Source organism: Nitratireductor thuwali (genome assembly GCF_036621415.1).
Classification (GTDB): Bacteria; Pseudomonadota; Alphaproteobacteria; order Rhizobiales; family Rhizobiaceae; genus Chelativorans; species Chelativorans thuwali.
Map to the genome: position 1 here is coordinate 1719971 of NZ_CP030941.1, position 111600 is coordinate 1831570.

Sequence of the window (111600 nt, forward strand, 5' to 3'; positions counted from 1 at the left end):
GTGGGCGCCCTCCTGGAGGATGGCAGCTCCCTTGTCGATGGTGAGTTCGCCGCGTTTGAACCTCCTCATGAACGCCAGCTCGTCCTCGCTGAAGTCCCGGAATTCCTGCCGTTTGCGCAATGGACAGGCATCGCAGGAAACCTGCTGGCGAGGCCGGTGGTTAGTCGCGTCCAAGAGCGCTCTCCCCCATTATAGCGGACTCTCGCGAGCAAGTACGCGCTATGTCATTTTTAAATGACACTACTCCGGATTGGTGGAACATGTACACGCGCAACGTTGATATCATCTTCATTTCGGGGATCTCGTTTGAAGCAGAAATTGTTGGACGGCCTGCAGATCATGCTGGTCGAGGAAGAAGCCCTTATTGCCATGGATATGGAGCAGCTTTGCTACGACAATGGTGCCGCCCGCGTCGTGACATTCGGCACTCTCTCTAGTGCCGCCGCACATGCGGCCACGGCATCTGTCGACGCCGCCATTCTCGACATCAGGCTGCAGGGACAATGGGCCACCGAGCTCGGCCATACACTCGCCGCCCGCCAAGTCCCCTTCATCTTCGCGACGAGCTATACGGACGCCGAACCGATCTTCACCGAGTTCCCGGGGGCGATTATCGTCCCCAAGCCGTATTCAGACACGGAGCTCATGCAGGCTCTTGTGCAAGCGACGAGAACGGTCCGCTCACGCGAGAGCAGCTGAGTTGGTGACTTGTGTGCTGATGGCATCCGGTCCGAAGTCAGCCTCGCCCTCGATGGACAGTATTTCCTGAAGGCGGCTCCTGGCGCGGCTGACGCGGCTCTTGATGGTTCCTACGGCACAGCCGCAGATCTCGGCAGCTTCCTCATAGGAAAAGCCGGAGGCTCCGATAAGGATGATCGCCTCGCGCTGATCTTCCGGGAGAAGAGCGAGCGCCTTGCGGAAATCGGCAAGATCCGCCGAACCCTCCTGACCCGGATGGACCGACAGGCGGGCAGTGATGCTGCCGTCGGAATCTTCGACTTCGCGCTTGCGCTTGCGCATCTGCGAGTAGAATTCGTTGCGAAGTATTGTGAAAAGCCACGCCTTCAGATTCGTTCCCGGCTGGAAACTGGCCTGCTTGTCCCAGGCCTTTACAAGCGTCTCCTGGACGAGGTCGTCGGCCCGGTCCGCGTTCTTCGACAGCGAAACGGCGAATGCCCGCAACGTGGGGACGGCTTCCAGCAGCCCCTCTCGAAAACCTTTTGCCGCCGCCATTAACTAGTCCTTCTCAGTCGGCGAGGACGACTCTTCGCGTTCTTCGAGTTGACTGAGCAGACTGGTGAAGCGGTCCGGAACCTCTTCCGAGACGATATCGTCATAATACTGCTTCAGCTTGCGCGCGATCTCGCTGTTCGTGCCGAGCGGATCCCGCCCGTCACCCCGCCTCCGCGCACTCCGGATGGTTTCGAACTTCTTGTGTTCCATGTTCTTATCTTTGCCCGCGTTAGACCCCAATTGCATCACCAATTTCTTGCCCTTTACCTGCTGCTGGCAGGTGCCAATTCAGTGTGCAACGGCTGTCGTATAAAAAAGGTTCCAACAGCCGGGAACCTTTTTTGCCAAGGGACGTTGCCCGAGCATTGTATTGGATCCAACTTCAATTGACTGACGGAGACTGAAAAAGCATGAGCTTGTCAGCGAGGATTGCCCCCCACCTTCCATATCTGCGCCGCTTCTCCCGCGCAGTTTCAGGTACCCAGTCCAGCGGTGATGCGCTGGTGGCGGCAACGTTGGAAGCGTTGATAGCGGATACATCGATCTTTCCCAAAGCATCAAATGACCGCATCGCCCTTTTCAAACTGTTCACAAAGCTGTTCGGGACGTTCGACATCCGCGTGCCGGAGACCTCGCCCACGACCGCGTGGGAGAAGCGCGCCATCACCAATCTTTCCACGCTCGCCCCGCTTCCCCGCCAGGCGTTCCTCCTCGTCGCCGTCGAGGGCTTTGATCCCTCGGAGGCGGCCGAGATACTGGACATGGAGGAAGACAAGGTGAACGCCCTGCTGCAGGACGCGAGCGCCGAAATTTCCCGCCAGGTCGCAACGGACATCATGATCATTGAGGACGAGCCCCTGATCGCCATGGACATTGAGGAGATGGTCGAGAGCCTCGGGCACAGGGTCGTGGGCACCGCGCGCACCCATCAGGAGGCAACGGCGATGTTCCACAAGACCAACCCGCGAATGGTGCTGGCCGACATACAGCTTGCCGACGGCAGCTCCGGCATCGACGCCGTCAACGAGATACTGGCGTCCACACCTGTGCCGGTGATCTTCATCACGGCCTTCCCCGAACGTCTGCTGACGGGCGAACGGCCCGAGCCGGCCTTTCTCGTCACCAAGCCGTTCAACCCGGACATGGTCAAGGCGCTCATCAGCCAGGCGCTCTTCTTCGACAGTCAGGCGCGCGTTTCAGCGGCCTGACGACACTCTTGGCCCACCGTCCTTGAAAGCCGCCTGCCAAGGCGGCTTTTTTGCGGGGAACCATATGATGGCGACCGGCGTTTTCCGAGGAGTTCAAACCCAAGGCAATTCCAGCAAAGCGGGAACCTCCGGCAGAATTGCATGAAACAAACCAGTAGGTCCCTCCGCCTTTCGGTGAAGTGGGAGTGATCCAGGGAGACGCATTATGCTTTATTGGGCACTTGTATTCTTGGTGGTCGCACTGATCGCCGGCGCGCTCGGCTTTGGTGGTATTGCCGGTGCATCGGCAGGCATCGCGCAGATCCTTTTCTATATATTCCTCGTTCTGCTCGTCATCTCGCTGGTCCTCGGCCTCTTCAGACGGGCGCGATAGGATCGGCACATCGAACCGTACGGGCGTGCGACACGCAAGGGAGCAGAGATGAACGAAATGTTGAGGAATGCCGAAGACGCAGCGCGTCTTGCGATGGTCAATGTCGAAGAGAGGGATCCATTGCCACCCGGCCCCAACTACGGCCCGTTCGGCTATTTCCGGTTGGCACTTTTGATCTTGGCGGCCGTCGTGGCGGTGCTCCTGATCATCAATATCGTTTAGAACCCATCTGGCAGCATCCCGAAAAGGAACTTGGCAAAGGGCCGGCTCATTGGTGCCGGCCCTTTGCTTTCCGTTCAAGCCGCTGCGGCCGTCTGAAGGGCGCCAGGTCCGGGCACTGCTCCGGGCGGGCATTTGCCCAGGATGATCATCCCCAGCACCTCGTCTTCGGTCACATCCTTGGTGCTGGCGGTACCGACCACTTGGCCGTTTTTCATGACCACGACCCTGTCGGCGAGATCGAAGACGTCGTGGATGTCGTGGCTGATCAGGAAGATGCCTATGCCGTCCTGCTTGAGTTGGCGCACCAGGTCGGAGACCTGGGCAGTTTCCTGGGGACCGAGCGCGGCGGTCGGCTCGTCCATGATGAGAATGCGAGCATCGAAATAGATGGCGCGGGCGATGGCCACGGACTGACGCTGCCCGCCTGATAGCCGGCTTACCGGCTCCTTGAACCGCTGAAAGCGCGGGTTGAGCCGCCCCATGACCTTGCGCGTTTCCGATTCCATGGCAACGTCATCAAGCGTACCCCACCGCGTCATCAGTTCGCGGCCAAGGAAAAGATTTGCCGCCGCATCCACATTGTCGGCCAGCGCAAGCGTCTGATAGATCGTCTCGATGCCGTATTTCTTGGCATCGCGCGGGTTGGTGATCTGTGCTTCCTCGCCTTTGATGAAGATAGTTCCCGCATCGCGCTTGTAGGCGCCCGACAGAATCTTGATCAGCGTGGACTTGCCCGCGCCATTGTGCCCCACGAGCGCCACAACCTCGCCTTCGCGCAGATCCACCGTGGCGTCCTCGACGGCATGGATGCCGCCAAAGGCGATCGAGATGTTCTTCATCTCGACGAGCGGTGCCTTGTTTTCCATTGTCTCCTCCTAGAGCGTTTCGCCGGGACGCACGATCTGGCGCCGCTACTGCATGCGCTTGCGGTAGATCGTGTCCAGCCAGACGGCCAAAACCAGGACCAGCCCCACGACGATATTCTGCAGCGGCGTGTCGACGCCCAGCAGGATCATTCCGGTAGCCAGGGACTGCATCAGCACGGCGCCTATCATCGCGCCCGCGATCGTGCCGACACCGCCGCCCAAGGACGTGCCGCCGATGACCGCCGCGGCGATCACCAGAAGCTCGTCCAGCGTGCCCAGCGCATTCGTCGCCGCGTTAAGCCGGGCGGTCGAAATGGCCGAGGCGATGGCCACCAGGACGCCCATCAGAATGAATATCTTCATCACTACCCAGCGGGTATTGATGCCGGCCAGCTCCGCCGCCTCAGGGTTTCCACCGATGGCGAAGACATAACGTCCGAAGCGGGTGCGCAGGGCGATGAAGGACATGACGACGCCGACGCCGATGGCGATCAGCACCGGAATGGCGATACCGTGGGCGATGAAAAGCCCGCCCTCGGGAATGGTGATGTTGTGCGCCTCCGCATATCGGCGAACGATGCCGCTCGGCCACGGATAGGAATTGACGACCCAGACGAAGCCAAGGATGAAGGTACAGCCGACCGCGCCGAGAAAGGCTTCGGCCCAGAGCGGCCGCAGCGGGAAGTTGAACTTGCGCCGCTGACGGCGTCCGGCGAAGAGCATCGAGATCACGGCCGCGCAGGCGATCAGGCCGACGATCCAGCTCCAGGTGGAGCCGATCGCGCCCTGCGGACCGCCGCCGATGAGGCGGAAGGTGGAATCCATCGGCGCCACCGTCCGCCCGCTCGTCACCCACCAGGCAGCACCACGCCACACGAGCAGCCCGCCCAGCGTGACGATGAAGGCAGGCACGCCCATGAAGGCGATGATATAGCCCTGCAGGGCGCCGATCACCGCGCCGACGAGAATGCCCATGCCGAGCGCCAAAACCCAGGTGGCGGGATGCCCGAAGCCAAGGAGGTCAGGCAGGAACTCGGTTTGCGTGACACCCATCACCATGCCGACAAATCCCAGCAGCGAGCCCACCGAAAGATCGATATTGCGCGTCACGATCACCAGCACCATCCCGGTCGACATGACGGCGATCGATGCCGACTGAACGGACAGGTTCCAAAGATTGCGGGGCGTCAGAAACAGGCCGTCCGACAGGAAATGGAACCCGAGCCAGATGATGCCGAGCGCTCCCAGCATCCCCAGCATGCGCGTGTCGAGTTCGGTGGCCTTCAGGAAGCGCTGCGCAGCACCGCTGGACGATGCGGACGCACCCTGTCCTTGTACCCCAGACGTAGCCTCCGCCATCTCATCCTCCCCTTCCGCCGCCAGGCGCCTGCCATGCGGCTGTTCTTGCTTTCAAAAAAACGCCGCGGTCCATCCGGCCGCGGCGTCTCAACCTGTTGCTCGGCTGATTAGCCGCAGACGTCTACCTTACCAGCTTCGACGCCCTGACACACAACGTCCTTGGTTACCCAGCCCGCGTCGATGACGACGTCGAGATTGTCGCGAGTGATCGGCACAGGCTTCAGGAAGATGGCGTTCATCTCCACGCCCTGCGGGCCGTCGGACCACTTAACCGCGCCCTCGACATCCGCCATCGCGGTGCCCTCGGCCAGCGCATTGGCGATCTCCGCCGCCGCCTTGCCTAGTTCGCGCGCATCCTTCCACACCGACACGGTCTGCGTGCCCAGCGCGATGCGGTTGAGCGCAGCATGGTCGCCGTCCTGGCCGGAGACCGGGACGGAACCGGCCAGACCCTGCGCTTCAAGTGCGGCCACGACGCCGCCGGCCGTGCCATCGTTGGAGGCGACGACCGCGTCCACCTCATTGTTGTTGGCGGTCAGGATCTGCTCCATGTTCTTCTGGGCGTTGGCCGGCAGCCAGCCATCCGTATAAGCCTCGCCGACATTGGTGATATCGCCGGACTCGATGTGGGGCTTGAGCACCTCCATCTGGCCCTCGAACAGGAAATCGGCATTCGGATCGGCCGAGGAGCCCTTGATGAAGGCGTAGTTGCCCGTCGGCTGCACCTCGTAGACGGCTCGCGCCTGCATACGTCCGACTTCCTTGTTGTCGAAGGTGAGATAGAAGGCGTCGGGATTCTCGATCAGACGATCGTAACCGACGACCGGAATGCCTTCATTGACAGCCTTTTCAACCGCCGGGCCGATGGCGGAGGAGTCCTGCGCCAGGATGATGAGCGCGTCGGCACCCTGCGCAATCAGCGCTTCGACATCAGTGAGCTGCTTGGAAGCCGAAGACTGGGCGTCGGCGGATACATAGGTATTGCCGTCAGCCTCGATCTGAGCCTTGATGGCAGCCTCATCAGTCTTCCAGCGCTCTTCCTGAAAATTCGACCAGGAAACGCCGATGGTCTTGCCTTCTGCAAGGGCTGCCGTCGAAAGCGACAGTGACAGCGTGAGACCCGCCAGCACGGCGGTGACAGTCTTCTTCATGATTTTCCTCCCGGCGCCGAACGGCGCGACAATATTGGCTTTCACCAGGAAGCTCATTTTTTCGAGCCTCGAAAAAAAGAATGACTCACGTTTCTTGTCGTGTCAATATGGCTTTGGTGGCGGGATTGGACATCGCTTGCTGCGCAAGTTGTACCGAGCCCGCCGGGAGGAGAAGACTTGATGACGGTCGGAATCCGTCACGACGAGATGCGCAAGCGCAATCGGGCGATGGTCATTGCCGCAGTCCGCCAGGCGGACAGGCCCTCGCGCACGCACATCGCGCGTGTGACAGGCCTCAGCCATTCCACCATCTCCGCCATTGCCTCCGATCTCATCGAAGAGGGCATCATGCGCGAGGTGCCGCCCGGCGAAGCCGCCGCGCCGCGGCGCGGACGGCCGCAAATTGCCATCGCACCCGATCCCGAGGCCGCCCGCGTCGTCTGCCTCATCCTGTCCTTCAACAGCCTGTCGGCCGTGCTGGTGGACTATTGCGGCGCACCCGTCGCCCGGTACGGCTACCGCCTGCCGACACTGGCTCTGAGCCGCCAGGAGCTGATGGATGCGACCGTGGATGCAGTGAGGAAGGTCACCGCCGGCCATGGGCAGATCATGCGCATAGGCATCGCCGTGCAGGGCATTGCCGATTCGGCTGGCAGGGAAATGCTGTGGTCACCCATCAGCCCCCACGCGAATGTCGCCTTCGGCCCGTTGCTGGAGGATGTTTTTTCGGTTCCGGTGACGGTCCACAACGACTGCAATCTCATCGCCGCCGCCCTGCGCTGGCTCCGGCCCGAGCGCTATCGGGACAATTTTGTTGCGATCCTCCTGTCCCACGGCATCGGCATGGGCCTGATGCTGAACGGCCATATGTTCACGGGCGAGCATTCGTCCGGCTGCGAGTTCGGCCATATGAACCACCGGCCGGACGGGCCCCTCTGCCGCTGCGGCAAGCGCGGCTGTATTGAGGCCTTTGCCGGCAACTACGCGATCTGGCGGCGCGCCCATGGCAAGAGCCCGTTAGAAAAGCCCATCGCCGACATCGACGCTTCGGAGATGGAAGCACTCGCCAATGCCGCCCGGGCCGGCGGCGAGCGGGCTGGCGAGGCCTTCCGCGAGGCCGCCGAGGCGCTCGGCTACGGGCTGGGCAATCTGTTCGCGCTGATCGATCCCGCGCCCATTGCCGTGGTCGGACAGGGCACGGCGGCGTTCGACCTCCTGGAACCGGGAATACGCCGGTATCTGGCACAGACGGCTGGCGGTCAGCATGCCGACGCCATCAGCTTTGAGACGGAGAGCAACGAGGTTCCCCTGATCGAGCATGGATGCGCAATGACCGCTCTGACCAGCCTGGATAGAGACTATTTTGCGCCGGCCCTCCATCTGGCCCTGCCGGTCGGCGCCCCGGGAAGGGAGGACGTCGCATGAACCTCCGCACATGGAAAAGGTTGGCGCTCCTGGGCGCCGCCCTTTGCACGATGCCTGCTCCCATGGCCGGCGCGGAGCCCTGGAACGAGGCGGTGATGCCGGGTGCGGTCGAACAGGACACGCTTGCGGACAAGCTGGACCGCGCCGCGCTGGACGCCTTGCGCGAGCGCGGCGAGCATCTCTTCATCGGCCATTTCACGCCAGCGGACGGCGTGGGCCGGCCTTTCGCGACCCAGGCGATTGTGCCGACCAAGCGCAAGCGCCCGCCCGAGAACGGCTTTTTCCGTTCGGCCGGGATGGACGCAAATTCCTGCGCAGGCTGCCACAATATGCCCATCGTCGGCGGCGCCGGAGATTTCGTGACCAATGTCTTCGTATCCGAAGGTTTCGAGAGCGCCGATTTCGATAGCCTTGACCCCCAGTTTTCCAATGAACGCGGTTCCAACCATCTCTTCGGCGCCGGGCTGATCGAACTGCTCGCCCGTGAGATGACGGCCGACCTGCGCGAGACGCGGCGGCGGACCCTGGAGGCGGCGCGTGGGACCGGCAAGCCCACCACGGCCACCCTCGCCAGCAAGGGCGTCTCCTTCGGAACGATCACCGCAGAGCCCGACGGCATGCTGGATCTTGCGGGTGTCGAGGGCGTCGACGACGATCTCGTCGTGCGCCCGTTCAGCCAGAAGGGCGTGATGACGTCGATCCGCCAGTTCACCGTCAACGCGCTCAATCATCATCACGGCATGCAGGCCACCGAGCGTTTCGGTCCGCGCTGGACCGGCGAGCGCGACCACGACGGTGACGGGGTCGAGGATGAGATCCGCGACGGCGACATTTCGGCGCTGGTGGCATGGCAGGCAGGGCTGAAGGCGCCCGTCGTCTTCGAACCCGAGCAGCCTGAATGGGAGGCGCCGGCCGCGCGCGGCAGCGCCCTGTTCGATGCGATGGGCTGCGTTGCATGCCACAAGCGCGCCTTGCCGCTGAACTCCTTGGAGTTCGCAGATCCCGGCCCGCTGGATATGGCCGGAACGCTGCGCGACGGCGAACTGGCCGAGCCCGTGACCTACGATCTGGCCCTGCTCGAATGGGCGAGCACCCTTCCCCGGGATGCCGAAGGCAATGTGCTGGTGCCGCTGTTTGGCGACCTCAAGCGCCACGTTATCGCCGATCAGGAAGTGGCGACGCTCGGCAACGAGCTCCTTGCCCAGCGCTTCGTCGAGCGTAATGTCTTCATGACCGCCGAACTCTGGGGTGCAGGCTCGACGGGCCCCTATGGCCACCGCAACGACCTGCCGACGCTGGATGAGGTGATCCGCGCCCATGGCGGCGAGGGGCGGGCCGCGCGCGACCGCTATGTTGCCGCCTCCGACGAAGACCGAACCGCGCTCGTCGCGTTCCTGAAGACGCTGGTGATCGAGGAGTAGGCAATGCGGACCGCGATTGCGATAACAGCGCTACTGGCTTGCATCCCGGCAAGCATCGCCGGCCCCGTCAGCGATGTTCCTGCGATGCAGGAGGAGGCGGTCGAAGCCGGCATCGACCACGCCTATCGGGGCCCCTGGGAATATTTCGTAGGCGGCGGCGCAGCCTCCTTCGACTGCAACGGCGACCGCATGCCGGACCTCCTCATTGCGGGTGGCAAGCTGCCGGCGAAGCTCTACATCAATCGGAGCAACACCGGTGGCCGCCTTCGTTTCGAGGCGGTCGAGACCGGGTTGAAGCCTCGCGATCTCGAAAAGGTGCTCGGTGCATACCCGCTCGATATCGACAATGACGGTTACCAGGACCTCGTGCTGCTGCGCCTCGGCGAGAACATCCTCTTGAAAGGCGGGCCGGAATGCCGCTTCGAGCCGGCCAACGAAGCCTTCGCCTTCGAGGGCGGGCGCGAATGGACCACCGCCTTTTCCGCCACATGGGAGGAAGGCAACGCCTACCCGACTTTGGCCATCGGCAACTATGTGGATCGCACCGCCCCCGGCGCACCCTGGGGCACCTGCCACGACAATGCTCTATACCGCCCCGCGCAAGGGGAAGAAGGGCCGCTGTATGACGACCGCCGCCCGCTGGCGCCCGGCTATTGCACCCTGTCCATGCTGTTCACCGATTGGAACCGCTCGGGTACGCAGGACTTGCGGATCACCAATGACCGGCACTATTATCGCGGCGGCGAGGAACAGCTCTGGCACGTGGAGCCGGGCCGCGCGCCCCGGCTCTTCAGCCGGTCGGAGGGCTGGCGGCATCTGACGATCTGGGGGATGGGCATCGCCGAGGGCGACATCGACGGCAACGGCTACCCCGAATACGCTCTCACCTCGATGGGCGACACCAAGCTGCAGCGCCTCGACGAGGAGGCGGCGGAAGACCGTCCGATCTACACCGACATCGCCTTCGAGCGCGGCGCGACAGCGCACCGGCCCTACAAGGGCAGGGATCTGAAGCCCTCCACCGGCTGGCATGCGGAGTTCGCCGACTTCAACAATGACAGCCTGCTCGACCTCTTCATCGCCAAGGGCAATGTCGAGCAGATGCCCGATTTCGCCGCCATCGATCCCGACAATCTCCTGCTCGGCCAGTGGGACGGTTCTTTCGCGGAAGCGGGCGGCACGGCGGGCATCGGTCTGCCCACAAAGGGCCGCGGCGCGGTGGTCGAGGATTTCAATGCCGACGGCCTCCTGGATCTGTTGGTCGTCAACCGCGAGCAGCCCGCGTCCCTGTTCCGCAATCTCGGTGCGAAAAGCGAGGCGGGCCCGAGGCCGGGCGGCAACTTCGTCGCCATAGAACTCGCCCAGAAAGGCCCCAACCGGAACGCGGTGGGCGCGCTCGTTTCGGTGAAGATCGGTACCCGCACGGTCAACCGCACCGTCCAGGTCGGCGGCGGGCATGCCTCGGGACGAACCGGCTTCGTCCACGCCGGCGTCGGCACCTCCGAGCGCGCCGAAATCCGCGTCAAATGGCCTGACAGCGAATGGAGCCCGCCCTACCGCGTCTTCGCCAACAATTTCGTGCGGATAGAGCGTGGCGCGGTGGAAGCGCGGTACTGGTACCCGCGGGAGTAATCGCTCTCTACGCTTCCCGTATCGCGTAGCCGGCGCCGCGAATGGTACGGATGACGTCGGGCATGCGGCCCTGGTTCACGGCCTTGCGCAGCCGGCCGACATGCACGTCCACGGTGCGCTCGTCGATATAGATCGTCTCGCCCCACACATTGTCGAGAAGCTGGCTCCGCGAGAAGACGCGGCCTGGGTGCTGCATCATGAACTCCAGCAGGCGGAACTCCGTCGGCCCGAGCCTGATTTCGCTTTTGCGGCGGTAGACCCGGTGCGATTCCCGGTCGAGAATGATGTCGCCCACCTTCAGCACCGTCGAAAGCACCTCCGGCTTGGCGCGGCGCAGGAGCGCGCGCACCCGGGCGATGAACTCGGGCGTCGAGAACGGCTTCACGAGATAGTCGTCGGCACCGGTGGCAAGGCCGCGCACGCGGTCGCTTTCCTCGCCCCGCGCGGTCAGCATGATGATGGGCAGGCGCTCGGTGTCCGCCCGCATGCGCAGCCGGCGGCACAGTTCGATGCCGGAGATCGCCGGCACCATCCAGTCGAGCACCAGCAAATCGGGAACGTTCTCCTGGAGGCGGACCTCTGCTTCATCTCCGCGTGTGATCATCTCGACCTGATAGCCTTCGGCCTCGAGATTATAGCGCAGCAGGACGCATAGCGGTTCGTCGTCCTCGACCACCATGACTTTGGGTGCGATCATCCAGTACTCTCCGCTATTGCGCGCTCATCGTCATTTGCGTCTCGTCCAGCTTCGGACGCTGGACTGGAAGCTGTTCGCCCGTGAGCACATAATAGGCGTTCTCGGCGATGTTGGTGACGTGGTCGCCTATGCGCTCCAGATTCTTCGCGCAGAAAAGCAAATGGGTGCAGGCGGTGATGTTGCGCGGGTCTTCCATCATATAGGTGAGGAGTTCGCGGAAGACGGACGTGTAATGGATGTCGATCTTCTCATCCTCGTCGCGCAGCTTGGTCAACGCGTCGGGCTGGCGCTCGACATAGCGTTCGACCACCGAATTGACCTGGACGATGACCATCTGGGCCATTGCGTCGATCGAGTGGGTGAGGCTGCGCGGCGTGGCGCTGTCGCCGACCGCGCCCACCCGCTTGGCGATATTCTTGGCCAGGTCGCCGATCCGCTCGAGGTCGGATGCCATGCGGATGCCTCCGACCACGGCACGCAAGTCCTGCGCCATCGGCTGCCGCTTGCCGATCAGGGTGATGGCCTTCTCGTCCAGGTCCCGCTGCTTGGCGTCCATGATCGTATCGTCGGAGATGACCCGCTGCGCCAGGGCATTGTCGGATTTGAGGAGAGCCCGCGTGGCGTCGTGGGTCATCGCGCCGGCGAGGTCGCCCATATCCCGGATCAGCCGGTCGATCTGCTCCAGATCCTCGTCGAACGACGTAACTGTATGCTCGCCCATGAAAACGGTTCCTTGTGAAAAAAACGTCCTGCCAGCCGGTCAGCCGAAGCGGCCTGTAATGTAGTCCTGGGTGCGCTTGTCTTCGGGATTGGTGAACATTTTGTCCGTCGGCCCCTCCTCGACAAGGTTGCCGAGGTGGAACATGGCTGTGCGCTGTGAAACGCGCGCCGCCTGCTGCATGGAATGCGTGACGATGACGATGGTGTAATTCTCGCGCAACTCGTCGATCAGCTCTTCCACACGGGCCGTGGCGATCGGGTCGAGCGCCGAGCACGGCTCGTCCATCAGGATGACCTCGGGCGAAACGGCGATGGCGCGGGCGATGCACAGGCGCTGTTGCTGCCCGCCCGAAAGGCCCGTGCCAGGCTCGTGCAGCCGGTCCTTCACTTCGCTCCATAGACCGGCCTTCTGCAGGCTCCGCTCAACGACCGCGTCCATGTCGCTCTTGGCGTTGGCCAGCCCGTGAATGCGCGGTCCATAGGCGACGTTTTCATAGATCGATTTGGGGAACGGGTTGGGCTTCTGGAAGACCATGCCGACCCTGGCGCGCAGCTCGACCACGTCGATACGCGGATCGTAGATGTCCTCGCCGTCGAGCGTGATGTCGCCGGTCACCCGGCAGATGTCGATCGTATCGTTCATCCGGTTGAGACAACGCAGGAAGGTCGACTTGCCGCAGCCCGAAGGACCGATAAGCGCGGTCACCTGGTTCTCCCGGATGTCGAGATCCACATCGAACAGGGCCTGCTTCTCGCCATAGAAGACGCGAACCTTTGAACCCTGCATCTTCACCGCTTCGTGCGCGGGCGTCTTGTCCATGGCGTTTTCTATGGCGGCATCTGTCAGCATGTTCATATCCCTCACTCCGTCACCAGCGACGTTCAAAGCGTTGCCGCAGATAGATCGCGAACGCGTTCATGAAAATCAGGAAGCCCAGCAGCACGAGGATCGCGGCCGACGTACGCGAGACGAAACCACGCTCGGGGCTGTCCGCCCATATGAATATCTGCGTCGGCAAGGCTGTCGCCGGATCCATGATACCACCGGGCGGCGAAGTCAAAAAGGCGTTCATGCCGATCAGAAGCAATGGCGCGGTCTCGCCCAGCGCCTGCGCCAGGCCGATGATCGTGCCCGTCAGGATGCCGGGCACGGCTAGTGGCAGCACATGATGCAGAATGACCTCGTGCTTGGAAGCGCCAACGCCCAGCGCGGCTTCACGGATGGACGGCGGTATCGATTTGAGTGCCGCCCGGGTGACAATGATCATCGTCGGCAGCGTCATCAGCGCAAGGACAAGGCCGCCCACAAGCGGCGCCGAACGCGGCAGGCCGAAGATCTGGATGAAGACCGCCAGGCCCAGAAGCCCGAATACGATCGACGGCACCGCCGCCAGATTGTTGATGTTGACTTCTACAAGGTCGGTCCAGCGGTTCCTGGGCGCGAACTCTTCAAGATAAATCGCGGCGGCAATACCGAGAGGAAACGAAATGACAAAGCAGACGAGAAGGGCATAGAACGAGCCGGTGATGGCGCCGGCCAGGCCCGCGAGCTCCGGGAAGCGGCTGTCGGCGTTCAAGAACAGGCCCCAATTAAAGGGCGTAGTGACAAGCCCTCGCTCCTCCAACGTCTCGAACAGCGCGATTTCCGTGTCCGAAACGCGGCGGCGGTCTTCCGGCAGATCGCGGTCGATCACGCCCTTGTTGAGCTGATCGAAGGGATCGGACGCCGGCACCTTGAGCGTAATGGTCTGTCCAATGATCTCCGGGTTAGCGACCACGTAGTCGCGCAGGATGTTGGGCGTCCCGTTCGACAGGATGCGCGAGGCCACGCGCTGTTCGGCTGCGTCATCGACATCGGGAAACAGCTTCTGCGCCGCATCGGCGACGACGGCGCGGAAGTTGCCGCTTGCCGGGTCATCCGCCGGCACGTTCTCCGGATCGACGGTGAACTCGACCGCGATATGGGTCTGCACAAAGGCCGTATGCCCCGTGATGATCAGCGACGCTATCAGGATGCCAAGCAGCCCGATGGCCGTGATGATGGAGGCCAGACCGTAGAGCCGAAGGCGGCGGTCGGCGGCATACCGGCGCTTGCGGATTGCCGCGGCTTCCGGTGAGGACCAGTCGAATGGTTTGGGCGTCGTCAATGTGTTTTCGGACATGGGTCTACTCATATTTCTCGCGGTAGCGGCGCACAATGCGCAGAGCGAGGACGTTCAGGCACAGCGTCGAGACGAACAGCACGAGCCCGAGAGCGAAAGCCGACAGCGTCTTCGGATTGTCGAAGGAGGTGTCGCCGATCAGCAGCGTGACGATCTGCACGGTAACCGTGGTCACGCCGTCCAGCGGATTGGCCGTCAGCGTGGCGGTGAGGCCGGCGGCCATGACGACGATCATAGTCTCCCCGATGGCGCGGCTGGCGGCCAGCAGAACACCGCCCACGATGCCCGGAAGCGCCGCGGGTAGAAGCACGCGCGTGATCGTTTCCGCCCGCGTCGCGCCCAGCGCGAAGGAGCCGTCACGCATCGATTGCGGCACGGCACGCAGCGCATCGTCCGACAGCGAGGAAATGAAGGGCAGGATCATGATGCCCATGACGCCGCCCGCCGCCAGGGCACTGTTCGGCGAGATGGAGAGACCGATGAGGCTGCCGGCTTCGCGGATCGCGGGAGCGACGGTAAGAATGGCGAAGAAGCCGTAGACTACCGTCGGCACACCGGCGAGGATTTCGAGGATCGGCTTGACGATCCCACGGAAACGCTCGCTCGCGAATTCGACCAGGTAAAGGGCTGACAAGAGTCCGATCGGCACGGCGACGATGAGAGCGATGGCCGCGATAAGCAATGTTCCCGTGAACACCGGCACGGCGCCGAAAGCGCCCGTTCCGGCCACCTGATCCTCGCGGATGGCGATCTGCGGCTCCCAATTGAGCCCGAAGAAGAACTCCTGCGGCGGCACCAGCATGAAGAACTGGAGCGCTTCGTAGGTCAGCGATACGATGATGCCGATCGTCACCAGGATCGCCACGACGGCCGACGTGATCATGATGATATCGAGCGCCCGTTCGAAATTCTGCCGCGCGCGGAACTTCGGCGCCATGCGCACGCGTGCCAGATAGAGCGCAATGGTGGAAACGGACAGCGCCACGACGACCATTGCCCAGCCGGCGATGGCATGCCATCTCTGATACCGTTCGGCGGCGGCGCGTATTTCGGGAGAGGGTTCGCTAAAGATGCGCCCGGAGGCCACGTTCTTGATTTCACTGAGATAAAGCGAAAGCTGCGACGTCGAGGCTCCTTCGGTCAGGCTCGACGGCAGCGACGCGAGGATGAGACGATCGATGACGCCGTCCTGGGAAAGCAGCCACAGGACGACAAGTATCAGGGCGGGCAACCCCACCCAGACCGCAGCGAAGGCGCCATGATAGAGCGGTCGGGAATGAACCTCCGCTCCATGGGCCGCAACGAACCTGTTGGCTGTCGACCGCCCGACATAAAAGGCGACGAGCGACAGCGCGAGGATGGCGAGAAACAAATATCCGGTCACGGCCGTCTGCATCCTTGGCTGCGTTCAAGTTGGAGCGCGCCGCGCGGAGTGCTCCCCGCGGCGCGCTATCGGCATGGCGATTACTGAGTGTAACGCGTAAGGTTCTTGCCAGCGATGGCAGCTTCGCGAACCTCGGCGCGACGCTCGTCGGAAAGCGGGATCAGGCCGCGCTCCGAAAGATACCCGCCGGGGCCCATGGCCTCCTCCGACACATACTCTTCCACGAACTCCTGGAGTCCGGGAATGACGCCGCGATGCGCGTTCTTCACGTAGAAGAACAGCGGCCGCGAAACCGCATAGCTCTCGTCGGCAATGGTCTCCGGCGTCGGCTTGACGCCGTCAACAGCCACCGCCTTCAGCGTGTCCTGGTTCTCGTAGAGGAAGGAGTAGCCGAAGATGCCGAGGGCGTTCGTATCGGCCTGCAGGCGCTGGACGATCAGATTGTCGTTCTCGCCGGCTTCGACGAACGGGCCGTCCGTGCGCATGCGCTGGCAGACTTCATCCTTGCGGTCGCCTTCCAGTGCCTCGATAGCCGGAAACTCCTCGCAGCCCTCTTCCATCACCAGCTCGACGAAAGCGTCGCGCGTGCCGGAGGTGGGCGGCGGACCGAAAACGGTGATTTCGGTGTCGGGCAGCGACGGATCGATCTCGTTCCAGCGGGTGTAGGGATTGGCGACGACTTCGCCGTCCACTTCCACCTCTGCGGCGAGCGCCTGGAAGATCTGCGCCTTGGAAAGGTCGAGATCGGCGGCATCGACGGAATGGGCGATGGACAGGCCGTCAGAGCCGATCTGCACCTCGGTGATGCTCTCAACGCCGTTTTCGAGGCAGAGCTTGTATTCGCCCTCCTTCATGGCGCGCGAAGCGCCGGTGATGTCGGGATGGTCGACGCCGACGCCGCCGCAGAAGATCTGCATGCCGCCGCCTGTGCCGGTCGATTCGGTCACTGGCGCTGCGAAACCGCCGGTGTTGCCGAATTCTTCGGCCACCGCCTGCGTGTATGGGAACACGGTCGACGAGCCGACGATGCGGATCTGGTCGCGCGCCTGAGCGGCGCCGGCGGACATCGCAGCGGCAAGGGCCGCAACGGACGCCGTGAGAAGGATTTTCTGCATTGGGCAACTCCCTGTTCGGAATTCGATATGACGCCGATATGGGGCGACGAGGAGTGCCTTAAAGGGCCTGTGTAACAGTTCGATGACACTTATGTGTCGCAGCGATTAAGATGCGAACGATCATGGTTTCCGCAGTTCGATCTGCCATTCGGCCGAGCTCATCGATTCATCGAACAATAAAATGAAGCCGTCTATCGTGCTGCCGCGCCAGCGAGGCGTCTGTCTTCCGACCAGCGGTCGATCTTCTCCAGAAGCGCCTTCGGGCTGATCGGCTTGGAAAGGTAATCGTCCATGCCTGCCTCAAGGCAGCGCTCCCGATCCCCCTTCAAGGCATGGGCGGTAACGCCGATGATCGGAATGCGGCTGCCGCCGGCCTCGGTGCCGCGGATGGCGGCTGTCGCTTCTAGCCCGTTCATTTCTGGCATCGAAACATCCATCAGGATGATCCGGGGATTGAGCCGGGCAAAGTTCTCGACGGCCTCGCGGCCATTGTTGACGATTTCGAAGGTAAGCCGCGTTTCCCCGAGTATCTGACTGAACACGAGCTGGTTCACCTCATTGTCCTCGGCAACCAGAATATCGATCCCGTGCCCGTTGTCGTCGCAACGGCCTGCGCTCGACCGCACCTCCTCGGCCGGCTCCAAAGGCGCTCTCGCCTGCGCCGCAGGTACCTGGACGTCGGTGTCCGAGGCAGGCGCGAAGACGGAAGATGCCAGGCCTTCAAGGGCCCGTCTTCGCTGTATCGCTTCGACCACCGAATGGAGCAGCAACTGAGAGCGCGCCGGCTTGATCAGTTGCGCTTCGAACGCAAGATCCCGCGAGCCCAGAACCGAGGTCGAGTAATCGACCGACGTCAACAGGACAAGCGGCGTCTCGGCCAGCGCCGGGTCCGCCCGCACGGCGCGGGCAACGTCCACCCCACTCATGCCCGGCATCTGGTAATCGAGCACCACGCAGTCGACTTCTATGCCCAGGCCCTGCGCCGCTCGCAGCACTTTGAGCCCCTCTTGGCCGTTGGCCGCCGCGCAGGAGTCAAATCCCCAGTGCGCCATCTGCTCCGCCAGGATAAGACGGTTGATCGCATTATCGTCGATGATCAGTACCCGGGCGCCGGTGACGTCGGCCGGCAGCACTGCCTGCTTCACATCATCCTCGGCCCTCGGCAGCGTAATCGAGAACCAGAAGGTCGAGCCCTCTCCTTCCCTGCTTTCGACGCCTATCTCGCCGCCCATCAGGTCGACGAGCCGCGACGTTATGGCAAGCCCAAGGCCCGTCCCCTCGTGGCGCCGGGTCGAGGAGGCGTCAACCTGGCTGAACTTGTCGAAGACGAGGTCCATCTTGTCTGCCGGGATGCCGATGCCGGTATCCTGCACCCTTACATGGAGATCGACATCGCCGTGCGCCTCGGAGCCGGTGACGTCGACGAGCACATGGCCGCTTTCCGTGAATTTGACGGCATTGCCGACCAGATTGGTCACGATCTGGCGCAACCTGCCCACATCCCCCACCAGCCGCGGCGGCAATGCCGGCGCCACATGCACGATGAGTTCCAGATCCTTTTCCTTGGCGCGCGATGACATCAACGTTGCCACGTCCTCGATGGCCTCGGCTAGCCTGAACGGACTCGCGTCGAGCACCATCTGGCCGGCGTCGATCTTTGAGAAATCGAGGATGTCGTTGATGATCGTCAGCAGCGCGCTGCCGGACTTCAGGATGATCTCGGAGAATGTCTTCTGCTTGGCTGTCAGTTCCGTCTTGGCAAGCAGTTCCGCCATGCCCAGCACGCCGTTCATTGGCGTTCTGATCTCGTGGCTCATATTGGCAAGAAACTCGGATTTGGCGCGGTCGGCCAGCACCGCCTTCTCCTGGGCGATGCGCAGTTCGTGCTCGCGCCGCTTCAATTCCGTCACATCCGTCGTCGAGCCGATCAGATAGAGTGAGCCGTCCGACGCCACGAGCGCATCCTTGCGAGCGATCTGGTAGCGGGTGTTTCCCGCCGCGTCCTGCCGCGTTTCCTCTATTTCCAGCGAGCTTCCGCTGCGCATGACCGCAAGGTCGCTCTCCTGGAAAGCCTGGCCCTGGGCGCCGAATATTTCCACGTCCGTCCTGCCGAGCGCGTCCTCGGGCTTGATTCCCACCAGGTCCGACCAGCCCTTGTTCACGTAGGACAGCTTCAAATCCGGCTTCTTGGCATAGATGGCGACGGGAACGTTGTCGATCAGGTTTCGGAAAACCTCGTTTTCCCGCATGCTTTCGCTGAGTTGGTGCTCACGTTCCTTCAGTTCGGTGATGTCGACCCGAACGCCGATGAAGGTGCCGTCTTCCCGCCGCGTGTCGAAGACCTTGAACCACCGGCCGTCAGGATTGCGTCTTTCGAAGACGTTGGATTTTGCCCTGTAACGCCCCAGATAGCCTTCCATCCAGGCTTCCGGATGCGTATCGTAGAGGCTGTCGAGCGCTTGATCGCCGCTCTCCCGGAAATAGCCGGCCTCGTGCCCGAGCGTCAGCGCCTCGCGGAGCGGCGCGCCCGGCTTCATGGCCGGAACCAGCTTGGGCAGGGCGTCGTGGATCTTGCGGTTCGCCAGCACGAACCGGTCGTCCCGGTCATAGATGACGACGCCCGCCGGCAGCGTATCCAGCACATTGGCCAGCTGCCGCCGCGCCTCCTCCGCGTCCCTTTCGCGGCGTTTGAGATCGGAGACGTCGAATATGGTGCAGGCCAGGTAATGGTTTCCCGACGCCGTGCTGACGCGGTTCTTGCGGACCATTCGGGTTCCGGCGGCACCCGACAGCTCGAAGTCCTCCGCCACCTCATAGTCCTGGCCAGTTTCCAGGACCTCGCGCTCATTGGCTTCGAACGATGCGGCCTCTTCGGCCGACGTGAAATCGATGGCCTTCTTGCCGATCATTTCGCCTGGCTCGGCTCCGAGAATTTCGGCGAAGGCCTGGTTGGCGAGCACGAACCTGAGATCGGCATCCTTCACGAAGATCGGACTTGCCAGGCTGTCGATGACGGCCTGTGCGAGCTTGGAACGCTCCAGCGCATTCGCCAGCTCTTCCTCGCGCGATTTCATCTCCGTGACGTCGTAGTAGGTCAGCATACGCCGACCGCGCGACAGCGGCGTTGACGTGAAGATAAGCGTGCGGCCGTTCACGAGGGAGATTTCGCGAGGTTCGCAGGCGCCGGCGCGGATTTCCTCCAGGCGCTGGCTTAGATAGACTTGCCATTCGGCGTCGGAGAAATCATACATCCCGTTGGCGCGATCGGCTTCAAAAAGATCGATGATCGAGCGGCCTTCTACCGGCTCATCCACCGGGTAGTCCCACAGATCGATACAGGCCTTGTTGACGATGGACGCCGTCATGTCGGCCTCGACCACCACCACGCCTATGCGCATGCTGTCGACGGTGCGCCTGAGATCGGAGAGCGCCAGTTCCGCCTCCTCCTTGGCCTTGGCAAGGTCGGCCTCACGCCGCACACGTTCGGATATGTCGGCGCGGATTCCCACCCGGTCTCCGGCTGCCGTCAACTGGTCGCGGCGACGAATCCAGCGGCCATCATGGGTTTCGAAGACGAAACTCTCGCCCACTTCCGCGTCTCGCGCGGCGCAGCGTTCCTCGACCCATTCGGCCTCGCGCCCCTTCGCGTCCTCGACCAACCCGGAATGGGCAAACTCGCTCAACAGCTCCCTGTGTGACCGTCCGGGGGTAAAGTCGCAAATATCGGCGAACTGGCCGCGAAAGGCACCGTTGCAGGCGACGAGCCGGCCGTCGGCATCCCAAAGCACGAAGCCGTCATCCAGCGCCTCGATCGCGGATTGCAGCCGCATGCGGGCGGTTTCGGCTTCCTGGCGCGCGGCTTCCAGCGCCTTCTCGTGCCGCTTGATGGCCGTGACGTCGGTACAGATGCTGACGGTGCCCCCGTCCTCGGCCCTCTGCTCCCGATGAAGGACGAAGCGGCCGTCACGAAAGGCGATCACGCTTTCTGTCCCGCCCCTCGCTGCCCGGATCTTCAGGATCTGCTCGGCCCATTCCCGCTTCTCGATATCCCCCGTATCCCAGAGATCCCGCTCAAGGCCGCTATGTATCAGCGCCGCGAACGACACGCCGGGGCGGATGACGTCTTCCAGCCCGGCATACATTTCCACCAGCGCCTTGTTGTAGACGACGAGCCGGTCATCGCTGTCATAACAGGCGAAGGCTTCATTGGTGGCCTCCAGCGCGGACCAGAGCCGCTCGAAATGCTGGTTGTCGGACAGGCCTTCCTTCAGGGTACTTTCGCGGATCTCGCGCAGGCTGAGATCACGCCGCGCAGCCTTGAGTTCGTCGGCAAATGAAAGAAGCCGCGTCAGAGCGCGCCCAAATCCCCTGTAGCCGCGGAAGTTTCCCTTCTCGTCATGCTTGGGAACGCCGCTGACGGAGACCCACAGCCGCTGGCCCCCGCCACCCTGCATCTCGAACAGCCGGTCGCAAAAGGCCTCGCGCGCCGCGACCGCACCATGATGCGCTGCCGTGTCGAATCCAGATTCCGTGACCACCTTCACGACGTCGAAGCGCGACCGGCCGATTATCCGTTCGGCATCAATGCCGGTATGTTCCGCGAATCCCGGCGACAGCCATGTCAGCTTCAGCTCGGCATCGCATTCCCAATACCAGTGCGCCACCATCCCCGAGAGCTCGACATGAACCGAGTCGGGAAAATGGTTTGGCTCCATGGCCGAACGCGGCATGCCATCCCTGCGTTCGCCCCTGGCCGCTGCCTCTCCATGCCGTTTGGAGATCGGCTCCCCGCTTTCCACCACCATGCCCCCACTGCACATATGGGCCGACAATGGCGGGTAAGGCTTAACGTTTGGCTAAGGTTAACGCTGGAAATCAGCCGTCGGCCGGGAGCCGAAGACAGGCCGCGGCTCGTCGGTCGCCCGGTAGTGCCCGCTCACATCATCTGCAGCGGGCCCTGTATATGCGTCCATGCCGGTCGCGATACTCGCAGTAGCCATTGCGCAGATTGCGAACCAGCAGGCCTCCGAGTGCTCCGGCTCCGGCGCCAATCAGGGCTCCCCGTCCGCCGTCCGCGATACCACCGATAACGGCGCCGGCAGCAGCGCCTACGCCGACATCCTTTTCGGTGGTCGTACAACCACCCAATGCAACGACAGCAGCCGCGACGATAACCATCTTCCGCATCATCAAGAGCCTTCTCCATTGGCTGAACCAGCCTCCCGCAGCCACAGTTTTGCCCAGCCGCGCAAGAAGGGCAAGGAGGCACAAGCGGCTCAACGCGACGCGGAAAGCAGCGGCATCCAAAGAAAGCCTATTTGACCGGTATCTGATGCTTTTGGAGAGGCGACGCTGAGGCCCGGAAGAAAATGGTACTCCCAAGGGGAATCGAACCCCTGTTTCCGCCGTGAGAGGGCGGCGTCCTGACCGCTAGACGATGGGAGCGTCTTGAAGGCCGCGATATAATCGCGATCGCAGACAAATGCAACAGCCTTCCGCGAATGACGGCTCAATCTGTGGGCACGGCCGGTTCGATCAGGTCCCAGCGGTTCCCGTAGAGGTCGCGAAAGACAGCGACTTTGCCATAGGTTTCAGCCCTTGGCGGCTCCTCGAAATGCACTCCCTTGGCAACGAACGCGGCGTGGTCGCGGGCAAAATCGTCCGTGGCGAGAAACAGAAAAACGCGCCCGCCGCTTTGATTGCCGACAGCGGCGAATTGATCCGCACCTTGCGCACGTGCCAGAAGCAGGCTGGTCGCCGCCTCGCTGCCGCCAGTCGAAAGGACGACCCAGCGCTTTCCTTCGCCGAGCGTCGTATCCTCCTTGAGAACGAAGCCGAGCTTGCCGCAATACCAGGCGATTGCCTCGTCATAATCGCGCACGACAAGGGCGACGAGGCCAATATGCCGCTTTGGGGTCACTGCCCTTCCTCGGATATGGCGATCCGGGCCGCCGGCTCGCCTGAAGCCATATCGTAGACGACGATCTGGCTGCCGCCGTCGCCAAGCCGCAAAAGCAGCGACAGGCGGTTGCCAGACAACGTGTGGGAAACGATGCGGGCACCGGCAGGGATGGCGACCTCGCCTGACAGGATATCGCCCGGCACGAGCGGCGAAACCGTTTGCGGCTCAGCGGGCTTGGGGGTGAGCGAACGGTAGACAAGTGCGAGCACCACCGCCATAACCGCTGCGAACAGAATGGCCAGATTGATGCCCATGAAGCGCACGAGCTTCCGCCGAACACGCTCTGCCGCCGGGTCCAGCGGCGCTTCGTCCTGGTTTTCGTTGAGCGTCGGCTTGGCCATGCGTGCCCTGTCTTCGAGAGAGGAAAAATGAGCGATCCTGATAGCGAAGCGGGCGCTGAATTGAAAGAGCTCGTCGCCGCCGGCGAGGATGAGGGCAAGCGGCTTGACCAATGGCTGGCCGCCAGCCTTGCGCCCGCCCTGTCTCGCAGCCGCGTGCAGGCCCTCATCCGGGCCGGCGCCGTCACGGCGGACGGCGCGATCCTGATGGAGCCCAAGGCGAAGGTCGTTCCAGGCCGGCGCTACCTGCTCACGCTGCCGGAGCCCGAGCCTCCCGAACCCGAAGGTGAAGCCATTGCACTCGATATTCTCCACGAGGATAGCGAGCTGATCGTCATCAACAAGCCCGCCGGGCTTGTGGTCCACCCCGGCGCGGGCAACTGGACCGGAACGCTGGTCAACGCCCTCATCCATCATTGCGGCGACACCCTCTCGGGCATCGGCGGCGTGAAGCGTCCCGGCATCGTCCACCGGCTCGACCGGGAGACAAGCGGCGTTATGGTGGTTGCCAAGACCGACCGCGCGCACCGCGCCCTTGCCGAGGCATTCGCCGATCACGGGCGCAACGGCGATCTTGAGCGCGCCTATGTCGCTCTGGTCTGGGGCGCGCCGAAAAGGCTTTCGGGAAAGATCGACGCGCCGCTCGGCCGCGACCCGAAAGATCGGACCCAGCGCGCAGTGGTGCCGGCCGGCCGCGTGGATGCAAGGCAGGCCATCACGCACTACGCGGTATTGTCGCGCTATGGTCCACGCAAAGACGACCCGGTGGCGTCTCTGGTGGAATGCCGCCTGGAGACGGGCAGAACCCACCAGATCAGGGTTCACATGGCCCATGTCGGCCATCCGCTGATCGGCGACCCGGCCTATGGCCGCGCATACCGCACAAAAGCCAACCGCCTGCCTCAGCCCCTTGGCGACATGGTTGCAGCCTTTCCGCGCCAGGCGCTGCACGCCCGGCTGCTCGCTTTCCGCCATCCCGCCACCGGCAAAATCATGCGGTTTGAAGCGCCGATGCCGCCGGATTTGGCGGAACTCGTGGCTAAGTTCGCTGTTTTGTGATAGTAAGAGGCGTCGGTATCGCTCAACACACAGTAACGCTTTTGTTGACGACATGACGAAACTTTAACTTTCGGAATTTGTTCCTACATAGGATAGTGCGCGGTGCGTGCCTTTGCGGCCGCGCGTCCCGCCTGCCTTCGCGATAGGGGGCGATGATTAGACAAGGAGGGTGCTCAATGGCCCAGACATTACCGAGCATTGTTTCGGGGGAAGGCGGCCTTACCCGTTATCTTGAAGAAGTCCGCCGGTTTCCGATGTTGCAGCCGGAAGAGGAGTACATGCTCGCAAAACGCTATCGCGAGCATGACGACACCGATGCCGCGCACCGGCTCGTCACAAGTCATTTGCGGCTGGTTGCCAAGATCGCGATGGGCTATCGCGGCTATGGCCTGCCCATCGGCGAGGTTATCTCCGAAGGGAATGTCGGCCTCATGCAGGCCGTGAAGAAGTTCGAGCCGGAACGGGGTTTCCGACTGGCCACCTATGCGATGTGGTGGATCAAAGCCTCGATCCAGGAATACATATTGCGCTCGTGGAGCCTCGTCAAAATGGGCACCACGGCCAACCAGAAGCGCCTGTTCTTCAACCTGCGCAAGGTGAAGGGCAAGATCCAGGCGCTTGAGGAAGGCGACTTGAAGCCCGAGCAGATCACCGAGATCGCCACGCGGCTGAATGTCAGCGAGGAAGAGGTCATCTCCATGAACCGCCGCTTGTCCGGCGACGCCTCTTTGAACGCGCCGATCCGCGCGACCGAGGGCGAATCGGGCGAATGGCAGGATTGGCTGGTGGATGAGCATGAGAGCCAGGAGGATATGCTTGTCGAACAGGACGAGCTGGAATCCCGGCGGTCCATGCTGGACGAGGCCATGGGCGTGCTCAACGATCGCGAACGCCGCATCTTCGAGGCTCGCCGGCTTTCAGAGGACCCGTTGACGCTGGAAGAACTTTCCGGTGAGTTCGAGATCAGCCGTGAGCGCGTTCGTCAGATCGAGGTTCGTGCCTTCGAGAAGGTTCAGGAGGCCGTCCAGGCTACCGCACGCCAGCGCGCCGCATCGACGCGTTCGGCCCAGATGGAACACGCCGCCGGCTGAGCGCAACGCCGAAAAAGGCTTGCCCAGGTCACAAGCTGTCATCACGAAGGATCCGAAACGCCCGCATTTTGCGGGCGTTTTCGCTTGCAGCACCGTCCCACCATTGCGCTATTCGGTGGAAGCGCTTGAGGCCCTCGCCCATGCGTCCAGCGCCTGGTTGAAGATGCGGTCGCCCGGAACGCCTTTTTCCAGCGTCATCAATGCGCGTCGACCCGACGTGTAGGTGATCGGTATATCGATCCAGCTCTGCCGCCGCATCAAAAGCGCGTTGGTCTCCCTGTCCGCCCTTGCATCGCTGAGCGCCACCAGGAAGAAGCCGTCGGCGATCTTGGCCGAACTGCCGATCAATGCGCTGCCCGTATCCTGCTCCGTGCGCTTCATGGAAAAGCGCAGCACTTCCTTGACACCGCCTCCGGCGAAATTCTGTGGCGTCAGGAAGATCAGCTCGATGATATGGCTCGCCGGAAGCGACTGGTCCGCGTTCCGCCGGATGGTCATCTTGAGCTGGATGTTCTTCTCGGGGATGGTCGCCTCGGCATGTATGGCCGGTTCCGGCGGCAGATTGTCGCCGGGCGATTCCTCGACCAGCGACCACACTACGGCTCCGGTCCCCGCCGTTCCCTGCTCCGCGCTGGTACGCTCTTCGTAGAAGATCGCCTTTTGCCCGATGGGAAGCGCCTGGTCGTTCTGGACGCCGGCGGCAGGTTCGTCCGCCGTTTCACCCGCCGCCTCCCCATCGCCATTGGAAAGTGCGGCGCTGCCCGGCTGCGTGGCTTCGGCCACCGACGTGCCCTCGCCCAATCCGGCGTCGCCGCCTGCCGGCCCTTCGTCGATTTCCTCACCGTCGGGCGTGAGACGCTGCGTGAACTTCGTCGGCTGCTGGGCGTCCGGCACGGCTTCCCCGGACGCGGCGGTCTCTTCCGGCTCCGCCGGAGGCGCCTCTTCCTCGGGATCGATCGTTTCTGGCCCGGAGGCCGCCTCGCCGCTGTCGCTGGCCATCATCGCGTCGAAATTGGCGTAGCCGGCCAGTTGCGCCGCATTGTCCCGATATTGCCACGCGGCAAAGGCCGTGCCGGCCAGAATCACGACAAGGAGGGCGAGGACGAGGAACCCGCGGCTGTTGCCCCTGCGCGCCGCCGGCGGCGCTGCCGCAACAGGTTCCTCCTCCCGCTCCGGCATGGTCGGATCGCCGTCGTGATGGAGGACGTCGTCCTGAGCTGCAGGCTCCTCCATGTCGCCGGCATATTGTTCGGCCGGATCGGAAAGCGGCGCATGCGGTTCGGTCTGCTCCGGTCCGTCGTATTCGGACATTTCTTCGGGCATTCCCGGCGGCGTCTGGCTCTCGTCGGAAACGGCGGGTGCGTGCGAGGCCTCGCTCTCGGGCTCGGCTTCGGCTTCAGGCTCTACCGGCGGTGCACCGTGCGTCGCGGCAGCGGGCTCGATCCTGGCCCTTCCGCCCTTCAGCTCCGCGAAAATGCTTTCCAGATCGTCGGCCGGGCTTTCCTCCGGCGGCGCAACGGGGGCCGCATATTCGCTTTCGACCGCAATGATCGCATCCTCCAGCGCCTGCTTTTGGCGCTGCACGAGGGCGTCGGAGGGAGGCGGAGAGACAGCGGCCAGCTTGGCGTCGATGGTGGCCCGCGCCTTTTCATAGACGCGCGCGCGCATCTCGGGCGTGTTTTCCTTCAGCGCGTCGATCGTCTTGCGCAATACCGCAGCAAAATCCGCCATGCTCTAGCTATCCACTCCTGCCCAAGTCCCTGCCCGTGTCTTGAAGGCCTGTCTTGAGGCAGGCCAACCTATTTACCTACATACACAAAATTGTGGTGACACTAGTCTTGAAAGGGGTCCGTCACAAGTATTGCGTCCTCGCGCTCCGGGCTGGTCGAGAGGATCGCCACCGGCGCACCGATGAGCTCCTCGATATGCCGCACATACTTGACCGCCTGGGCAGGCAGGTCGTTCCAGCGCCGGGCACCGCGTGTCGTTTCCTTCCATCCCTCGAGCGTCTCATAGATCGGCTCGATGCGCGTCTGCGCGCCCTGGCTCGCCGGCAGATAGTCGATCACCTTTCCGTCCAGCCTATAGCCGGTGCACACCTTGATCTCGTCGAGGCCATCCAGGACGTCGAGCTTGGTCAGCGCGATGCCGTTCATGCCGTTGGTCACGACCGCCTGGCGCACCAGCACCGCATCGAACCAGCCGCAGCGCCGCTTGCGGCCCGTCACCGTGCCGAACTCGTGGCCCTTGGTGCCGAGAAACTCGCCGATCTCGTTGTCCTGCTCCGTCGGAAACGGCCCCTCGCCGACGCGGGTCGTATAGGCCTTGGTGATGCCCAGCACGTAGCCGACCGCCGCCGGGCCGAGGCCCGTGCCGGTCGCCGCCTGTCCGGCGACGGTATTGGAGGACGTCACGAACGGATAGGTCCCGTGGTCGATGTCGAGCAGAGTCCCCTGCGCGCCCTCGAACAGGATACGCTGACCCGCGCGCCGTGCATCGTCCAGTATCTTCCAGACACGATCGACATAGGGCAACACCTTGTCAGCCACAGAACTCAACTCCTCCATGATCGCCTCATGAGAGACTTCCGGGTGGCCCAGCCCGCGCCTCAGCGCGTTATGGTGGGTCAGGAGCCGGTCGACCTTGGCCGGCAGGCTTTCCATATTGGCAAGGTCCAGCGCGCGGATCGACCGGCGGCCGACCTTGTCCTCATAAGCCGGCCCGATACCGCGCCGCGTGGTGCCGATCTTGGTGTCTGAATTGGACGCCGCATCCTCGCGGAAACCATCCAGCTCGCGATGCAGCGAGAGGATGAGCGACGTGTTCTCTGCGATCTTCAGATTGGCGGGGGAGATCGTGACGCCCTGCGCACCAAGCCGCGCGATCTCTGCGACAAAGGCATGCGGGTCGAAGACGACGCCATTGCCGATAACCGACAACTTGCCTTCGCGCACCACACCTGAAGGCAGCAGCGAAAGCTTGTAGCTGACCCCGTCTATGACCAGCGTGTGGCCGGCATTGTGTCCACCCTGGAACCGCGCCACGACATCGGCGCGCTCGGACAGCCAGTCGACGATCTTGCCCTTTCCCTCGTCGCCCCATTGCGAGCCGACGACCACTACATTCGCCATAGATGGTTCCCTTTCTCGCCGGAGCTTGCCGGCAGGTCCTTGAAAACAACGTGCTCTATATCGTCAAGCTCGCCCAGGCGCGACCCTTGTTTGCGCCTGGGCGGCGACAATTGGGCATTTTGGCCCTATTTGCCTTGCGCTCCGCGGCTCAATAAGAGGGGAGGTGGTTTCACCATCGCGCTTTCTCATTTCCGACGGGGCTCATGAACAACAAAGCCTATCTCCTGCTCCTCATGACGACGCTTTTCTGGGGCGGAAACGCGGTGGCGGGCAAGCTGGCCGTGGGCCATGTATCGCCCTTCATGCTGACGACGATGCGTTGGGTGTTGGCCCTGATGGTCCTGGCGCCGTTCGCCTGGCGACCGCTCCGCCGCGACTGGCCGGCCATCAGGGCGAATCTGCCGCTGCTCGCAGCCCTCGGCTGCGTCGGCTTCACCCTTTTCAACGCCACATTCTACAGCGCGCTGCAATATACGGCCGCAGTCAATGTCTCGATCGAGCAGGCGGCCATACCCATGGTGATCATCGTCCTGAACTTCCTCCTGTTCGGGGTGCGCGCGAAGTGGCTGCAGCTTGTCGGCTTCGCTCTGTCGCTCGTCGGCATCGCGCTGACGGCCAGCCATGGCGATCTGAGCCGGCTGGCGGAGCTCGACATCAATTTCGGCGACATGCTGATGCTGCTGGCGGTGCTGTTCTACGGCATTTACACGGTGTTCCTCCGCTTCAAACCGGACCTGCACTGGCTGAGCATGATCACCGTGCTCGCCTCCTCCGCCTTCGTCGCCACGCTGCCCTTCCTAGCCTGGGAATACACCCGTGGGAACATGGTTCCGCCGGATGGCCGAGGCTGGGCGATCGCGGCCTACACGGCGCTGTTCCCGTCCATTCTCGCGCAGGTCTTTTATATTCGCGGCAACGAGCTGATCGGCGGCAACCGGGCCGGTCTCTTCGTCAATCTCGTGCCCATTTTCGGAACGCTGCTTTCGGTCCTGCTTCTGGGCGAGGACTTCCGCCTCTACCATGCGGTCGCCATCGCGTTGGTCTTCTGCGGCATCGCGCTGGCCGAGCACGGCGGGCGCAAGGCGGCCGGATCAGTGCCCAGCGTGCGCGCTCCAATCAAGGATTAGCCGGCGCTCAAACTCTCGCCGTGAGCGCCGGCCACAGCATCGGCCCGAAAATCAGTTCTGATTTGCGGAAAGCACGATGCGTAGACGTAACAAGTCTTACGCCCCGACGTCGAACCTCAAGGGCTTTGCCGTGATGATTTGCTCGGTCGCCAGCAGCTCCTTGAGCACGCTTTCGGGAAACGGCGCATCCAGGTAAAGCAGTGCGATGGCGTCGCCGCCCGGCCGGTTGCGGCCGAGCTGGAAGTTGGCAATATTGACATTGTGCTTGCCGCAGATCGAGCCGAGCAGACCGATGATGCCCGGAGTATCGTAGTTGGTGGTGTAGAGCATGTGCTCGCCCACCTCGGCATCGAGATTGATGCCCTTGATCTGGATGAAGCGTGGCTTGCCATCGGAAAACACCGTTCCGGCGATCGAGCGCGTCCTGGCGGAGGTCTTCACCGTCAGCTTTATATAGCCGTCGAACACGCCCGATTTGTCACGCTTGACCTCCGACAGGATGACCCCGCGCTCCTTGGCCATGATCGGCGCGGAGACCATGTTCACGTCGGAGACCTGGGGCCGGATCAGCCCTGCAAGCGTGGCCGAAATCAGCGCGCGCGTGTTCATCTCGGCGGTCGCGCCGTCAAACAGCACCTCGACTTCCTTGATCGCTTCGTCGGTGACCTGCCCCACGAAAGCGCCCAGCACTTCGGCAAGCTTGATGAAGGGCTTGAGTCGCGGCGCCTCTTCCGCCGAGATCGACGGCATGTTGATGGCGTTCGTGACCGCCCCCTTGACGAGATAGTCCGACATCTGCTCGGCCACCTGGATCGCCACATTTTCCTGCGCTTCCGAGGTGGAGGCGCCCAGATGCGGTGTACAGACCACATTCGGCATGTTGAAAAGCGCGTTCTCTGTCGCCGGCTCGGTTTCGAACACGTCGATGCCGGCACCCGCCACCTTGCCCGATTTCAGCGCTTCCACCAGATCCGCCTCCACGATGAGGCCGCCGCGCGCGCAATTGATGATGCGCACGCCGTCCTTCATCGTCTCTATGGCTTCGGCATTGATGATGCCGCGCGTCTTGTCGGTTAGCGGCGTGTGCAGAGTGATGAAGTCGGCGCGCTTGAAAAGCTCGTCCAGTTCCACCTTCTCGACGCCCAGCTCCGAAGCCCGCTCGGCCGACAGGAACGGGTCGAAAGCCACCACATGCATTTTCAGTCCGATTGCGCGCATGGCAACGACCGAGCCTATATTGCCGCAGCCGATGACGCCAAGCGTCTTGCCGGTGATCTCCACGCCCATGAAGCGGTTCTTCTCCCACTTGCCGGCGTGGGTGGAGGCATTCGCCTCCGGTATCTGCCGGGCAACGGCGAACAGCAGCGCGATGGCGTGCTCGGCCGTGGTGATGGAATTGCCGAAGGGCGTGTTCATGACGATGATGCCGCGGCGCGAGGCAGCCGGGATATCGACATTGTCGACGCCGATGCCGGCGCGGCCGATAACCTTGAGGTTGGTCGCCGTGGCAATCAGCTTTTCGGTCGCCTTGGTCGCCGAGCGGATAGCCAGGCCATCATACTGGTCGATGACGGAAAGGAGCTTCTCCTTGTCCTTGCCCAGGTCGGGCTGATAATCGACGTCGATGCCCCATTGCTTGAAGATGTCGACGGCGGTGGGCGAAAGCTTGTCGGAAACGAGTACGCGAGGTGCCATGTCGGCCTCCGTTTGCATCTGAATTTTTGAAAGAATGGGCAGCCCCGGCTGCTTGTTTTGTCGCAAGTCTTTCAGAAAACCGGTTCCACTTTTCTGGACTTGCTCCGGACGCTGCCGGGGAAAGCTCAAGCGCTCTGCAGCGCGGCCTTCTGCGTCTGGAAGGCCCACTCCAGCCAAGGCATCAGCGCCTCGATGTCGGAGGTCTCGACAGTCGCGCCGGCCCAGATGCGAAGTCCCGGAGGCGCATCGCGATAATGGCCGATATCGTAGGCCACGCCTTGCTTGTCGAGCAGGCTGACCATGCCCTTGGCGAAAGCCGCCTGGGCATCGGCGTCGAGCGCGGTGACCGCATCGTCGACAATGGACAGGCACACGGAGGTGTTGGAGCGGGTGGCCGGATCCTGCGCCAGATGGGCAAGCCAGCCGCTTTTCCGCACGAAACCGTCGATGGCCGCGAAATTGGCATCGGCTCGGGCGATCAGCCCGTCGAGCCCGCCCACCGATTGCGCCCAGGAGAGAGCATCGAGGTAATCTTCGACGCACAGCATCGACGGCGTGTTGATGGTCTCGCCCTTGAACACGCCTTCGATCAGCTTCCCGCCCTTGGTGAGGCGGAAGATTTTCGGCAGCGGCCATGCCGGCGCATAGCTTTCCAGCCGCTCGACCGCGCGCGGGCTGAGGATCAGCATGCCGTGCGCAGCTTCGCCGCCCAGCACTTTCTGCCAGGAGAAGGTGACGACGTCGAGCTTGTCGAAATCGAGCCGCTGGGCAAAAGCCGCCGAGGTGGCGTCGCAGATCGTCAGGCCCTTGCGGTCGGCCGGGATGAAATCGCCGTTCGGCACGCGCACGCCGGAGGTGGTGCCGTTCCATGTGAGCACCACGTCGCGGCCAAAATCGATGGAAGAAAGATCGGGCAAGGCGCCATATTCTGCCTCGATGCGGCGCACATCGTCCAGTTTGAGCTGCTTGACCACGTCCGTGACCCAGCCCGAGCCGAAGGACTCCCATGCCACCATGTCCACGCCGCGTTCGCCGAGCAGCGACCACAGCGCCATCTCGACGGCGCCCGTGTCGGATGCCGGCACGATGCCTATGCGGTAGTCCGCGGGAACCTGTAGCACCTCGCGCGTCATTTCGATGGCGCGGGCCAGCTTTTCCTTGCCGATCTTGGCGCGATGAGAACGGCCGAGTGCGGCATCGGAAAGCGCTTCGGGCGACCAACCGGGACGCTTCGCGCAGGGACCAGATGAAAAATGGGGATTTGCCGGACGCTTGTCCGGCATGGGGATTGTGCTCATGATATTCTATCCTCTCAGATAGCACGCCTCTCGGTGGGGAGAGGTGGCCCACGGGCGGGGTTAAGGCTTCGCCCCGGCCCCGTCAAGCGGAATATGATGAGCAAGCAAAGGGCGGCTCCAGCGCCGCCCTCGAATATCCGGTCGGAAACAGGCGTCTACCAGAGTTCCAGCCGCAGGCCCACGCGGACCTCGTGCGAGCTTAGCCCCTGATCGCGGCCCTGCACGCCCGTGGCACCCGCAGCGGCCGAGGCGGCGTCCCAGCCGAACATGTCGCCGCCGGCGATCTTGCGATAGCGGTAGCCCAAATCCACCTTCATGTTGTTCGACAGGTCGTAGGCCATGCCCGCCATGAAAGCGTAGGTGAAGCGCCAATCCGATTCGCCGGGATGCGTTGAGGTACCGGCGAGCGTGGGACCGCCGCAGAGTACCGCTCCGTCTACGCAATAGGTTGTGCTCTGCAGGTTGTCCCAGCGGACATAGGTATAACCCGCGCCCGCGCCGACATAGGGCGTGAACCCGACAAAGGTGCCAAGGTCGACATAGCCGTTGACCAGCGCCGAATAGGCGGTCATCTCCGAAGCCTCCTCAGAGCGGCATCCGGTCGCTGCGGGAAAGGCCCCGCTGCACGGGCTGGCGCTGGAAGTCGTGCCTGAAAGGCTGGCCGTGAAGCGATCGAGCGTAACGTCCGCCCGGATCATGTCGGTGAACGAATAGCCGACGCCGAGGCCATAGCTGAAATCGTCGGACAAGCGTGTATCGTCGAACGAATTATCGGAATAGCTTACGCCGTTGAAGGTGCGGTATTCGACGTTTCCACGCGGCTCCGTCTCAAGACTGTACCCGACATCCCCCCGCAGATACCACCCGCTGCCGATTTCCACCGGCACATGCTGCGGCGCGTCGTCAATAATGATGGGCGGGTCGTAGTCGGCGGCCAATGCCGGCGCGGTGGTCGCCAGTGCGATGGTACCGGCGATGAAAGCGAGACGTGAATGCTGGCGCATGGTCAAAACTCCGCGATATGCGGCGAAGCCTTGAGCCGCCCCCGCCGCCTGTTATGGAGCATTGTTAACCATGGTGGTTAAGCCGGAGTTAAGGCTAACGAATTCTTACGCGTTCCGGGTTTTCCGCGCGCAGTTAACGCTTGCACGCAAAGCAAAACCGCCCGGCTGTTTTGCCGGGCGGTTCGCAGAATTCGGAAGCTGTCTACTTGTAGACGGGCGGCTCGTAGACCGGTGGCTCATAGGCCACGATCTCGGGCTGAGCGCAGTTCGCGCTGCCGCTGGGGCCGAAGGCATAACGCAGGCCCGCCCGCGCTTCATGGGTGCTGATGCCCTTGTCGAAGCCCGGCCCCACGCCGATGCCCGATTCCTCGAACATCCTGCCGCCCTCGATGCGTGAGTAGCGGTAGCCCGCGTCGAGCTCGAGATTGCTGGTGAGACAGTAGGATGCACCGGCCATCACGGCCCAGGCGAAACGCCAGCCGGATGCGCCGCCATGAACGTCGGTTGTGCCGCCGATGGTGTTCTCGAGATCATCCCACTTGACATAGGCGCCGCCAAGGCCGGCGCCCACATAGGGCGTCACGCCGTGGTAGGAGCCGAGATCGACATAGGCATTGGCCAGAAGCAGCAGCGCGCTATAGGACGAAGCGTCCGTCGACACGCATGGAACGCCGCCGCATGTGCCCGAGGTGGAGCCCCGAAAGTCGGATTTGAACCAGTAGTCGGCGGTAAGATCGGCACGGAAATATTTGGACATCTTGTAGCCGACACCCGCGCCGAGCGACATCGCGCCCTTCAGGTCGGTCGTGTCGAAGCTGTCCGAGCCGGGATCGGGTGTGCAGCAGCCATAGGTGATGTATTCGGTTCCGCGCAGCTTGGACCAGTGATAATCCACGTCGCCGCGGATGTACCACCCGCCGTGCGACACTTCCTTCTCGATAATCTGCGGCGGTGGCGCTTCGATCACCGGCGGCTCGTAGAAATCAGCGGCAAAGGCAGTGCCGCTGAACAGAACTGCGGCGGTTGCCAGCAGCGGCTTCAAGATCTTCAGCATAATTTCCATCCCAATACTTGCCGCACCTTTGGTCCCGGCCTGGTTGAAATTCATGCATAAGATTGAACCAAAAAAGTTAAATCGTGCTTAACCCTGATTCGAGACTTGTGGTTAACGCACGACGGCTCCGGCCGGCGGCCGGAGGCTCGCACAAGAGGCAAAGCGGAAGCCTGCGGTCAGGCCGCGCTGCGTTGGTCCGAGATGGCGCCGATGATGTCGTCCACCACCCGCTCGACGAGATCGGGATTGTCGCCCTCCGCCATGACCCGGATGAGCGGTTCGGTGCCTGAGGGCCGGATGACCAGCCGGCCGCTGTCGCCGAGCTTCGACTGGGCGTCCGAGATCGCGGCCTTGACCGGTTCGCTCTCCAGCGGCCTGCCGCCGGAAGTGCGGACGTTCTTCAGGACCTGCGGCACCGGCTCAAACTTGCGGCACACCTCGCTGGCCGGCTTGTTCTGCCGCTTGATGCAGGCAAGCACCTGAAGGGCCGTCACCAAGCCGTCGCCCGAGGTCGAGAAATCCGACATGATGACATGGCCAGACTGCTCGCCGCCGATATTGAGGCCGTGGGCGCGCATATGTTCCACCACGTAGCGGTCGCCGACCTTGGTGCGATGCAACGCCAGGCCCCGGTCTCCGAGGAAACGCTCGAGGCCGAGATTGGACATCACCGTGGCGACGACGCCGCCGCCCGAAAGCCGGCTGCTCTCGTGCCACGACTGGGCGATCAGCGCCATGATCTGATCGCCGTCGACGACACTGCCGTTCTCGTCCACGATGACCACCCGGTCCGCGTCGCCATCGAGCGCGATGCCTATGTCAGCGCGCACCTCGTGCACTTTCTTTGCCAGGCTGAGCGGGCTGGTGGAGCCGCAATCCTCGTTGATGTTGAGGCCGTTGGGTTCGTCATGGATCGCCACCACTTCCGCGCCGAGCTCCCACAGCGCGGCAGGAGCCACCTTGTAGGCCGCGCCATTGGCGCAATCGACCACGATGCGCAAACCGGACAGCGACATGGAGCGAGGCAGGGTGCGCTTGGCGAATTCGATATAGCGGTCGTGGACGCCGTCGACGCGCTTGGCCCGGCCCAGCATGTTGGAGTCGGCCAGCGCCAGCTCGACTTCCTTGTCGAGCATCGCCTCGATGCGGCCTTCGATCTTGTCGGAAAGCTTGTAGCCGTCGGGCCCGAACAGCTTGATGCCGTTGTCCTGGAACGGGTTGTGCGAAGCCGAGATCATCACGCCTATATCGGCGCGCAGCGAGCGCACCAGCATGGCCACGGCCGGCGTCGGGATGGGGCCGAGCAGGAACACATCCATGCCCGCCGCGCAAAAGCCCGCAACCAGCGCGTTCTCGATCATATAGCCGGAAAGGCGCGTATCCTTGCCCAGCACCACGCGATGACGATGATTTCCGTTCTGGAAGGAAAGTCCGGCCGCCATGCCCACTTTCATGGCGACCTCGGCGGTCATCGGAAATCTGTTGGCCCGACCTCGAATACCGTCGGTTCCAAAATATTTTTTCGACATGCCTTTTTGTGCCCGCACCGATTTCGATTTTTGTCGCAAAGCAACAGTCCCCTATCGTTCATTGCCACAAGTCCGGGTGCATCCGCGCATCACTTTATGTGAGAGTATGTAAACTATTCAACTAAACAGGCGATTGTCGCCCATGCTTAAAAAACGGTTAAAAATGCGCCGTTTCGCACCGTTGCGCGCCGCGGCTCTCTGCCCCTCCCGGACATATGCCGATTGAGCGCCGCCGGGCGAATCGGCAGCCCTCAAACGATTTTCGGCGCGCCCCATGGCGCGCCGAAAACTCGTCGTTCTGAATTGCAGGAACTCAGCTTTGCGGCTGAGGCTCCATGCCGGCATCGGGCTCTTCGCCGCCCTTCTTGCCTTCCTTGCGCACACCGGCCTTCGGCACGGTTGAGCCACGAGAGGGCGGCGTGTCGTCGCCCATGTCGCGCGAAGGCTTCTCGCCGCGCATGATCGCCTTGATCTCCTCGCCGGACAGCGTCTCGTACTCCAAGAGCCCCTCGGCGATGGCAACCCACTCCTTGTTCTTGGTGGTCAGGATGTTGCGCGCGGTGGCATAGGCCTCGTCGATCAGCCGGCGAACCTCGCTGTCGATCTTCTTCTGTGTCTCCTGCGACATGTTCTGCTGGCGTGCCACTGAATGCCCCAGGAAGACCTCTTCCTGGTTTTCCCCATAGGCGACCTGGCCGAGCTCGTCGGAAAAGCCCCATTGGGTCACCATGGCGCGGGCGAGCTTGGTCGCCTGCTCGATGTCCGAAGCGGCGCCGGAGGTGATGTTCTCCTTGCCGAACTTCAGCTCCTCGGCAACACGCCCGCCCATCATGATGGCAAGCCGCGAGATCATCCATTTGTAGCTCATGGAGTAGCGGTCGCCCTCCGGCAACTGCATGACCATGCCTAGCGCCCGGCCGCGCGGGATGATCGTCGCCTTGTGCAGGGGATCGGCCTTCGGCACTTCCAGCGCCACGATGGCGTGTCCGGCCTCATGGAAGGCGGTCAGTTCCTTCTCCTCCTGGGTCATAGCGTGCGAGCGCCGCTCGGCGCCCATCATCACCTTGTCCTTGGCGTCCTCGAACTCCGCCATGGTGACCAGACGCTTGTTGCGCCGCGCCGCCATGAGCGCCGCCTCATTGACCAGGTTGGCGAGATCGGCACCGGAAAAGCCCGGCGTGCCGCGCGCCACGACCTTGAGATCGACATTGGGCGCCAGCGGCACATTGCGCACATGCACCTTGAGGATCTTCTCGCGCCCGGCGACGTCCGGGTTCGGCACCACCACCTGCCGGTCGAAGCGGCCGGGACGCAGCAGCGCCGGATCCAGCACGTCGGGGCGGTTGGTGGCGGCGATCAGGATGATGCCCTCGTTCGCTTCGAAACCGTCCATCTCGACCAGAAGCTGGTTCAGCGTCTGCTCGCGCTCGTCATTGCCGCCGCCGAGCCCGGCGCCACGATGGCGGCCGACGGCGTCGATTTCGTCGATGAAGATGATGCAGGGCGCATTCTTCTTCGCCTGCTCGAACATGTCGCGCACGCGCGAAGCGCCGACACCGACGAACATCTCGACGAAGTCGGAGCCCGAAATGGTGAAGAAAGGCACGTTGGCCTCACCCGCGACGGAGCGCGCCAGCAGCGTCTTACCGGTTCCTGGAGGGCCGACGAGCAGCACGCCGCGCGGGATCTTCCCGCCCAGCCGCTGGAACTTCTGAGGATCGCGCAGAAACTCGACGATTTCTTCCAGGTCTTCCTTGGCCTCGTCGACGCCCGCCACGTCCTGGAAGGTGACGCGGCCATGCGCTTCGGTCAGAAGCTTCGCCTTGGACTTGCCGAAACCCATTGCCCGGCCGGAGCCCGACTGCATCTGCCGCATGAAGAATATCCACACCGCCAGGATCAGGATCATCGGCAGCCAGGAGATGAAGTAGCCCAGGATGGAGTTGGAGCCGTCCGTCTCCGGCTTGGCGTTGATCGTCACGCCGCGCTGCTCCAGCCGATCGACCAGCGATGGATCGCCGGGGGAATAAGTCTGAAACGGGGTCCGGTTGTCAACATAGGTGCCGGTGATGCGTTCGCCGGTGATGGTGACGCTCTCGACGCGCCCCTCCGACAGCTCCTGCAGGAACTGCGAATAGGCGATGTCGCGCGTGGCTCCCCGCTGCTGCGGCGCCTGGAACAGGTTGAACAGCGCGATGAGGAGAACCGCGATAATCGCCCACAGCGCGAAATTTCTATAATTCGGATTCATAAGGGTCCTGTGAGTGCGCCGAGGCCGGCAATTTTACTGGTTATTCCTAACATAGGGAGGCCGTGCAACCTTGCCAAGCGCAACTGCCTTATTCGGTTAAGCCATGCGCCACTTTGTCATGCGCAAACCCTTACGCGGCTTTGTGACCAGCCCATGGCGGGCACGGTATATTCGCTCCCTCCAGCAGATGGAGCACCGCGCGAGCCGGTGCAAGGTCGAAGCAGGGAACCAGATGCGCCCATGGCCCGGCCACGGGCTCCAGTTCGATACCCCATTCGCCGGCCGGACCAAGATATCGGTCTCCGCGCCAGACCGCCGGCTGCGCCGCGCGCGCCGCCAGCGCCAGCCAGCGAGGTGCGCGGCGTGCTTCCTCGGCCCCCAGACCGGGTCCCGCGCCGCCATCCGGTCCAATGCAAAGCCCTTCCACGGGCTCCCGCCAGCAGATGCGATACCGGCCGTCCCACAATCTGCACTGGCTGGCGGGCCGGTCTGGCGAACCAAGCGCCAGGTTCGGCAGCCCGCGCCTCTCGCGGTGAAAATAAAGACTTCCTCCCACCCGTGCCGCAACGGCGCGTGACAAGCTTGAGCGCGTTCCCTCCTCCCGCAGCGAAGCGAGCAACGAAGCGGTACGATCGGCAGGCGGCAGATGCGCCGTTCCTCCGGCGACGGCAAGCAGGATCCGCAGCGTGTAACCGGCCACATCCGCGTCTGCCGCATGGAGCGCTTGCGCATCGATCTCTATCAGGCCGGGCGCCGGCAGCCTGCCGTGCTCGCTCATCAGCCTTGCCGCCCGTTCGCCCAGCATTTCCCGCTCGCGTGCGGCGGCCGAGGCCTTTTCCGTCAACCGGATGATTTCAAGGTCCGCCAGGGATTGGCGAACCCGCACCCGCTCGGACAGGGGATCGACATTGCTGGGGTCGTCGAACCAGCTCACCCCCAGCCCGCGAAGAAAGTCGCGTAGCACCTGCCGCCGTACGCGTAGCAGCGGCCGCACAAACCATGTGACGTTTTCGCGGAGCGTGGCCGGCGCAATGCCCGCTTCACCCAAGCCGCCGCCGCGGGCAAGGCGCATGGCCAGTGTTTCCGCCTGGTCGTCGGCCGTATGGCCGGTGAGCACGATATCGGTGCCGAGGTCCGAAGCAGCCTCCGCGAGCAGCGCCTGCCGCGCCTCGCGCGCCGCCGCGGCCAGTCCCGTAGACGGCTTCGTGCCCTGCCAGCGCATGGTCCGGTGCAGCACCCCCAGGCGCCGGCAGAGGCCAGCGACGGCCTGCGCTTCGGCGGCGGCCTCCGGCCGCAAGCCATGGTCCACTGTCACGGCTGTCGGGCGGGGAAGCCCGCCGCGGTCGTCGAGAAATTGCTTGAGAAGGAAAAGGAGGGCGAGGGAATCGCCGCCGCCGGAAACCGCGACGACGATGCGGTTACGCCCGGAAAAATCGATGTGAGAGAAGACGGAGCGCAGCTCCGCCATGTCCGCTGTCAGCAACCGGCCACGGTCCGTTCCTGTTGAACCCGCTGCCTCAGCGCATCGGAAACCTGTGGGTAGCGCTGGCCGATCTCGGCAAACGTTGCGCAGGCGACGTCCTGCTGGTCGAGGGCGGCAAGGGAGATGCCCAGCTTCAGAAGCATCTCCGGCGCCTTGGCCGAGGACGGGTGCTCCCGGTTGGCCTGGAGAAAGACCTCCGCCGCTTCACGATGACGGCCCTGGCCGAGCAGGGCCTCGCCGAGCCAGAAACTCGCATCCGCCGCGCGTTCTCCACCGGGGAAGCGCTCGATATACCGGCGGAAGCCGCTTTCGGCGGTGGCGTAGTCGCCGGCCAGAACGAATTCGTAGGCGTTGCGGTAAAGCTCGTCGGGATCGTCGGAGCTGGGCAGCGCCGCCGTCTGCTCGCCGCCCCCACCGGCCGTCGTCTCGTTCTCCGGCAACAGGTCCATCGGCTCTTCCGTGCCGCTGGTAACGATGTTCCCGTTCTCATCGAAAGTGATGGTGCCAAGTGTCTGCGGCGGAGCACCGCGCTCCTCGACCGACCCGTTCGGCTCGGCTGTCTCGGCTGTGCGCCCCTGCCCGGCATCGCCGGACGTCTCGCCGTTCCGGGCGCTCTCGCCCGCAGGCGCGCCGCCAGCCTCCGACCTTGCTCCTTCGAGTTCCTGGAAACGGAACTCGTTGTCCTCCTGCATGCGCCGCAGCTTGTCTTCCATCTGCAGGATAAGGAAATTGAGTTCCTCGACGCGACCGTTGAGACGGCGCACTTCCTCTTCCAGAGCATTGATCCGGGGATCGCCCTGGGCGAGGACGAGCCGCTCACCGGCGCTGGCAACGGCCGGCGCGCGCGACATGGATGCGGCTTCCGCCGCCCCTGGCGGCAGAACAAGAATGAAGGGGAGAACGGCGAGGCCGCTCAAAAATGTTCTAAGAAACATTCCAGTCTCGCTTTTGACATATGATGCCCGCGGAAGTGCGGACGCACCCCGTGCGTTCCATATCAGGCCGTGCGACTTCGGCCAAATTTTGATTGACCTTGCTCTCTACGAAAACAGGCGGCTCGAAAGCCGCCTGCACAAGAGTGTCCCTGATTTGGCTGCGTCAGCTTCCCGCGCCGTTGAGCAGCGTGACCGCGCGGCGGTTCTGCGACCAGCAGGAGATGTCGTCACAGGTGGCGACCGGCCGTTCCTTGCCATAGGAGATGGTGTTGATGCGATTGGCCGCTACGCCCCGTGTGGTCAGGTAGTCACGAGCCGCTGCCGCGCGCCGCGCGCCCAGCGCGAGGTTGTATTCGCGGGTGCCGCGCTCGTCTGCATGTCCTTCGATAGTGATGGAGTAACTTGGATACTTGTTGAGCCACTGCGCCTGACGGGTCAGCGTCGCCTGCGCATCGGCGCGGATGACGGACGAGTCGGTGTCGAAGAAAATGCGGTCGCCGATGCTGACCGTGAATTCCTGCTTGGATCCCGGTGTCGCCGCGCTGGCTCCGGCGCCAAGGCCCAGATCGGCCGCATTGTTTGGAACTTGCTGCTGCGACCGGCAGCCTGCTACGGCCAAGGCGGCCAGAAGCGCGATTGCGACCGGGTTTCTCGTCAGGGCTGCGATACGGCGCATAGCCGCCTCTCCTTCAATGTGAATGAATTTCTTCAGCGGTCAGTAACCAACACGAAGTTAAGGCCAGCTCAAGAAACAGGGTTAACAGTCGGTTTCCGCCGTTCCGGCATCCCTCGGCCGCCATCGTCGCGATCCCCCTCGAATCTCGGCGAGACTAGCATCAAATGCGGCTGAAAGGCGGCACTTTCATTGCAAAAGTGGCGACCAGGCGGGATCGGAAGCAAAATTCGGCGTTGGCACCTGCTGCTCGTTCCGGCCCGTGAGATCGATCGTGTAGAGCTTGGGACCGCCGGACCCGGCATCTTCGCGGAAATACATGATCACCCGGCCGTTGGGCGACCATGTCGGTCCCTCGCGGTGGTAGCCGGAAGTCAGGATGCGCTCGCCGCTGCCGTCGGTCCGCATCACGCCGATCTGGAACTCGCCGCCGCTCTGCTTGGTAAAGGCGATGAGATCGCCCCGCGGCGACCACACCGGTGTCGAATAGCTGCCGTCGCCGAACGAGATGCGGTGCTGGTTGGAGCCGTCGGCGTTCATGACATAGATCTGCGCGCGGCCACCACGGTCAGAGGTAAAGACGATCTGGCTGCCGTCGGGTGAATAGGAGGGCGAGGTGTCGATGGCATTCGTCTCCGTCAGCCGCGCCGTACTGCGCGTGCGCAGGTCCATCGTGAAGATATTGGAGTTCCCGTCCTGGCGCAGGAGGCTCATGATCACCTTGTCGCCGTTGGGCGTAAAGCGCGGGGCGAAGGTCATGCCGGGGAAGTCGCCGACCAGCTCGCGCTGACCGGTTTCAAGCTGCAGCAGATAGACCTGAGGCTGGCCGCTCTCATAGGACATGTAGGTGATCTCGCGCGACTGCGGGGATGGCGAAAAGCGCGGCGTCATGACCAGCGTGTTGGGCGAATTCGCCCGCGACAGATATTCGAGATTGGCGCCATCCTGATCCATGATGGCCAGCTTCTTGATCCGGTTCTGCTTGGTGCCGGACTCGTCCACGAACACGATGCGGCTGTCGAAATAGCCCATTTCGCCGGTGATCTGCTTGTAGATCGCATCGGCGATGATATGGGCGACGCGCCGCCAGTTCTGCTTGTTCGCGAAGAACTGCTCGCCGACAAGCTGTTCGCCGGCGAAAGTGTCCCACAGGCGGAACTCCGCGCGCAGCCGGCCGTCGGGCTCCTCGGTGACACGGCCGGTGACGATTGCCTGCGCATTGATCACCTTCCAGTCCTCGAAGCGCGGCGCCACGTCCGGATTGGAGATTTTTTCTATGAAGGCGGCCTTGTCGATGGGCGCGAACAGGCCCGAACGGCGCAGGTCGGCCGCGATCACGCCGGAAATCTCCGCTCCCATATTGTCACCGGAGAGAAAGTCGGTGATCGCGATGGGCAGCGGCTCGACGACGCCCTTGTTGACATCGATCTCCACCAAGGCGCGGGCCGGCGTGACGGCCATGCCCGCGATCGTGGCCAGGAACATCAAGGCCAGGGTCGCGTTGAGATATTTCTGCATCAGTTCTTGCCTCTCGAATTCGCTCGGATCAGCGTCATGGGTCAGAACATGTCCGTCGGGTCGAAATTGACGATCACGTCGGCCCAGGCGCTGTATTTGTCTGAAGGAAGGTTATAGGGAGCGCATTGCAGAATGGCGCGCCGTGCGGATTCGGCTGCCGCACGCTCGACGCTGGAGCCATTGCCGCCCGCAATGATTTCGGGCCGCCCTTCGATACTGCCGCTGGGATCCAGCTTGAACTTGACCGACACGCGGAGGTTCTCCGCGTCCAGAGCGCCGGCCGGAACGTTCCAGCAGCGCTGGATCTGCCCGCGCAACGCGTCCATTTCGCTCTGGGTAAGCGTTTCGCCCGTCGTCGTCCGCTCACCGCCGAGCGAAGCCTCCTCGCGTGAGCGCTTGGCGCCGCCGCCGGAGGACTTTTCCTTGTTGAGAAGCGCCGCGACCTCGTCGAACAGTTCTTCTTCCTTCTGTTCGCTCCGCTGCGCCTGCTTCGGCGCGGCTTGCTCGGCTTCCTGGCGGTCTGGCGCCTTGGCGATCTTCGGCTGCGGCGGGTTCGGGCGCGACTGCGGAACCGGCGCCGATTGCGGCAGCGTCACATTCTCCTCGACCGGGTTCTCGGCCACCAGCGGCTCCGGCGTCGGCTCGGGAGTGACTTCCTGCCTCGGCTGCGCCTCCGGTTCGCGCTCCGGCTGCGGCGCGGGTTCCGGCTTTGCCTCCGCCTGCTTGATCTCCTCGGCCGGCTTTTCAACCGGCTTGGGCTGCGGCTTGGGCGCGGGCGCCGGCTCGGCGCTCTTTTCCACCGGTTTAGGCTTGGCTTCCGGCGTCGGCGGCGTATCGAGGTCAATATCCGCCTCACCGACCTTCTGCGCGTTCTCCACCGGATCGGGCCGCTCGGTCGGCTTTGGCGTCGGCCGTGGCGCGGGCGGCGCCTGTTTCTCGCCGGCCTGGATCTGGGTCAGCGTGTCGACCGGGACTATATCCACCGGCAACGCTTCGACATCGGCCACCTCATAAGCGCGGGGCGCCGACAGCGATACCAGCCCGACGCCGAGCAACAGCGCATGCAAGGTGACCGATGTGGCGAGACCGGCCTTCATCGGATCAGCTGTCCTGTTCCTGCAGCGTCACGAGACCGAGATTGCGGAACCCGGCCGCCGAAATGCGCGCCATGACCCGCATCACCGTGCCGTAGTCGGCTGCCTTGTCGCCCCGCACATAGATGCGCTCTTCATAGCCTGCCTGCGCGATCGCCTGCAGCTTGGCCACCACCTCGTCGATGGGGATTTCGGTTTCCTGGAGATAGATCTGGCCGTCGCCATTGACGGACACCGTTATCGGTTGGGTTTCCGAATTCAGCGCCCTTGCCTGGGTTTCCGGCAGGTCGATGGGCACACCCACGGTCAGAAGCGGCGCGGCGACCATGAAGATGATGAGCAACACCAGCATCACGTCCACGAAGGGCGTGACGTTGATCTCCGACATGAGCGCATGGCGGCGGCCGCGCCGCCTGCCCCCGTTACCGCCCCTTTGCGAGCCGACAGACATACCCATGCTGTGCGTTCCTAATTTCTGGGCGCGACTTTTTCATCGATTTGCCGCGAGAGTATGGCGGAGAACTCGTCCGCAAAGCCCTCCATGCGCGCGGCCAGCTTGCCCGCATCCGATGACAGCTTGTTGTAAGCGATAACGGCGGGAATGGCGGCCAGAAGGCCCATCGCCGTCGCCAGCAGCGCCTCGGCGATGCCCGGCGCCACAACGGCCAGATTGGTTGATTTCGACCCGGCGATGGCCTGGAACGACGTCATGATGCCCACCACCGTACCGAACAGGCCGATAAAGGGCGCCGACGAGCCGATCGAGGCCAGGAAGCCCAGCTTGCCTTCAAGCCGCTCCATCTCGCGGGCCATGGCGAGATCCATGGCCTTGTCGATGCGCGTCTGCAGCCCGAGCGGCGAGCGGGCGCCCTTCTCGAAGCTCTTCTTCCACTCGCGCATGGCGGCGACGAAGATCGAGCCCATGCCGCTCGTCTTGCGCTCCGAGAGCGAGCGGTAAAGCTCCTCGAGCGACTGTCCCGACCAGAAGACCTGCTCGAACTTGTTGAGCGCCACCCGCATGCGCGCATAGGCGATCAGCTTGTCGACGATGATGGCCCAGGTCCAGATGGATGCAGCCAAAAGCCCGATCATCACCAGCTTGACCACCCATCCTGCCTGCCAGAACAACGCCCAGATCGACAATTCGCTACCGGGCGCGGCGAGCGCTACGCTTTCCATGTATCAACGTCCTTGTAGTATAAGGGCAGCATTTCCGAGTCCCCGCCCGCGTATGTCACACTGTTCATCAGAACTGCGCCTTGCCCCCGCGGGCCTTCATATGCGCCTTTATCCGGTAAATTTTGGTCAAAGGAAGGCGCAGGCAGCCGCAGGTTCCATCGCCATTGTGATGGACTTGCATGGTTAATTATGCGTTACGATGCTGCGTTGCAGCAGGTATTATTTGTCGCGCGGGAAGAGAAGCCAAAGGTCAACCGCCGCCGGCATTGGCCCGCGGCCTATTCGCCTTCCACCATGAAAGCGGTCAGCCATTCCTTCGGAAATCGCCGCGGCTTACCGGAAGACCCGATGATCGCCGCCTCGACGCGCGCCTCCACCAGCACCGACCCGTCACGCAACAGCCTTTGAGCCATGAAGATGCGTGCCCCGGAAACGCGCTCGACGCGCGTCTCCACGGTTATGATGTCGTCTATGCGGGCCGGTTGTCGAAAGTCGATTTCCATGCGGCGCACGACCCAAGCGAGGATTTCCCCATGCTTGCCGTCTGCAAGCTCCGTATGATGCACCCCCGCCAAGCGCAGGAAGTCCGAGCGGCCGCGCTCCAGAAACTCGAGATAACGGGCATGATAGACGACGCCGGTGAAATCCGTGTCGGCGAAGTAGACCCTGGCCTTCAGTCGATGCCCCTCGCCGGTCAGCACGCCCGACAGGCCGGCCTCAAGATCTATATCGTCGCGCTCCGAAGCCAAACCGCCTATTCCTCGCCCTGAAACAGGCTGATCTGCGCCTGCGCCAGCTCCTTCGGCGGCTGTAGGCCCATATGCTTCCAAGCTCTTGCGGCCAGCACCCGTCCGCGCGGCGTGCGCTGGATGAAGCCCTGCTGGATAAGATAGGGCTCGATGATGTCCTCGATGGCGTCGCGCGGCTCCGACAGCGAAGCGGCGATGGTCTCTATGCCGACCGGCCCACCGCCAAAGTTCTCGAGGATCGTCGACAGATAGCGCCGATCGAGCTGGTCCAGCCCCAATGCATCGACCTCCAGCCGCAAAAGTGCCTCGTCCGCCACCTTGCGCGTCACCTCGTCCGCGCCGGCCACGGAAGCGAAATCACGCACCCTGCGCAAAAGCCGGCCGGCGATGCGCGGCGTGCCCCGCGCCCGGCGGGCAATCTCCTCGGCGCCGTCCGGCGACAGTGGCAAACCCAGGATGCGCGCACCGCGGGTGACGATCTGCTGCAGTTCCTCGACCGTGTAGAATTCCAGCCTGACGGGAATGCCGAACCGGTCCCTGAGCGGCGTCGTCAGCAGCCCCAGCCGCGTGGTCGCCGCCACCAGCGTGAATTTGGCAAGGTCGATCTTGACCGAGCGCGCCGCCGGCCCCTCTCCGATGATGAGGTCGAGCTGGTAGTCCTCCATCGCCGGATAAAGGATTTCCTCCACGGCCGGGTTGAGCCGGTGTATCTCGTCGATGAAAAGGACGTCGCGATCCTCGAGATTGGTGAGCAGCGCCGCCAAGTCGCCCGCCTTGGCGATGACCGGCCCTGAGGTGGAGCGGAAGTTTACGCCGAGCTCCCGCGCCATGATCTGCGCCAGCGTCGTCTTGCCGAGCCCCGGCGGTCCTACGAAAAGCACATGGTCGAGCGCCTCGCCGCGCCCGCGCGCGGCCTCCACGAAAACCTTCAGATTGGCGCGCACCGCCCTCTGCCCGACAAAATCGTCCAGCGACTGCGGCCGCATGGTCGCTTCCACGTCCTCGCCGCGCTTGTCGGCCGAGATGAGGCGATCGGCCTCGCTCATGAAAGAAGCTCCATGCCAGGGATGCGAGCGGCTGCCTTGTCAAAGGTGACGGTGTGGGAGCAGCCGCTGGCGCGATAGTGTTCCGCGATAAGCGCATCGGGAAAATCAACCTGCCGGTCGTTCGCCCTCTCCAGTGCAGCCACCACGGCGTCGAAGCTTTCGAAGAGCAGCGTCCTTGTCCTCAACAACTTGCGAACCGTCGCCAATATCTGCTCCTTGGGTTGCCGGTATCGCGAAGCCAGCGACCAGTAGAATTCCAGGAGAACGATCAGGCTGACAAAGCCCGGGCGTTCGACAGTAAGGCTCGTGCCCAATGCAAGCGCCGCGGCGCGTTGCCGCTCGTCGTCATTCAAGACCATGCGAAGCAACACGTTCGTGTCGATACCAACCCGCTTCACGCAGCGTCCTCGCGGCTATCGTCTCCATCCTCGCCAGCAACATGGCGGCCAACGGCCTCGCCCACGGCGGCATCGATTTCTTCGAGACTCGCCGGCCCGCCGGGCGGATCACCTAGGATTCCTGCAAGATCCGCAAACTCCAGATTGCGGGCCGTGCCCACAAGGTGATCGTCGACGATGGTCCACGCAATCGTATCGCCTGGCTTGAGCGCCAGTCTTTCTCTGACATCCTTGGGCAACGTAATCTGGCCTTTCGATGTCAGGGTGACGAAATCGCCCATCGCCTTACTCCTGATGAAATTTCCTACTTTGTAGAAAATAGGGGAAATTTGCCCGAACGGCAAGCAGCTGGCCTTCGCGCATCACGGCGCCAGTTCCTTCAACCCCAGCCGGATCAGCGTCCCTGCATCCGCCCCGTCACCGGCGTTCCGCAAGGCGGCCGCCACCGCGTTGGCCGCGATGTCGCGCGAATAGCCCAGATTGGCCAGCGCCGAAACCGCGTCGGCAACCGGCGCGGGCGCGGAGCCCTCGCCGAGTTCCTGTTTCAGCCCGATCGTGCCCGACGCCTCGCCCGCATAGGCCGGCGCCTTGTTCTTGAGTTCCGTCACGATCCGTTCGGCAACCTTCTTGCCCACGCCCGGCGCGCGCGCCACCATCGCGACATCCTTTAGCGCGATGGCATTGGCAAGTTCCGCCGTGGACAGCGTGGAAAGCACGGCCAGCGCCACCTTGGCGCCCACGCCCGGCACATTGTTCTGAAGCAGCCGGAACCACTCGCGCTCGAGCGGGGTGCGGAAACCATAGAGGCGGATCATGTCCTCGCGCACATAGGTCTCGATATACAGGACGACAGCCGTGCCCTCGCCTTCCAGCGCCGAAAGCGTGCGCGCCGGGCAATAGGCGACATAGCCCACCCCGCCCACATCGACGACGCAATAATCATCGCCGATCTCGTCGACGGTCCCCTTCAGCTTGCCGATCATTTGGCCGCTTCCAGCGCCAGGCGCGAGACGGCGGACTGCCGGTGATGCGCATGGCATATGGCGATGGCGATGGCGTCCGCCGCGTCGTCCGTATCGAACCGCGCCCTCGGCAACAGCACCTTGACCATCATATGGATCTGCTTCTTGTCGCCATGCCCCACCCCTATGACCGATTTCTTGACCGCGTTCGGCGCATATTCCGCCACCAGCAGGCCGGCCCGCGCAGGGACGAGCATGGCTATACCCCGCGCCTGGCCGAGCTTCAGCGTCGCGGCCGCATCCTTGTTAACGAAGGTAGCCTCGACCGCCGCCTCCACCGGCACATATTCGTGCAGGATACCCTCCAGCCCGTCATGGATCTGGCATAGGCGTGTTGCGAGCGCCGCATCGCCGTCCGAACGCACCGTGCCGGCGGCCACGAAGCGAAGCGAATTGCCGAGGGTTTCGATGATGGCCCAGCCGGTGCGCCGAAGGCCCGGATCAATGCCGATGATGCGAATCGCGTTGTTCATGGCACTACCATAGCCGCGCGCAGGCTTATTGCCATCGCTACCGCATCGGCCCGAGGTTTAACGCGAGCCTCCGGCGCGAGCGGCCGGAAAGACCCACGACGGTGCATCACCCGCATGGACTATTTCGACCCAAGCCTGCTGCTCCTTTCCGCGGTCATCGCGATTGCCGGCGTGGCGCGCGGCCTGTCGGGCTTCGGCACGGGCATGATCGTCGTCCCGGTGGCCGCAGCGCTCTACGATCCGGTGACGGCCGTGGTCGTCGTGGTCATTATCGATTCGCTGCCCACGCTCCCGGTCGCCATCCCCGTGTTGAAGATCGTGCGCTGGAAGGAGGTCCTGCCCGTAACCGCAGGGCTGGCGCTGTTCGTGCCGGTGGGGGTATTCATCCTCAAGAACGGCGATCCGACGATGCTGCGCTGGCTCATCTCCGCCGTCATTCTCGCCTGCGCCGGCGCGTTGTGGCGCGGCTGGCGCTATCGCGGGCCGCGCGGCATCCCTGTGTCCTTCGGGGTCGGCGCAACGGCGGGCGTCCTGTCGGGGGTCGCCTCCATACCCGGACCGCCGGCCATTATCTACTGGATGGCGTCCACCTTGCCGGTCGCCATCGTGCGCGCCAATCTTCTGGCGCTGTTCCTGCTCGGCGAGTTCATGTCGATCGGCAATCTGTGGGCGGCGGGACTTTTCGAGCGCGAGCGCGTGGTCATGGGCCTAGTCACGGCACCGATCTATCTTGCCGGCCTTCTGCTGGGATCGAAGCTCTACGGCCTGGCCAGCGACGCCGCCTATCGGCGCTTCACGTTTCTGCTGATCGTGATCGCAGCGCTCACCACGCTGCCGCTGGTCGACAGGATCGCCAACACCTTCGGCTGAACGCCGCCTCAGTTCCCGCCGAACGCGGTTCGCAGAAGCGTGATCTGATCGGAGACGGGATTGGCCGTGAGAGCCAGCTCATCTCTGTCGAACGGAGGGGTGCCGTAGACCTGCTCGTCCATGCGGCGCACGAGCGCCTCCAGCCGGAGCGAACGGCGCACCAGGCTCCGGAACGGCTCGGGCAGCTCGCTCCAGCCCGGGGTGTCTTCGCTGCTGGACACCGTGTCGAGCCTCACTTTGGTTTTCTCGGCGGCAACCTGGTCGCGCGTCATTTCGCCGGAGTTGGCCGCGCGCTGCAGCAACAGCCAGGAGGCAAGCTGCATAAGGCGCGTGGTCAGCCTCATCGATTCGGCTGCGTAGAGCCCGGCGGCCAGGCGCGACAGGGATCTGGCCGCGGCGCGACCCTCGCCGTCGAGATACTCGGCAGCCTCCTCGACCAGCCCCATCCCCTCATCGTATAGGGGCTTGAACGACTGCGAAAAAACCCGGCGCTCGGCGAGCTTCACCATATTGGCGCCGCCCCTGCTCCCATTGACCATGCGTAATCCGCCCCACCAGTTCCTTGCGCTCTGTTCCAGCGCCAACGTCTCATTGTTGCACCCGCCGGTGGCGAGAAAATGCTCTCCTTGAAGATCGAAGGCAAGACCCCTCTTAACAAAAGGTTAACGGCTGATTGGAGGCAATCTTCAACGCAAAAAAAGAGCCGCGATGGCGGCTCTCAGGAGTTTAACAGGGAGGCGTCAAACAGAATGGCTCAGCCACTCGGTAAGCATCCAGATAACTGGATAAACACAGTAAACACCCGTAAAGCTTAACAACGGGTTAACGACCGCACCGGTATTCGTCTAAAAAGCGAAATTCCCGGTGGCCGCCTCCGCCTACATCTCCCTGACCATCTCGCGCAGCCGGAATTTCTGGATCTTGCCCGTCGACGTCTTGGGGATCTCGGCGAAGACCACGTGCCTCGGGCACTTGAACGAGGCGAGCAGTGCCTTGCAATGGGCGATGATCTCCTCCGCCGTCGCCTGCCGGCCCGGCCTGAGCTCGATGAAGGCGACGGGCGTTTCTCCCCATTTGTCGTCCGCCTTGGCCACCACGCCGCAAGCCGCGACGGCGGGGTGCTTGTAGAGCGCGTCCTCCACTTCGATAGAGGAGATATTCTCGCCGCCTGAAATGATGATATCCTTCGAGCGGTCTTTGAGCTGGATGTAGCCGTCCGGGTGCATGACGCCCAGATCGCCGGAATGGAACCAGCCGCCGGCAAAGGCCTCCTCCGTCGCCTTGGGATTCCTGAGATAGCCCTTCATGACGATATTGCCGCGGAACATGACTTCGCCCAGCGTCTCCCCGTCCGCTGGGGTCTCCCGCATCGTCGCCGGATCCATGACCGTCAGACCCTCCAGCGCCGCATAGCGCACGCCCTGGCGCGCTTTGCGCCGGGCCTTCTCCGACCGGTCGAGGCTCTCCCACTCATCCTTCCACTCGTTCACGACCGAAGGACCATAAGTCTCCGTCAGGCCGTAGAGATGGGTGACCTCGAAGCCGGCATCGGCCATCGCCGAAAGCACGGATTCGGGCGGCGGCGCCGCCGCCGTATTGAAGATCACCGTCTGGCCGAACTCCCGCTTTTCGTGGTCGGCGGCATTGAGCAGCGCCGACATGACCACGGGCGCCCCGCAGAGATGCGTGACGCCGTGCTCGGCTATCGCCTCATACATGGCCTTGGCCCGCACCCAGCGCAGGCACACATGCGTGCCCGCCTGCACCGAGACGGTCCAGGGAAAGCACCACCCGTTGCAGTGGAACATCGGCAGCGTCCACAGATAGACCGGCGCCCGTCCCATGCCCGCATGGACGGTGTTGGAATAGCACATCAGCGTCGCGCCGCGATGATGATAGACGACGCCCTTCGGGTTGCCGGTGGTGCCCGAGGTATAGTTCAGCGAGATCGCGTCCCATTCGTCGTCCGGCATCTGCCAGGCGAAATTCTCGTCCCCCTCTGCGACCAGCTCCTCATATTCCAGGCTGCCGATGGCTTCGCCCTTGGGATAGGGAGCATCCTCTGCATATTCGGGATCGTCGTAATCAATCACCAGCGGCTTCACACTGGCGATCCCCAGCGCCTCACTCATGACGCCGGAAAACTCCCTGTCGACGATCACCACCTTGCTTTGGGCGTGGTCGAGTTGGAAAGCGATGATGGCGGCGTCGAGCCGCGTATTGAGCGAATGGAGCACGGCCTTGGTCATCGGCACGCCGTGATGGGCCTCCAGCATGGGCGGCGTGTTGGACAGCATCACCGTCACCGTATCGCCCTTGCCGATGCCGCGCTTGGAAAGCGCCGAGGCAAGCTTCAAGCTCCGTTCCCAGAATTGGCGATAGCTGCGCCGCTGCCGGCCGTGGATGACGGCCGTCCGGTCCGGAAAAGTCGCAGCCGCCCGCTCCAGCAGCACGAGCGGCGTCAGGGGTTGATAATTGGCCGGGTTCCGATCGAGGTCCTGTTCGTAAGGATTGTGCGCCACGCTTACCCTCCCAAGATCTTTTCGCCTTTTAAGCACAAGCGCCGGAAGCCGTCACTAGAACCAAATGCTGACCACGCCGTCATGGATCAGCTTCACCGCGACGATCAGCACCATTGCATACATGAACGGGTAGAAAGTTTGCGGACGCATGCGCTTGATGATCCATACGCCGGCCAGCGTGGCCAGCGGCGCCAGCGGCATCAGGATGAACGAGGCAGTCAGATTGGTCGCGTCGAACTGGCCGAGTGCGAAATAGGGAATGAGCTTCACCGCATTGACCACGGCGAAGAAGATCACGCTCGTCCCGGTGAACAGCTTCGGATCCTGCTTCAACTGCAGCGTATAGACCTGATAGGGCGGGCCTCCGGCATGAGCCACGAAGCTGGTGAAGCCGGCGACCGCGCCCCAGAACGCACCCACCACCCGGTTGTGGCTGCCGATGCGCTCCAGCCCGCCCAGCTTGTCCGTGGCCCAACGCAGAAAGAACAGGAGCGCGATGATACCGACGATCAGCCGCACATGCCCCTCCGTCACCACGGCCGCCGTCCACCAGCCGACGGCGATGCCGAGCATCGCTCCGGGCAGCATGATGGCGAGCGTGCGGCGGTCGAAGACACCGCGCCAGGCCCACAGCGACACCATGTCCATCACGATGAGGATCGGCAATAGGATCGCCGCCGCCTGAACCGGCGACACGATAAAGGCAAGCAGCGGAACGCCCAGCAGCGCCATGGCCCCGCCGAAGCCGCCCTTCGACATTCCAACGAGGACGACGGCGGGAATTGCGGCGGCGTAGAACAAGGGGTCGGTGAGAATGGGCGACATGCTGAACTGGCCGGCTGTGGCATTTGCAGTCAGACGGGAACCGCCTGACCTCCGCATGAAGGCGGAAACAAGAGACAGAGCGGCATAAACGCTTCGGGCCCTTTTGACGAGGGCGCCCGCGCATAAAATGCAATTCGCTTGTTTCCGCGCCCGACATTGGACTATGCCCCAATAGAGCCAAGATCGCCCGTAAATAACGGCCGCAGGAATAACATGACCGAAACACCGACGCCCCAACGCTGCCGCATCGTGCTGATCGCCCCGCCGGACGCCGATCCCGCGCGCCTCGACGCCGCCCTGTCGGCAGGCGATGTCGCATCCCTTCTGATCCCCGACTATGGCATCGACGAAGCCATATTCGAAAGCGTGGCCGAGCGGCTTTGCCGCCTCGCGCAGGAGCATGGCGTGGCCGCCATCGTCGCCGGCTCGCCGCGGGTCGCCACGCGCATACACGCCGACGGGATCCATTTCGAAGGCCCCAAGGATGAGCTGGCGGAACTGGTCTCCAGATACCAGGAGCGCATGGCCGTGGGCGCCGGCGGCGCCAAGAAGCGCGACGAGGCGCTCGAACTCGGCGAAACCCAGCCCGATTACATGTTCTTCGGCCGCTTCGGCTACGACAACAAGGAAGAGCCGCACCCGCGCAATCTTTCGCTCGGCGCCTGGTGGTCGGAGATGATCGAGATACCGGCCGTCGTGCTGGCCGGCTCCACCGTCGCCTCCATCCGCGCCGTCGCCGAAACGGGCGCCGAATTCGTCGCGGTCGGCAACGCGGTGTTCGAGGCCGGCGCCGATCCGGCCGAGCGCCTTGCGGAGGCGAACCGCCTGCTCGATCAGCACGCGCCTCGATGGGAGCAGACCGGCTGATGCGCACTCGTCTGTTCCTGATGCTTGCCGCACTCAGCCTGTGCCAGTCGGTGCCCGCCTCGGCGCAGGACAGAGCCGACCGCGTGCAGACACCTGATACTGGCGATGCTGCTCCCCAGGTCGCCCCGGAACGGTTCGGCGATGTCAAGGATGAAGCCTTCGGTGCCTTTCAACGCGGCTATTATCTCACTGCGCTCGAACTCGCCCGCCCCCGGGCCGAGGCCGGCGACCCGGCCGCCCAGACCTTGATTGCCGAGATCCACGCCCGCGGCCTCGGCGTCCCGCGCGACGCCGACGAGGCTGCGAAATGGTACGCGAAGGCTGCCGAGCAGGGCGTGCCGGAGGCTCAGCTCCAGTATGGCCTGATGCTTCTCGACGGCCGCTTTGTCGAGCAGGATGCCGACAAGGCCCGCACCCTGCTGGCGGCTGCGGCCGAGAGCGGCCATCCCCTGGCTCAGTTCAACTACGCCCAGCTTCTCATGCGCGAGGATGCCGGGCCGCAGGGTGAAGAGGAGGCGGTCGAATTCTATGAAGAGGCGGCCTCGGCCGGCTTGCCGGACGCGCAATACGCCATGGCCCAGATAAAGGCCAATGGCGTCGGCGGCGTCGAGCAGGATCAGGCGGAAGCGCGTCGCTGGCTCGAGCGCGCCGCCAAGCAGAACTACGATACCGCGCAACTCGACCTTGGCACCTGGCTTGTCGATGGCCGTGGCGGCGAGGCCGATCCCGAGGAGGGCTTCGCTTGGCTGAAACGCGCCGCCGAGGGCGGCAATGTCGCCGCGCGCAACCGCCTCGCCAAGCTCTACCGGGCAGGCGTCGGCGTTGAGGCCGATCCCGTCGAAGCCGCCGCATGGTACATCCTGGCCCGCCGCGCCGGGCTGGTGGACCGCGAGATGGAAAGCTTCATGGACGGGCTCACCCAGGATCAGACCAAAGAGGCCCTTGAGCGCGCCAGCCGAATGCGCTGAGCCCGCTCGTCTTGCCTCTCTTGGGATTTTATGGTCTTGGAGGCGCCGACGGGGCACATGCAGCACCCATGCTATCAGGAAAGTCAGAATGAAGATCAACGGCAACGAAATCCGTCCCGGCAACGTCATCGAGCACAATGGCGGCCTGTGGGTGGCGGTGAAGACCAACGCGGTAAAGCCCGGCAAGGGCGGCGCCTACAATCAGGTCGAGCTGAAGAACCTGATCGACGGCACCAAACTCAACGAGCGCTTCCGTGCCGCCGAGACGGTCGAGAAGGTGCGGCTGGAGCAGAAGGACTTCACCTATCTTTACGAGCAGGGCGACGCGCTCGTCTTCATGGATGCCGAAAGCTACGAGCAGCTTGAACTCCAGAAGGATTTCGTCGGCGACCGCGCCGCCTTCCTGCAGGACGGCATGACGGTGACGGTGGAGCTCTACCAGGAAAAGCCCATCGGCATTTCGCTTCCCGACCAGGTCGTGCTTCGCATTGCCGAGGCCGACCCTGTGATCAAGGGCCAGACCGCGACGTCCTCCTACAAACCGGCAACGCTGGAGAACGGCATCCGCGTCATGGTGCCGCCCTTCATCTCCTCGGGCGAGAACATCGTCGTCGACACCAACGAGATCACCTATATCCGCCGCGCCGACTAGGGCCTGTCGGGATTCGGGTTTGGAAGAGGCAGAGAAGTGCTTTTTCGGGGCCGCGCCGAGCGAATCATACATGCAGGCACTCGATCACCGGAAGCGCAGAAAAGTACCGTTTGCAGCCCGTCCAGAACTGAATACCGACAGATCTTAGCGCGCGGACCACTCCAGAGAACAAGGACCGACCCCTATGGCCCGTTCGGCGATCATCAATGTCATGGTTCAGGCCGCTATGAAGGCTGGGCGCTCGCTCGCCCGCGACTTCGGAGAAGTGCAGAACCTGCAGGTTTCGCTGAAAGGCCCCGGCGACTATGTCAGCCAGGCCGACCGCAAGGCCGAGCAGATCGTCCATGACGAGCTCGCCAAGGCCCGCCCCGGCTATTCCTTCCTGATGGAGGAGAGCGGCACGGTAGCGGGGGACGATCCGCAGCACCGCTGGCTCGTCGACCCGCTCGACGGCACCACCAATTTTCTGCACGGCATCCCGCTATTTGCGGTTTCCATCGCCCTCGAACGCCAGGGACAGCTCGTGGCAGGGGTCATCTACAATCCCGCGATGGACGAGCTATATACGGCCGAGCGCGGCGGCGGCGCCTTCCTCAACGACCGGCGCATGCGTGTCGCCGCCCGCAGCCAAATGAGCGATACGGTGATCGGCACCGGCATTCCTCATCTCGGCCGCGGCCATCACGGCCGGGCGCTCCTCGACCTGCGCAATGTCATGGGCGAGACCTCCGGCATCCGCCGCTTGGGCGCGGCAGCCCTCGACATAGCCTATGTCGCGGCTGGCCGACTGGACGGTTTCTGGGAAGACGACCTCAAACCATGGGACACAGCCGCCGGCATCCTGATGGTGCGCGAGGCAGGCGGCTTCGTGACCGACCGCGACGGCAAGCAGAACATGTTCGATACCGGGTCGATCATATGCGGCAATGAAGCCATCCACCGCAGCCTGCTCAAGCTGCTCCAGAAGACTGCCCCGCCCGCCTGAGCGGGTTCAACGCTCCGCGCCGCGCTTCGTCATATATGCCTTTCCGCATGCGGCAATGGCGGCGCGGGCATCCGTCGGCGGCGTCCAGTCGAACGCCCGGCAAAACGCCGCCGTGTCCACCGTCAGGTCGCCCAGAAGCTGCTCCGCCATCCCGCCCTTGCCGGCAAGCCGCAGCCCTGCCGCAAGCAGGCTTGGCGGCGTCGGAACCAGGCGGTGCGGCAAGCCCATGCCGTCGCGCAGCAGATCTAAGATCTCGGCAAGCGACACGCTCTCCCCGTCAGCCACTTCGTAAACGCCCGAACCCTCCCCCGACGCCCGCCTTCGACGGCAGCGGCGATTGCATCGCAAAGGGTCTCGACGGCGCACAGCGTGCGCGCATTGCGCACCGAGGCGAACGGCAGCGGCAGCCCGGAGGCGGCAAGCCGCATCAGCTTCGCCCAATTGCCCGGCGCGTCCGGCCCGTAGACCAGCGGCGGCCTCAGCGCGATACCCGCCCATCCCCCGGCATCGCCGAAACGCCGGACATGCGCCTCGCCGGCCAGCTTCGAACGGGCATAGGGCAACGCCCTGTCCGGCTGCAGCTCGGCCTCCCGTGCCGCGATGCTGCTCATGAAGACTAGCGTCGTCACGCCCGCTGCTTGGCAGCCCTCGGCCAATCGGGCCGTGCCGGCGTCGTTCGCTTCGAAGAAGGCCCGCTCGTCCTCGACCTTGCCGTGCGCTGGCCCCGCCAGATGAACCACCGCATCGACATCCCGCAACGCGCTGCCCCACTCCGTACGTCCATCGATCGAGCCGATGGCGACGCTGTCCGGCACGCCGCCTTGCGAACGCACGGCCAGCCGCAACTGATGGCCCCGCGCGGCCAGATGTCTGGCCGCATGCCTGCCGACAAAGCCGGTTGAACCCGTCAGAAGGATCGTCGCCATGAAATTTTACGTCCTTTTCGGTCATTTTCTTGGCAAGGCGTTGATGCGGTGATTGCTTATTTCAATTTGGTCACAATTGCGTTTAGAGTCACCGCCAAACTCAGGCTAAACCAAATTCGAGGAGTGTATGGCCTTGCTGAGATCGCTTGGGGCAGACCGCCTCGCCACTGACGAGGCCTATGACCCCAGGGGCCTGTCGAGCCCGCAGGTCTTCCTCTATTCGATGCTGGTCTTTCTGGCGATATCGGGCTTCGTCGCCGCCATTCTCTATCGCCAGATTTCCGTCGCCTTTCAGAGCAATCCCGGCCTGAACGGTCTCATCCTCGGTGTTCTCGCCATCGGCATCCTGCTGGCGATGCAGCAGGTCATCCGCCTTTTCCGGGAAGTGCGCTGGGTCAACTCCTTCCGGATGGGATCGGAGGCCACCGAACCTGTTCTCCTGGCGCCGATGAAGGCGCTTCTTAGCCGCTCTTCCACGATGGCGCTGTCGACCAGCTCCATGCGCTCGATCCTTGATTCCATCGCCACCAGGCTGGATGAAAGCCGTGACACGTCGCGCTATCTCATCGGCCTTCTGGTGTTTCTCGGCCTGCTCGGCACCTTCTGGGGCCTGCTTCAGACCATCGGCTCCATCGGCGATACCATCCAGTCGCTCGATCCGGGCGCCGGCACCACCAACGATATCCTAGAATCGCTGAAATCCGGCCTTTCCGCCCCGTTGGCGGGCATGGGCACCGCCTTCTCGTCGTCCTTGTTCGGCCTTTCAGGCTCGCTCATCCTCGGTTTTCTGGACCTTCAGGCCGGCCGCGCACAGAACCGTTTTTACATCGAACTGGAGAACTGGCTGTCGACGGTCACCGATCTCGGCTCGGACCTCACGACCGGTTCCAAGGAAAGCGAGGCCAGCGACGAGCTCAAGGCAATGGCCGAAAAGCTGCGGACGATGCAGGAGGCCGGCGGCGGCTCCAACCCCCGCACCGCCGCCGCCATGGCACAGCTTGCCGAGGGTATTTCAGGCCTGGTCAAGAACATGCGCCAGGAGCAGCAGATGATGCGGGATTGGGTCGAAGCCCAGGCGGGCGAGCAAAAAGCCCTGCGCGAAACGCTTGAAAGCATCGCCACTTCGCTCAAGAAGCGGGAAGGCGGCTGATGGCGCTTGCCCGTTCGCGCCGTCGCCCCGGAGGCGTCGATTACTGGCCCGGCTTCGTCGACGCCATGGCGACGCTGCTGCTCGCCATCATGTTCCTGCTGTCGGTATTCGTGCTGGCGCAGTTCTTCCTCAGCCAGGAGATAAGCGGCAAGGACGCCGTTCTCGACCGCCTCAACGCACAGGTCAACGAACTGACCCAGATGCTCGCGCTCGAGCGCGCCAACACCCAGGATGCCGAGGATGCGCTGGCTGACTTGCAAGCCTCCCTCGAAGAGGCGCGGGCCGAGCGGTCCCGCCTTGAACAATTGCTTTCGTCGGATGCGGGCCGCACCCAGCAGGCGGCGGAGCGCATTGGCGTCCTGACGGATGAGCTTGCCGACGAACGCCAGGTGAGCCAGCGCGCGCTCTCGCAGGTGGAGCTACTCAACCAGCAGATTTCCGCGCTGAGGAAGCAGATCGGTGCCCTGGAAGCAGCTCTCGAAGCGTCTGAGCAGCGCGACGTGGAGTCGCGCACCAAGATCGCCGACCTCGGCCGCCGCCTCAACGTGGCGCTCGCCCAGCGCGTGCAGGAGCTCAACCGCTATCGTTCGGACTTCTTCGGCCGGTTGCGCGAAATCCTGTCCGACCGTGAAAACATTCGCATCGTCGGCGACCGTTTCGTCTTCCAATCCGAAGTTCTCTTCCCCTCCGGCGCCACCGAGATCAACGAGCGCGGCAAGGAAGAGATGCGCAAGCTGGCCGATGCCCTGATCGACCTGCAGCAGGAGATTCCGCCCGAAATCAACTGGGTCCTGCGCGTCGACGGCCATACGGACGATGTGCCTCTTTCCGGCACCGGGCGCTTCCGTGACAACTGGGAGCTTTCCACAGCGCGCGCCACCTCGGTGGTTAAGTTCCTCATCGAGCAGGGCGTGCCGGCAGATCGCCTGGTGGCGGCCGGTTTCGGCGAGTTCCAGCCGCTCGATCCCGCCGACACGCCGGAAGCGCGCGCCAAGAACCGCCGGATCGAGTTGAAGTTGACCGAACGCTAGACCTTTTCACCGTGCTGTTGTTGCGAGAACACCATGTCTTTCCAGAAACTCGATGAACTTGGCCGCAGCCTCGGCGCGCTTGAGCACGCGCTGGCGATCCTCGCGGCGGACGAGGCGACCCAGATGGCCGTGGGCGGCGGCGAGGCCCGCGCCGAAGCCATGTCGGCGCTCGCCGGCATGCATCACCGGCAGACCACCGCGCCGGAAATCGCCGATTGGCTCGATGCCGCGGAAAATGAAACGCTGGAGCCCGACCACGCGGCCGCGGTGCGGGAATTCCGCCGCGAATACACCAACCGGACATGCCTGCCGACCGAATTCGTCGAGCGCCAGATGCGCACCCGCATGCGCTGCGAGCAACTCTGGCGCGACCTGCGCCCAAAGGGCGACTGGACCGGCTTCCTGCCGGCGCTCGAAGGCGTGATCGAGTTCGCGCGCGAGGAGGCGGCGCTGCGGGCCGATGCGACCGGCCTTCCCCCCTACGATGCCATGATGGAGCAGTTCGACCCGGGCAATCGGGTGGCGGAAATCGCCCCGCTCTTCGCCGAACTCAAGTCGTTTCTAGTCGATTTCGTGCCGAATGCGCTGGAAACGCAGCAAAACCGGCTGAAAAAGACACCCCTCCGCCCGCTTTCAGGCGCTTATCCGGTGGAAAAGCAGCGTGAACTGGGCCTGGCGATGATGGCGGCGGTCGGTTTCGACGTCACCCGCGGCAGCCTTTCGGTCTCGCATCACCCCTTCTGCGGCGGCGTCCCGACCGATGTGCGCATCACCACCCGTTACCGCTCCAACGAGTTCCTCTCGGCGCTGATGGGCACGCTGCACGAAACCGGTCATGCCCTTTATGAGCAGAATCTCCCGACGGAATGGGCGCATTGGCCGCTGGGCAAAGCGCGCGGCATGGCCATGCATGAAAGCCAGAGCCTGTTCGTGGAAAAGCAGATCGGCCGCAATCCGGCATTCTGGGAATGGGCTCTGCCGGTGGTGGAAAAACACCTGGGCGAACGGTGGGAAAGGGATGAGATCCTTGCACATGTCCACTATGTTGAGCGCGGGTTGATCCGCGTCGACGCCGATGAAGTCACCTACCCGCTGCATGTCATCCTCCGTTTCGAGATCGAGCAGGAGTTGATCGACGGCAGCCTCGCAGCCAAGGACCTGCCCGAGGCATGGGACGCGCGGATGCGCGACTTCCTCGGCCTTTCCACCATGGACACGCCGCAGGACGGACCGATGCAGGACGTGCACTGGCCTTCCGGCGCTTTCGGCTACTTCCCGTCCTACACGCTGGGCGCCGTCATCGCCGCCCAGCAGTGGGCGGCCATCGAACGGGAAATGCCGGACGTGAACCAACAGATTGCCCGCGGCGACTTTGAGGCGGTCAATGCATGGCGGCGAAAGCACGTCTGGTCGCAGGCCTCGCTCTGGACGACGCCGGAACTGGTCGAGCGCTCGACCGGCGAGCCCTTAAACGTCGCCCGCTTCCGCAGGCACCTCGAAAAGCGCTACGGCGCCTGACCTTTTGCACCTGACCTCGACAGCCGGGTCCCGCGATTGCGGTCAGGGCACGACTGCGATGGCTTCCACTTCGACCAGAACCTCGGATCGGTAAAGGGCACTCACGCCCACCACCGTGCTTGCAGGAGGAATATCCCTACTGAGATAGCGTTCGCGAACATTTCGAAGGTCCTGAAGCATCGATGGCTCGTAGTCCCGGAAATAGACGGTCAGTCGGGCGATCGAGGTAAAATCAGTGCCAGCCTCGGCCAGAACAATCCTCATGTTCTCGAAGATCTGCACGAGTTGTTCCTCGATGGTCTCGCCCGCAATTCCGCCGTCGGCGGTAAGCGGCACCTGTCCCGACAGGACTAGGAGATTGCCGCCTTTGATCTCTATGGCTTGCGAGATGCCTGGTATGCGAACTTCCGCTGGATTGATGGAACGCAGTTCTACGCTAGCGGCATGGACGGGAAACGCGACGAACGGAAGTGAAGCAAGCATAAAGGCGCCCGCAAAATCGGTACGATTCATAAATATCTCCAGTAGTAATAATATAAATATCTTTATAATTTCAGAATTTGGCCACAAGTCTTTCCATTCATCTTGGCAAACAGTACCGTTGCCGTCAAGCCCTCGATCTTGCGGTATTCCTACTCCGCCGCGCCTTTGAACACATCCGCGCCAGCCTCGAATTGCAGGCTGGCCAGGCGCGCATAGGCGCCGCCGCGCGCCACGAGTTCGGCGTGATTGCCCTGCTCGATGATGCGCCCGTCATCGAGGACCAATATCCGGTCCGCCTTCAATACTGTGGCAAGGCGATGTGCGATGACGATGGTGGTGCGGCCCTTCATCAGTTCCTCAAGCGCCTGCTGAACCAGCGTCTCGCTTTCCGAATCGAGAGCCGAAGTCGCTTCGTCGAGGAGCAGGATAGGCGCATCCCGCAGGATCGCCCGGGCGATGGCCACGCGCTGGCGCTGCCCGCCCGAGAGTGTGATCCCGCGCTCGCCGACGGCCGTATCGTACCCCTCGTCCAGTTGCTGGATGAACTCGTGTGCATGAGCAGCCTTGGCGGCGGCGGCGATCTCGTCACGCGAAGCGCCAGGCCGGCCGAAAGCGATGTTTTCGGCGACGCTGGAGGCGAAGATGGTGACATCCTGCGGCACGATGGCCATGCGCCGGCGAACCGCAGCCGGGTCGGCCTCCCGCACATCGACCCCGTCGACCAAGATTGCCCCCCGGATCGGATCGTAAAAGCGCAGAAGCAGCGAGAACACCGTACTCTTGCCCGCGCCCGAAGGCCCCACGATCGCCACGGTCTCGCCCGGCTCGACGTCGAAGGAGAGCTTATGCAGGGCAGAGCGTTCCGGCCGCGCCGGGTAGGCGAACTCGACATTGCGGAACGACACCGCGCCCATCGCCGGCTCCGGCAGCGCCTTCGGGTTCACCGGCCTAGTGATGGCGGCGTGCTCGTCGATGAGTTCCCCCATGCGCTCGGCGCCGCCCGCCGCCTGCGACAGTTCGCCCCAGACTTCCGAAAGCGCGCCAAGCGCGCCGGCGGCCAGTACGGCGTAGAGCAGAAACTGGCCGAGCGTGCCCGGCGTCATCGTTCCAGCCAGCACCTGGTGCGATCCGAACCACAACACCCCGACCACTGAGGCGAACGTCGTGAAGATGGCGAAGAACGTCAGGATCGAACGCGCCAGGATGGATTGGCGCGCCGCCTGGAAAGCCTGCTCCACGGCCTCCCCGAAGCGCCGGGCGACGCTTTCCTCGCTGGTGAAAGCCTGCAGCACCCGCACCGCGCCGATCTGCTCGCCGGCAAAGGCGGATGCTTCGGCCAGCGTATCCTGTGCATGGCGCGAACGCCGCCGCACTGAGCGCCCGAAGGCCACGAGCGGCAGAACGATCAATGGGATGGCCACGACCACGAGCGCCGAGAGGCTGGGGCTGGTGATCACCATCATGACCACCGCGCCGAGCCCCATCAGCGTATTGCGCAGGGCAACCGACGCGGTGGCTCCGACCGCCGACTTGATCTGCGTCGCGTCTGCCGTGAGCCGCGAAACGATCTCGCCCGACTGGGCCTTGTCGAAGAAGGCGGGTGAAAGACACGTGACATGCTCGAAGACGTCGCGCCTGAGATCAGCCACCACCCGCTCGCCGAGTGTGATGACGAAATAGTACCGGCAGGCCGAAGCCAGCGCGAGCACGGCCGCCACCACGACAAGCATTGAAAAATAATTGGCGATGAATGTCCCGTCGGACTGGGAAAAGCCATGATCGATCATGCGCCGCACCGCCAGGGGCAGGGTCAGCGTGGCTCCGGCCGCCAAAAGCAGGGAGATGCAGGCGCCGACGACGAGCCGCGGGTAGCGCCGCACATAGGGTGCAAGACGCGTGAGCGGCCCGAGCGATCGCCGTCTGTCCGTCTCCGGCGCCGCCTTCATTTCCGCGCCCCCCTTTTTCAGCATCCACTCATTCCTTCCGGCGCGACGAAGAATCGAGGCCCGGCGCACTTGTGTCTGTACTGCGCCTGATGTATAGGCACGCCAACCTTTTGAAAGCCGTAGCCTTCATCGGCCGCTGCTTCAAGTTTTGAGCGTGAGCGACATTGCCGCAGCGCTGCTCATCTGAACAACCGCAGAGATTCAGGACAGAACGATGAAAGCCGACATTCATCCCGACTATCACACGATCAAGATCGTCATGACTGACGGCACCGAATACGAGACCCGCTCGACCTGGGGCAAGGAAGGCGACACGATGCATCTCGACATCGATCCCACCACGCACCCGGCCTGGACCGGCGGTCAGCAGACCCTGATGGACCGCGGCGGCCGCGTCTCGCGCTTCAAGAAGCGCTACGAGGGCCTCGGCGTTTAAGAAGCTCTGTGATCATGATTGCGAAAAGCCCGGGTCCGCCCCGGGCTTTTTTGCTTCAGGTCAGGGCCTGTCTATATGCCCCAGCGCGCGGTCGGGATCGACGCGGTCGCGCACCATCTGCTTCAGCGCTTTCACATCGGGGAAGCCTTCGTCGCGCTTGCGATCCCAGATCAGTTCGCCGTCGCATTCGATCTTGAAGATGCCGCCTGTTCCAGGCTTCAGCGTCACCTCGGAAAGCTCGAACGAAAAGGTCGACAGCAGCTCCTGCGCCATCCATCCCGCCCGCAGCATCCAGTTGCACTGCGCGCAGTAGGTAATGACCACCTTGTGGCCGCCCATGCCGGGTGCAATCGGCTTGTCCGATGTCTCGGCCATCAGGCAGCGCTCAGCTTGGCAAGCGTCTCGTCGTCGACCTCGAAATTGGCATAGACATTCTGCACGTCGTCGTCGTCCTCCAGCGTCGCGATCAGCTTGAGGATCGACTGCGCGCGGTCTTCGTCCACAGGCGTGCCCGTTTGCGGCTTCCAGATCGCCTTGACCGATTCGGCCTCGCCCAGCGACTTCTCCAGCGCCGTCGTCACGTCGCCTATGTCCTCGAAGGCACAGATGATCACGTGTCCGTTCTCGTCCGACTGCACGTCTTCCGCGCCGGCCTCGATCGCCGCTTCCATCACCTTCTCGGCATCGCCGGCGCTGGCCGGATAGATGATCTCGCCCACCCGGTCGAACATGAAGGAGACGGAACCGGTCTCCCCCATGGAGCCGCCGGCCTTGGTGAAGGCGGCGCGTACATTCGACGCGGAGCGGTTGCGGTTGTCGGTCAGCGCCTCGACGATGACGGCCACGCCGCCGGGGCCATAGCCCTCGTAGCGTACCTCTTCGTAGTTTTCCGAATCGCCGCCGGACGCCTTCTTGATGGCGCGTTCGATATTGTCCTTCGGCATGGACTGGGCCTTGGCGTTCTGCACGGCAAGGCGCAGGCGGGGGTTCATGTCGGGATCGGGCAGGCCAGCCTTTGCGGCAACCGTTATCTCGCGCGCCAGCTTTGAAAACATCTTTGAGCGGGCAGCGTCCTGACGGCCCTTGCGGTGCATGATGTTCTTGAATTGGGAATGGCCGGCCATGGGGCTCCTTCAAGCGTTCGTCCGAGATTTCCAGATTGGGGCGCCTTATAGTGAAATTGCCGGACAACGTCCAGCAGGGCCGGTCGCGCGAGCCGGCGGAATGGGTTATCATCTTCCTTCCATGAAGGGAGATGCCCATGCCTGCCTTCCGTCTCGTCATGCTGCTGCTGACTTTTTCGCTGGCGCCCCTGGTGGCGTCGGTATCGTTCGCCGCCGCCCAGCAGACGCGGCCCAGCACCTGTCTCGCCATGGCCCAGTCTTTGCCCTCGGTGACATTCGCCAGCTTCCAGACCGCGGCCACCGGCGATGACGTCATCATCACCTATGCCGGGCACTCGACCTACCTCATCGAGACGCCGGCCGGCGTCACCATCGCCACGGACTTTTCCGGCGCCTACGGTGCCGAGCCGCCGCCGCGCGTGGTCACCATGAACAAGGCCCATTCCACCCATTTCACGCTGAGCCCCCTGCCCGAGGTGGAGCATGTGCTTTTCGGCTGGAACCCGGAAGGCGGCAAGGCAGAACACTCGCTCCTCGTGGACGACGTCTACATCCGCAACGTCACGACCGACATAAACCGCTACGGCACGTTCGAGGCCGACGCCAATTCGATCTTCATCTTCGAGGTGGCGGGCCTGTGCATCGGTCATCTCGGCCATCTGCACCACCGGCTGACCGACGAGCACTATGCGGCGATCGGACGGCTGGACGTGGTGATGGTGCCGATCGACGGCGGCATGACCATGTCGCTCGACGGGATGAGCGAAATAACGCGGAGGCTGTCCTCCTCGATCGTCCTGCCCATGCACCGGCACGCGACGCCGTTGAGCGCCTTCACCGGCCGGATGGGCGACGGCTTCGACATAGACTTCCGCGAAGGCCGCTCGCTCACGGTCTCCCTCACCAGCCTGCCTCGAAGGCCGACCATCATTGTGCTGGACGGGGTCTGACCATCATTGTGCTGGACGGGGCGTCGGCGAGACTGCGAAAGCCTACTCTCCGCCCGATTGCCGCGCCAGCAGTTCCTTGTCCCGCGCGCGCTTGCGCCGCGCCATCATGTTGAGGCTCTCGACCAGCGCCGAGAAGCCCATGGCTGCGTAGATATAGCCCTTGGGGACGTGAAAGCCGAAGCCGTCGGCGATCAACGTCATGCCGATCATCAGCAGGAAGCCCAGCGCCAGCATGACCACGGTCGGGTTGTGCGCGATGAAGCGCGACAGCGGCTCGGCGGCGATAAGCATGACCGTAACGGCGGAGATGACCGCGATGAACATGATCGCGATCTCGTCCGTCATGCCCACGGCAGTGATGATGGAATCGATCGAGAACACGAGGTCGAGCATCAATATCTGGACGATGGCCGCGCCCATGCCCATGGTCACCCGGCCGCCTATCATATTTTCCTTGTCATCCACCGGGTCGACAGAATGGTGGATCTCCTTGGTCGCCTTCCACACGAGAAAGAGGCCGCCGGCTATGAGAATGAGGTCACGCCACGAGAAGCCGTGGCCGAACAACTCGAACAGCGGGTCGGTAAGCTGTACAATGATCGAGATCGTGCCGAGCAGTGCCAGCCGCAGAACCAGCGCCGCGCCGATGCCCAGCCTGCGCGCGCGCTTCTGATGCTCCTGGGGCAGCTTGTTGGTAAGGATCGAGATGAAGATCAGATTGTCGATGCCGAGAACGATCTCCAGCACCACCAGCGTGACCAGCGCCACCCAGGCTTCCGGGCGAGAGACGAAGTCGAAATACCCGGCAAGCCATTCCATGATTGTCGCCCCGCAGCAAAAGGATCAAAATTCACGAACAGGTAGAACGGAGGATCAGCCGCGTCAACGCCAGAAGGCGGGCAACGTCTCTTCCAGCCGGGGGCCGAGCCGGAGCGGCGCGATCTTCTCGGTAAGGCCCGTCCGATCGGATATCTCGACGCCCAGGCCGCAGATCGTAGCCGGCCCCTGCGCCGCCTCGAACCGCCCCTTCGGCACCTTGGTGGTGAAGCGGTTGAGAGGCTCCTCCTTGTCCATGCCGAGCGAGGAATCATAGTCGCCGCACATGCCGGCATCCGACAAATAGCCCGTGCCGCCGTTCAGGATCTGGTGATCGGCGGTCGGCTGATGCGTGTGCGTGCCGACGACCACGCTCGCCCGCCCGTCCACGAAATGGCCGAAGCACATCTTCTCCGACGTCGCTTCCGCATGGAAATCGATGATCACCGCATCCGCCTGCTCGCCGAGCGGACAGGCCGCAAGCAGCTCTTCCGCGCAGGCGAAGGGATCGTCGAGATCCGGCTGCATGAAGACGCGGCCCATGATGTTAGCAACCAGCACCCGCGCGCCGTTCTTCGCCATGTAGACGCCCGAGCCGTTCCCCGCCGCCCCCTTCGGAAAATTGGCCGGCCGCAGGAACCGCTCCTCGCGGGGAGCGAAGGACAGCGCCTCGCGCTGATCCCAGACGTGATTACCCGTCGTCACCACGTCGGCCCCCGCTGCAAGCGTATTCTGAAAAATCTCTTCGGTGATGCCGAAGCCGCCCGCCGCGTTTTCGCCGTTCACGACAACGAAATCGAGCCGCAGGTCGGTAATCAGGCCGGGGAGCTTTTCCCACACCGCCGTGCGCCCCGAGCGGCCCACCATATCGCCTAGAAACAAGAATCTCATGGCCGCCTTCTACAGCATCGATCCGGAAATCGGAATCGCTTTTCGATCCGCGATCACGACCGCGCCCTCAACCGGGTGTGAACCGGCGCAGGCCGCTTTCGGTCAGGATTTCGGGGATGATGACGTCGTGCGGCTCCTCCGGGACTTCCGCCACCTCCTGCACGTCGAAGGCGATACCGACCAGCCGCGGCGACCGGCCGGCAGCGTGGATGCGCGCAATTGCCCGGTCGTAGTAACCGGCGCCATAGCCGATGCGGTGGCCGCGTGCATCGAATGCGGCCAGCGGCACCAGCATCAGGTCAGGCGTCAGCTCCTGCGCTTCCGATCCCGGCCCCTGCGTGCCGAAACCCATGTCCAGCATGGGAGCGCCACGCACCATCTCGCGGAAGATGATGGTTGTCCTGTCGAGGATCGCCGGCAGGCAAAGCCGCGCCCCACGGTCGCGCAGCGCCGCCATGAGCGGCCGCGTATCGACCTCCGACCGCATTGGCCAGAAGCCAGACACGACGCCGCCCGTTCCGGGCGCAAGCACGTCCGCCTGCTGGGCAAGGTTCAGCGACGCCTCAATGCGCCAGATTTCATCCAGCGCATCGCGGCGGGCGAGCGCTTCGAGGCGCAGCTTCTTTTTGAGATCGCGTTTGGTGATGAGAGTCATTGCCGCACGATAGGCAACCCGAAACCCAAGTGAAACCCCGCCGGCGACTGCGGCTGCGCTTCTTGCGACTTGGAACCGTTTTCGGTGCAATGAAAAGGAAAGATGCGATCCACGGCAACCGATGGAATGCTCGATCCCGGGAACCTACAAAGTAGGTGGGCGCCGTATGGCCAAGCCCACGGGCGAGACCAGGGACAGCTCCCTTAAGGATCGTTAAGGCCCCGGGGAATTGGATTCCTGTCGTGAGGCGCAGACCGCTCAGCCAATATAGTCCTGCGCGCTGCAATCCACCAGTGGGAAGGCACGCCTTGCGCGCACTATTTTCGATCAATAGTTTCTCCGGACGAAAACCGGCAGAATCCCGTGAAGGAAAGACATATGCGATTTGAAGGCACGGCGCGCTATGTCGCCGACAAGGACCTGATGGTGGCCGTCAATGCCGCCATCCGGCTGGAGCGCCCGCTTCTCGTGAAGGGCGAGCCCGGCACCGGCAAAACCGAACTTGCGCGCCAAGTGGCCGGCGCGCTGGACCTCGAACTGATCGAGTGGCACGTGAAGTCCACCACCCGCGCCCAGCAGGGCCTTTACGAATACGACGCGGTATCCCGCCTGCGCGACAGTCAACTCGGCGACGAGCGCTTCAACGACATCCGCAACTATATCAAGCGCGGCAAGTTGTGGGACGCCTTTGCGTCGGACAAGAAGGTCGTGCTCTTGATCGACGAGATCGACAAGGCCGACATCGAATTTCCCAACGACCTTCTGCAGGAGCTCGATAGGAACGAATTCTTCGTCTACGAGACCGGCGAGACGATACGAGCGCAGAACCGGCCCATCGTCATCATCACCTCCAACAACGAGAAGGAACTGCCCGATGCCTTTCTGCGCCGCTGCTTCTTCCACTATATCCGCTTCCCCGAGGCGGAAACGCTGTCGCAGATCGTCGAGGTGCACTACCCGGGCATCAAGCAGCGCCTGGTCTCGGCAGCGCTCAGCCGCTTCTACGAAGTTCGCGAAGTGCCGGGCCTGAAGAAAAAGCCATCCACTTCCGAGGCGCTCGATTGGATCCGCCTGCTGGTCGCCGACGACATCGAGCCCGAGGACCTTCGCGCCGACGCCAAGAACGCTCTGCCCAAGCTGCACGGAGCCCTGCTCAAGAACGAGCAGGATGTGCACCTGTTCGAGAAACTGGCGTTCATGGCGCGGCGGCAGGGCTGAGCTTCTGCCCAAGGACGGACAGCGCATTCTTGCTCTCTGGACCGTTGGCGCCGCCAACACGGTCTGGCATGGATCCCCGATGGACCCCGAGGATCTTCGCCGCAAGCCGGCCGCGGCGAGCGACGTCCAAGCCGCAGAATGGGAGAAAAGCCATGTCCAACATCACCATCCGCCCGCTCGAACCCGCCGATCAGCCTGAATGGCGGCGCATGTGGACGGCTTATCTGGAGTTCTACAAAACCAGCGTGCCGGAAGACGTCTACGCCACCACTTGGGCGCGGCTCTTCGACGACGGCGAGTATGAGCCGAGCGGCCTGATTGCGCTGATCGACGGCAAGCCGGTGGGTCTCGTCCATTACATGTTCCATCGCACCTGCTGGGCGACCGGCAACAACTGCTATCTGCAGGACCTTTATGCCGACCCGGAAATCCGCGGCAAGGGCGTCGGCCGGGCGCTCATCGAGGCGGTCTACGAGAAAGCCGACGAGGCAGGCGCCGCCAATGTCTACTGGATGACCCAGGATTTCAACGAAACCGCCCGCAAGCTCTATGATCGCATCGCCAGGCTGACCCCCTTCATCAAATATCAGCGAGCCTGACAAGCCATGTTCATCCCCTTCTTCCTCGAGCTGAAAGCCGCGCGCGTGCCCGTTTCGCTGCGCGAATATCTTTCGCTGCTGGAGGGGATGGAGGCCGATCTCGTCTCCTATGACGTCGAGGCGTTCTATTATCTGGCACGCGCCGCGATGGTGAAGGACGAGCGGTATATCGATCGTTTCGACCGGGTTTTCGCCCATGTCTTCCGTGGGGTCGAAGCCGTTTCCGGCGAAGGTGCCGTCGATGTGGCGGATCTGCCTGACGAGTGGCTGCGCAGGCTTGCCGAAAAGCATCTCTCCGAGGAGGAGAAGAAGCTGGTTGAAAGTCTCGGCGGCTTCGACAAGCTGATGGAGACGCTGAAAAAGCGGCTCGAAGAGCAGAAGGGCCGCCACCAGGGTGGCAGCAAATGGATCGGTACCGCCGGCACCTCGCCCTTCGGCGCTTATGGCTATAACCCCGAAGGTGTGCGCATTGGCCAGCACGAAAGCCGCCATCGCCGCGCGGTGAGGGTCTGGGACAAGCGCGAGTTCAGGAATTTCGACGACACCGTGGAGCTCGGCACCCGCAATATCAAGGTGGCGCTCAAGCGGCTGCGCCGCTGGGTGCGGGAGGGCGCTCACGAGGAATTCGACCTTCCAGGCACCATCCGCTCGACGGCCGAGCACGGCTATCTGGACGTGAAAACACGGCCCGAAAGGCGCAATGCGGTGAAGCTTTTGATGTTCTTCGATGTCGGCGGCTCCATGGACGACCATGTGAAGATCGTCGAGGAACTTTTCTCGGCCGCCCGGATGGAATTCCGCCACATGGAGTATTTCTACTTCCACAACTGCCTCTATGAAGGCGTGTGGAAAGACAATCGGCGCAGGCACGCGAAGTGCTGCCGACCTACGATGTGCTGCACCGATACGGGCCGGACTACAAGGTCATCTTCGTCGGGGATGCCTCCATGAGCCCCTACGAGCTCGCCTATCCCGGCGGCGCGGTCGAGCATTGGAACGAGGAGCCGGGCGCCCTCTGGCTGTCGCGCGTCGTCGAGCACTGGCCGCACGCCGTCTGGCTGAACCCGGTACGCGAGGCGCATTGGGGCTTTACCCATTCTGTTCGCATGATACGCGACATTTTCGGCGACCGCATGTTTCCGCTCACCCTGGCCGGGCTCGAGGCTGCAACGAAGGAACTGTCGCGCAGCCGTTGAGCGGCAACGGCGGAATGCACCTACGCCACGCCGCGCTTGCCCACCTTCCGGTGATGGAGCGGCTTCTGCCCGACGCGCCGGATGTCGGGAGCAGCGCCCGCCGCCTCCCCGCCGAACACGATGTGCAGGAACTCGATCAGCCACTGCCTCAGATGCCGATCCCAGATATATCGCCCGCCCAGATGATCGCGGCCGGGCTGTGCGCCGGGCAACACGAAGCGGTGCGCGCCGCGCACCACCCACCGCTGCATCATCACGCGCGTGAGTTCCGCATGAAACTGCACGCCCCAGGCGTTCTCGCCATAGCGGAACGCCTGGTTGGGATAGTGATCCGCGGTTGCAAGGAGCTTCGCGCCCTTTGGCAGCGAAAACCCCTCGCGATGGAATTGATAGACCATTTCCGGCCAGTGCATAAGTTGGCGGCCCTCGGTCGTAGCGCGGAGCGGATACCAGCCTATCTCCACCAGCCCGTCATCATGGCCCTTTACCTCGCCGCCAAGCTGGTTGACCAGCATCTGGGCGCCCAGGCAAATGCCGAGAAACGGCTTGTTCTCCTTGAGCGGAACGGAGATCCAGTCGGTCTCGCGCTGGACGAACTCGTCGCGGTCATTCGCGCTCATCGGCCCGCCGAACACGACGGCACCGGCGTGCTCTGCAAGCGTTTCCGGCAAGGGGTCTCCGAGGGGCGGCCGACGGATGTCGAGGGAAAAACCGGATGCCTCCAGCAACTGCCCCACCCGGCCCGGGCTCGACATTTCCTGGTGCAGGACGATCAGTATCCTGCCGCTATCACCCCCGCCACGACCGTCGGTCATTCCGCTCCCTTGCCGATCCCCGCGTTCTCCTGCACCCGCTGACGCATCAGCACCCGCGTCCTGGTATCGACGCCGATCAGTTCGGCGACGCGCCAGACGAGATTATCCTCAAGCTCGTGCAATTCGCCATCGGCAAAGACGATTTCCCACATCAGGCGCACGAACTCGCCCCGCGCCTCCTCGCCTAGGTGGCGCTTCAGCACGCTGGTGAAAACATAGAGGTCGACTGCATCGGCCTCCGCCTCCTCACCGGCCTTCAGCAGCGCCTTCAGCTCCGAACCGCTCACGCCATAGGTGCGCGAGAGCGTCTCCTTCAGCCGCTTCTTCTCGTTCTCGCTGCGCTCGCCGTCGGCGGCCATCACATGGATCAGCAACGCCGCCGCCGCCACCCTCGGATCGTCCGCATCGGGGCCGCGCGCAGCCTCGCCGGCGGGCAGGTCTTTCAGGAAAGCAAGGATACGCTCGAACATCACGGGCTCAGGAATCACGATGGGAACAGGTTAGACCCGGCTTTTGCACATGCGAGGGCCGTTTGGAAAACAAATCGACCAAGTGCTCCATGGTTCCGCAAACCTGTTTCCCGGACGCAACACCGCTCAGAACAGCCGGAAGCGGGTGCCGTCCTTCTCATCCTCCTCGTCATCAACACCCGGATCGTCCGGCACCGGCGGCCGCAACCGCGCCTCGTCCCCCTCGGCCTCGGAAAGGCGCGCAAGTTCCTCGGTCGTTTTGTCGTTGCCGGCGGCGCTCCGTGAGGCAGGCGGGGCCGCCGGTTCTTTGCGCTTTCCAGCCGGGCCCGCGCGTTCCGCCGGGGTCGAGGGGTCCTCGGCTTTGCCGTTGACCGCGGTCTTCGGCGCAGCCTCCGGCTCTTCCGACACCGGTTCCACATCGATCGCCACCGTCTCTATGTCGGCAGCCTCCTCTTGCGGGCTGCGCTCGGACTGCAGTGCCGGCAGGGCGGCAAGCGCCTCCTCCGCCTCCACGACCTGACCCAGCCGCTCTACCGGTGCGCGCCACTCCACGGCATCGATGCGTCCGGTCACCGGCGAAACAGGCGCCCAGCGCTCCAGTGCCTGACCATCCGCCACCCAGGCGGAATCGCGCGGCGCACGCACCGCCTTGGCCAGCCAGTGCCGCACGCGCCCCTGATCACCGGTCTCCGCCTCCTCTATGTCGGCCAGGAGGAGGAACGCGCCCTCGCGCGGCTGCAGCCTGACGGCCGCCTCCGCCGCCGCACGCGCTTCCTTGTATTCGCCGGCATCCAGCGCTGCCCGACCGACGGCCAGTTCGGATTCCACATTGTTGGGCCGAAGCTTCTTCAGCTTCTTCGCTCGCGCCAGCCGGTCATGGGTCGAATCGCCGGGCCGGGCATGCACATAGACGTCGGCCAGCTCGGGATGCGGCTGCTTCTTCCACACGGTCTCCAGCACTTTGGCGCCCTTGCGCAGATCGCCGAGCCGATAGAACGCCCGTGCCGCCGTCACGGCGGCAGGCACGAAGTCGGGCTGCAGCCGATGGGCCTCCGTCGCCGCAGTCTTCGCGCCGGTTGGATCGGTGTCAAGCATTTCCATGGCTTTGGCGGTTAGAAGCACGGCCCGGCGGCGGGCGATGGCCTCGCGCTCAGCCTGCCTCGTCCCCTTCTGCGCCTCGACAAGCGCCAGTGCGCCCTGCCAGTCCCCTTCCTCGGCCCGTGCTTCCAGCGTGGCTTCGGCCGCCCACTGAAGCTGCGGCGCCTGGTGCGCGGCTTCCGAGGCATAGTGGCGGGCGGCTTCCCGTTCGCCCAGCCTTTCTGCCTCGAGATAAAGGCCGCGAAGGCCCACAAGTCGCGTCTCGGGATCGTCCGCCATGGCGGCGAACTTCTCGCGCGCCGCCTCGTGGTCGCCTTCCAGCAAGGCTGCCTGCGCGTCGAGCAGATGAATAAGCGGTTCCTGTTCAGCCGAGATGAGCTTTGAGGCCTGCTTGCCCATACGCCGGGCAAGGCCGCCGTCGCCCGCACCGGCGGCGATCATGCCGGTCGACAGCGCCTGATATCCCCGGTCCCTCCGGCGCACGCGAAAGTAGCGCGCGACGGCGTAGGGGCTATTCCAGATGCTCCGGATCAGCCACCAGACGATCATCACTGCCGCCACGACGGCCACGACGAGGACCGCGGCGACCATCAGCGTCACCTCGTAGCGATATCCGCCGAAGGTGACGACAAGTTCGCCGGGCCTTTCGGCCAGCCAGGCAAAGCCGAGGCCGAGCAGGAAGACGACCGCGATATAGAACAGGACTCGAAACATCAGCGCTTCCTCAAGCAGGCTTCAGCGCGCTGGAAAGCGCATTTTCTAGGATATCGTCTGCCGCCTGGCGCGCCCTCAGCTTTTCGGCGAACGGCGCGGCGGCTTCCTTGGCTTCCGGCGGCAGCGTCTCATATTCGGCCAGCGCCTTCTCAAGGTCGCCGGCCTGCACCGCCGCCTCCATCCGCGCGGCGATCGCTTCCGCGCTTTCGCCCTCCACCTCGCCGACCGGGCGCACCTCGATCGCCGAGCGCGCGCTCGCCATCAAGCGATCGAGGAGACCTGCCGAAGGGTCGGCTCCGCGGCCTTGGGCAGCGATGGCGGAGGCGACTTCAGGCGCCTCCGCGGCCAGTTCTGCGCGGGTGGGAATACCGAATTCTGAGTAGGGCCGCAGCGGGTCGAGCTGCGAGGCATCGGGAGCCAGGGCTGAATAGGTTTCAAGCTCGGAGGCATAGGGCTCGCCACGCTCGACGGCCGACCTTAGCGCGGAAGCCGCGACCACCAGCGCAAGCCTCGGCCCCTCGTCATCTGCGGCCACCTGCTCGGACAGCGATTCCAGCCGCTGCCCCAGCGTCTCGACGGCCGCATTATTGGCATCCGCCGTCTGCCGGATCTCTTCGAGCATGCCCTGCATCTGCGAGACACTTTGCTCAAGTCCGGCGACCTGTTCGGCGATTTCTCCGCCAGCATTGCCCTGCGCAGCGCTTGCGGACAGCACAGCAACCTGCTCTTCCATCTCCTCAAGCCGCATCTGCAGAGCCTGTAGGCCGCCATTCTCGCCAGCTTCGCCGGACGAAACGGTCTCGCGCAGGGAAGCGACCTCCGAGGCAAGCTGCTCGATGCGCTGCAGGGGCTGGGCCAGCGCCTCCTGAACGGCGCTGCCGTCGACGGCGCCCTGCGCCGGCGCAGCACGCAAATCCTCCAGATCCGCACGCAGGGCGCTTACCTCCTGCTGCAGGCTTTCAGTCGCCGGATCCGGCGCTTCGTCCTCTGGACTCGGAACGGGCAGCACGTTCGCCCATTGCAGCCCGGCGGCGAGCACCAGCGCGATCACGCCGCCCGCCACGCCGGCCGCAAGCGCGCGACCCGCCCCGCCGGAAGGCGGTTCTGCGTTGGCGCGGGGCGGCGCGGTTGGCCCGCTGCCACCGGCGGATCCAGCAGCACGCGTTTCCTTGCTGGACGTGTCCTGCGGCTTTTCTGCGGGGCCGCGGCCGAATTTTCCCGGCTCGGCTTTGGTCGTCGGCTCGTCCCTTACATGGTTCTCCGACGCGGATTTGCCGTCGTCGGAGGCCCTTTCGGGTGCTTCGGTTTCCGCCGCCTGCTGCTTTCCGGGCGCGGTGTCGCCCGCGTCCTTATCCCGCTTGACCGCGTCCGGTTCCAGATCGATCGTCACCGGCTCCTTGGAGGATTTCGAATGACGGGTCCTCGGCGTTTTGACCATCAGGCAGCTCCGCTGGAGTTTCGTGCGCACATTGGGCGGCGCTGCACCCTTCCTAGGACATGACCCCTCAAATGTGAAGGAAATGGTACCGCTTTCGGTTCCCTTCGAGCACCGCGCTTCATCTTCTTGTTTTCCGGTATCCGGCAATCGCGGGCGCTATCGCGAAACGTGGCTGCCCAACAGCGACAGCATCGCATCCTCGTTCGGCTGGGGGGCGACGAGACAGGCTTCGCGCGGAACGGCGCCGAGCGCATCGGCAACGCGCTGCGCAATGCATATGAAACGGGTGCTTGCCGTTCTCCGCCCGATGGGCCCGTTCTGCGCCAGAAGGGAAGCCGCAAAACGCGAATGAACAAGCACGAAATCCGGCGGCCCTTCGTCCAACAGCCTTTCGACATCCGCCTCCGACAGCGGTTTCACGAGCGTGTCGTAAGTCTCGACAACAAGCGAACGGAGCCCGGCCGCCGACAATCCCGCCTCAAGCGCATCGCGCCGCACCCGGCCGGATAGGACCAGCACGCTGCCACCGCGCGGTGCCTTCTCCGCCAGGAGGCGGGCAAGGCCTGCCGCATCGCCAGGTTGCCCCGGCATGACGTGCAGTCCGGCCTCCCGCGCCTGTTGCGCAGTTCTCCGGCCGACTGCGAACGCCGGCAGCCCATCCAGCCGGGCAAGCAGGTCCGCCGGCGCGTGGCGCACCGCATTGGCGCTGGTGATGGCCACGGCGTCGAAGCCGGGCAGGTCGGGAGCTTCCACCGGCAGCGTCCGTATCTCGGTCAGCGGCAGCACAAGAGGCTGATGGCCCAGCGCTTCCAGCCGCGCCGCCGTTTCCGAGGCACCCGGCTCAGGCCGCGTAACGAGGATCCGCGCCACTAGTCCCAACTGTCGAAGAATTGGGCGCCCGCCTTGTCGCGTATGCGCTTGCCGGCATCGGCACCGATCTCGGCCGCCTCCGCCGCCCTGCCTTCTCCGCCGATTTCATGGCTCAGGCGGCCGTCCGGCGTCAGGATTAGACCGGAAAAGGAAATGCGGCCACCTTCCACCTTCGCCAGACCAGCAATCGGCGTGCGGCATGAACCGTCGAGCACCGCCAGGAAGGCGCGTTCGCAGGTCAGTGCCGCGCCCGTTTCCTCGTGGTGGATGGCCTCCAGCATGGATCGGATGCGCCCGTCATCGGAACGGCTTTCGATACAGATCGCCCCCTGCCCGAGCGCCGGCGGGAAGATTTCCGGATCCATGATCGCGGTCGCGACGTGCTCCATCACCAGCCTCTTCAGGCCGGCAAGCGCCAACAGCGTGCCGTCAGCAAGGCCCTCTTCCAGCTTCCTCAGCCGCGTCTGCACGTTGCCGCGGAACATGCCGACCTCCAGGTCGGGCCGCATGCGCAGCACCAGCGCCTGGCGGCGCAGCGACGAGGTGCCCAGCCTGGCGCCCTCGGGAAGTTCTCCGATTGCCTCGACCGAGCGCCCGATAAAGGCGTCCCGCACGTCCTCGCGCTCCAGGAAAGCCGTGATCTCCAGCCCTTCGGGCAGAACGGTCGGCATGTCCTTGGAGGAATGCACGGCCAGATCAATGCGGCCGTCGAGCAGCGCTTCCTCGATTTCCTTGGTGAAAAGCCCCTTGCCGCCAGCTTCCGACAACGGACGGTCCTGAATGCGGTCGCCCGATGTCGAGATGACGACGATCTCGAAAGCGTCTTCCGGCAGGCTGTGTGCCGCCATCAGCCGGGCGCGCGTTTCGGCCGCCTGGGCCTGCGCCAACAGGCTGCCCCGTGTACCGATGCGAATGAGATCAGTTTGCATACCGTCATGTCCGTGCTAACCGCACTGCCGGTATTGACGTGCGGCCCTTCTCCCTATCGCAGGAGAGGCGGTCGCGGCAACTTAAGCAGGTTACTCAAAAGTGTTCCACGTTTTTGCGGAACCTGCGGCAACAAGGGCGAAACCGACCATATGACGCGCGTGCTGGGTATCGAGACGAGTTGCGACGAGACGGCGGCCGCCGTCGTCACGCGCAATGCCGACGGCAGGCCGCAGATCCTCGCGAGTATTGTGTTGAGCCAGATCGAGGAGCACGCTGCCTTTGGCGGCGTCGTGCCGGAGATTGCCGCCCGCGCCCATGTGGAGGCGCTGGACGGCGTCATCGAGGCGGCATTGCGGAAAGCCGGGCTGACTCTGAAGGAGATGGACGCCATCGCTGCCACCGCCGGACCCGGCCTTATCGGCGGGCTCATCGTCGGCCTGACAACCGCCAGAGCCATAGCCGCGGCGACCGGCAAGGCGCTCATCCCGGTCAACCATCTGGAAGGCCACGCGCTCACGCCCCGGCTGACCGACGGGCTGCCGTTTCCTTATCTCCTGCTCCTCGTCTCGGGCGGTCACACGCAGATCGTTCATGTGGCAGGTATCGGCCACTATCAGCGCTGGGCAAGCACCATCGACGACGCGCTGGGAGAAGCGTTCGACAAGACCGCCAAGCTTCTGGGCCTGCCCTATCCCGGCGGTCCCAATGTCGAAAAGGCCGCGCAGGGCGGCGATCCCCGTCGCTTTGCCTTTCCCCGTCCCCTGAGGGGCGAAGCCCGTCCGGACTTCTCCTTTTCCGGCCTCAAGACCGCCGTGCGCCGCGCTGCGAGCGAACTGGCGCCGCTTTCCCCAAAGGACGTCAGCGACATCTGCGCCTCGTTCCAGAAGGCGGTCACCGAAACGCTGGCGGACCGCGTTGCCCGCAGCCTGGAACGTTTTCGCACCCTCCATCCTTCTGACAGTGAGCCGGCACTGGTCGTCGCAGGCGGCGTCGCCGCCAACGGGGCGATCCGGGCCGCTCTGGAAGAACTGTGCACGGACAAAGGCTTCCGTCTCGTCGCCGCGCCGCTCGAACTGTGTGGCGACAATGCGGCCATGATCGCCTGGGCCGGGCTGGAGCGCCTTGAAGCCGGCATCGTGGAAGATGCGGCGTCCTTCGCGCCGAGGCCGCGCTGGCCGCTGGACAAGACGACGAGTCCGCTCTTCGGCGGCGGCAAGCGTGGAGCGAAGGCATGAGCAAGATGAGGCGTATCGCCGTCCTTGGCGCCGGCGCGTGGGGCACGGCGCTTGGGCTGACCATGCAACGCGCAGGCCATGCGGTGACGCTGTGGGCCCGCGACCCGCAGCTGGCGCATGAAATCTCGACCCTCAACACCAATACGCGCTACCTGCCGGGCATCGAGCTCGGGCCGGGGCTGCCGGCGACGTCGGATTTCGCCGAGGCGCTGGACGAGGCCGATTGCGTACTCGCCGTGACGCCGGCGCAAACGCTGCGCGAGGTATTGGCCGCGATCCAATCCGTCATGGGGTCCGCCGTCAAGCCCGACGCGGCCCTCGTCCTGTGCGCCAAGGGTATCGAGCGCGACACCGGCCGGTTGATGTCGGAAATCGCCGCTGAAATGCTCCCGAAAAACCCGACTGCCGCGCTTTCCGGCCCGAGCTTCGCCGCCGAAGTCGCGCGCGGCCTGCCCACAGCCGTGACCGTCGCGGCAAAGGACGCCGCACTTGCCGCCCGCCTTGCCGAAACGCTGTCCGCCCCGCATTTCCGCTGTTACTCCACCGATGACTTGATCGGCGTCGAAATAGGCGGCGCGCTCAAGAACGTCTTGGCGATCGCCGCAGGTGCGACCGATGGCGCCGGCCTCGGCGCCAGCGCCGTCGCCGCCATCATCACGCGCGGCTTTGTGGAATTGCGGCGCATCGCCCGTTCCTTCGGCGGCCGGGACGAGACGCTGATGGGGCTTTCGGGCCTTGGCGACCTCGTCCTTACCTGTTCCTCGGCGCAGTCGCGCAATTACGCCTATGGGCTGGCGCTCGGCAGGGGCGAAAGCCTCGATAACCGGCCGCTTGCCGAAGGCGCGCTTACGGCCAATATTGCGGCGCGCATCGTTGCGGACCGCGGGCTTTATGCGCCTATCATCCGCTCCGTCACAGACCTGCTTGAAGGCCGGCTGACGGTCGAGGCCGCCATGAGGACGCTGCTGTCGCGTCCCTTGAAGCATGAAGAAACCTGAGGAGGCACCGCATTGATCTTCGCCATCATCTGCCAGGATAAACCTGCCCATCTCCAGGTCCGCCTGGACGTCCGCCCCGACCACGTGGCCTATCTCAATGTGCTGAACGAAAAGGGAGCGCTGAAATTCGCCGGTCCTTTCCTGGACAAGGACCAACAACCCTGTGGCAGCCTGCTGGCGGTCGAGGCCGCCGATATGGCGGCCGCGGAGGCCATCGCCGCCGCCGACCCCTATGCTCATGCGGGGCTCTTTGCCTCCGTCGAAATCCGTCCGTGGAACTGGGTCTTTAATAAGCCGGAGAATGCGTGACATGGCCTACTGGCTGTTCAAGTCCGAGCCCAATGCCTGGTCGTGGGAAGACCAGAAGCGCAAGGGAGAAGCCGGCGAGGAATGGACCGGCGTGCGCAACTACCAGGCCCGCAACAATATGCGCGAAATGAAGATTGGCGATCTCGGCTTCTTCTATCACTCGGTCAAGGAGACGAGCGTGGTCGGCGTGGTCGAGGTCTGCAACACCGTCCACCCGGATTCGACCACCGACGATCCGCGCTGGGAGTGCGTCGACATCCGCGCCGTGGCGGACATTCCCCGACCCGTGACTCTGGCCGATATCAAGGCCAACCCTCGTCTGTCCGACATGGTGCTGGTGAACAATTCCCGGCTTTCGGTGCAGCCCGTCAGCGAGCAGGAATGGCGCGAGATCTGCCGCATGGGCGGCCTGAAGGAAGCGCCGAAAAGCGCATGATCAGCGCCGGTGCGGCGGAGACCTTCATCCGGGCGAACACGACGCTCGCCGCCCCGCCGCATGTGCCCGAAATCCGGCTCCATCTGGCAGATGAAGCGCACGATCTGTGGCAGCGGACCGAGGTGGAGTTGCAGGAACTCGGCCTGCCGCCGCCATTCTGGGCCTTTGCCTGGGCGGGCGGGCAGGGTCTTGCCCGGCACCTGCTGGACCATCCCGAATATGTGCGCGGCAAGCGCGTGCTCGATTTCGCTACCGGCTCCGGCCTTGTCGCCATCGCAGCCGCGATGGCCGGCGCCAGCGAGGTGCTGGCGGCCGACACCGATCCCTTTTCCGCCAGCGCATGCCGGCTCAATATGGCCGCAAACGGCGTGCGGTTCGACATAGCCGGGCACGACGTGGTCGGCGACAAGGTCGAGGCCGATGTCGTGCTCGCCGGAGACGTGTTCTACGACAAGGCGCTGGCCGCGCGGATTATTCCCTGGTTCCAGGCGCTTGCCGGCCGTCGCATCGCCGTGCTCGTCGGCGATCCGGGTCGCGCCTATCTGCCCAGGGAATGTCTGCGCCGGCTCGCCGAGTATGAGGTGCCGGTCACGCACGCGCTGGAGGACGCAGAAGTGAAACGCACCATCGTCTGGCAATTCGCTTGAACCCGGATGGGGTTTCGTGGGCACAGCTGAGAGCAGCACGATACATGACACAAGCGCCGGTGCTGCCTCTCATCGGCCTGCTGCACCTCCTCCCGGCAAACGGCGAGAAGGAGGATGGAAGCCGGCGCCGGCTTCCTACTTCGCCTGCCCTTCCACCGAATGGCGCATGATGAGCGGCATCTGGCTCATCGTGAAGATGATGGTTATGGGCATGATCCCCCACACCTTAAACGCCACCCAGGCGTCCGTCGAGAAAGACCGCCAGACGATTTCGTTGACGACAGCCAGGAAGATGAAGAACAGCCCCCAGCGCAGCGTCAGCTTGCGCCACCCCTCCGCGTCGAGCTTGAACGCCGAATCGAACACATAGCCGAGCAGCGATTTGCCGAAAGCGAGCCCGCCGAGGAGGACGATGCCGAACAGCGTGTTGACGATGGTCGGCTTCATCTTGATGAAGATCTCGCTGTGGAGATAAAGCGTCAGCGCGCCGAAGACGAACACCACCACGCCGGAAACGAGCGGCATGATCGGCAGCGTGCGGGTAAGCAGCCAGGAGGCGGAAAGGGCGATTGCCGTCGCGGCCATGAACAGGGCGGTGGCAATGAACAACGGCCCGCCCAGCGCACCCAGCGCCGGAAAGCGTTCGGCAATCCACTCACCCCGCGCATTGGCGAAGAAGAAGACCATGAGCGGCCCAAGTTCCAGCGCCAGCTTGAGCAGCGGGTTGACCTCCTTACGCTTGGGGTCGGAAGGGTCGCGTTCGAAGATTCGCTGGTTCACTCAGTGCACTCCCGCGATCGCCTTGGCGAAATCGCTTGCAGAAAAGGGTTCGAGATCGTCGACACCTTCGCCGACGCCGATGAAATAGACTGGCAGCTTGTGCTTGGCGGCAATGGAGACGAGGATGCCGCCCCGCGCCGTCCCGTCCAGCTTGGTCATCACCAGCCCGTTGACGCCGGCAATATTGCGGAAGATTTCGACCTGATTAAGGGCGTTCTGGCCGGTGGTGGCATCCACCGTCTGCAGCACCGTATGCGGCGCTTCGGGATCGTGCTTGCCGAGCACGCGAACGATCTTTTCAAGCTCCGACATCAACTCGGCCTTGTTCTGGAGCCGGCCGGCCGTATCGATGATGAGAACGTCCGAGCCGGCCTCCTTCGCCTTCTCGTACGCATCCCAGGCAAGGCCCGCCGCATCCGCGCCGAGCTTCGAGGCGACCACCGGCGATCCCGTGCGCTCGCCCCATATATTGAGCTGTTCGATGGCGGCAGCCCTGAACGTGTCGCCGGCGCCCAGCGTGACCGTGAGCCCGCCCGCCGTCAGCTTGGCCGCAAGCTTGCCGATGGTCGTGGTCTTGCCGGTTCCGTTGACGCCCACGACGAGAACCACATGCGGCTTGTGTGAAAGGTCGAGCTCCAGCGGCACGGCGACGGGCGCCAGCACCTTCTCGATCTCCTCGGCCATCACGGCCTGCACTTCTGCGCCGGATACGTCCTTGCCGTAACGGCCCGATGCCAGCGCGTCCGTCACCCGCATCGCCGTCTCGAGCCCGAGATCGGCGCGCAGCAGCACGTCCTCGAGGTCCTGCAGCGTATCCTCGTCCAGCTTTCGTTTGAGAAAGATGCCGGAAATATTGTCGCGCAGTTCCTTCGAGGAGCGGGAAAGCCCTTCACGCAACCGCTGGAACCACGGCTTCTTCGGCTCCGTTGCGGGCGCGGCAGCGGCTTCTTCCTTGCGCCGCTCCACGGCCTTGGCGACGGTCACCCTGGCGCGTTCTTCTGCCTCCACGGGCAAGGGCGGCGGCGTAGCGACCGTCTCCCTTCTCCCCGCCTGCGGAAAGGCGCCGGCAGGCGGATGAGTAGCAGCGCCATCGGTTTCAGACTCAGGCGCTTCCTTGGCCGCGTCATCCACGGCCGGTGCGACATCCTCAGCCTCGCGGGGCCTCTGACCCTCAGGCGCCGGCGTTGCGCTGGGTTCTTCTGGCTCTGGCTCTGGCTCTGGCTCTGGCTCTGGCTCTGGCTCTGGCTCTGGCTCTGGCTCTGGCTCTGGCTCTGGCTCTGGCTCTGGCTCTGGCTCTGGCTCTGGCTCTGGCTCTGGCTCTGGCTCTGGCTCTGGCTCTGGCTCTGGCTCTGGCTCTGGCTCTGGCTCTGGCTCTGGCTCTGGCTCTGGCTCTGGCTCTGGCTCTGGCTCTGGCTCTGGCTCTGGCTCTGGCTCTGGCTCTGGCTCTGGCTCTGGCTCTGGCTCTGGCTCTGGCTCTGGCTCTGGCTCTGGCTCTGGCTCTGGCTCTGGCTCTGGCTCTGGCTCTGGCTCTGGAACGATCTCAGGCGGGGCGGCGGGTTCCGTCAAGCCATCTGGCGCCGCCGGCTCTGTTCCCGCTGCCTCAGTCGTCTCGTCCTGCCGATCCTCGGGCCTTTCCTCCTCCACCCTGTTCTTTCCGAAGGTGAAGACCTTTTTGATGAATCCGAATGCCATGCCTGCCTATGCTGCCTCCACAGCCAGCGGCGCGGCCAGAAGCCGCTCCCCGTCATGGCCAGTGATCCGCGCTTCGATGATGTCGCCTGGGCCGCCGGCATCGATAGCCGCCAGCGTAAAGCCTTCCGTGCGGCCAAGCCCTTCGCGCTCCACGAGGATGCGCTGCCGGCTGCCGGCAAGAGAGGAGAGATGACGGCGGTAGGTCTCGTCCCCCACCGCACGCAGTCTCGCCGCGCGCTCCTTCACGAGCCCGCGGTCGAGTTGCGGCATGCGCGCCGCAGGCGTCCCCTCGCGCGGGGAGAACGGGAAAACATGCAGATGCGTCAGCCCGCATTCAGCAACGATCCGCAGCGAGTTCTCGAACATTTCCTCCGTCTCGGTCGGGAAGCCCGCGATAATGTCAGCGCCGAACACGGCGTCGGGGCGCAGGGCCCGCACTTCCTCGCAGAAGGCTATGCTGTCGGCGCGCAAGTGCCGGCGCTTCATCCGCTTCAGGATCATGTCGTCGCCATGCTGGAGCGACAGATGCAGATGCGGCATCAGCCGCTCCTCCTCGGCCAGCGCCGCCATCAGGTCGCCGTCCGCCTCGATGGAATCGATGGACGAAAGACGCAGCCGGCGCAGTTCCGGCACTTCACGCAGGATCGTCCGCACGAGTCGCCCGAGCTTCGGCGCCCCCGGTAGGTCAGCGCCGAAACTGGTGAGGTCGACGCCGGTCAGCACCACTTCCGCATAGCCGTTCTCGACAAGCCGGCGCACCTGGTCGACCACCGCGCCCATGGGCACCGAGCGCGAATTGCCGCGCCCATAGGGGATGATGCAGAAGGTACAGCGATGGTCGCAACCATTCTGCACCTGCACGAAGGCGCGCGCACGGCCCTCGATGGCGTCGACCATGTGGGAGGCGGTCTCCCGTACCTCCATGATGTCGTTGACGCGCACCTTTTCAAAACGGTTGACGCCGAAATCCGGCAGGGCGCGGTAACTGCGAGCCTTCAGCTTTTCCTCGTTGCCGAGAACGAGGTCCACCTCGTCCATGGCGCCGAAAGTGCCGGGCTCGGTCTGCGCCGCGCAGCCGGTGACGATGATGCGCGCCTGCGGATTGTCGCGCCTGGCCTTGCGGATCGCCTGGCGCGCCTGGCGCACCGCTTCGCCGGTGACGGCGCAGGTGTTGATGACGATTGCTCCGCCCTCGATCGCATCCAGCCCGGCTTCGCCGGCCTCGCGCTTGATGACTTCCGACTCATAGGCGTTGAGGCGGCAGCCGAATGTCACGACGTCTACGCCCATCAGGCGGCCCCCTCGGTCTCGCGCAGCCATGCGCCGGTCGCGGGATCGAACCGGCCGGAAAATTCCCATTCGGCCGGCCCGGTCATGATCACGTGGTCGTCGTCGCGCCAGTGGATCGCCAGCGGTCCGCCGGGAACGTTGACCGTCACCTGGCGGTCCGTGCGGCCGGTGCGCGCGGCACAGACGGCGGCCGCGCAAGCCGCCGAACCGCAGGCCCGCGTCAGCCCCGCGCCCCGCTCCCACGTCCGCAGATGGATGCTGTCGCGCGCGGTGACGTGGCCAACCGAGATGTTGGCTCGTTCGGGAAAGATGGGATGGTTCTCGAGCAAAGGCCCGAACCGTTCGAGATCATAGCCGTTGACGTCGCCATCGACCCAGAAGATCGCATGCGGATTGCCCATTGAGACGACGGACGGCGAATGCAGCGCCGGGTCGTCGATCGGCCCCACCTGCAATTCGATCATGCGTGTATCGCGAAACTCTTCCGCAAGCGGAATATCCTGCCAGCCGAAGCGTGGCCTGCCCATATCGACTGAGATCGTCCCGTCCTGGTGCTCCTCCGCATTGAGTATTCCGGCGACGGTCTGGAAGGTGAACAGCTTCTGGCCCGTCTCCGCTGCCAGTGCCTGCACCACGCAACGCATGCCGTTGCCGCAGGCCTGGGCATGGGACCCGTCGGAGTTGAGTATCTCTATATAGTTGTGGGTTCCGGCAAGCTTCGGCTCGTGGATTGCCATGATCTGGTCGAAACGCGTGGCAGGATCGGCATTGAGCGCGCGGGCGGCGGCGGCGGAAACCCGGTCCGTCCGGCCACGCATGTCGGCAACAATGATCTCGTTGCCGAGCCCGTTCATCTTCGCAAATTGCGCCAATTCCGCCATGGGCTCCAATCCCTGCTGGATATGGCGCCTATATGGCGGATCATGGCCGGAATTACCAGACGATGCGGAGGATCAGGCTATGGCGATGATACCGAGAACTGCCAGCAGGAACAGCACGAGCACGATGCCGATGAGTATCTTGACGCCGGTCATGGCAACCCCTGCCACGCTGTTGAGGCCAAGAAGCCCCGCGACGGCGGCGATAATCAGCAAAATCAGAATCCATTCAAGCATAGGGAAAATCCTCTCCACGAATATTGTCGCTGGCCCTGCTAAACGAAAAATCGAGCCACAGGTTCCCTCCGAGAGCCGCTTGTCCCCGGCCAACGGAACCACCACACGTTGAAAAGACTTATCGAAACTGGTTCTTAACCATGTATGTATGTGATAATTTCCGATCCTCGCCATCGTTGACCGTTAGGTGGGAAGCTCGCGAACTTAAATGCTGGGACGGTGCGCCCGGCGCCGACGGAGAAGGCAATGCCGCAGTCAAAGACGTTCATATTCGCCGCCTCGCTCATGACGCTCGCGCTGGCGGGCTGTCAGTCCGGGCGGTTGAACCCCATGCAGTCGAGCGCGCCGGCGCCCTTGGCGGCAGCGCCCGCCGGCACGGTGATGTCGAGCCAATTGCCGCCGCCGGCGCAGGCGACTTCGCCCAGCGAGTTTCCGGAGCCGCCGAGCGACGGCAGTACGGAGATGGCCGCATTGGATCCCGCCGGTCAGGCTGCGGCCGCCGCCGCAGCGCCCGAGATAACGGCCGGTTCCGTCGCGGGCGTGTGGAGCGTGACCGTAGCGGGCGAGAATTGCCGCGTGGCCACCCCCAGACGAAATTCGGCCAGGGTTTCCGTGCCGGGCCGCTGCGTTGCCCCGCACCCTTGGACAGTGTCAAATCGTGGAACGTGGCCGGCAACCAGCTGGCCTTTTACGATGAGAGCGGCCAGGTGCTCGCCAGGCTCTACTCGACCGGGTCGGAGAATTTCAGCGGCCAGACGACGAACGGCCAGCCGATTTCCCTGAGCCGCTAGAAAGACGGTGCGCCCGTGACACGGGCGCACCTTTCCGCTTTGCCCATCGCCACCGCCCGGTAATCCCATGTCCCTGCGCGACGGACTAGCAACACACCAGACCGTCGCCGAGCGATACGCCCATCTGGTCGAGAGGGGCAAGATCGCTCGCGATCCGGCCCAGGAGGAAATCGCTGCTGCGCTGGACCGCCTGCGCGAGCGCATCGACGAACGGCGCCTGGCCCGCAAGTCGAGCGCGCTGGGTTGGCTCTTCGCCAAACGGCGCAACCACCGGGCCGGCGTCACCGGCCTCTACATTCATGGCGGTGTCGGGCGCGGCAAGACGATGCTCATGGACATGTTCTACGAGATGCTGCCGGTGCGCGGAAAACGCCGCGCCCATTTCAACGATTTCATGGCCGATGTGCACGACCGCATCGCCAGCCACCGGGCCGCGCTGAAGAACGGCGATACCAAAGAGGCCGATCCGATAGCGCCGGTCGCGGCCGCGCTGGCGCGGGAAGCGTGGGTCCTGTGCTTCGATGAGTTCTCGGTGACGGACATTGCCGATGCGATGATCCTGTCCCGGCTTTTCCAGGCACTGTTCGCCGAGGGCGTCGTGCTGGTCGCCACCTCCAATGTCGCGCCCGACGATCTTTATCGGGACGGGCTCAACCGCGGCCTGTTCCTGCCCTTCATCGACATATTGAAACAGCACACGAAAGTGCTGCACCTTGATGAAGGAGCAGACTACCGGCTCGAGAAGCTCAACCGCCTGCCGGTCTATATAACGCCGCTCGGAGCCGAGGCCGACCGGCTGATGAATGAGGCCTGGGAAGCCATCGCCGCCGGCAAGGCGGCGGAAAGACAGACGATCGCATTGAAGGGGCGGCATATTGAGATACCCATGGCCGCAGGCTCGGCCGCACGGTTCAGCTTCGATGATCTGTGCCGCCAGCCGCTAGGCGCACGCGACTTCCTTGCCATTGCCAAGCGCTACAAGACGATCTTCATCGACGGCATTCCGGTCATGGCGGGCGCCCATCGCAACGAGGTCAAGCGGTTCATCCTGCTGATCGACACGCTCTACGACCAGCGGGTCCGCCTGATCGTCTCCGCCGAAGCACCCCCGGCGGAACTCTATGCGAGCACGAGAGGCACCGAAGCCTTCGAGTTCGACCGCACGGCGTCGCGCCTCATAGAAATGCAGAGTCGCGACTGGCAGCACAAGACGCAAGAGGCCGGAGCTGACGAGACCAGGCAGAAATAGTTGACGTTTACGTAAATCCGTTCATGTCTAAACGATTGAATTTGCTCGCGCAAAAATAATCGGTTGAATTTTTCTGCGGGCCTGCTTATGCCAACCGGGATTTTGGGCTGGTACCAGCCGGCCCGAAACCCTGCAATAGCCGGGTCTGTGACGTTCGGGTTCCGGCGCATCACGGAAGGGGATTCTCACCACATGGCACGCGATAAGATCGCTCTCATCGGCTCCGGCATGATCGGCGGCACGCTCGCCCACATGGCCGGCCTGAAGGAACTCGGCGATATCGTATTGTTCGACATCGCCGAAGGCATACCGCAAGGCAAGGCCCTCGACATCGCCGAGTCCTCCCCGGTCGACGGCTTCGATTCAAAGCTGCTTGGCGCGAACGACTACAGCGCCATCGAAGGGGCCGATGTCGCCATCGTCACCGCCGGCGTGCCGCGCAAGCCCGGCATGAGCCGCGACGACCTTCTGGGCATCAATCTCAAGGTGATGGAGCAGGTCGGCGCCGGCATCAAGAAATATGCCCCCAATGCCTTCGTCATCTGCATCACAAACCCGCTCGACGCGATGGTGTGGGCGCTGCAGAAGTTCTCAGGCCTGCCCAGGAGCCACGTCGTCGGCATGGCTGGCGTTCTGGACTCCTCCCGTTTCCGCTACTTCCTCGCCGATGAGTTCAAGGTCTCCGTCGAGGATGTGACGGCCTTCGTCCTGGGCGGGCACGGCGATTCCATGGTGCCGCTGACCCGCTATTCCACTGTCGCCGGCATCCCGATCCCCGATCTGATCAAGATGGGCTGGACGTCGAAGGAGAAGGTCGAGGAGATCGTCCAGCGCACCCGCGACGGCGGTGCCGAGATCGTCGGCCTGCTCAAGAACGGTTCCGCCTATTATGCGCCGGCCGCCTCCGCCATTTCCATGGCCGAGAGCTACCTGAAGGACAAGAAGCGGGTGCTGCCCTGCGCGGCGCATCTTTCCGGCCAGTACGGCGTGAAGGATCTTTATGTCGGCGTGCCGACGGTGATCGGGTCCGGCGGCGTCGAACGCATCATCGAGATCGACCTCAACAAGGCCGAGCAGAAGAACTTCGACAAATCGGTCGCATCCGTCCGGGGCCTCTGCGAGGCCTGCGCGGAAATCGCCCCCAGCCTGAAGAAATAGGACCCCGACGCCCCATGAACATTCACGAGTATCAGGCCAAGCAACTCCTGAAGAGCTACGGCGCGCCCGTGGCCGAGGGCGTTCCGGTCTTCAAGAAGGAAGAGGCGGAAGCCGCCGCCAGAAAGCTGCCCGGACCGCTCTATGTGGTGAAAAGCCAGATCCACGCCGGCGGACGCGGCAAGGGCAAGTTCAAGGAACTCGGCCCCGACGCCAAGGGCGGCGTGCGGCTGGCCAAAAGCGTCGAGGAGGTCGTCGCCAATGTCGATGAAATGCTCGGCAACACGCTGGTCACCAAGCAGACGGGACCGGAAGGCAAGCAGGTCAACCGCCTTTACATAGAGGACGGCGCCGACATCGACCGCGAACTCTACCTGTCGATCCTGATCGACCGCACGGTCGGCCGGCCTGCCTTCGTCGTCTCCACCGAGGGCGGCATGGACATCGAGGCGGTCGCCGAGGAGACGCCGGAGAAGATCCTGACGCTCGCCATCGACCCGGAAAAGGGCGTCACAGTGGAAGACGTCAGGAAGCTCAATGAGGCGCTGAAGCTGGACGGCGATGCGGCAAGGGACGGCGAAACCCTGTTCCCCATCCTCTACAAGGCCTTTGCCGAGAAGGATATGAGCCTTCTTGAGGTCAATCCGCTGATCGTCATGATGGACGGCCGCCTGCGCGTGCTCGACGCCAAGGTCTCCTTCGACAGCAACGCGCTGTTCCGCCACGAGGACGTTGTTGCCCTGCGCGATACCAGCGAGGAAGACGAGAAGGAGATCGAAGCCTCCAAGCACGACCTCGCCTATGTCGCCCTCGACGGCAATATCGGCTGCATGGTCAACGGCGCCGGCCTTGCCATGGCGACCATGGACATCATAAAGCTCTACGGTGCCGAGCCGGCCAACTTCCTCGATGTCGGCGGCGGCGCTTCCAAGGAGAAGGTGACGGCGGCGTTCAAGATCATCACCGCCGACCCCGCCGTGAAGGGCATCCTGGTCAATATCTTCGGCGGCATCATGAAGTGCGACGTGATTGCCGAAGGTGTCGTCGCGGCCGTGAGGGAAGTAGGCCTTAAGGTGCCGCTGGTCGTCCGTCTCGAAGGCACCAATGTCGAACTCGGCAAGAAGATCATCAACGAGTCCGATGTGGACGTCATCGCCGCCGACGATCTCGATGATGCCGCCCGGAAGATCGTCGCCGCGGTAAAGGGTCGCTGAGCCATGCCGCCCCGCAAGATCGCTCTTCTGGAAGCCGCCGACCGGCGCATCGAAAAGGTGTTCGATCCCCATATTGCGGGCGACGTGAACGATTCCCAGGTGAAGATTGCCAAATTCGGGGCGGTCTTCGACTGGCATTCCCACGATGAGGAAGACGAGGCGTTTCTGGTCCTGCGGGGCCGGATCGCCATCGACTTCCGCGACGGCGTGGTCGAGCTTGGCGAAGGCGAATTCATCGTGGTTCCGAAAACGGTGGAACACCGTCCGCGCGCACTTACGGAGGAACCGGTCGTTCTGATGTTCGAGCCGGCCACAACCCTCAATACCGGCAATGCCGAAAGCGACCTGACCGTCTCCGATTTGAAGCGATTGTAGGAAAAAGCATGTCCATACTCGTCAACAAAGACACCAAGGTCCTGGTCCAGGGCCTGACCGGCAAGACCGGCACTTTCCACACCGAGCAGGCGCTGGCCTATCACGGCACGAAGATGGTCGGCGGCATTCATCCCAAGAAGGGCGGAACCACCTGGCAGGGCCAGGGCGGGGAAGAGCTGCCGATCTTCGCGACCGTCGCCGAGGGCAAGGAAAAGACCGGGGCCACGGCCTCCGTCGTCTACGTCCCGCCGGCAGGCGCGGCGGCTGCCATCATCGAGGCCATCGAGGCGGAGATACCGCTTATCGTGTGCATCACCGAGGGCATCCCGGTGATGGACATGGTCAAGGTGAAGGCCAGGCTGGAAAAATCGAAGTCGCGGCTCCTCGGCCCCAACTGCCCGGGCGTCCTGACCCCGGACGAATGCAAGATCGGCATCATGCCCGGCAACATCTTCAAGAAGGGCTCCGTCGGCGTCGTCTCGCGTTCCGGCACGCTTACCTATGAGGCCGTGTTCCAGACCACCAATGCCGGCCTCGGCCAGACGACCGCCGTCGGCATCGGCGGCGACCCGGTAAAGGGTACCGAATTCATCGACGTGCTGGAGATGTTCCTGGCGGACGACGAAACCAAGTCTATCATCATGATCGGCGAGATCGGCGGATCGGCGGAAGAGGAAGCGGCGCAGTTCCTCAAAGACGAGGCGAAGAAGGGCCGCAAGAAGCCGATGGCCGGTTTCATCGCCGGCCGCACCGCCCCTCCCGGACGCACCATGGGTCATGCCGGCGCGGTCATTTCCGGCGGCAAGGGCGGCGCCGAAGACAAGATCGCCGCAATGGAGGAGGCCGGCATCAAGGTGTCGCCCTCCCCGGCACGTCTCGGCACAACGCTCGTGGAAGCGATCAAGGGCTGAGGAAATGCGGAACGCCGGGCCGCGCTTGCGGATTGGCGTTCCAGACGGCAATTGATTGAATGACGGCAAAGCCGTCCGCGCCGGCCGGCGTCCAGGCCGCTTAGCAAGGAGCCGGAGAAAATCCGGAGCTTTAAATGGCACGGCAGAACCAAGCCAACGACGAATTCTCCCTCACTTCCTTCCTTTATGGCGGCAACGCCGCCTATATCGAGGACCTTTACGCGGCCTTCCAGGAGGACCCCTCGTCGGTGAACGAGGATTGGCGGTCCTATTTCAGCCAACTCAAGGACGATGCGGCCGATGTGAGGAAGAATGCGGACGGCGCTTCCTGGAAAAGCAAGAACTGGCCCATTGCCGCCAATGGCGAGCTTGTTTCCGCGCTCGACGGCAATTGGGAAGGCGTGGAAAAGCACTTCGACGACAAGATCAAGCAGAAGGCCGCACGGGGCGGCGTGGCCCTTTCGGAAGAGCAGGTCCAGCGCGCGGCGCGCGAATCCGTCCGCGCCATCATGATGATCCGCGCCTACCGCATGCGCGGCCACCTGCACGCAAATCTCGACCCGCTGGGCCTTGCGAACCCGCTCGAAGACTACAACGAGCTGTCGCCGGAAGCCTACGGCTTCACCGCGTCCGATCTCGACCGTCCGATCTTCATCGACAATGTGCTGGGCCTCGAGACGGCGACCGTGCGCCAGATGCTCGACATCCTCAAGCGCACCTATTGCTCCACCCTCGGTGTGGAATTCATGCATATCTCCAACCCGGAGGAAAAGGCGTGGATCCAGGCGCGTATCGAGGGTCCGGACAAGGGCGTCGCCTTCACCGAGAACGGCAAGAAAGCGATCCTCCAGAAGCTCATCGAGGCCGAGGGCTTCGAGCAGTTCATCGACGTGAAGTACAAGGGAACCAAGCGCTTCGGCCTCGATGGCGGCGAGGCGCTGATCCCCGCGCTCGAACAGATCATCAAGCGTGGCGGCGCCATGGGGCTCAAGGAGGTCGTGCTCGGCATGGCTCATCGCGGCCGCCTCAACGTGCTTTCCCAGGTCTTGGAAAAGCCGCACCGCGCCATCTTCCATGAGTTCAAGGGCGGCTCCTTCACGCCCGATGAGGTGGAAGGGTCCGGCGATGTCAAATACCACCTCGGTGCCTCCTCGGACCGCGAGTTCGACGGCAACAAGGTGCACCTGTCGCTGACGGCCAACCCCTCGCATCTGGAGATCGTCAACCCGGTGGTCATGGGCAAGGCCCGCGCCAAGCAGGACCAGGTCTTCGGCCGCAAGCGCGAGGAGGTGGTGCCGCTGCCCGAGCGCGCCAAGGTCATGCCGCTGCTTCTGCACGGCGACGCCGCCTTCGCCGGCCAGGGCGTCGTTGCGGAATGTTTCGGCCTTTCCGGCCTTCGCGGCCATCGCGTGGGCGGCACCGTGCACTTCATCATCAACAACCAGATCGGCTTCACCACCAATCCGCGCTTCTCCCGCTCCTCGCCCTATCCTTCTGACGTGGCGAAGATGATCGAGGCTCCGATCTTCCACGTGAACGGCGACGATCCGGAGGCGGTCGTCTATGCCGCCAAGGTGGCGACCGAGTTCCGCATGATGTTCCACAAGCCGGTGGTCATCGACATGTTCTGCTACCGGCGCTACGGCCATAATGAAGGCGACGAGCCGGCATTCACCCAGCCGATCATGTACCGCAAGATCCGCAATCACCCGACCACGGGCGAGATCTATGCGAAGAAGCTGATCGAGGAGGGGCTTGTCACCCAGGAGGAGATCGACCGGATGAAGTCCGGTTGGCGGGCGCATCTGGAGGCCGAGTTCGAGGCCGGTCAGTCCTATAGGCCGAACAAGGCCGACTGGCTGGACGGCGCCTGGTCGGGCCTCAAGCGGGCCGACAACGAAGACGAGCAGCGCCGCGGCAAGACGGCTGTACCTGTCAAGACGCTCAAGGAGATCGGCAGGAAGCTGACGGAAGTCCCCGCCGATTTTGAAGCGCACCGCACGATCAACCGCTTCCTGGAAAACCGGAAGAAGATGATCGAGTCCGGCGAGGGCATCGACTGGGCGACCGCCGAAGCGCTGGCCTTCGGCTCCATCCTCATGGACGGTAACCCTGTCCGCCTGTCCGGGCAGGATTCCGAGCGCGGCACGTTTTCGCAGCGCCATTCGGTTCTGTACGACCAGAATAACGAGAACCGCTTCATTCCGCTCAATCATCTCGGACCGCAGCAGGCCTACTACGAAGTCATCAATTCGATGTTGTCGGAAGAGGCAGTGCTTGGTTTCGAATACGGTTTTTCGCTGGCCGAGCCACGGGCGCTGACGCTTTGGGAAGCCCAGTTCGGCGACTTCGCCAACGGGGCGCAGGTGATCTTCGACCAGTTCATCTCGTCGGGCGAGCGCAAATGGCTGCGCATGTCGGGCCTCGTCTGCCTGTTGCCGCACGGCTACGAAGGACAGGGTCCCGAGCACTCTTCGGCACGGCTGGAGCGATGGCTGCAGATGTGCGCCGAGGACAACATGCAAGTCGCCAACTGCACGACGCCGGCGAATTACTTCCACATACTGCGCCGGCAGCTCAAGCGCGATTTCCGCAAGCCGCTCATCCTGATGACGCCGAAATCGCTGCTGCGCCACAAGCGTGCGGTGTCCACCCTGTCGGAAATGTCGGGCGAAAGCTCCTTTCACCGGCTGCTCTGGGACGACGCGCAATATCTGAGCGACGACCAGCCCATCAAGCTGGTCAAGGACTCCAAGATGCGCCGCGTCGTCATGTGCTCGGGCAAGGTCTATTACGACCTCTACGAGGAACGCGAGAAGCGCGGCATCGACGATATCTACCTGCTGCGTGTCGAGCAGCTCTACCCGTTCCCGGCCAAGGCGCTGATCACCGAATTGTCGCGCTTCCGCAATGCGGAGATGGTCTGGTGCCAGGAAGAGCCGAAGAACATGGGTGCGTGGTCCTTCATCGACCCCTATCTCGAATGGGTGCTGCAGCACATAGATGCCAAGCACAAGCGGGTGCGCTACACCGGCCGTCCGGCCTCCGCCTCGCCTGCGACTGGCCTTATGTCGAAGCACCTGGAACAGCTCGCCGCCTTCCTGGAAGACGCGCTGGGCGGCGAATAGTCTGAACAGAACCAACGGAAACGAGACCCATGGCTACCGAAATCCGCGTTCCCACTCTGGGAGAATCCGTCACCGAGGCAACCATCGGCCGCTGGTTCAAGAAGAAGGGCGAGGCGATTGCCGTCGACGAGCCTGTGGTCGAGCTTGAAACCGACAAGGTCACCATAGAGGTCCCCGCGTCTGCTGCCGGCACGCTGGAGGAGATATCCGCCGAGGAGGGCGCCACCGTCGAAGTCGGCGCCCTTTTAGGCATGATCGGCGAAGGCAACGGCGAAGCCGTGTCTGCCAAAAGCGGCAAGTCAGCCGCCAAGGAAGAAAAGACCGAGCCAGCCGACGAGGGCGAGGGCAACGGCAAGGCGCCCGGCGGCAAGCTCGTCGACGTCAACGTGCCGTCTGCGGGCGAATCGGTGACCGAGGCCCAGGTCGGCGAGGTTTACAAGAAGGTGGGCGACACGGTTAAGGCCGACGAAGCGATCCTAGAGCTTGAGACCGACAAGGCGGCTCAGGAAGTCATGGCGCCGGTCGCCGGCGTGATCCGCGAACTGGCCGTCGAAAGCGGCGACGAGGTGAAGGTCGGTGCGCTGCTGGCCCGTATAGAAGAAGGCGCGTCCGCGGGTGCCGGGAAGAAGGAAGCGAAAGCAGCCGCGAAGCAGGAGGAAAAGCAGGAGGCTCGCGTCGGCGAGGCTGCATCCACCGCATCGCGCGATGTCCGCCATGGCGGCGGCGGCGGAGAATCAGCCCGCCCGCCCGCGCCCGCCGCGGCCAAGCTGATGGAAGAACACGGCCTGAAGGAATCCGAGATCGCCGGCTCCGGCAAGGAAGGGCAGGTACTCAAGGGAGACGTCCTGGCGGCGATAGAGCGAGGCAAGGATGCCGGGCGTGGCGCACCGAGCGAGCCGGCCGAGAAGCCGAAGGTTGCCCGCGCGCCCTCCACCGGCGACGATGAGGCACGCGAGGAACGGGTGAAGATGACCCGTCTGCGCCAAACCATCGCCCGCCGTCTTAAGGAGGCTCAGGAAGCAGCCGCCATGCTGACCACCTTCAACGAGGTGGACATGACGGCGGTGATGGAGCTGCGCAAGAAGTACAAGGACCTGTTCGAGAAGAAGCATGGCGTGAAGCTTGGCTTCATGGGCTTTTTCTCCAAGGCCGTCTGCCACGCCCTGCACGAGATCCCGGCCGTCAATGCCGAGATCGACGGCACAGATATCATCTACAAGAACTACTGCCACATCGGCGTGGCCGTCGGCACCGACAAGGGCCTTGTCGTGCCGGTGGTGCGCGACGCGGACCGGATGACGATCGCCGAGATCGAGAAGGAGATCGGTCGCCTGGGCGCGGCGGCCCGTGATGGCAAGCTGTCGCTGGCCGAGATGCAGGGCGGCACCTTCACCATCTCCAATGGCGGCGTCTATGGCTCGCTCATGTCGACGCCGATCCTCAACGCCCCGCAGTCGGGCATCCTCGGCATGCACAAGATCCAGGAGCGGCCGATGGTCGTCGGCGGGCAGGTCGTCGTCCGCCCGATGATGTATCTGGCGCTCTCCTACGATCACCGCATCGTCGACGGCAAGGAGGCCGTGACCTTCCTGGTGCGGGTGAAGGAAGTGCTGGAAGATCCCGAGCGTCTGGTGCTCGACCTTTAGGAAGATGAAACCGGCGGCAGGCGCGTAATGCGGATGACACGGACATTGTTGGCCGTACCTGTCTTCCTCAGCCTGATGAACGCTGCCGGCGCCGCCTGCCCGCAGGCCTTGGCAGTCTATGATGAAGTCGGCGGCCGAACGGCCATCGACTTCATCCCCAATATGGACATGGTCGCCGCCAGCAACACCTTTCGTCTGATCCTTCCCGATGCCGCTCCCATCCAAGGCCACGTGGAATGGCAATCCGGCGGCGGACGACCGGATGGCTTGTTGCTCAAGGACTGCCCTACAGGCGACGCGACCGGCGAGGAGCTCGCCGCATGCACCTTATGGCGCGGTGTGGTCTATGCAATCGACGATGAGGGAGCGGTCGGGCTGCTTCCCGGCGCCCGGGAGGATGCGGCGCAGCGGTTGATCATGACGGACTTGAGCCGGGCGCTGCATTTCAGCACACTCAACGATGGCGAGGCGGCCCTCCCCAGCTTCGATGTCTACGAAATCTCCGGGTGCCAGGAATAATCGATGTTGCCTGTAAACCAGTGTTGGAAGAGATGTTCAGCCATATGAATTGCAAACCGGCGAGGCGGAAATGAGCGCATATTTGCCCGAACTCCTTTCCCTGATGGCGATCTTCACTTTTGCGATTGTTTCGCCCGGAGCAGACCTGGCGATGGTGATGCGCCAGTCCCTTGTCAACGGGCGCCGCGCCGCCATTCTGACCAGCATCGGCATCGGATGCGCCCTGCTGTTTCACGTATCCTATACAGTTCTGGGGCTCGGCCTGCTCATCTCCCAATCGGTCTACGCCTTCAATATCCTCAAATGGTGCGGTGTGGCCTACCTGACATATATCGGCATCCAGTCGCTTCGCGCCAAGCCGCCGATCCTGGAAACCACATCGGCCCCAACCGATGCGCCGGCCCCCAATCAACACGCGCTCAAGGCGTTTCTGATCGGGTTTGCCACCAACGCGCTCAATCCGAAACCGGTCTTCTTTTTCCTCTCGATCTTCTCGACGGTCGTCCATATCGAGACCCCGGCGGTGGTGAAATTCTCCTACGGATGCGTGATGGCGGCGGCGCTTGTCGCCTGGTTCGTCGGCGTATCCATCTTCATGACGACGCCCTCCGTAAGGCAAGGGTTCAATCGCATCGGCGTGTGGATCAACCGTGCCGGCGGCCTCGTCTTCCTTGGCCTTGGCCTAAAGCTGGCCACCGAAAAAGCGGGCTGAGGCTGCAAAGCACCCAAACTCACTCACAATGACCCGGCTGACAGCAATGCGGCCGAAACGAAGGGAAAATTCATGTCATACGATCTCGTCGTCATCGGAACCGGCCCGGGCGGCTATGTGTGCGCCATCAAGGCGGCGCAGCTCGGCCTGAAGACCGCAGTCGTCGAAAAGCTGCCGACCCATGGCGGCACCTGCGTCAATGTCGGCTGCATTCCCTCCAAGGCCCTGCTCCATGCCTCCGAAATGTTCGCCGAAGCCTCCCATTCCTTCGCGGATCTCGGCATCGATGTCGGCAAGCCGAAGCTCGACCTGAAGAAGATGATGGCGCACCGCCAGAACTCGGTCGATCAGAACACCAAGGGCCTCGACTTCCTGATGAAGAAGAACAAGATCGACGTTCTGCGGGGCACCGGCTCGATCGCCGGCAAGGGCAAGGTCCTCGTCAAGGATGCTGAGGGCGCAGAGCAGACCGTCGAGACGAAAAACATCGTCATCGCCACCGGCTCCGATGTAACCGGCATCCCCGGCGTCAACGTGAAGTTCGACGAGAAGGTGGTCGTGTCGTCCACCGGAGCGCTGGAGCTTTCCAAGGTGCCGGCAAGGATGGTGGTGGTGGGCGGCGGCGTGATCGGGCTCGAGCTCGGCTCCGTTTGGGCACGACTCGGCGCCGAGGTCACGGTGATCGAGTACCTCGACACCATCCTGGGTGGGATGGACGGCGAAGTCGCCAAGCAGTTTCAGCGCATGCTGTCGAAGCAGGGCTTCACCTTCAAGCTCGGCCAGAAGGTGACCGACGTTTCGAAGGCCGGCAAGGGCGCCAAGGTGACTTTCGAACCCGCCAAGGGCGGCGATGCCGAGACGATTGAAGCCGATGTCGTGCTGGTCGCCACCGGCCGCAGGCCTTACACCGAAGGCCTCGGCCTCAAAGAAGCCGGCATAGAGACCGACGATCGTGGCCGGGTGAAAACCGACAAGCACCTGCGCACCAATGTCGAGGGCGTCTACGCCATTGGTGACGTGATCGCCGGGCCGATGCTGGCCCACAAGGCAGAAGAGGAAGGCGTGGCGGTAGCCGAGATCCTCGCCGGCCAAGCCGGCCATGTGAACTACGACGTCATTCCGAGCGTTGTTTATACCAGCCCTGAGATCGCCTCGGTCGGCAAGACGGAGGAGGAGCTGAAGAAGGCCGGCGTCGAGTACAATATCGGCAAGTTTCCCTTCTCGGCCAATGGCCGCGCCCGCTCCATGCTGCACACGGACGGCTTCGTGAAGGTGCTGGCCGACAAGAAGTCGGACCGCGTGCTGGGCGTCCACATTGTGGGCTTTGGCGCCGGAGAGATGATCCACGAAGCCGCCGTTCTGATGGAGTTCTCCGGCTCTTCAGAAGACCTTGCCCGCACGTGCCACGCCCACCCGACCATGTCGGAAGCAGTCAAGGAGGCCGCGCTCGGCGCGTTTGCCAAGCCCATCCATTCCTGAACATCAGACCTCGGCAAGCGTCGGGAGCCACGACAAGCCGTGGCTCCTCGACACCTGAGGTCTTGAGGACCGCTATTGAGGCGCTGGAGCCTCTTCAGCGGGAGCATCACCCGCAGGGGCCTCGTCAGCCGGAGCCTCGCCCGCAGGCGCTTCGGTCTCAGGCGCGGGCGCGATCGGAGCGGTGTCCGTGGGAGCGGTTTGGGTTTCCGGCGTCGTCATGGCGTCACCGCCGGCCTCGCCCTCCGGAGCAACCACCGGAGCCCCGCCTTCGGGCGCGATCTCGGCATCGGGACTGTCGAAGAAGGCACCACCGCCGAAGGCCAGGAACAGAATGACCAGTATGGCCGCCAGCACCGCAACGACGATGAATGTGCTGGCGCCGCTTCCCGAGCGTTGCGTCACCGTGTTGTTGGGAGGCGGCGGCGTATTGGGATTTGCCGCAGGGTCCACATGCGGATCGCCGGCCGGTGGCCGGCTCTGACGTGCTTTGTCGCGGTCTTCCATGGAAACTCTCCGCGTTTCATCTTCGTTGCTCTTGCAACGCGCCAAGGGCCCGAGGGTTCCTTCCCTGCCATGAGGAGGCCGGCTACCGGGCGGGCGTGACGCTGTATCCCGCCTGCCGCAGCTTCTCGACGAGCCCGTCCTTGCCGGGAAGATGCATGGCCCCGATCGCAATGAAGGCGCGTCCCTTCTCCAGCATGGGCAGCATGCGCTCTGCCATCGTGGCGTTGCGGGACGTCACCATGGCCGCTTCGAATTCGGCATATCCCATGTTTGCGCCGTCCTCTGGAACCGCCCGTTCCAGCATCGGCCGAAACATGCCCGTCTCGCCGTCGCTATAGAGTTGGATCATCGTTTCGATGACGTCGTCCACCCGGCCGCCCATCGAGAGCGTGCTCACCAGGCCCTCGATATGAAACGACATCGGCAGCGATGCCATGGCGCGGAGCTGCTCTCCCACGCTTTCGAGCCCTGCCAGCTTCTTGCCGGCCGCCTCCGCGTCCTGAGCCAGCTTCACGTCGAGCACGGGCTTTCCCGCCTGCTGGCGTGCCTGCTCGCAGGCAGGCAGCGCAATCAGCGAAACGAGCATCCACGGCTTCATCTTCACGACGGTCGAAAGCGGCACCCCGCGTGCATCGAGCGCGGCGGAAACGATTTCCCGCTGTTCCGCCGTCAGATGATCGGTCAACGCCTCGCCGGGCGGGAACATCATCAGGCCCGGTTCTTCCACCATGGCGGCCATGAGCGCCTGCTGGTCTAGAATATCCGTGGTCTCGATAACCACCGTCCGGGCTTCGTCGAAGGCCGCTCTCGCGGCATCGGGCAGGCGGGTGACGCGCGGATCGGTCACGTGCATCGTGCCAAAGAGAAAAGACGGCGCGGTGCCGTCTTTTTCGATCTTCCACAGGAGGCCCTTGCCGTTGGGCGTTCGCCCGGCTTCGCGTTCGATTTCGGCGAGCCGTTCCGGATCGTTCCTGGAGAACGCCTCCAGCAGGTTCCGGCCATTGCAGGTCTCGTTCGCCTGAGAATGCGCCGGAGCGGTTGCAAACAGCAGCGTGACGGCAAAGGCCAGCACAAACAGCACATTCGCGGCGGCCAGCACCCACAGCGATGTGTCGGCGATACGGTCGGCAAGGGCGGAACTTTTTCTCATGGTCGAGGCGTACCGGCAGAATGTGGAAAAATGTGTTAACCGGCAGCGGAACTGCGCGCTTCACGCCCGCGGATGCGCGGCATCGTAAATTTCCAGTAACCGGGACGTATCGACCGCCGTATAGACCTGTGTTGTCGACAGGCTGGCATGGCCCAGGAGTTCCTGAATGGCGCGAAGATCCCCGCCCCGGGCAAGAAGATGCGTGGCGAAGGAATGGCGCAGTGCGTGCGGAGTCGCCGTGTCGGGAAGGTTCAGCGCCGAGCGCATCTTCTGCATCTCGCGCTGAATGATGGCCGGCTGCAGCGCACCACCCCGCGCGCCACGAAACAGCGGCTGGTCAGGGCTAAGATGATAGGGACAAAGCCGCCTGTATTCCGCCGCCGCCTTGTGGACCACCGGCAGCACTGGCACCAGCCGCGTCTTGCCGCCCTTGCCGGTGATGCGGAGCGTCTCCTCGCGCGGCGAGGTAAGGTCGCCGCCGGTGAGCCCCAGAGCCTCGGAAATGCGCAGGCCCGATCCATAAAGCAGCGCGAGGACAGCGGCGTTCCTGGCGACGATCCAGGGTTTCTCCGCAAGCTGTCCGTCGCCGCTGGACACGCGCCGCGCATCCGCCGCCGTCAGCGGTTTCGGCAATCCCTTGGGCGCGCGCGGCGAGTGCAGCGCCGACGCACCGGCCGCATTCACGAGACCGCGCTTTTCCAGGTACCGCAGGAAAGAGCGGATGCCGGCCAGCCCCCGCCCTAGCGTGCGCGCACCCGCCCCGCCATTGCGTCGCGCGGCCAGAAAAGCGCGAAAATCGGCCGGCCTCAGATCGGCAATGTCGGAAATGCCCGGCGCGCCGCCGCGATGGCCGGTCAGGAATTGCAGAAACTGCCGCGTATCGCGCTCATAAGCCTCCACCGTCAGCTTTGCCAACCGCCGTTCCCCGGCGAGCGCCCTCAGCCACTCGCTCCGTGCGGTTTGAAGGTCGGGTCTGGCTGCAATGAGGAAGTCCTCGGGCATGGTCGGCTATCCGGCTTTTCAGCCAGTCTCGCCCCATCGCGTTAGCATCTGGTGAAGAGCCGGATTACTTCCGCTTTCGGCCGGCAAGAAGGCTCACCGTCTCGCCGAGCGCCGCGCGAAATACCGCGTCGAAGGAAGTCGCGGAGATTTCCCATTCCCGCGTCTTCCCTTCCGCCGCCAACCGCCAGCGCGAAGACCAGTCGAGCGTCTCCGGTCGCCATGTCAGATGCCCGGCAAGCATCGGCTCAGCGGCAGAAACGCCATCAGGCAGGCGTATGGGTAGGCCGTACCGCTTGGCCACCTCCATCAGAGCCGCGCGCTGACCTTGTCCGAACGCCGCATCATGGGCCAGGAGAAACGAGCTTATGCCATTGTCAACCTCGACCCGGAGCCAGACCACGGGTCGCTCTGTCCACGGCTCGCGGCCAAGCCCACGCAGCACCGCATCGATCTTTTCGGGAGCGAAATTCACCGTCAGGAAGTGCGGCCGTTCGCGCGTGCCCTGTTCGTCATGAACGGGAATGCCCGCCATCCGGTCGCGATAATGGTACGAGGACGCGAAGTCCCCTGCCTTGTCAGCCAGTTCGGCCAAGGAAGACGAGCCGGCAAGCGAAATGTCGCCGGAGACCTTCACCAGCACTTCCTCGAGCGCGGCGGCAAAGCCACGGCTGCGTTCCGGCTCGACCGTCCCAGTGACGATGGCCACCGCCTGGTAAAGCGACGCAGGGTTGTCGCTGGTCGGCCCGGTGGCGCTCGCACATAGCAGGAAAAGCGCCGCAAGAAGGCCACGCAGGCAAAGCGGGCGGAAAAGGCGCATGAAAACCTCTCCTCGATGGCAACCGCCAAATCTTAGCCCAAGTCTTAGCAGGCCGCACCGATCCGCCTATTGCTGGCCTCAGCTGCCCTCTACCTCCTCGCGCAGCATTTCCAGTTCCAGCCATTCCTCTTCCAGCCGGTCGCGCGTGGCGCGTTTTTCGTCCAGTTCCTTCGTGAACCGCTGAAACGCCACGGCATCGCGCGCATAAAGCGCCGGATCAGAAAGCTTCGCCTCCAGCGCCTCGATCTCCGTGCCGAGCTGGGCGATCTTCTCCGGCAGCTTCTCCAGCGCGAATTTCTGCTTGTAGGAGAGCTTTTGGGCGTTGGGCTTGGCCGCGCGCGGGGCCGGCCCGCCGCCCTTGCCCTTTGCGGCATCCCCCTGGCCGCGGGCCTTGCGGCGCTCCAGCTCCTCGCCCTTGCGCTGCGCCATCATATCCGAATAGCCGCCGGCATACTCCGTCCAGCGTCCGTCGCCCTCCGGCGCTATGGTGCTCGTCACCGTCCGGTCGAGAAAATCGCGGTCATGGCTGACCAGGAGCACGGTCCCCGGAAAATCCTCCACCAGCTCCTGCAGAAGGTCGAGCGTCTCCATGTCAAGATCGTTCGTCGGCTCGTCGAGAACAAGGAGGTTGGCCGGCCGCGACAGGAGCCGGGCCAGCACGAGCCGCGCCTTTTCGCCACCCGAAAGCTCGCGGATCGGCGTGCGCGCCTGCTCGGGCTTGAACAGGAAGTCCTTCATATAGGAAACGACATGCCGCTCCTGGCCGTTGACCACCACGCTGTCGCCGCGCCCGTCGGTCAGGAAATGGCTGAGCGTTTCGGACGGATCGAGCGTCCGCTTCTGGTCGAGAACGGCGATCTCCAGGTTGGCGCCCAGCCGCAGCGTGCCCGAATCCGGCGCGAGACGCCCGATCAGAAGATTGATCAGCGTCGTCTTGCCCGCCCCATTGGGGCCGACAAAGCCGATCCGGTCGCCGCGCAAGATGCGGGCGGAGAAATCCACCACGACCGGATTCCCGTCATAGGATTTGTTCAATCCCTTGGCCTCGATCACCAGCTTGCCGGATTCGGCCGCGTCACTCGCCTGCATGGTCGCCACGCCTTCGGCACGGCGGTGTGTGCGGTGCTTTTCGCGCAACCCCTGCAATTCGCCCAACCGGCGCACATTACGCTTGCGCCGTGCCGTCACGCCATAGCGCAGCCAGTGTTCCTCGCGGGCGATCTGTCGGCCCAGCTTGTGCTGCTCGCGCTCTTCCTCTTCCAGCACCGTATCGCGCCAATCCTCGAAATGGGCGAACCCCTTGTCGAGCCGCCGGGTCACGCCCCGGTCGAGCCACACCGTCGCCCGGCTGACCCGCTCCAGGAAACGCCGGTCGTGCGAGATCGTCACCAGCGCCGACGAGGAGCGCTGCAATTCCTCCTCCAGCCATTCGATGGTCGCCAGGTCCAGATGGTTCGTCGGCTCGTCGAGAAGCAGAAGGTCTGGTTCGGGCGCCAGCACGCGGGCAAGGGCCGCACGGCGCGCCTCGCCGCCCGAAAGCGTGGCCGGGTCTTCCTCGCCGGTCAGCCCCAGCCGGTCGATCACCAGCGCCACCCGGTTCACGTCGTCGGCAGGTCCCAGCCCTGCCTCCACATAGGCCCGCACCGTGGCATAGCCTTGCCAATCAGGCGCCTGCGCCAGATAGCGCACGGTCGCGCTCGGCTGGCGGAATACTTCGCCATCCTGCGGCTCCACCATCCCCGCAGCGATCTTGAGAAGCGTCGACTTGCCCGATCCGTTGCGCCCCACCAGCGCGATGCGCTCGCCGGGGCCGACCATCAGCGACGCGCCGTTCAATAGGGGCGTGCCTCCAAAAGTCAGGCGGATATCTTCCAGTTTCAATAGCGGTGGCGCCATGTCAGCGCACTCCCTCGGTGGTAAGATGGGCGATCAGCAGGGCGCGACCTTCCTCAAGCCTCACGCACAGCCTTCCCCGGACCTCATTGGAAATCGTCAGCGAGGAGCCAAACGGCACGATGACGTTGTCGAGCGGCCATTTCGCACCTTCGACAGTGAGCCCCGCAAGCTCGCCGAAGGCAAGGATGGAAAAGATTGTTCCTTGGCCGTAATCGAATTCATGGCGGGTGCCCGGCAGCAGCGCATGGCCCTCCTGCGCCCCGCTCGTCAGAAGCACGGGAATGCCGCGCCCGGCAAGCTGCAACGCCAGCGTCATGTGCAGGAAGGCATGGTCCGGCCGCTCCCCGCCGAACGCCCCGACGAGAACGAATTGGCTGGCGCCGGCCGCCAGTGCCAGATCGATGGCCAGTTCTCCGTCGGTCTTGTCCTTATTGGGCGGGTATATCTCACGGGGAATGTCCGAATACTGCCGCAGCAGTTCGTCCGGCGCCGAATCGAAATCACCAACCCAAAGTTCCGGCACGAGCTCCAGCGTGGCGGCATGGCGCATGCCCGAATCCGCCGCCAGGACGCGGCTGCCGGAAAGCTGTGCGTCGAGTTCGGGGGTGCGGTGGGCATCACCGCCGAGGAGAATGGCGAAACGGGTCATGGCCGTGGCGCATATCACGAAGCCGCGCAATGCGCCAACGCGGAACAGCACTTGCGCGCAAACGTTGCGCGCCCTATTTTCCCAACCGCTCTAACGGGGTGCCGGCCGCCATCTGCGCGGCTTGCTGAGAGGTCATATGCCAACCCGCTGAACCTGATCCGGCTTGCACCGGCGGAGGGATTAGACGCGATAGCGCCTCATTCCCCTGAACCCGAATACGAGGAGGCGCCCGATGCGCATGAAAACCATTCTCCCGCTCCTGATCACGGCCTTGGCAACCGCCCCTGCCGCGGGCCCGCTGCCGGCCGCGGCGCAGGAAAAGCTCACCATCTACACCTATGAAAGCTTCACCTCGGACTGGGGTCCCGGCCCGCAGGTGGAGGAGGCGTTCGAGGCCGAATGCGGCTGCGATCTGGAGTTCATTTCGGTCGCCGATGGCGTTGCCCTGCTCAACCGCGTCAGGCTGGAGGGCGAAGGCACGAGGGCGGACATCGTCCTGGGGCTCGACACGAACCTGATCCATGACGCGAAGGAAACCGGCCTTTTCGTCCCCCACAATGTCGACCTCGGCAGGATCGACGTTCCCGGCGGCTACGAGGACGATGTCTTCGTGCCCTATGACTACGGCTACTTCGCCTTTGTCTACGACACCGAAGCCGTATCCGAGCCGCCGGCCAGCCTCAAGGAACTGGTGGAGAACGACAGCGATTTGAAGATCGCCATCCAGGACCCGCGCACCTCCACCCCCGGCCTCGGCCTGCTCCTGTGGATGAAAGCCGTCTATGGCGAAGAGGCCGCTGCCGCCTGGGCCAAGCTGGAAGACAAGGTGCTGACGGTGACGCCGGGCTGGAGCGAATCCTACGGGCTGTTCACCAGCGGAGAAGTGCCGATGGTCCTCTCCTACACCACGTCGCCTGCCTATCACCGCATCGCCGAGGACAGCGAGAGATACAAGGCGGCCGCGTTCAAGGAAGGCCACTACCTGCAGATCGAGGTGGCCGCCAAGACCACGACCGGCGCCGGCAATCCGCTGGCCGACCAGTTCCTTTCCTTCATGATCGGTCCCGGCTTCCAGGACGTGATCCCGGAGACCAACTGGATGTTTCCGGCCGGCCAGACGTCCGAACCGCTGAACCCAGTCTTCGGCGAGTTGGTCCAGCCGGACCGCGCGCTGCTCTTTACACCCGAGGAAGTGGCGGCCAACCGCAAGGCCTGGGTCGATGAATGGCTTTCCGTGATGAGCCGGTGAGGCGTACCGCCTCGTTCGACGGCCGTGTCGCCGCCGGCGCATTCGCGCTGGCGGCGATCGCATTTCTGGTTGGTGGCGCCTTCGCCGGCCTGATGGTGGAAGCCGCCGGCAACTGGCGGGGAGCCCTTTCCGCATTCGACCTCTATCTCGTGCGCGTCGCCCGCTTCACGCTCTGGCAGGCGCTGCTTTCCACCCTGCTCTCGGTCGTACCGGCCATCTTCGTGGCACGGGCGCTCGCCCGGCATCCCCGGTTCTTCGGGCGCAGCTTTATCCTGCAGCTTTTCGCCGTTCCGCTGGCGCTCCCGGCAATCGTCGCCGCGCTCGGCGTTCTGGCGCTCTATGGGCGCGCCGGCTATTTTGCGCCGGTATTCTCGGGCCTTGCGCAAGAGCGCTGGCCGGGCATCTATGGCCTCTCGGGCATTCTCGTCGCCCATGTCTTCTTCAACCTTCCCCTGGCCACGCGGCTGCTGCTTGCGGCGCTGGAAAACATTGCCGCCGACCAATGGCGCCTTTCGGCACAGCTCGGCATGGGCGCGCGCGCTTCTTTCCGCTTTATCGAGTGGCCTGTCCTGCGCGCTGCCTTGCCGGGCGTGGCGGGACTCGTCTTCATGCTGTGCGCAACCTCCTTCACAATCGTGCTGACGCTTGGCGGCGGTCCTCGCGCCACCACCCTGGAAGTGGCGATCTATCAGGCGCTGCGGTTCGATTTCGACCCCGCCCGCGCCATCGCCCTAACCCTGACGCAGATCGCACTGACGGCGCTGATCGTCACCGCGCTCGCCCGCCTCGGCGCCTCGGTCACCGGTGACGCCAGCCTGCCCGCCTCGCCCCGGCGTGCGCTCTTCCCAAGTAACCCGGAACGGCTGTTCAATTCAGCCGCCATCCTGGCAGCGCTGGCCTTCGTCGCCGGCCCGATGCTCGCGACCGTTCTGGCGGGCCTTGAATCGGAACTGTCACGCCTTGCGCGGGAGGCGGCATTTCTGGCCGCACTGCGGACCAGCCTCATCTTTTCCGCCAGTTCCGCCGCGCTTTGCCTGCTGCTGTCGATCGCCCTCGTCATGGCCCGCCGCGCACTGGAAATCCGCAGGGGCGGCCGGTCCATCGGTGCCCTGGAGCAGATGACGGACACCGGCGCCATGCTGGTTCTGATCGTGCCGCCGATCATCATCGGCGCCGGCTGGTTCATCCTGCTTCGCCATCTGGGAGACGTCTTTGCGTTTGCACCCGTCATGGTGATTACGGTCAACGCGCTCATGGCCATGCCCTTCGCCATCAGGATGCTGCGCCCGGCCCACGATGCCGCCAGCGCCCGCCACGAAAAACTGTGCCTGGCGCTCGGCATTGGCGGGTGGAACCGCTTGCGCCTCGTCGACTGGCCGAGCCTGCGCGCGCCGGCGGGCACCGCCTTCGCTTTCGCCATGGCGCTTTCGCTGGGCGATCTCGGGGTCATCGCGCTGTTCGGCAGCGATCAGGTGCAGACATTGCCCTACCTGCTGCTACAGCGCATGGGCAGCTACCGGACCGCCGATGCGGCCGGGCTCGCACTGTTTCTGGGCCTGTTGTGCATGGCGCTGATGTTTCTCGCGGGCCGCTGGGGTAAGGAACGCGCATGACCACGACACATGCGACGAGCCGGGGCGGGGCTTCCATAGGCCTCAAGCAGGCATTCTTCACCTATCCCGGCGCCGCCGCGATGCTGTTCGACCTTGAGATCGAACGCTCCGACATCGTCGCCGTGATGGGGCCGAGCGGATCGGGCAAGTCGACACTGCTCAATCTCGTCGCGGGCTTTGAAACGCCGGATGACGGCCGCATACTGATCGGCGGACGGGACGTTACGGCTCTTCCGCCCGTCAGGCGGCCGGTCTCGATGGTGTTTCAGGAGAACAACCTGTTCGCCCATCTTACCGTGGAGCAGAATGTCGGTCTCGGCCGGTCGCCCGGGCTGCGCTTGCGCGAGCAGGACCGGACGGACATTGCCGCCGCCCTTTCGCGGACGGGACTGTCGGGAAAGGAGAACCGCCTCCCGCACGCCCTTTCCGGCGGCGAGCGCCAGCGCGTGGCGCTGGCCCGGGTGCTCGTGCGCGACCGGCCGGTGCTGCTTTTGGACGAGCCCTTCGCCTCGCTCGGTCCTGCGCTGCGCGACGAAATGCTGGAACTTGTGAAGGATCTCCATCGCGACCGCGCCATGACCATTGTCATGGCCACCCACCATCCCCGCGACGCCGCCCGGCTGACGAGTACGATGATCGTGGTCGACAACGGCCGGGTGGCCGGGATCGGCCCGACGGCGGAGTTCCTTTCGGGCAAGGGGCCCGAGGCATTCGATCTCTATCTCGGTGCGCAGGGTAGGAAAGAATGACCGCGCGCATTGCCTGTCGTGATTCCACCATTATCTACCGGTGCATATAGGACAGTCGCAGACGGTTCGAGGCCGATGCCTCTCCGGTCATTGCGGCTGTTCTGTCGCGTCGGGCTCCGCGCGCGGGACGATCTTGTCTTGAGGCCAAGTCTGTGGCTAGGTCCCCGGCGGAGGCGGTATTAGCGCAAGTGTCATTCGGAAGGAACCGGCCCTGTCGCACGGTGTATCATTAGGAAGAGCCGCGATCGGGCGGAAAGGCAGCCGCATGCTTCTTCGCGGCGGGCTGCTTGGTGCCGGCATGCTGCTTGCCGGGTGCCAGACTTTGGATATGGGCGACTCGAAGTTCGTGCCGTCCGACAATCCGGTTACCGTCGACACCGTTACCCGCGGCGACCGGCTGGCCAGCCTGGCGCGCCGTCAGCATCCCAAGATCCTCCAGACCTATGGCGGCGAATATTCGGACCCGAAGCTGGAGCGCATGCTGGCCAAGGTGGTCGGCAGGCTGACCCTCAACCCCGACAGCCCGTCACAAGCCTACCGCATCACCATTTTGGATTCGCCGAACATCAATGCGTTCGCACTACCTGGCGGCTATCTCTATGTCACCCGGGGACTGCTGGCATTGGCCAATGATTCGGCCGAGGTTGCGGCGGTGCTGGCGCATGAGATGGCGCATGTAACCGCGAATCACGGCATCGAGAGGCAGCGCAAGGAAGCAGAGGCCGACCTGACCACGCGCGTCGTCGACGAGGTTCTGGTCGGCGACAGCACCGCCCGCGCGGCCGCCGTGCGCGGCAAGCTGAGGCTGGCCCAGTTCTCGCGCAATCAGGAATTGGAAGCGGATGCCGTGGGCATCAAGGCCACCGGCAGAGCCGGCTACGATCCCTATGCCGCCGCCCGGTTCCTGCGCTCGATGGACGCCTATCAGAGCTTCCGCAATGTCAGCGGCGCGAGTGACGCGAGCCTCGATTTTCTGGCGAGTCACCCCAACGCGCCGCGCCGCATCGAGCTCGCCCAGGGCCATGCCAGGCAATTCGGCATGCCCGGCACCGGGGCACGCGACCGCGAAGCCTTCCTCGACGGCATCGATGGTATCCTGTTCGGCGACAAGCCGGATCAAGGCTATGTGCGCGGCACCGACTTCATGCACCCGACGCTCGGCGTTGCGTTCTCCGTGCCCGAAGGGTTCGTGATCGACAATTCCTCGGGCGAGGTCGTCGCCGCCGGCCCCGGCAATCTCGCCTTCCGGTTCGACGGCACCACCGTTGCCTCCTCCTTGTCGCTGACCGACTACCTCAACTCCGGCTGGCTCGACGGCCTCGACAAGTCCTCGATCCGCACGACCACCATCAATGGCCGCGAGGCTGTAAATGCCCGCGCCTATGCCGACGATTGGCAATTCGACGTGACGGTCGTAAGGGTCGGCGAACAGGTCTATCGGCTTCTGACCGGGGCGCCGCGCGAGAGCACGCAACTCGACAGCATCGCCCGCCAGATCACCGGCACCTTCCGCGTGATGGACCAGGCAGAAATCGCCGCGCTGAAGCCGCTGCGCATCCGTGTGGTGACGGTCAGGCCGGGAGATAGCGTTGCAACCTTCGCCAATCAGATGGTCGGCGTCGGCCGCAAGCTGGAACTGTTCAGGGTGTTGAACGCGCTGGGCCCCGGCACCACCCTATCGGCCGGCGACAGGGTGAAGATCGTCACCGATCGTTGAGCGGGCGATGCGCCCGCGTCAGGGCCGCGGCTGCAGCTCGGGATGCTTTTCAACGAGAGCGGTGCGGAGTTTCTCCAGGGCGCGCGATTCGATCTGCCTGACCCTCTCCTTCGAGATGCCGAGGGTCTCGCCGAGCGATTCGAGGGTTGCGCCGTCTTCCGACAGGCGTCTTTGCCGGAGTATCTGGAGTTCGCGGCCGTTCAGCGTCATCAGCGCCTGCTCCAACCATGCGCTTCGCCGTTCGCCGTCGATCGTTTCGCCGACCACGTCGTCCGGCAACGGCGCATCGCTGACGAGGAACTCGATCCGTTCGGTCGCCTGATCGTTATCGGTCTTCAACGGCGCGTTGAGTGACGAGTCCGAGCCTGCCAGCCGGGAATCCATGAGCGCCACATCGGACTCCGGAACCTTGAGCGCGAGCGCCACCTCGCGATAGACGTCGGCTGTCGAGGTGGAGTCGCCTGTCCGCTGAAGCTTCGCACGCAGCCGCCGGAGATTGAAGAACAGCGCCTTCTGAGCCGAACTCGTTCCGC

General features: G+C 63.8%; 109 protein-coding genes, 1 tRNA gene, 1 other RNA gene, 2 pseudogenes and 1 riboswitch (2 of these 114 only partly in view). Of the genes and pseudogenes, 43 read left to right on the forward strand and 70 right to left on the reverse strand.

Going from position 1 to position 111600, the window contains the following annotated elements; translation table 11 throughout:
* A protein-coding gene (locus tag NTH_RS08240) for a Crp/Fnr family transcriptional regulator (RefSeq protein ID WP_338529568.1) crosses the window boundary here: on the reverse strand, positions 1-174 show its beginning. It extends 582 nt beyond the left edge of the window; 174 of the gene's 756 nt are visible here — the first part of the coding sequence; the start codon lies at positions 172-174; the stop codon falls past the left edge of the window.
* A gap of 132 nt (positions 175-306) precedes the next feature.
* Here NTH_RS08240 and NTH_RS08245 point away from each other — a divergent pair, with 132 nt between their 5' ends.
* Positions 307-699: a response regulator gene (locus tag NTH_RS08245; protein WP_338529569.1), complete on the forward strand. Its 393-nt coding sequence runs from the start codon at positions 307-309 to the stop codon at positions 697-699.
* On the opposite strand, the gene NTH_RS08250 is transcribed toward NTH_RS08245, so the two are convergent.
* Together NTH_RS08250 and NTH_RS08255 are read right to left on the reverse strand one after the other, a co-directional pair.
* The gene (locus NTH_RS08250) at positions 682-1233 is read right to left on the reverse strand and encodes a sigma-70 family RNA polymerase sigma factor (protein WP_338529570.1); all 552 of its coding nucleotides are present in this window, start codon (positions 1231-1233) and stop codon (positions 682-684) included. The genes NTH_RS08245 and NTH_RS08250 overlap by 18 nt on opposite strands.
* 3 nt (positions 1234-1236) lie before the next feature.
* Positions 1237-1443: a NepR family anti-sigma factor gene (locus tag NTH_RS08255; RefSeq protein ID WP_338529571.1), complete on the reverse strand. Its 207-nt coding sequence runs from the start codon at positions 1441-1443 to the stop codon at positions 1237-1239.
* Positions 1444-1643: 200 nt separating this feature from the next.
* On the opposite strand from NTH_RS08255, the gene NTH_RS08260 reads away from it, so the two are divergent.
* From NTH_RS08260 to NTH_RS08270, 3 genes are all read left to right on the forward strand, one after another.
* Positions 1644-2441 carry a response regulator gene (locus NTH_RS08260; protein ID WP_338529572.1) on the forward strand — a complete coding sequence of 266 codons (798 nt, stop codon included), beginning with the start codon at positions 1644-1646 and terminating at the stop codon, positions 2439-2441.
* 205 nt (positions 2442-2646) lie between these two features.
* Complete coding sequence (locus NTH_RS08265; RefSeq protein ID WP_338529573.1) at positions 2647-2814, forward strand: DUF1328 domain-containing protein; 168 nt, start codon at positions 2647-2649, stop codon at positions 2812-2814.
* Positions 2815-2862: 48 nt separating this feature from the next.
* Entirely contained in the window at positions 2863-3036 is a 174-nt protein-coding gene (locus tag NTH_RS08270) for a hypothetical protein (protein ID WP_338529574.1), read from the forward strand.
* Between the two features lie 74 nt (positions 3037-3110).
* Here the strand turns inward: NTH_RS08270 and NTH_RS08275 are convergent, their stop codons facing one another.
* The 3 genes from NTH_RS08275 to xylF form a co-directional block, all read right to left on the reverse strand.
* Entirely contained in the window at positions 3111-3902 is a 792-nt protein-coding gene (locus NTH_RS08275) for an ATP-binding cassette domain-containing protein (protein WP_338529575.1), read from the reverse strand.
* A 45-nt stretch (positions 3903-3947) separates the two neighbouring features.
* A complete protein-coding gene (locus NTH_RS08280) occupies positions 3948-5261 on the reverse strand; it encodes a sugar ABC transporter permease (RefSeq protein WP_338529576.1) in 1314 nt (437 codons plus the stop codon).
* Positions 5262-5368: 107 nt separating this feature from the next.
* Positions 5369-6412, reverse strand: a complete 1044-nt coding sequence (gene xylF / locus NTH_RS08285) for a D-xylose ABC transporter substrate-binding protein (RefSeq protein WP_338529577.1) — start codon at positions 6410-6412, stop codon at positions 5369-5371.
* Positions 6413-6592: 180 nt separating this feature from the next.
* On the opposite strand from xylF, the gene NTH_RS08290 reads away from it, so the two are divergent.
* From NTH_RS08290 to NTH_RS08300, 3 genes are read left to right on the forward strand one after another with little or no spacing between them, the layout of a single operon-like run.
* Positions 6593-7837: an ROK family protein gene (locus NTH_RS08290; RefSeq protein WP_338529578.1), complete on the forward strand. Its 1245-nt coding sequence runs from the start codon at positions 6593-6595 to the stop codon at positions 7835-7837.
* Positions 7834-9258, forward strand: a complete 1425-nt coding sequence (locus tag NTH_RS08295; RefSeq protein ID WP_338529579.1) for a hypothetical protein — start codon at positions 7834-7836, stop codon at positions 9256-9258. The genes NTH_RS08290 and NTH_RS08295 overlap by 4 nt, the downstream gene beginning before the upstream one ends.
* A 3-nt stretch (positions 9259-9261) precedes the next feature.
* On the forward strand, positions 9262-10890 hold the full coding sequence (locus tag NTH_RS08300; RefSeq protein WP_338529580.1) for a CRTAC1 family protein: 1629 nt from the start codon (positions 9262-9264) through the stop codon (positions 10888-10890).
* Between the two features lie 7 nt (positions 10891-10897).
* On the opposite strand, the gene phoB is transcribed toward NTH_RS08300, so the two are convergent.
* From phoB to NTH_RS08355, 11 genes are all read right to left on the reverse strand, one after another.
* Positions 10898-11587 (reverse strand): phosphate regulon transcriptional regulator PhoB, encoded by a 690-nt coding sequence (gene phoB, locus NTH_RS08305; RefSeq protein WP_338529581.1) that lies wholly within the window; start codon positions 11585-11587, stop codon positions 10898-10900.
* Positions 11588-11600: 13 nt separating this feature from the next.
* The gene (gene phoU, locus NTH_RS08310) at positions 11601-12308 is read right to left on the reverse strand and encodes a phosphate signaling complex protein PhoU (RefSeq protein ID WP_338529582.1); all 708 of its coding nucleotides are present in this window, start codon (positions 12306-12308) and stop codon (positions 11601-11603) included.
* A gap of 39 nt (positions 12309-12347) precedes the next feature.
* Positions 12348-13163 carry a phosphate ABC transporter ATP-binding protein PstB gene (gene pstB / locus NTH_RS08315; protein ID WP_338529583.1) on the reverse strand — a complete coding sequence of 272 codons (816 nt, stop codon included), beginning with the start codon at positions 13161-13163 and terminating at the stop codon, positions 12348-12350.
* Positions 13164-13176: 13 nt separating this feature from the next.
* Entirely contained in the window at positions 13177-14469 is a 1293-nt protein-coding gene (pstA, locus tag NTH_RS08320) for a phosphate ABC transporter permease PstA (protein WP_338529584.1), read from the reverse strand.
* 4 nt (positions 14470-14473) lie between these two features.
* Positions 14474-15853: a phosphate ABC transporter permease subunit PstC gene (gene pstC, locus NTH_RS08325; RefSeq protein ID WP_338529585.1), complete on the reverse strand. Its 1380-nt coding sequence runs from the start codon at positions 15851-15853 to the stop codon at positions 14474-14476.
* An 80-nt stretch (positions 15854-15933) separates the two neighbouring features.
* On the reverse strand, positions 15934-16968 hold the full coding sequence (locus NTH_RS08330) for a PstS family phosphate ABC transporter substrate-binding protein (protein WP_338529586.1): 1035 nt from the start codon (positions 16966-16968) through the stop codon (positions 15934-15936).
* Between the two features lie 191 nt (positions 16969-17159).
* On the reverse strand, positions 17160-21773 hold the full coding sequence (locus NTH_RS08335) for a PAS-domain containing protein (RefSeq protein WP_338529587.1): 4614 nt from the start codon (positions 21771-21773) through the stop codon (positions 17160-17162).
* 136 nt (positions 21774-21909) lie between these two features.
* Positions 21910-22155, reverse strand: coding sequence for a YMGG-like glycine zipper-containing protein (locus NTH_RS08340; protein ID WP_338531838.1), 246 nt, complete (start codon positions 22153-22155; stop codon positions 21910-21912).
* 183 nt (positions 22156-22338) lie between these two features.
* Positions 22339-22413 (reverse strand) — tRNA-Glu (locus NTH_RS08345).
* 64 nt (positions 22414-22477) lie between these two features.
* Positions 22478-22888: a VOC family protein gene (locus tag NTH_RS08350; protein ID WP_338529588.1), complete on the reverse strand. Its 411-nt coding sequence runs from the start codon at positions 22886-22888 to the stop codon at positions 22478-22480.
* On the reverse strand, positions 22885-23271 hold the full coding sequence (locus tag NTH_RS08355; RefSeq protein ID WP_338529589.1) for a fimbrial protein: 387 nt from the start codon (positions 23269-23271) through the stop codon (positions 22885-22887). Before NTH_RS08355 ends, NTH_RS08350 begins: the two co-directional genes overlap by 4 nt.
* A 27-nt stretch (positions 23272-23298) precedes the next feature.
* Here NTH_RS08355 and NTH_RS08360 point away from each other — a divergent pair, with 27 nt between their 5' ends.
* Positions 23299-24327 carry an RluA family pseudouridine synthase gene (locus tag NTH_RS08360; protein ID WP_338529590.1) on the forward strand — a complete coding sequence of 343 codons (1029 nt, stop codon included), beginning with the start codon at positions 23299-23301 and terminating at the stop codon, positions 24325-24327.
* A 176-nt stretch (positions 24328-24503) separates the two neighbouring features.
* Positions 24504-25418 carry an RNA polymerase sigma factor RpoH gene (gene rpoH / locus NTH_RS08365; RefSeq protein WP_338529591.1) on the forward strand — a complete coding sequence of 305 codons (915 nt, stop codon included), beginning with the start codon at positions 24504-24506 and terminating at the stop codon, positions 25416-25418.
* Positions 25419-25526: 108 nt separating this feature from the next.
* On the opposite strand, the gene NTH_RS08370 is transcribed toward rpoH, so the two are convergent.
* Together NTH_RS08370 and NTH_RS08375 are read right to left on the reverse strand one after the other, a co-directional pair.
* Positions 25527-27149 (reverse strand): hypothetical protein, encoded by a 1623-nt coding sequence (locus NTH_RS08370; protein ID WP_338529592.1) that lies wholly within the window; start codon positions 27147-27149, stop codon positions 25527-25529.
* Between the two features lie 101 nt (positions 27150-27250).
* Positions 27251-28549 carry an adenylosuccinate synthase gene (locus NTH_RS08375; RefSeq protein ID WP_338529593.1) on the reverse strand — a complete coding sequence of 433 codons (1299 nt, stop codon included), beginning with the start codon at positions 28547-28549 and terminating at the stop codon, positions 27251-27253.
* A 203-nt stretch (positions 28550-28752) separates the two neighbouring features.
* Between NTH_RS08375 and NTH_RS08380 the strand changes: the two genes are divergently transcribed.
* Positions 28753-29676: a DMT family transporter gene (locus NTH_RS08380; protein ID WP_338529594.1), complete on the forward strand. Its 924-nt coding sequence runs from the start codon at positions 28753-28755 to the stop codon at positions 29674-29676.
* 96 nt (positions 29677-29772) lie between these two features.
* Here the strand turns inward: NTH_RS08380 and serA are convergent, their stop codons facing one another.
* The 20 genes from serA to ruvC all read right to left on the reverse strand — a co-directional run bounded on the left by serA (position 29773) and on the right by ruvC (position 49077).
* Entirely contained in the window at positions 29773-31371 is a 1599-nt protein-coding gene (serA, locus tag NTH_RS08385) for a phosphoglycerate dehydrogenase (protein WP_338529595.1), read from the reverse strand.
* Positions 31372-31496: 125 nt separating this feature from the next.
* Complete coding sequence (locus NTH_RS08390; protein ID WP_338529596.1) at positions 31497-32669, reverse strand: phosphoserine transaminase; 1173 nt, start codon at positions 32667-32669, stop codon at positions 31497-31499.
* A gap of 155 nt (positions 32670-32824) precedes the next feature.
* Complete coding sequence (locus tag NTH_RS08395; protein WP_338529597.1) at positions 32825-33673, reverse strand: outer membrane protein; 849 nt, start codon at positions 33671-33673, stop codon at positions 32825-32827.
* Positions 33674-33875: 202 nt separating this feature from the next.
* A complete protein-coding gene (locus tag NTH_RS08400; protein WP_338529598.1) occupies positions 33876-34727 on the reverse strand; it encodes an outer membrane protein in 852 nt (283 codons plus the stop codon).
* 176 nt (positions 34728-34903) lie between these two features.
* The gene (gene glmM / locus NTH_RS08405) at positions 34904-36256 is read right to left on the reverse strand and encodes a phosphoglucosamine mutase (RefSeq protein WP_338529599.1); all 1353 of its coding nucleotides are present in this window, start codon (positions 36254-36256) and stop codon (positions 34904-34906) included.
* Positions 36257-36373: 117 nt separating this feature from the next.
* Entirely contained in the window at positions 36374-36601 is a 228-nt protein-coding gene (locus tag NTH_RS08410; protein WP_338531975.1) for a hypothetical protein, read from the reverse strand.
* Complete coding sequence (ftsH, locus tag NTH_RS08415; RefSeq protein WP_338529600.1) at positions 36570-38507, reverse strand: ATP-dependent zinc metalloprotease FtsH; 1938 nt, start codon at positions 38505-38507, stop codon at positions 36570-36572. The genes NTH_RS08410 and ftsH overlap by 32 nt, the downstream gene beginning before the upstream one ends.
* Before the next feature lie 130 nt (positions 38508-38637).
* Positions 38638-39990, reverse strand: coding sequence for a tRNA lysidine(34) synthetase TilS (gene tilS, locus NTH_RS08420; RefSeq protein ID WP_338529601.1), 1353 nt, complete (start codon positions 39988-39990; stop codon positions 38638-38640).
* Positions 39984-40925 (reverse strand): tol-pal system protein YbgF, encoded by a 942-nt coding sequence (gene ybgF / locus NTH_RS08425; protein ID WP_338529602.1) that lies wholly within the window; start codon positions 40923-40925, stop codon positions 39984-39986. Before ybgF ends, tilS begins: the two co-directional genes overlap by 7 nt.
* 163 nt (positions 40926-41088) lie before the next feature.
* Positions 41089-41601, reverse strand: coding sequence for a peptidoglycan-associated lipoprotein Pal (pal, locus tag NTH_RS08430; protein ID WP_338529603.1), 513 nt, complete (start codon positions 41599-41601; stop codon positions 41089-41091).
* Positions 41602-41787: 186 nt separating this feature from the next.
* Positions 41788-43116, reverse strand: coding sequence for a Tol-Pal system beta propeller repeat protein TolB (gene tolB / locus NTH_RS08435; protein ID WP_422392365.1), 1329 nt, complete (start codon positions 43114-43116; stop codon positions 41788-41790).
* A 41-nt stretch (positions 43117-43157) separates the two neighbouring features.
* Positions 43158-44213: a hypothetical protein gene (locus NTH_RS08440; RefSeq protein WP_338529604.1), complete on the reverse strand. Its 1056-nt coding sequence runs from the start codon at positions 44211-44213 to the stop codon at positions 43158-43160.
* 4 nt (positions 44214-44217) lie between these two features.
* Positions 44218-44667, reverse strand: a complete 450-nt coding sequence (gene tolR / locus NTH_RS08445; protein ID WP_338529605.1) for a protein TolR — start codon at positions 44665-44667, stop codon at positions 44218-44220.
* Positions 44668-44678: 11 nt separating this feature from the next.
* Entirely contained in the window at positions 44679-45389 is a 711-nt protein-coding gene (tolQ, locus tag NTH_RS08450; protein WP_338529606.1) for a protein TolQ, read from the reverse strand.
* A 278-nt stretch (positions 45390-45667) separates the two neighbouring features.
* Positions 45668-46138, reverse strand: a complete 471-nt coding sequence (ybgC, locus tag NTH_RS08455; protein ID WP_338529607.1) for a tol-pal system-associated acyl-CoA thioesterase — start codon at positions 46136-46138, stop codon at positions 45668-45670.
* 5 nt (positions 46139-46143) lie between these two features.
* A complete protein-coding gene (ruvB, locus tag NTH_RS08460; RefSeq protein ID WP_338529608.1) occupies positions 46144-47184 on the reverse strand; it encodes a Holliday junction branch migration DNA helicase RuvB in 1041 nt (346 codons plus the stop codon).
* On the reverse strand, positions 47181-47582 hold the full coding sequence (locus tag NTH_RS08465) for a PIN domain-containing protein (RefSeq protein ID WP_338529609.1): 402 nt from the start codon (positions 47580-47582) through the stop codon (positions 47181-47183). The genes ruvB and NTH_RS08465 overlap by 4 nt, the downstream gene beginning before the upstream one ends.
* Positions 47579-47863 (reverse strand): AbrB/MazE/SpoVT family DNA-binding domain-containing protein, encoded by a 285-nt coding sequence (locus NTH_RS08470; protein WP_265517700.1) that lies wholly within the window; start codon positions 47861-47863, stop codon positions 47579-47581. Before NTH_RS08470 ends, NTH_RS08465 begins: the two co-directional genes overlap by 4 nt.
* A gap of 81 nt (positions 47864-47944) precedes the next feature.
* On the reverse strand, positions 47945-48565 hold the full coding sequence (gene ruvA, locus NTH_RS08475; RefSeq protein ID WP_338529610.1) for a Holliday junction branch migration protein RuvA: 621 nt from the start codon (positions 48563-48565) through the stop codon (positions 47945-47947).
* Positions 48562-49077 (reverse strand): crossover junction endodeoxyribonuclease RuvC, encoded by a 516-nt coding sequence (gene ruvC, locus NTH_RS08480; protein WP_338529611.1) that lies wholly within the window; start codon positions 49075-49077, stop codon positions 48562-48564. Before ruvC ends, ruvA begins: the two co-directional genes overlap by 4 nt.
* 114 nt (positions 49078-49191) lie before the next feature.
* On the opposite strand from ruvC, the gene NTH_RS08485 reads away from it, so the two are divergent.
* The gene (locus tag NTH_RS08485) at positions 49192-49947 is read left to right on the forward strand and encodes a sulfite exporter TauE/SafE family protein (protein ID WP_338529612.1); all 756 of its coding nucleotides are present in this window, start codon (positions 49192-49194) and stop codon (positions 49945-49947) included.
* 8 nt (positions 49948-49955) lie between these two features.
* On the opposite strand, the gene NTH_RS08490 is transcribed toward NTH_RS08485, so the two are convergent.
* The 3 genes from NTH_RS08490 to NTH_RS08500 all read right to left on the reverse strand — a co-directional run bounded on the left by NTH_RS08490 (position 49956) and on the right by NTH_RS08500 (position 53294).
* Complete coding sequence (locus NTH_RS08490) at positions 49956-50486, reverse strand: DUF1465 family protein (RefSeq protein WP_338529613.1); 531 nt, start codon at positions 50484-50486, stop codon at positions 49956-49958.
* A 339-nt stretch (positions 50487-50825) separates the two neighbouring features.
* On the reverse strand, positions 50826-52469 hold the full coding sequence (locus tag NTH_RS08495) for an acyl-CoA synthetase (protein WP_338529614.1): 1644 nt from the start codon (positions 52467-52469) through the stop codon (positions 50826-50828).
* A gap of 54 nt (positions 52470-52523) precedes the next feature.
* On the reverse strand, positions 52524-53294 hold the full coding sequence (locus NTH_RS08500; RefSeq protein ID WP_338529615.1) for a sulfite exporter TauE/SafE family protein: 771 nt from the start codon (positions 53292-53294) through the stop codon (positions 52524-52526).
* Between the two features lie 213 nt (positions 53295-53507).
* On the opposite strand from NTH_RS08500, the gene NTH_RS08505 reads away from it, so the two are divergent.
* The 4 genes from NTH_RS08505 (at position 53508) to NTH_RS08520 (ending at position 56766) form a co-directional block, all read left to right on the forward strand.
* Positions 53508-54161, forward strand: a complete 654-nt coding sequence (locus NTH_RS08505; protein WP_338529616.1) for a thiamine phosphate synthase — start codon at positions 53508-53510, stop codon at positions 54159-54161.
* Complete coding sequence (locus tag NTH_RS08510) at positions 54161-55129, forward strand: tetratricopeptide repeat protein (RefSeq protein WP_338529617.1); 969 nt, start codon at positions 54161-54163, stop codon at positions 55127-55129. Before NTH_RS08505 ends, NTH_RS08510 begins: the two co-directional genes overlap by 1 nt.
* An 88-nt stretch (positions 55130-55217) precedes the next feature.
* On the forward strand, positions 55218-55781 hold the full coding sequence (gene efp / locus NTH_RS08515) for an elongation factor P (protein ID WP_338529618.1): 564 nt from the start codon (positions 55218-55220) through the stop codon (positions 55779-55781).
* Between the two features lie 184 nt (positions 55782-55965).
* Positions 55966-56766 carry an inositol monophosphatase family protein gene (locus tag NTH_RS08520; protein ID WP_338529619.1) on the forward strand — a complete coding sequence of 267 codons (801 nt, stop codon included), beginning with the start codon at positions 55966-55968 and terminating at the stop codon, positions 56764-56766.
* A 6-nt stretch (positions 56767-56772) separates the two neighbouring features.
* On the opposite strand, the gene NTH_RS08525 is transcribed toward NTH_RS08520, so the two are convergent.
* Both NTH_RS08525 and NTH_RS08530 read right to left on the reverse strand, forming a co-directional pair.
* Entirely contained in the window at positions 56773-57051 is a 279-nt protein-coding gene (locus NTH_RS08525; protein WP_338529620.1) for a hypothetical protein, read from the reverse strand.
* The gene (locus NTH_RS08530; RefSeq protein WP_338529621.1) at positions 57012-57692 is read right to left on the reverse strand and encodes an NAD-dependent epimerase/dehydratase family protein; all 681 of its coding nucleotides are present in this window, start codon (positions 57690-57692) and stop codon (positions 57012-57014) included. Before NTH_RS08530 ends, NTH_RS08525 begins: the two co-directional genes overlap by 40 nt.
* Positions 57693-57819: 127 nt before the next feature.
* Here NTH_RS08530 and NTH_RS08535 point away from each other — a divergent pair, with 127 nt between their 5' ends.
* Genes NTH_RS08535 through NTH_RS08545 form a run of 3 tightly spaced genes read left to right on the forward strand, consistent with a single transcriptional unit; the run spans position 57820 to position 61391 of the window.
* Complete coding sequence (locus NTH_RS08535; protein WP_338529622.1) at positions 57820-58842, forward strand: MotA/TolQ/ExbB proton channel family protein; 1023 nt, start codon at positions 57820-57822, stop codon at positions 58840-58842.
* Positions 58842-59873, forward strand: a complete 1032-nt coding sequence (locus NTH_RS08540; RefSeq protein WP_338529623.1) for a peptidoglycan -binding protein — start codon at positions 58842-58844, stop codon at positions 59871-59873. Before NTH_RS08535 ends, NTH_RS08540 begins: the two co-directional genes overlap by 1 nt.
* Positions 59874-59906: 33 nt before the next feature.
* Complete coding sequence (locus NTH_RS08545; RefSeq protein WP_338529624.1) at positions 59907-61391, forward strand: carboxypeptidase M32; 1485 nt, start codon at positions 59907-59909, stop codon at positions 61389-61391.
* Between the two features lie 42 nt (positions 61392-61433).
* Here NTH_RS08545 and NTH_RS08550 read toward each other — a convergent pair whose 3' ends face one another.
* Positions 61434-61904, reverse strand: coding sequence for a RidA family protein (locus NTH_RS08550; protein WP_338529625.1), 471 nt, complete (start codon positions 61902-61904; stop codon positions 61434-61436).
* A gap of 119 nt (positions 61905-62023) precedes the next feature.
* Positions 62024-63844 carry an ABC transporter transmembrane domain-containing protein gene (locus NTH_RS08555; protein WP_338529626.1) on the reverse strand — a complete coding sequence of 607 codons (1821 nt, stop codon included), beginning with the start codon at positions 63842-63844 and terminating at the stop codon, positions 62024-62026.
* Positions 63845-64034: 190 nt separating this feature from the next.
* Between NTH_RS08555 and rpmE the strand changes: the two genes are divergently transcribed.
* Positions 64035-64256 carry a 50S ribosomal protein L31 gene (gene rpmE / locus NTH_RS08560; protein ID WP_338529627.1) on the forward strand — a complete coding sequence of 74 codons (222 nt, stop codon included), beginning with the start codon at positions 64035-64037 and terminating at the stop codon, positions 64254-64256.
* Between the two features lie 60 nt (positions 64257-64316).
* Here the strand turns inward: rpmE and NTH_RS08565 are convergent, their stop codons facing one another.
* Positions 64317-64631, reverse strand: a complete 315-nt coding sequence (locus NTH_RS08565; RefSeq protein WP_338529628.1) for a SelT/SelW/SelH family protein — start codon at positions 64629-64631, stop codon at positions 64317-64319.
* Positions 64631-65380, reverse strand: coding sequence for a YebC/PmpR family DNA-binding transcriptional regulator (locus NTH_RS08570; RefSeq protein WP_338529629.1), 750 nt, complete (start codon positions 65378-65380; stop codon positions 64631-64633). The genes NTH_RS08565 and NTH_RS08570 overlap by 1 nt, the downstream gene beginning before the upstream one ends.
* A 137-nt stretch (positions 65381-65517) precedes the next feature.
* Between NTH_RS08570 and NTH_RS08575 the strand changes: the two genes are divergently transcribed.
* Positions 65518-66330, forward strand: a complete 813-nt coding sequence (locus NTH_RS08575) for an MBL fold metallo-hydrolase (protein WP_338529630.1) — start codon at positions 65518-65520, stop codon at positions 66328-66330.
* Between the two features lie 42 nt (positions 66331-66372).
* Here NTH_RS08575 and NTH_RS08580 read toward each other — a convergent pair whose 3' ends face one another.
* The 4 genes from NTH_RS08580 to ssrS all read right to left on the reverse strand — a co-directional run bounded on the left by NTH_RS08580 (position 66373) and on the right by ssrS (position 68951).
* Positions 66373-67149: a TerC family protein gene (locus NTH_RS08580; RefSeq protein WP_338529631.1), complete on the reverse strand. Its 777-nt coding sequence runs from the start codon at positions 67147-67149 to the stop codon at positions 66373-66375.
* Positions 67150-67212: 63 nt separating this feature from the next.
* Entirely contained in the window at positions 67213-68037 is an 825-nt protein-coding gene (locus tag NTH_RS08585) for a TIGR00282 family metallophosphoesterase (RefSeq protein WP_338529632.1), read from the reverse strand.
* A gap of 67 nt (positions 68038-68104) precedes the next feature.
* Positions 68105-68692, reverse strand: coding sequence for a 5-formyltetrahydrofolate cyclo-ligase (locus NTH_RS08590; RefSeq protein ID WP_338529633.1), 588 nt, complete (start codon positions 68690-68692; stop codon positions 68105-68107).
* A 102-nt stretch (positions 68693-68794) separates the two neighbouring features.
* Positions 68795-68951, reverse strand: a non-coding RNA gene (gene ssrS, locus NTH_RS08595) — 6S RNA.
* Positions 68952-69070: 119 nt separating this feature from the next.
* On the opposite strand from ssrS, the gene NTH_RS08600 reads away from it, so the two are divergent.
* The 3 genes and pseudogenes from NTH_RS08600 to NTH_RS08610 all read left to right on the forward strand — a co-directional run bounded on the left by NTH_RS08600 (position 69071) and on the right by NTH_RS08610 (position 71705).
* Positions 69071-69910, forward strand: coding sequence for an AAA family ATPase (locus NTH_RS08600; RefSeq protein ID WP_338529634.1), 840 nt, complete (start codon positions 69071-69073; stop codon positions 69908-69910).
* Between the two features lie 152 nt (positions 69911-70062).
* Positions 70063-70509, forward strand: a complete 447-nt coding sequence (locus NTH_RS08605) for a GNAT family N-acetyltransferase (protein ID WP_338529635.1) — start codon at positions 70063-70065, stop codon at positions 70507-70509.
* 6 nt (positions 70510-70515) lie between these two features.
* Positions 70516-71705 (forward strand): annotated as a pseudogene (locus NTH_RS08610) (vWA domain-containing protein).
* Between the two features lie 20 nt (positions 71706-71725).
* Here the strand turns inward: NTH_RS08610 and NTH_RS08615 are convergent.
* The 6 genes from NTH_RS08615 to hemC all read right to left on the reverse strand — a co-directional run bounded on the left by NTH_RS08615 (position 71726) and on the right by hemC (position 78039).
* Positions 71726-72520 (reverse strand): glutamine amidotransferase, encoded by a 795-nt coding sequence (locus NTH_RS08615; RefSeq protein WP_338529636.1) that lies wholly within the window; start codon positions 72518-72520, stop codon positions 71726-71728.
* Positions 72517-72990, reverse strand: coding sequence for a TerB family tellurite resistance protein (locus tag NTH_RS08620; protein WP_338529637.1), 474 nt, complete (start codon positions 72988-72990; stop codon positions 72517-72519). Before NTH_RS08620 ends, NTH_RS08615 begins: the two co-directional genes overlap by 4 nt.
* Before the next feature lie 126 nt (positions 72991-73116).
* Positions 73117-74802, reverse strand: a complete 1686-nt coding sequence (locus NTH_RS08625; RefSeq protein ID WP_338529638.1) for a heme biosynthesis protein HemY — start codon at positions 74800-74802, stop codon at positions 73117-73119.
* 10 nt (positions 74803-74812) lie between these two features.
* On the reverse strand, positions 74813-76240 hold the full coding sequence (locus NTH_RS08630) for a COG4223 family protein (protein WP_338529639.1): 1428 nt from the start codon (positions 76238-76240) through the stop codon (positions 74813-74815).
* Positions 76241-76396: 156 nt separating this feature from the next.
* Entirely contained in the window at positions 76397-77110 is a 714-nt protein-coding gene (locus NTH_RS08635) for a uroporphyrinogen-III synthase (protein WP_338529640.1), read from the reverse strand.
* On the reverse strand, positions 77110-78039 hold the full coding sequence (gene hemC, locus NTH_RS08640) for a hydroxymethylbilane synthase (protein ID WP_338529641.1): 930 nt from the start codon (positions 78037-78039) through the stop codon (positions 77110-77112). Before hemC ends, NTH_RS08635 begins: the two co-directional genes overlap by 1 nt.
* Positions 78040-78189: 150 nt before the next feature.
* Between hemC and tsaD the strand changes: the two genes are divergently transcribed.
* Genes tsaD through NTH_RS08665 form a run of 5 tightly spaced genes read left to right on the forward strand, consistent with a single transcriptional unit; the run spans position 78190 to position 81665 of the window.
* Positions 78190-79275 (forward strand): tRNA (adenosine(37)-N6)-threonylcarbamoyltransferase complex transferase subunit TsaD, encoded by a 1086-nt coding sequence (gene tsaD / locus NTH_RS08645; protein ID WP_338529642.1) that lies wholly within the window; start codon positions 78190-78192, stop codon positions 79273-79275.
* The gene (locus tag NTH_RS08650; RefSeq protein WP_338529643.1) at positions 79272-80273 is read left to right on the forward strand and encodes an NAD(P)H-dependent glycerol-3-phosphate dehydrogenase; all 1002 of its coding nucleotides are present in this window, start codon (positions 79272-79274) and stop codon (positions 80271-80273) included. Before tsaD ends, NTH_RS08650 begins: the two co-directional genes overlap by 4 nt.
* Before the next feature lie 12 nt (positions 80274-80285).
* Positions 80286-80582 (forward strand): YciI-like protein, encoded by a 297-nt coding sequence (locus NTH_RS08655; RefSeq protein ID WP_338529644.1) that lies wholly within the window; start codon positions 80286-80288, stop codon positions 80580-80582.
* Position 80583: 1 nt separating this feature from the next.
* Positions 80584-81018 (forward strand): EVE domain-containing protein, encoded by a 435-nt coding sequence (locus tag NTH_RS08660; protein ID WP_338529645.1) that lies wholly within the window; start codon positions 80584-80586, stop codon positions 81016-81018.
* Positions 80964-81665, forward strand: coding sequence for a class I SAM-dependent methyltransferase (locus NTH_RS08665; protein ID WP_422392366.1), 702 nt, complete (start codon positions 80964-80966; stop codon positions 81663-81665). Before NTH_RS08660 ends, NTH_RS08665 begins: the two co-directional genes overlap by 55 nt.
* A gap of 135 nt (positions 81666-81800) precedes the next feature.
* On the opposite strand, the gene NTH_RS08670 is transcribed toward NTH_RS08665, so the two are convergent.
* From NTH_RS08670 to NTH_RS08690, 5 genes are all read right to left on the reverse strand, one after another.
* Positions 81801-82445, reverse strand: coding sequence for a septation protein A (locus tag NTH_RS08670; protein WP_338529647.1), 645 nt, complete (start codon positions 82443-82445; stop codon positions 81801-81803).
* Positions 82446-84137, reverse strand: coding sequence for a signal recognition particle-docking protein FtsY (ftsY, locus tag NTH_RS08675; RefSeq protein ID WP_338529648.1), 1692 nt, complete (start codon positions 84135-84137; stop codon positions 82446-82448). It abuts the gene before it with no gap.
* Between the two features lie 6 nt (positions 84138-84143).
* A complete protein-coding gene (mtaB, locus tag NTH_RS08680; RefSeq protein ID WP_338529649.1) occupies positions 84144-85427 on the reverse strand; it encodes a tRNA (N(6)-L-threonylcarbamoyladenosine(37)-C(2))-methylthiotransferase MtaB in 1284 nt (427 codons plus the stop codon).
* A complete protein-coding gene (dapF, locus tag NTH_RS08685; protein ID WP_338529650.1) occupies positions 85427-86308 on the reverse strand; it encodes a diaminopimelate epimerase in 882 nt (293 codons plus the stop codon). Before dapF ends, mtaB begins: the two co-directional genes overlap by 1 nt.
* Before the next feature lie 72 nt (positions 86309-86380).
* Complete coding sequence (locus tag NTH_RS08690) at positions 86381-86542, reverse strand: DUF1328 family protein (RefSeq protein WP_338529651.1); 162 nt, start codon at positions 86540-86542, stop codon at positions 86381-86383.
* Between the two features lie 246 nt (positions 86543-86788).
* Here NTH_RS08690 and NTH_RS08695 point away from each other — a divergent pair.
* From NTH_RS08695 to lpdA, 11 genes and pseudogenes are all read left to right on the forward strand, one after another.
* Positions 86789-87333, forward strand: a pseudogene (locus NTH_RS08695) (protease inhibitor Inh/omp19 family protein).
* A gap of 67 nt (positions 87334-87400) precedes the next feature.
* Entirely contained in the window at positions 87401-88582 is a 1182-nt protein-coding gene (gene zapE, locus NTH_RS08700) for a cell division protein ZapE (protein ID WP_338529652.1), read from the forward strand.
* A 192-nt stretch (positions 88583-88774) separates the two neighbouring features.
* On the forward strand, positions 88775-89740 hold the full coding sequence (gene mdh, locus NTH_RS08705) for a malate dehydrogenase (protein ID WP_338529653.1): 966 nt from the start codon (positions 88775-88777) through the stop codon (positions 89738-89740).
* A gap of 14 nt (positions 89741-89754) precedes the next feature.
* Positions 89755-90951 carry an ADP-forming succinate--CoA ligase subunit beta gene (gene sucC, locus NTH_RS08710; protein WP_338529654.1) on the forward strand — a complete coding sequence of 399 codons (1197 nt, stop codon included), beginning with the start codon at positions 89755-89757 and terminating at the stop codon, positions 90949-90951.
* 3 nt (positions 90952-90954) lie between these two features.
* Positions 90955-91326 carry a cupin domain-containing protein gene (locus NTH_RS08715; protein WP_265517743.1) on the forward strand — a complete coding sequence of 124 codons (372 nt, stop codon included), beginning with the start codon at positions 90955-90957 and terminating at the stop codon, positions 91324-91326.
* Between the two features lie 8 nt (positions 91327-91334).
* Positions 91335-92237, forward strand: a complete 903-nt coding sequence (gene sucD / locus NTH_RS08720) for a succinate--CoA ligase subunit alpha (protein WP_338529655.1) — start codon at positions 91335-91337, stop codon at positions 92235-92237.
* A 134-nt stretch (positions 92238-92371) separates the two neighbouring features.
* A complete protein-coding gene (locus NTH_RS08725; protein ID WP_338529656.1) occupies positions 92372-95365 on the forward strand; it encodes a 2-oxoglutarate dehydrogenase E1 component in 2994 nt (997 codons plus the stop codon).
* A 29-nt stretch (positions 95366-95394) separates the two neighbouring features.
* Positions 95395-97011 carry a 2-oxoglutarate dehydrogenase complex dihydrolipoyllysine-residue succinyltransferase gene (odhB, locus tag NTH_RS08730; protein ID WP_338529657.1) on the forward strand — a complete coding sequence of 539 codons (1617 nt, stop codon included), beginning with the start codon at positions 95395-95397 and terminating at the stop codon, positions 97009-97011.
* Between the two features lie 33 nt (positions 97012-97044).
* Positions 97045-97530, forward strand: coding sequence for a hypothetical protein (locus tag NTH_RS08735; protein WP_338529658.1), 486 nt, complete (start codon positions 97045-97047; stop codon positions 97528-97530).
* A 70-nt stretch (positions 97531-97600) separates the two neighbouring features.
* Positions 97601-98242 (forward strand): LysE family translocator, encoded by a 642-nt coding sequence (locus NTH_RS08740; protein WP_338529659.1) that lies wholly within the window; start codon positions 97601-97603, stop codon positions 98240-98242.
* A gap of 72 nt (positions 98243-98314) precedes the next feature.
* Positions 98315-99721 (forward strand): dihydrolipoyl dehydrogenase, encoded by a 1407-nt coding sequence (gene lpdA, locus NTH_RS08745; RefSeq protein ID WP_338529660.1) that lies wholly within the window; start codon positions 98315-98317, stop codon positions 99719-99721.
* 72 nt (positions 99722-99793) lie between these two features.
* Here lpdA and NTH_RS08750 read toward each other — a convergent pair whose 3' ends face one another.
* From NTH_RS08750 to NTH_RS08775, 6 genes are all read right to left on the reverse strand, one after another.
* Complete coding sequence (locus NTH_RS08750; protein WP_338529661.1) at positions 99794-100225, reverse strand: hypothetical protein; 432 nt, start codon at positions 100223-100225, stop codon at positions 99794-99796.
* Between the two features lie 82 nt (positions 100226-100307).
* A complete protein-coding gene (locus NTH_RS08755) occupies positions 100308-101375 on the reverse strand; it encodes a TraB/GumN family protein (RefSeq protein ID WP_338529662.1) in 1068 nt (355 codons plus the stop codon).
* Positions 101376-101435: 60 nt separating this feature from the next.
* Positions 101436-102377 (reverse strand): tyrosine recombinase XerC, encoded by a 942-nt coding sequence (locus NTH_RS08760; RefSeq protein WP_338529663.1) that lies wholly within the window; start codon positions 102375-102377, stop codon positions 101436-101438.
* A 64-nt stretch (positions 102378-102441) separates the two neighbouring features.
* On the reverse strand, positions 102442-103194 hold the full coding sequence (locus tag NTH_RS08765) for a DUF2066 domain-containing protein (RefSeq protein WP_338529664.1): 753 nt from the start codon (positions 103192-103194) through the stop codon (positions 102442-102444).
* A 78-nt stretch (positions 103195-103272) separates the two neighbouring features.
* Complete coding sequence (locus NTH_RS08770) at positions 103273-105090, reverse strand: ABC-F family ATP-binding cassette domain-containing protein (protein ID WP_338529665.1); 1818 nt, start codon at positions 105088-105090, stop codon at positions 103273-103275.
* A gap of 1 nt (position 105091) precedes the next feature.
* On the reverse strand, positions 105092-105739 hold the full coding sequence (locus NTH_RS08775; protein WP_338529666.1) for a thiamine diphosphokinase: 648 nt from the start codon (positions 105737-105739) through the stop codon (positions 105092-105094).
* 84 nt (positions 105740-105823) lie between these two features.
* A riboswitch (TPP riboswitch) is annotated at positions 105824-105936 on the forward strand.
* 35 nt (positions 105937-105971) lie between these two features.
* Between NTH_RS08775 and thiB the strand changes: the two genes are divergently transcribed.
* The 4 genes from thiB to NTH_RS08795 all read left to right on the forward strand — a co-directional run bounded on the left by thiB (position 105972) and on the right by NTH_RS08795 (position 111067).
* Positions 105972-106988: a thiamine ABC transporter substrate binding subunit gene (gene thiB, locus NTH_RS08780; RefSeq protein ID WP_422392367.1), complete on the forward strand. Its 1017-nt coding sequence runs from the start codon at positions 105972-105974 to the stop codon at positions 106986-106988.
* Entirely contained in the window at positions 106964-108601 is a 1638-nt protein-coding gene (gene thiP, locus NTH_RS08785; RefSeq protein ID WP_338529668.1) for a thiamine/thiamine pyrophosphate ABC transporter permease, read from the forward strand. Before thiB ends, thiP begins: the two co-directional genes overlap by 25 nt.
* Complete coding sequence (gene thiQ / locus NTH_RS08790) at positions 108598-109350, forward strand: thiamine ABC transporter ATP-binding protein (RefSeq protein WP_338529669.1); 753 nt, start codon at positions 108598-108600, stop codon at positions 109348-109350. The genes thiP and thiQ overlap by 4 nt, the downstream gene beginning before the upstream one ends.
* Before the next feature lie 265 nt (positions 109351-109615).
* Positions 109616-111067, forward strand: a complete 1452-nt coding sequence (locus NTH_RS08795) for a M48 family metalloprotease (RefSeq protein WP_338529670.1) — start codon at positions 109616-109618, stop codon at positions 111065-111067.
* Positions 111068-111085: 18 nt separating this feature from the next.
* On the opposite strand, the gene NTH_RS08800 is transcribed toward NTH_RS08795, so the two are convergent.
* On the reverse strand, positions 111086-111600 hold the 3' portion of the coding sequence (locus NTH_RS08800) for an RNA polymerase factor sigma-32 (protein WP_338531840.1). 349 nt of this gene lie beyond the right edge of the window; 515 of the gene's 864 nt are visible here — the last part of the coding sequence; the start codon falls outside the window, past its right edge; the stop codon is at positions 111086-111088.

What these genes read in the sequence shown, in the direction of transcription:
- NTH_RS08520 (WP_338529619.1), top strand. Translation starts at nt 55,966, where the DNA reads ATGGCCCGTTCGGCGATCATCAATGTCATGGTTCAGGCCGCTATGAAG.
- NTH_RS08510 (WP_338529617.1), top strand. Translation starts at nt 54,161, where the DNA reads ATGCGCACTCGTCTGTTCCTGATGCTTGCCGCACTCAGCCTGTGCCAG.
- ybgF (WP_338529602.1), bottom strand. Translation starts at nt 40,925, where the DNA reads ATGTTTCTTAGAACATTTTTGAGCGGCCTCGCCGTTCTCCCCTTCATT.
- NTH_RS08440 (WP_338529604.1), bottom strand. Translation starts at nt 44,213, where the DNA reads ATGAAGGCCGGTCTCGCCACATCGGTCACCTTGCATGCGCTGTTGCTC.
- NTH_RS08535 (WP_338529622.1), top strand. Translation starts at nt 57,820, where the DNA reads ATGGCCTTGCTGAGATCGCTTGGGGCAGACCGCCTCGCCACTGACGAG.
- hemC (WP_338529641.1), bottom strand. Translation starts at nt 78,039, where the DNA reads ATGCAAACTGATCTCATTCGCATCGGTACACGGGGCAGCCTGTTGGCG.
- lpdA (WP_338529660.1), top strand. Translation starts at nt 98,315, where the DNA reads ATGTCATACGATCTCGTCGTCATCGGAACCGGCCCGGGCGGCTATGTG.
- NTH_RS08570 (WP_338529629.1), bottom strand. Translation starts at nt 65,380, where the DNA reads ATGGCCGGCCATTCCCAATTCAAGAACATCATGCACCGCAAGGGCCGT.
- NTH_RS08690 (WP_338529651.1), bottom strand. Translation starts at nt 86,542, where the DNA reads ATGCTTGAATGGATTCTGATTTTGCTGATTATCGCCGCCGTCGCGGGG.
- NTH_RS08605 (WP_338529635.1), top strand. Translation starts at nt 70,063, where the DNA reads ATGTCCAACATCACCATCCGCCCGCTCGAACCCGCCGATCAGCCTGAA.
- NTH_RS08290 (WP_338529578.1), top strand. Translation starts at nt 6,593, where the DNA reads ATGACGGTCGGAATCCGTCACGACGAGATGCGCAAGCGCAATCGGGCG.
- NTH_RS08370 (WP_338529592.1), bottom strand. Translation starts at nt 27,149, where the DNA reads ATGGCGGATTTTGCTGCGGTATTGCGCAAGACGATCGACGCGCTGAAG.
- NTH_RS08540 (WP_338529623.1), top strand. Translation starts at nt 58,842, where the DNA reads ATGGCGCTTGCCCGTTCGCGCCGTCGCCCCGGAGGCGTCGATTACTGG.
- NTH_RS08770 (WP_338529665.1), bottom strand. Translation starts at nt 105,090, where the DNA reads ATGGCGCCACCGCTATTGAAACTGGAAGATATCCGCCTGACTTTTGGA.
- NTH_RS08295 (WP_338529579.1), top strand. Translation starts at nt 7,834, where the DNA reads ATGAACCTCCGCACATGGAAAAGGTTGGCGCTCCTGGGCGCCGCCCTT.
- NTH_RS08575 (WP_338529630.1), top strand. Translation starts at nt 65,518, where the DNA reads ATGCCTGCCTTCCGTCTCGTCATGCTGCTGCTGACTTTTTCGCTGGCG.
- NTH_RS08580 (WP_338529631.1), bottom strand. Translation starts at nt 67,149, where the DNA reads ATGGAATGGCTTGCCGGGTATTTCGACTTCGTCTCTCGCCCGGAAGCC.
- rpoH (WP_338529591.1), top strand. Translation starts at nt 24,504, where the DNA reads ATGGCCCAGACATTACCGAGCATTGTTTCGGGGGAAGGCGGCCTTACC.
- NTH_RS08500 (WP_338529615.1), bottom strand. Translation starts at nt 53,294, where the DNA reads ATGTCGCCCATTCTCACCGACCCCTTGTTCTACGCCGCCGCAATTCCC.
- tolB (WP_422392365.1), bottom strand. Translation starts at nt 43,116, where the DNA reads ATGCAGAAATATCTCAACGCGACCCTGGCCTTGATGTTCCTGGCCACG.
- pal (WP_338529603.1), bottom strand. Translation starts at nt 41,601, where the DNA reads ATGCGCCGTATCGCAGCCCTGACGAGAAACCCGGTCGCAATCGCGCTT.
- mdh (WP_338529653.1), top strand. Translation starts at nt 88,775, where the DNA reads ATGGCACGCGATAAGATCGCTCTCATCGGCTCCGGCATGATCGGCGGC.
- NTH_RS08660 (WP_338529645.1), top strand. Translation starts at nt 80,584, where the DNA reads ATGGCCTACTGGCTGTTCAAGTCCGAGCCCAATGCCTGGTCGTGGGAA.
- NTH_RS08795 (WP_338529670.1), top strand. Translation starts at nt 109,616, where the DNA reads ATGCTTCTTCGCGGCGGGCTGCTTGGTGCCGGCATGCTGCTTGCCGGG.
- NTH_RS08380 (WP_338529594.1), top strand. Translation starts at nt 28,753, where the DNA reads ATGAACAACAAAGCCTATCTCCTGCTCCTCATGACGACGCTTTTCTGG.
- thiP (WP_338529668.1), top strand. Translation starts at nt 106,964, where the DNA reads ATGGCTTTCCGTGATGAGCCGGTGAGGCGTACCGCCTCGTTCGACGGC.
- NTH_RS08545 (WP_338529624.1), top strand. Translation starts at nt 59,907, where the DNA reads ATGTCTTTCCAGAAACTCGATGAACTTGGCCGCAGCCTCGGCGCGCTT.
- NTH_RS08775 (WP_338529666.1), bottom strand. Translation starts at nt 105,739, where the DNA reads ATGACCCGTTTCGCCATTCTCCTCGGCGGTGATGCCCACCGCACCCCC.
- NTH_RS08620 (WP_338529637.1), bottom strand. Translation starts at nt 72,990, where the DNA reads ATGTTCGAGCGTATCCTTGCTTTCCTGAAAGACCTGCCCGCCGGCGAG.
- tsaD (WP_338529642.1), top strand. Translation starts at nt 78,190, where the DNA reads ATGACGCGCGTGCTGGGTATCGAGACGAGTTGCGACGAGACGGCGGCC.
- NTH_RS08615 (WP_338529636.1), bottom strand. Translation starts at nt 72,520, where the DNA reads ATGACCGACGGTCGTGGCGGGGGTGATAGCGGCAGGATACTGATCGTC.
- NTH_RS08740 (WP_338529659.1), top strand. Translation starts at nt 97,601, where the DNA reads ATGAGCGCATATTTGCCCGAACTCCTTTCCCTGATGGCGATCTTCACT.
- zapE (WP_338529652.1), top strand. Translation starts at nt 87,401, where the DNA reads ATGTCCCTGCGCGACGGACTAGCAACACACCAGACCGTCGCCGAGCGA.
- NTH_RS08630 (WP_338529639.1), bottom strand. Translation starts at nt 76,240, where the DNA reads ATGGTCAAAACGCCGAGGACCCGTCATTCGAAATCCTCCAAGGAGCCG.
- NTH_RS08335 (WP_338529587.1), bottom strand. Translation starts at nt 21,773, where the DNA reads ATGGTGGTGGAAAGCGGGGAGCCGATCTCCAAACGGCATGGAGAGGCA.
- NTH_RS08485 (WP_338529612.1), top strand. Translation starts at nt 49,192, where the DNA reads ATGGACTATTTCGACCCAAGCCTGCTGCTCCTTTCCGCGGTCATCGCG.
- tolR (WP_338529605.1), bottom strand. Translation starts at nt 44,667, where the DNA reads ATGGGTATGTCTGTCGGCTCGCAAAGGGGCGGTAACGGGGGCAGGCGG.
- NTH_RS08260 (WP_338529572.1), top strand. Translation starts at nt 1,644, where the DNA reads ATGAGCTTGTCAGCGAGGATTGCCCCCCACCTTCCATATCTGCGCCGC.
- NTH_RS08765 (WP_338529664.1), bottom strand. Translation starts at nt 103,194, where the DNA reads ATGCGCCTTTTCCGCCCGCTTTGCCTGCGTGGCCTTCTTGCGGCGCTT.
- NTH_RS08255 (WP_338529571.1), bottom strand. Translation starts at nt 1,443, where the DNA reads ATGGAACACAAGAAGTTCGAAACCATCCGGAGTGCGCGGAGGCGGGGT.
- phoU (WP_338529582.1), bottom strand. Translation starts at nt 12,308, where the DNA reads ATGGGCGAGCATACAGTTACGTCGTTCGACGAGGATCTGGAGCAGATC.
- glmM (WP_338529599.1), bottom strand. Translation starts at nt 36,256, where the DNA reads ATGTCGAAAAAATATTTTGGAACCGACGGTATTCGAGGTCGGGCCAAC.
- serA (WP_338529595.1), bottom strand. Translation starts at nt 31,371, where the DNA reads ATGGCACCTCGCGTACTCGTTTCCGACAAGCTTTCGCCCACCGCCGTC.
- NTH_RS08275 (WP_338529575.1), bottom strand. Translation starts at nt 3,902, where the DNA reads ATGGAAAACAAGGCACCGCTCGTCGAGATGAAGAACATCTCGATCGCC.
- sucD (WP_338529655.1), top strand. Translation starts at nt 91,335, where the DNA reads ATGTCCATACTCGTCAACAAAGACACCAAGGTCCTGGTCCAGGGCCTG.
- NTH_RS08590 (WP_338529633.1), bottom strand. Translation starts at nt 68,692, where the DNA reads ATGACTCTCATCACCAAACGCGATCTCAAAAAGAAGCTGCGCCTCGAA.
- NTH_RS08330 (WP_338529586.1), bottom strand. Translation starts at nt 16,968, where the DNA reads ATGCAGAAAATCCTTCTCACGGCGTCCGTTGCGGCCCTTGCCGCTGCG.
- dapF (WP_338529650.1), bottom strand. Translation starts at nt 86,308, where the DNA reads ATGGCGGAATTGGCGCAATTTGCGAAGATGAACGGGCTCGGCAACGAG.
- NTH_RS08300 (WP_338529580.1), top strand. Translation starts at nt 9,262, where the DNA reads ATGCGGACCGCGATTGCGATAACAGCGCTACTGGCTTGCATCCCGGCA.
- NTH_RS08355 (WP_338529589.1), bottom strand. Translation starts at nt 23,271, where the DNA reads ATGGCCAAGCCGACGCTCAACGAAAACCAGGACGAAGCGCCGCTGGAC.
- efp (WP_338529618.1), top strand. Translation starts at nt 55,218, where the DNA reads ATGAAGATCAACGGCAACGAAATCCGTCCCGGCAACGTCATCGAGCAC.
- ruvB (WP_338529608.1), bottom strand. Translation starts at nt 47,184, where the DNA reads ATGAGCGAGGCCGATCGCCTCATCTCGGCCGACAAGCGCGGCGAGGAC.
- ruvC (WP_338529611.1), bottom strand. Translation starts at nt 49,077, where the DNA reads ATGAACAACGCGATTCGCATCATCGGCATTGATCCGGGCCTTCGGCGC.
- NTH_RS08375 (WP_338529593.1), bottom strand. Translation starts at nt 28,549, where the DNA reads ATGGCGAATGTAGTGGTCGTCGGCTCGCAATGGGGCGACGAGGGAAAG.
- odhB (WP_338529657.1), top strand. Translation starts at nt 95,395, where the DNA reads ATGGCTACCGAAATCCGCGTTCCCACTCTGGGAGAATCCGTCACCGAG.
- NTH_RS08490 (WP_338529613.1), bottom strand. Translation starts at nt 50,486, where the DNA reads ATGGTCAATGGGAGCAGGGGCGGCGCCAATATGGTGAAGCTCGCCGAG.
- NTH_RS08265 (WP_338529573.1), top strand. Translation starts at nt 2,647, where the DNA reads ATGCTTTATTGGGCACTTGTATTCTTGGTGGTCGCACTGATCGCCGGC.
- NTH_RS08585 (WP_338529632.1), bottom strand. Translation starts at nt 68,037, where the DNA reads ATGAGATTCTTGTTTCTAGGCGATATGGTGGGCCGCTCGGGGCGCACG.
- NTH_RS08400 (WP_338529598.1), bottom strand. Translation starts at nt 34,727, where the DNA reads ATGCTGAAGATCTTGAAGCCGCTGCTGGCAACCGCCGCAGTTCTGTTC.
- thiB (WP_422392367.1), top strand. Translation starts at nt 105,972, where the DNA reads ATGCGCATGAAAACCATTCTCCCGCTCCTGATCACGGCCTTGGCAACC.
- NTH_RS08600 (WP_338529634.1), top strand. Translation starts at nt 69,071, where the DNA reads ATGCGATTTGAAGGCACGGCGCGCTATGTCGCCGACAAGGACCTGATG.
- xylF (WP_338529577.1), bottom strand. Translation starts at nt 6,412, where the DNA reads ATGAAGAAGACTGTCACCGCCGTGCTGGCGGGTCTCACGCTGTCACTG.
- ruvA (WP_338529610.1), bottom strand. Translation starts at nt 48,565, where the DNA reads ATGATCGGCAAGCTGAAGGGGACCGTCGACGAGATCGGCGATGATTAT.
- NTH_RS08390 (WP_338529596.1), bottom strand. Translation starts at nt 32,669, where the DNA reads ATGAGCACAATCCCCATGCCGGACAAGCGTCCGGCAAATCCCCATTTT.
- NTH_RS08395 (WP_338529597.1), bottom strand. Translation starts at nt 33,673, where the DNA reads ATGCGCCAGCATTCACGTCTCGCTTTCATCGCCGGTACCATCGCACTG.
- NTH_RS08665 (WP_422392366.1), top strand. Translation starts at nt 80,964, where the DNA reads ATGGCGCGAGATCTGCCGCATGGGCGGCCTGAAGGAAGCGCCGAAAAG.
- NTH_RS08530 (WP_338529621.1), bottom strand. Translation starts at nt 57,692, where the DNA reads ATGGCGACGATCCTTCTGACGGGTTCAACCGGCTTTGTCGGCAGGCAT.
- NTH_RS08410 (WP_338531975.1), bottom strand. Translation starts at nt 36,601, where the DNA reads ATGCCGGCATGGAGCCTCAGCCGCAAAGCTGAGTTCCTGCAATTCAGA.
- NTH_RS08280 (WP_338529576.1), bottom strand. Translation starts at nt 5,261, where the DNA reads ATGGCGGAGGCTACGTCTGGGGTACAAGGACAGGGTGCGTCCGCATCG.
- phoB (WP_338529581.1), bottom strand. Translation starts at nt 11,587, where the DNA reads ATGATCGCACCCAAAGTCATGGTGGTCGAGGACGACGAACCGCTATGC.
- NTH_RS08750 (WP_338529661.1), bottom strand. Translation starts at nt 100,225, where the DNA reads ATGGAAGACCGCGACAAAGCACGTCAGAGCCGGCCACCGGCCGGCGAT.
- tolQ (WP_338529606.1), bottom strand. Translation starts at nt 45,389, where the DNA reads ATGGAAAGCGTAGCGCTCGCCGCGCCCGGTAGCGAATTGTCGATCTGG.
- rpmE (WP_338529627.1), top strand. Translation starts at nt 64,035, where the DNA reads ATGAAAGCCGACATTCATCCCGACTATCACACGATCAAGATCGTCATG.
- thiQ (WP_338529669.1), top strand. Translation starts at nt 108,598, where the DNA reads ATGACCACGACACATGCGACGAGCCGGGGCGGGGCTTCCATAGGCCTC.
- NTH_RS08270 (WP_338529574.1), top strand. Translation starts at nt 2,863, where the DNA reads ATGAACGAAATGTTGAGGAATGCCGAAGACGCAGCGCGTCTTGCGATG.
- NTH_RS08250 (WP_338529570.1), bottom strand. Translation starts at nt 1,233, where the DNA reads ATGGCGGCGGCAAAAGGTTTTCGAGAGGGGCTGCTGGAAGCCGTCCCC.
- mtaB (WP_338529649.1), bottom strand. Translation starts at nt 85,427, where the DNA reads ATGGGCGTAGACGTCGTGACATTCGGCTGCCGCCTCAACGCCTATGAG.
- NTH_RS08760 (WP_338529663.1), bottom strand. Translation starts at nt 102,377, where the DNA reads ATGCCCGAGGACTTCCTCATTGCAGCCAGACCCGACCTTCAAACCGCA.
- ftsY (WP_338529648.1), bottom strand. Translation starts at nt 84,137, where the DNA reads ATGGCATTCGGATTCATCAAAAAGGTCTTCACCTTCGGAAAGAACAGG.
- pstB (WP_338529583.1), bottom strand. Translation starts at nt 13,163, where the DNA reads ATGAACATGCTGACAGATGCCGCCATAGAAAACGCCATGGACAAGACG.
- NTH_RS08555 (WP_338529626.1), bottom strand. Translation starts at nt 63,844, where the DNA reads ATGCTGAAAAAGGGGGGCGCGGAAATGAAGGCGGCGCCGGAGACGGAC.
- NTH_RS08735 (WP_338529658.1), top strand. Translation starts at nt 97,045, where the DNA reads ATGACACGGACATTGTTGGCCGTACCTGTCTTCCTCAGCCTGATGAAC.
- pstA (WP_338529584.1), bottom strand. Translation starts at nt 14,469, where the DNA reads ATGTCCGAAAACACATTGACGACGCCCAAACCATTCGACTGGTCCTCA.
- NTH_RS08715 (WP_265517743.1), top strand. Translation starts at nt 90,955, where the DNA reads ATGCCGCCCCGCAAGATCGCTCTTCTGGAAGCCGCCGACCGGCGCATC.
- NTH_RS08725 (WP_338529656.1), top strand. Translation starts at nt 92,372, where the DNA reads ATGGCACGGCAGAACCAAGCCAACGACGAATTCTCCCTCACTTCCTTC.
- NTH_RS08650 (WP_338529643.1), top strand. Translation starts at nt 79,272, where the DNA reads ATGAGCAAGATGAGGCGTATCGCCGTCCTTGGCGCCGGCGCGTGGGGC.
- NTH_RS08550 (WP_338529625.1), bottom strand. Translation starts at nt 61,904, where the DNA reads ATGAATCGTACCGATTTTGCGGGCGCCTTTATGCTTGCTTCACTTCCG.
- ftsH (WP_338529600.1), bottom strand. Translation starts at nt 38,507, where the DNA reads ATGAATCCGAATTATAGAAATTTCGCGCTGTGGGCGATTATCGCGGTT.
- NTH_RS08565 (WP_338529628.1), bottom strand. Translation starts at nt 64,631, where the DNA reads ATGGCCGAGACATCGGACAAGCCGATTGCACCCGGCATGGGCGGCCAC.
- sucC (WP_338529654.1), top strand. Translation starts at nt 89,755, where the DNA reads ATGAACATTCACGAGTATCAGGCCAAGCAACTCCTGAAGAGCTACGGC.
- NTH_RS08755 (WP_338529662.1), bottom strand. Translation starts at nt 101,375, where the DNA reads ATGAGAAAAAGTTCCGCCCTTGCCGACCGTATCGCCGACACATCGCTG.
- NTH_RS08340 (WP_338531838.1), bottom strand. Translation starts at nt 22,155, where the DNA reads ATGCGGAAGATGGTTATCGTCGCGGCTGCTGTCGTTGCATTGGGTGGT.
- NTH_RS08470 (WP_265517700.1), bottom strand. Translation starts at nt 47,863, where the DNA reads ATGGGCGATTTCGTCACCCTGACATCGAAAGGCCAGATTACGTTGCCC.
- NTH_RS08625 (WP_338529638.1), bottom strand. Translation starts at nt 74,802, where the DNA reads ATGTTTCGAGTCCTGTTCTATATCGCGGTCGTCTTCCTGCTCGGCCTC.
- NTH_RS08360 (WP_338529590.1), top strand. Translation starts at nt 23,299, where the DNA reads ATGAGCGATCCTGATAGCGAAGCGGGCGCTGAATTGAAAGAGCTCGTC.
- NTH_RS08505 (WP_338529616.1), top strand. Translation starts at nt 53,508, where the DNA reads ATGACCGAAACACCGACGCCCCAACGCTGCCGCATCGTGCTGATCGCC.